The sequence below is a fragment of the Streptomyces sp. BK208 genome (assembly GCF_004364245.1).
In the GTDB taxonomy this organism is placed as follows: domain Bacteria; phylum Actinomycetota; class Actinomycetes; order Streptomycetales; family Streptomycetaceae; genus Streptomyces.
This window is the reverse complement of the sequence record NZ_SOAV01000004.1, coordinates 451352-546010: the sequence shown is the minus strand read 5'-3', so window position 1 is coordinate 546010 and position 94659 is coordinate 451352. Positions and strand designations below refer to the sequence as shown.

Below are 94659 nucleotides of genomic sequence, written 5' to 3'. Positions count from 1 at the left end.
AAACGCCCGGTTACATTTCGAACCCGGAAGCTAAGCCTTACAGCGCCGATGGTACTGCAGGGGGGACCCTGTGGGAGAGTAGGACGCCGCCGAACTCCTTTTAGAGCTCTGGCTCTTGGGCACGCAGCCCGAGAGCCAGAGCTTTTTTGCGTTGAGGTAAGGTCAGTGGGCATCATCGGCTCGTTCACCCCAGGAGGCCCCCGCGTGGAGGTCCAGGAGACCCGCGTGCAGACCGACCGGGTCTTCACCATCCCGAACATCCTCAGCATGGCGCGTCTGGTCGGCGTACCCGTCTTCCTGTGGCTCATCCTGCGGCCCGAGTTCGGTGGCCCGCAGAGCGACGGCTGGGCGCTGTTGGTGCTCGCCCTCAGCGGGGTCAGCGACTACCTGGACGGAAAGCTCGCGCGGCGCTGGAATCAGATCAGCAGCCTCGGCCGGCTCCTGGACCCTGCCGCCGACCGCCTCTACATCCTGTCGACGCTCGTCGGACTCACCTGGCGCGAGATTCTCCCGCTCTGGTTGACCCTTGTACTGCTCGCCCGGGAAGCGGTGCTGCTGGTGATGGTGGGCGTTCTCCGGCGGCACGGCTATCCGCCGCCGCAGGTGAACTTCCTGGGCAAGGCCGCCACCTTCAACCTCATGTACGCCTTCCCCCTGCTTCTGCTCAGTGACGGAAGCGGATGGATCGCGTCACTCGCCGCAGTTTTCGGATGGGCGTTCGCTGGGTGGGGTACAACCCTGTACTGGTGGGCAGGTGTTCTCTACGTGGTGCAGGTCCGCCGCTTGGTACGTGCGGACTCCGCAGCCGATTGAACTCACAGATCTTGCGGCCTCGGTGGCCGGATGGCCCGCGCTGCAAAAGTGCGGGACCCTGGACGGGTGAAGTCGGCTGAACCGTCATCTCTCAGAGGAGGACGCTTCCGACATGAAGGCCGTCGTGATGGCTGGAGGCGAAGGTACACGCCTTCGTCCCATGACCTCGAGCATGCCCAAGCCGCTCCTGCCGGTGGCCAACCGGCCGATCATGGAGCATGTGCTTCGGTTGCTCAAAAGGCATGGGCTCAACGAGACCGTCGTCACCGTGCAGTTCCTGGCCTCACTGGTCAAGAACTACTTCGGTGACGGCGAAGAGCTCGGCATGGAGCTCACCTATGCCAACGAGGAGAAGCCACTCGGTACCGCCGGAAGCGTCAAGAACGCCGAGGAAGCGCTGAAGGACGACGCCTTCCTCGTTATCTCCGGTGATGCCCTGACCGACTTCGACCTCACCGACCTGATCAATTTCCACAAGGAAAAGGGCTCGCTCGTCACGGTGTGTCTGACGCGGGTGCCCAACCCCCTCGAATTCGGCATCACCATCGTCGACGAAGAGGGCAAGGTCGAACGCTTCCTGGAGAAGCCGACCTGGGGCCAGGTCTTCTCGGACACCGTGAACACCGGCATCTACGTCATGGAGCCCGAGGTCTTCGACTACGTCGACCCCGATGTGCCCGTGGACTGGTCCGGTGACGTCTTCCCGCAGCTGATGAAGGAAGGCAAGCCCATCTACGGCTACGTCGCCGAGGGCTACTGGGAGGACGTCGGCACCCACGAGAGCTACGTGAAGGCCCAGGCCGACGTTCTGGAGCGCAAGGTCGACGTCGACATCGACGGTTTCGAGATCTCGCCCGGCGTCTGGGTGGCCGAGGGCGCCGAGGTGCATCCGGACGCCGTGCTGCGCGGCCCCCTGTACATCGGCGACTACGCCAAGGTCGAGGCCGGCGCAGAGATCCGGGAACACACCGTGATCGGGTCCAACGTCGTCGTCAAGAGCGGCGCCTTCCTGCACAAGGCCGTGGTGGCCGACAACGTCTACGTCGGGCCGCACAGCAATCTGCGGGGCTGCGTGGTCGGCAAGAACACCGACATCATGCGTGCCGCGCGGATCGAGGACGGCGCGGTCATCGGTGACGAATGCCTGGTCGGTGAGGAATCGATCATCCAGGGCAATGTGCGGGTCTACCCGTTCAAGACCATCGAGGCCGGTGCCTTCGTCAACACCTCGGTGATCTGGGAGTCCCGCGGGCAGGCGCACCTGTTCGGTGCCCGCGGAGTCTCCGGCATCCTGAACGTGGAGATCACCCCGGAGCTCGCGGTGCGACTGGCCGGCGCGTACGCGACGACCCTGAAGAAGGGGTCCACCGTCACCACGGCCCGCGACCACTCCCGTGGTGCCCGCGCGCTGAAGCGGGCGGTGATCTCCGCTCTGCAGGCCAGCGCCATGGACGTACGCGACCTGGAGAACGTACCGCTGCCCGTGGCGCGGCAGCAGACCGCGCGGGGCAGTGCCGGCGGCATCATGATCCGGACCACCCCGGGTGTGCCGGACTCCGTCGACATCATGTTCTTCGACGGCCAGGGCGCCGACCTGTCGCAGGGAAGCCAGCGGAAGCTGGACCGGGTGTTCGCGCGACAGGAGTACCGGCGGGCGTTCCCCGGAGAGATCGGCGACCTGCACTTCCCGTCGAGTGTCTTCGACTCCTACACCGGGTCGCTGCTGCGGAACATCGACATCACCGGTATCGCGGAGTCCGGGCTCAAGGTGGTCGTCGACGCGTCCAACGGCAGCGCCGGGCTGGTACTGCCCAGCCTGCTCGGGAAGCTCGGCGTCGACTCGCTGACCATCAACCCCGGTCTCGACGAGGCCAGGCCCACGGAGTCGGCCGAGATGCGCCGGTCCGGCCTGGTGCGCCTCGGTGAGATCGTCGCGTCCTCGCGGGCCGCGTTCGGCGTGCGGTTCGACCCGGTCGGTGAGCGGCTGTCGCTCGTCGACGAGAAGGGGCGCATCATCGAGGACGACCGTGCGCTGCTGGTGATGCTGGACCTGATCGCGGCCGAGCGGCGCAGTGGACGGGTCGCGCTGCCGGTGACGACCACCAGGATCGCCGAGCAGGTCGCCGCGTACCACGGCACGCAGGTCGAGTGGACGACCACCTCTCCCGACGACCTGACCCGGGTCGGCGGCGAGGAAGGGGCGATCTTCGGCGGAGACGGCAAGGGCGGGTTCATCGTCCCCGAGTTCAGCAGCGTGTACGACGGCACCGCGGCCTTCGTGCGGCTGATCGGACTGGTCGCGCGCACCCAGCTCACCCTGAGCCAGATCGACGCGCGGATCCCGCGGGCCCACGTGCTCAAGCGGGACCTGGCCACTCCCTGGGCGGTCAAGGGCCTGGTCATGCGGCGAGTCGTCGAGGCGGCCGGGGACCGGTCCGTGGACACCACGGACGGAGTCCGGGTCGTCGAGACCGACGGACGCTGGGTGATGGTGCTGCCCGACCCGGCGGAGGCGGTCACGCACCTGTGGGCCGAGGGCCCCGACGACGCCTCGGCGCAGGCGCTGCTGGACGAGTGGGCCGCGGTGGTGGACAGCGCGGGCCGGTAGGACGGGCCGCACGCGTACGTGCCGGACAAGTGTCCCCAAGGGGGCCTGTCCGGCACGCCGGTGGGGCCGTTCGGAGGTAGTGGCGGCGGCGTGCGACGATGTGCGGCATGCCGCAGCCACCCCCCGTTCGGAGCACAGCCACGCGGCCCGCGCGCCCGGACGCGTCCATGTCGTTGCTGACGAACGTCATGGACCACAGTCTCGACGACGGATACGCCGAGGCCGCCGCGCGCAAGAAGGCCGACGGCGGCGGCGGGATGCCCAGGACGCTCCGTGCCAAGCTGGGCCTGGCGGCCGGGCTCGTGCTCGCGGCCCTGGTCGTGACCGTCGGCGCCGCCCAGGCACGCGTGGCCGCCCCCGTGGTCGCCAAGGAACGTGAAGAGCTGGTCGACCGCATAGAGGGGGAGACCTCGGCCGCCGACAAGCTGGAGAAGAGCGTCGACGCGCTGCGCGACGACGTGAACACGCGTCGGCGCGAGGCGCTGGAGAAGAGCGGCGAGGGCGACCGGTCCGACCTGGTGGGCATGCTGTCGGGCGCGGTCGAGGTGCACGGCCCGGGGGTGAAGCTCGTGGTCGACGACGCCAAGGACGTGAGCTCGGGCGCGGACGGGCAGCCGCGCGGCACCTCGGGCTTCTCCGACACGGGCCGGGTGCGGGACCGCGACATGCAGCGCGTGGTCAACGGGTTGTGGGAGTCAGGCGCCGAGGCGATCTCCATCAACGGACAGCGTCTGACGGCACTGTCGGCGATCCGGGCCGCCGGTGACGCGATACTGGTCGACAACAGGCCGCTGGTGCCGCCGTACTCGGTGCTCGCGGTGGGGGACGGCCAGGGGCTGAGCAGGGCCTTCCAGGACAGTGCCGACGGCTTGTACCTGAACGCCCTGCAGGAGAGCTACGGCATCCGCACCGCCATCTCCGTCGCGGACGACCTCACGCTGCCGGCCGCACCGAGTCTGATCGTACGTACAGCACAGCCGATATCCGAGAAGGGCACATCGTGATCGCCGTACTGGGCCTCGTCGTGGGAGTCGTGGCCGGATTGCTGGTCCGGCCCGAGGTGCCGGCAGCCGTGGAGCCGTATCTGCCGATCGCCGTCGTGGCGGCGCTGGACGCCGTCTTCGGTGGTCTGCGGGCCATGCTCGACGGCATCTTCGACGACAAGGTCTTCGTGGTGTCGTTCCTGTCGAACGTGGTCGTGGCCGCCCTGATCGTGTTCCTCGGCGACAAGCTGGGCGTCGGCGCGCAGCTGTCCACCGGTGTCGTGGTGGTCCTCGGCATCCGTATCTTCTCCAACGCCGCGGCGATCCGACGCCACGTCTTCCGGGCGTGAGGCGGATGAGCGATCACGACGAGCAGAGCGCGAACCGGCTGCGCAAGGAGCTGCCCGACGAAGTGGCGTCCTCGGCGGGCCCGGACCCGGACCCGGACGCGGAACCGCCGGCGGCCGGCGCACCGCAGGACACCCGGCCGGAGCGGAACGGACTGACCGGCAGGCAGCGGCTCCTGAAGGGGCTGTGGCCGCCGCGCCTCACGCGGGCCCAACTCATCGTGGCCCTGCTGCTGTTCGGGCTCGGCTTCGGCCTCGCCGTCCAGGTGGCGTCCAACAGCGACAACGACAGCGCGCTGCGCGGCGCCCGCCAGGAAGATCTGGTCCGCATCCTCGATGAACTGGACGACCGTACTCAGCGTCTAGAAGACGAGAAGCAGGGTCTCGAGAGTCAGCGCGACGAGCTCGAGAACAGCTCCGACCAGGCGGAGGAGGCCCGCAAGCAGACGCTCGAGAAGGAGCGGCAACTGGGCGTTCTCGCGGGCACCGTGGCCGCGCAGGGGCCCGGCATCACGGTGACCATCGAGGACACGAAGGGAACGGTCGAGGCGGACATGCTGCTCGACGCGATCCAGGAGCTGCGTGCGGCGGGTGCGGAGGCGATCCAGGTGAACGGTGTCCGGGTCGTCGCCGGCACGTACCTCGCGGACTCCGGCAACTCCGTCGGCGTCGACGGGAACAAGATCAACGCGCCCTATCGTTTCCAGGTCATCGGCAAGCCGCAGGACCTCGAGCCGGCTCTCAACATTCCTGGAGGAGTGGTGCAGACTCTGGAGAAGGAACAGGCCACCGTTACTGTCGAGAGGTCGAGCAAGATCGTCGTGGACGCCTTGCGAGCGGCGGAGCGGCCTGACTACGCTCGGTCGTCCTCCCAGTGAACCGGCGGTGCATGGGGGGCGTCCGGCGAGGGCATGAGGTTGCGGGGGGTCGGCGCACCGATTGGGTGGTGCGTGGTGGAAACTGTCCGGTGGAGACGGACGTTGTGAAGGTGTCCGGGTCGGTCAGTGCGTTCAGTAAGGGTTCGTCCTGCCCCACGGGCGGGTCTGTTTCGGTCAAGGGGAATCGCCCGTGAAGTTGTTTGCGAAGTTGTTCGGCAAGAGCGCGCGAGAGGGCAGCGGCGACAACGCGACCGCCCGTCATCGCGCACAGCCCGATGCGGAGGGCCGGCGCCCGATGTACCGGGACCAGGTGGGTGGTCCGGGCGCGCCGTCTGTTGACCCTTCTCAGTCCGGCGGCATAGGTTTCGGCCAGCCCTCCGCCGCAGGTACGGGTGGTGGGTACACCCCCGACCCGTACGCGTCGAGCGCCCCGGTGGGGCAGCCGCGGCAGGAGGATCCGTCCATGTCGGCCCTGGTGTGTACGAGGTGCGGCAACCGCAACGCGGAGAACAGCCGCTTCTGCTCCAACTGCGGCGCTCCGCTGCGGGCCGGCGCGGTCCCGGAGCGTGCGTCGGAGACGACCTCCACGATCTCCATCTCCGGCCTGGAGGCCTACGACTCCGAGGTCACCGGCCAGACCGCGATGCCGGCGCTCTCTCCCGAGGCGCAGGCGGCCGTCGACGCGCTGCCGCTGGGCTCCGCGCTCCTGGTCGTGCGGCGTGGCCCGAACTCGGGCAGCCGCTTCCTGCTGGACGGCGAGCTGACCACCGCCGGACGTCATCCGCAGAGCGACATCTTCCTGGACGACGTGACGGTCTCGCGCCGGCACGTGGAGTTCCGCCGCAGCCCGGACGGTTCGTTCACGGTCGCCGACGTCGGCAGCCTGAACGGCACGTACGTCAACCGGGAGCGCATCGACCAGGTCGCCCTGTCGAACGGTGACGAGGTGCAGATCGGCAAGTACCGGCTGGTGTTCTACGCGAGCCAGCGGGGTTACTGACCCGCCCCCGGGCCGCCCGCCCGGGGAACCCCCAGGGAAGGTCCATGTTTCAAACACCGAGCGGCGGCGCCGGTCACGGCGTCGCCGCCACGGACAGTGGGCTGATGAGCATCGGCGCAGTGCTGAACGCGCTGCGTGACGAGTTCCCCGACATCACCGTCTCCAAGATCCGTTTCCTCGAGTCGGAGGGTCTCGTCGAGCCGCGGCGGACCCCGGCCGGGTATCGCAAGTTCAGCGCGCACGACGTGGAACGCCTCGGTGAGGTTCTGCGCATGCAGCGCGACCACTACCTGCCGCTCAAGGTGATCCGCGAGCACCTGGACGCCGTGGAGCGCGGCGAGGCCGTCGCCCTGCCGAGAGTCGGCCGTCAGCGGGACGGGGAAGCCGTACCGGAACCGGTCGAAGGGGCGACGGTGGCCCGGATCGGGCGGGACGAGCTGCTCGCCACGGCCGGGGTCGACGACCGGGACCTGAAGGAGTGGGAGTCGTACGGGCTCCTCGCTCCGCTGCCCGACGGGGCGTACGACGCCGAGGCGGTCACCGTGGCATCGCTGGTGGTGCAGCTGGGCCGGTTCGGGATCGAACCGCGGCACCTGCGGGCGATGAAGGCCGCGGCCGACCGGGAGGCCGGGCTCGTGGACCAGGTGGTGGCCCCGCTGAAGCGGCACCGCAACCCTCAGACCAGGGCCCACGCGGAGGCCCGCACCAAGGAGCTGGCCGGTCTGGCGGTGAAGCTGCACGCGGCGCTGGTGCAGACCGCCCTGGGCGTGCGGCTGCCCTGAAGAGGGCGGGACGGAGAATCCGGGTCGCGCAGCCGATACAGACCCGGATCGCCCACCCGATCCCGGCCCGACTACCCAAACGTCCCGGGCACGGCCTAGGGTTGCTGTGTGAACGAGCTCGATGTCGTAGGTGTCCGGGTCGAGATGCCCTCCAACCAGCCGATCGTGCTGCTGCGCGAGGTGGGCGGCGACCGCTACCTTCCCATCTGGATCGGACCGGGGGAGGCGACGGCGATCGCCTTCGCCCAGCAGGGCATGGCCCCGGCGCGGCCGCTGACGCACGACCTGTTCAAGGACGTGCTGGAGGCCGTCGGCCAGGAGCTCACGGAAGTGCGTATCACCGACCTGCGTGACGGGGTCTTCTACGCGGAGCTGGTCTTCGCGAGCGGCGTCGAGGTCAGTGCGAGGCCGTCCGACGCCATAGCGCTGGCCCTGCGCACCGGTACGCCGATCTACGGCAGCGACACGGTCCTCGACGACGCCGGCATCGCGATCCCGGACGAGCAGGAGGACGAGGTGGAGAAGTTCCGCGAGTTCCTCGACCAGATCTCGCCCGAGGACTTCGGGACCAGCAACCAGTGAGACGCGGCCCGTTTCGCGCACATCCGACCAGCCTTTCCCGGGATCGGGCACGGGAAACCACTCTTAGGGTGATTATCACTCGGCGTGCCGAGTGTGGCGATCGTTGACGCACCCTTGGTGACTGCCTACCTTCGAGGAGGCAGGTCAAGGACGGAGGTCGGCGTGAGAATCAGCGGCGACGGTACGGTTGGGGGTGGCCCCGGGCCCAGCCTCGGGGCAGGCGGTCCGTACCCGCCCCCGGGCACCCGGCTCCGCGCAGGCGCGGGCCACGCCCAGCAGGGTGTTGCGGCCGATCCCGGTCCACAGCGACGGGCAGCCGTGCCGACCAGCGGAGGGGCGACGTCGATGGCGTCCGAGCAGATCGGCTACCGCGGGCCGACGGCCTGCGCGGCCGCCGGCATCACCTACCGGCAGCTCGACTACTGGGCCCGCACGGGTCTCGTCGAGCCCAGCGTGCGGCCCGCGCACGGATCCGGGACGCAGCGGCTCTACAGCTTCCGGGACGTGGTCGTGCTGAAGATCGTCAAGCGCTTCCTCGACACCGGGGTGTCCCTGCAGAACATCCGGACCGCCGTCCAGCACCTGCGGGAGCGCGGCTTTCGCGATCTGGAGCGGATGACGCTGATGAGCGACGGCGCCACCGTCTACGAGTGCACCTCGCCCGACGAGGTGCACGCCCTGCTCCAGGGCGGCCAGGGCGTCTTCGGAATCGCCGTCGGGGTGGTCTGGCGGGACGTGGAGAGCGCGCTGTCCCAGCTGCACGGGGAGCGGATCGACACGGGCGAGACCCTGGTCGGGCACAATCCGGCGGACGAGCTGGCCCGGCGGAGGAACAACCGGGCGGTCTGACCGCGCCGCGCCCCGGTTCCGTCCGGCGGTGAGGACGGCATTGTCAGTGGCGTAGGGCAGCATCGGAGATGTGAGAACCGCGCCCACGATCCTGCATCTCGACATGGATGCCTTCTTCGCCTCGGTGGAGCAGGCGTCCAAGCCGAGCCTGCGCGGAAAGGCCGTGGTGGTGGGCGGCCTCGGGCCGCGCGGCGTGGTCGCCACCTGCTCGTACGAGGCGCGGGTGTTCGGCGTGCACTCCGCGATGCCCATGGGCCAGGCCCGTCGGCTCGCCCCGCACGCCGCCTACCTCGTCCCCCGCTTCGAGCTCTACCGGTCGATCAGCGAGCAGGTGATGCGGCTGCTGCGCGAGCTGTCGCCCCTGGTGGAGCCCCTAAGCCTGGACGAGGCCTTCGTGGACCTGGAGGCCGGCGGGACGGCCTGGGACGCGGAGTCGGCGCGCCTGGCCGGGGTGAAGCTGCGGACGGACATCCGCGCCGTCACCGGGCTCACCGGCTCCGTGGGGCTCGCCGCCTCCAAGATGCTCGCCAAGATCGCCTCGGAGGAGGCCAAGCCCGACGGACTGGTGCTCATCCCGCCGGGGACGGAGCGGGCCATGCTGGAGCCGATGACCGTGCGGACGCTGCCCGGAGTCGGGCCGGCCACGGGGGACCACCTGCGCCGGGCGGGGATCACCACGGTCGGCGAGATCGCCGAGGCCGGCGAGGACGAGCTGGTGCGGCTGCTGGGCAACGCGCACGGCCACGCGCTGTACGCCATGGCGCTGGCCCGCGACGAGCGGCCGGTGGTGGCCGAGCGGGAGACCAAGTCGGTGTCCGTCGAGGACACCTACGACGTGGACATCCACGACCGGGTGCGGGTCGGCGTCGAGGTGGGGCGGCTCGCGGACCGCTGTGTGCGGCGGCTGCGCCGCTCCGGCCTGTCCGGGCGGACCATCGTGCTCAAGGTCCGCAGGTACGACTTCTCCACGCTCACCCGCTCCGAGACGCTGCGCGGGCCCACCGACGACCCCTCGGTGGTGCGGGAAGCCGCCGCCAGGCTGCTGGACTCGGTCGACACGACCGGTGGCGTGCGGCTGCTCGGGGTGGGGGTCACCGGGCTCGCCGACTTCACACAGGAGGACCTGTTCGCCCAGGCCGCCGGGGGCCGGGCCGAGGATCTCGCCGAGGAGCCCGAGGCCGAGCCCGTGGAGGAGCACAGCGCCTCACCCGCCGAGCGGCGGTGGCCGGCGGGACACGACGTGCGGCACGCGGAGCTGGGGCACGGGTGGGTGCAGGGCAGCGGGCTGGGCCGGGTCACCGTGCGGTTCGAGACGCCCTACTCGGAGGTCGGCAGGGTGCGGACCTTCCCGGTCGGCGACCCGGACCTGATCCCGGCGGACCCCCTGCCGCTGGTCGCCGGCGCGGAGGGCGGGGAGGGTCAGCCGTCGTCGTTGCCCTTGCCGGCCAGCTTGCCGAAGTCGTGGTCGGAGGGCGGGGGCGAGGGCGAGGGCGCGACGTCCAGGCCGTAGTGGTGGTAGAGCTGGAGTTCCTGTTCCGGCGAGAGATGGCGGCCGACGCCGAAGTCGGGCGCCTCCTTGATCAGGGACCGGTCGAAGGGCACGCGCAGGGCGCCGTCGACCAGCTCGCTCGGCTCCAGGGGGACGAAGGCGTCCCTGCTGAAGAGGCCCGTCCGTATCGCCGCCCACTCGGGGACGCCGGTGGCATCGTCGAGGTACACCTCGTCCACGGTGCCGATCCTGGTGCCGTCGCGGTCGAACGCCTTGCGGCCGATCAGGTTCCGCGGATCGATGTCAGTACGCACGGGGCCCTCCACTTGATCGCACCTGGGCCGCACTGGGTCGCACACCAGCCGCCTAATCATCCGTAAGTACTACAAAAGAACACATGGCGTCGGTCGGCCACTCGAAGCCCGGGGCACGGCGGCCACGCCGAGTCCGCGCCTCGGCCTCGCTGGTACGCTGGCAAACGGCTGCTGACCCCGCGCGGGAGAGTCCTCCGGGCATCACCGGAGGCGCCGAAGGAGCAAATCCTCCCCGGAATCTCTCAGGCTCACGTACCGCACGGACGAGGTCACTCTGGAAAGCAGAGCGGGTGTCACGGCTTCCGCTCTCACCGACGGTGAAAGCCGGGAGAGCCCCAGGGCTCGTCCGGTGAAGCTCTCAGGTTGAGATGACAGAGGGGGAGGCCGTCCGGGTACCCGCGCCTTGGTGCCCCTCGAAGGTCGTCAGACCAGGAGGCCTCCGCAATGACCGCCCATCGCACTCCGCTCTCCGAACTCGAACAGGCCATGCCCTTCGAGCAGCGCCACATCGGCCCCGACCACGAGGCCCGGGCCAAGATGCTCGCGCAGGTCGGCTACGGCTCGCTCGACGAGCTGACGGCCGCCGCCGTGCCGGAAGTGATCAAGAACGCCGACGCGCTGGACCTGCCGGGTGCGCGCTCCGAGGCGGAGGTGCTGGCCGAGCTGTGCTCCCTGGCCGACCGCAACCAGGTCCTCGACTCCATGATCGGCCTCGGCTACTACGGCACCTTCACCCCGCCGGTCATCCTGCGCAACGTCATGGAGAACCCGTCCTGGTACACGGCGTACACGCCGTACCAGCCGGAGATCTCCCAGGGCCGGCTCGAGGCCCTGCTGAACTTCCAGACCATGGTCGCCGAGCTGACCGGCCTGCCCACCTCGGGTGCCTCGCTGCTCGACGAGGGCACCGCCGCCGCCGAGGCGATGGCCCTGTCCCGGCGCATGGGCAAGAACAAGAAGGGCCTGTTCCTGGTCGACGCGGACGCCCTGCCGCAGACGGTCGCCGTGATACAGACCCGTGCCGAGCCGACCGGTGTCGAGGTGGTCGTCGCCGACCTGAGCGACGGCATCCCGGCCGAGGTCGCCGAGCGGGAGATCAACGGTGTCCTGATCCAGTACCCGGGCGCCTCCGGCGCCGTGCGCGACATCAAGCCGGTGATCGACCGGGCGCACGAACTCGGCGCGCTGGTCACCGTCGCCGCCGACCTCCTCGCCCTCACGCTGCTCACCTCGCCGGGCGAGCTGGGCGCGGACATCGCCGTCGGCACTACGCAGCGCTTCGGTGTGCCGATGGGCTTCGGCGGACCGCACGCCGGCTACATGGCCGTGCACGAGAAGTTCGCCCGCAGCCTGCCCGGCCGTCTGGTCGGCGTCTCCGTGGACGCGGACGGCAACAAGGCCTACCGCCTGGCCCTGCAGACCCGCGAGCAGCACATCCGCCGTGAGAAGGCCACCAGCAACATCTGCACCGCGCAGGTGCTGCTCGCCGTCATGGCCGGCATGTACGCCGTCTACCACGGCCCCGAGGGACTGCGGGCCATCGCCCGGCGCACGCACCGGTACGCCACGATCACCGCCGCCGGTCTCGCCGCGGGCGGCGTCGAGATCGTGCACGGCGCCTACTTCGACACCGTCACCGCCCGGGTGCCCGGCCGGGCCGACGCGATCGTCCACGCCGCCCGCGAGAACGGCATCAACCTGCGTCTCGTCGACACCGACCACGTGTCCTTCGCCTGCGACGAGACCACCACGCGTGCCCAGGTCGGCGGCGTGTGGAACGCGTTCGGCATCGAGGGCGACATCGAGGCGCTGGACGCCGACACCGAGGAGACGCTGCCCGAGGCGCTGCTGCGCACCGACGACTTCCTGACCCACCCCGTCTTCCACCAGCACCGTTCCGAGACCGCGATGCTGCGCTACCTGCGCCGCCTGGCCGACCGGGACTACGCGCTCGACCGCGGCATGATCCCGCTGGGCTCCTGCACCATGAAGCTCAACGCGACCACCGAGATGGAGCCGGTCACCTGGTCCGAGTTCGGCGCGCTGCACCCCTTCGCGCCCGCCGAGCAGGCGCAGGGCTACCTGACCCTCATCCGTGAGCTGGAGGAGCGGCTCGCCGAGGTCACCGGGTACGACAAGGTCTCCCTGCAGCCCAACGCCGGGTCCCAGGGCGAGTTCGCCGGCCTGCTCGCCGTCCGCGGCTACCACCGGGCCAACGGCGACGAGCAGCGCACCGTCTGCCTCATCCCGTCCTCCGCGCACGGCACGAACGCCGCGAGCGCCGTGATGGCCGGCATGAAGGTCGTCGTCGTCAAGACCGCCGGGGACGGCGAGATCGACGTCGAGGACCTGCGCGCCAAGATCGAGAAGCACCGCGACGAGCTGGCCGTGCTGATGATCACGTACCCCTCCACGCACGGCGTGTTCGAGGAGCACGTCGCCGACATCTGCGCGCAGGTGCACGAGGCGGGCGGCCAGGTCTACGTGGACGGCGCCAACCTGAACGCCCTGGTCGGCCTCGCCAAGCCCGGCCACTTCGGCGGCGACGTCTCCCACCTGAACCTGCACAAGACCTTCTGCATCCCGCACGGCGGCGGCGGTCCCGGCGTCGGCCCCGTGGCCGTACGGTCGCACCTGGCGCCGTACCTGCCCAACCACCCGCTGCAGCCCGCGGCGGGCCCGCAGACGGGCGTCGGACCGATCTCGGCGGCGCCGTGGGGCTCGGCCGGCATCCTGCCGATCTCGTGGTCGTACGTGCGGCTGATGGGCGGCGAGGGGCTCAAGCGCGCCACGCAGGTGGCCGTGCTGTCCGCCAACTACATCGCCAAGCGCCTGGAGCCGCACTTCCCGGTGCTGTACACGGGGCCGGGCGGGCTGGTCGCGCACGAGTGCATCATCGACCTGCGCCCGCTGACGAAGTCCACCGGCGTCAGCGTCGACGACGTCGCCAAGCGCCTGATCGACTACGGTTTCCACGCGCCGACGATGTCCTTCCCGGTGGCCGGCACGCTGATGATCGAGCCGACCGAGTCCGAGGACCTGGCCGAGCTGGACCGGTTCTGCGAGGCGATGATCGCCATCCGGGCGGAGATCGAGAAGGTCGGATCCGGTACCTGGTCCGCCGACGACAACCCGTTGCGCGGCGCCCCGCACACCGCGGGCGCGCTGGGCGGCGAATGGGACCACGCGTACACCCGCGAGGAGGCCGTCTTCCCGGCCGGCGTGTCCGCCGCCGACAAGTACTGGCCGCCGGTGCGCCGTATCGACCAGGCCTACGGCGACCGCAACCTCGTCTGCTCCTGCCCGCCGCTGGACGCGTACGAGGACTGAGTCCCGCACCGAGCGAGCCAGGCCCCGTCCGGGCCCCAGGGGACCGGACGGGGCCTCTCGGCGTCTCAGGCCGTGGCGAGCGACACCTCCGTCGACTTGATCAGCGCGACGACGGCAGCGCCGACGGCCAGGTCCAGGTCGTCCGCGGCCTTCCGGGTGATGGCCGCGGTCAGCTCGGCGCCCTCGACGGCGACCGCGACGGAGGCCATCGCGGCGCCCGTGGTGAGGGCGGTGACCGTGCCCGGCAGCCGGTTGCGGATGGACAGGCCGTCGACGCGCCCGGTGGCCAGGGCGACCTCCGTGGACTTCACCAGGGCCCGCACGGCGGTGCCGGGGGCGAGCGCGAGCTCCTCGGCGGACTCCCGGGTGATCGCCGCGGTGAGGTCCTGGCCGCCCGAGAGACGGACCGAGACCGTCGCCATGGCCTCGCCCGGGGTGACGGAGGTGACGGTGCCGGGGAGCTGGTTGCGGATGCTCAGGCTCATGGGGGCACCGTAGCCCGGGAAAGGCGTCGTCCCGGGTACGTGCGGGCCCGGGGCGGTCACGTCGCCATAGTGCGGGTGAAGTCGATGTAGATCCTTGTCGATGAATGGTCGCTGTCGAGCGGGTCGCGTGACGGAACGGGGCAAGGGCGCGGGGTGGAGGGGGTTGGCCACGGGGTGTAACGCGATATAGCGTTAGCGTGCGGGTCGGATCACAGGGACGAGGCGTTTCGCGGAACGTCCGGGGAGAACGGGGTCGAGCTATGCCGGTGCAGCCCTCGCAGGACGGTGCGATGCCCGAGCTCCGGGCCTCGGACACGGACCGGGACCGGGCGGTGGAGACGCTGAGCGCCGCCGCAGGCGACGGCAGGCTGACCGCCGAGGAGCTGGACGAGCGGGTGGGGGCGGCGCTCACCGCGCGCACCCAGGGGGAGCTGGCCGCCCTGACCGCCGACCTGCCGCTCGCGGCGGACGGTGCCGCGGCAGCGGCGGCGAGGGACGTCGTCCGCATCGAGCAGGAGGGCGCGTCCACCCGGCGGGGCGCGGGCTGGGTGGTCCCGCGACGGCTGGAGATCCGGTCGGCCTGGGGCGAGGTGACGCTCGACCTCGCCCGGGCGGTGATCACGGGCGACACCCTGCGGATCGACCTGGACATGCGGGCCGGGGCGCTGAAGATCCTGACCCGGCCCGGCATCGTGGTGGACACCGACTCCCTCGTGACGAGCTACGCCGAGGTGAAGACGCCGAGGACCCTCGACACCGGCGCTCCCGTGGTGCTGAGGGTGGAGATCGCGGGCGAGATCAGCTGGGGGCAGGTCGTGGTGCGTGCGCCGCGCCGCATACGCGCGCGGAGGGCGTGAGGGGCGGGGGCGCCGTGCTGGAGCGGAGGACCAGTTCCGTGTCCAACTCGGCACGGGGCGGGTCGGGCCGTTCGTCGCGGGCCCGGTCCAGCACCGTGCGCGCGGCCACCCTGCCCATGTCGGCGAGCGGCTGGCGCACGGTCGTCAGGGGCGGCGCCGACCAGCGGACCTCCGGAAGGTCGTCGAAGCCGACGACGCTCATGTCCCGCGGCACGGTCAGCCCGCGTCGGCGCAGCGCCTCGATCGCACCGAGCGCCATCTGGTCGCTGGTCGCGAAGATCGCCGTCGGGGGATCGGCCAGGGTCAGCAGGGCCTCGCAGGCCGCGTAACCGGACTCGTGGCGGAAGTCACCGGGGACGATCAGGGACTCGTCCACGGCGACGCCGGCGCCCTCCAGGGCGGCGCGGTAGCCGTCGTGGCGGGCCCGGGAGCACAGCAGTCGAGGCGGCCCGGCGATCAGGCCGATCCTGCGGTGTCCCAGCGACAGCAGATGCTCGGTGGCCGCCGTGCCGCCCGCCCGGTTGGCCGCGCCGACGGTGGGCACGTCCAGGGCCGGGGAGCCCGCCGGGTCGACGACGACCAGGGGCACGCCGAGGACGCGCAGCTCTTGCTGGAGCACGGGGTCCAGGGCCGAGGTGACCAGGACGACGCCGTCCGAGGCCCGGGCGCGCAGATTGCGCATCCACTGCCGGGCGTCGCCCGAGCGTCCGCGGACCGCCGAGACCACGGTGCCGACCCCGGCGGCGTGGGCCACCTCTTCGACGCCTCGGATGATCTCCACGGCCCAGGGGCTGTCCAGGTCGTTGAAGACCAGGTCGAGCAGGGCGGCCCGGCGTCCGGGCGCCGCGGCGCGCTTGCGGTACCCGTGCCGACGCAGCAGCTCCTCCACCCGTGCCCGGGTCCCGGGCGACACGTCCGACCGGCCGTTCACGACCCGGGACACGGTCGGCACCGAGACGCCCGCGCGGCGGGCGATGTCCGTGATGGTGACCCTGCCCCGCCCGCCGGAAGTCGTCCCGGCCCGGGCCTCGTCTGCTGCCACATCCCCACCTTCGCCGACACCGACCGTGAATCCTCCAGGAGTCTTCCGGAAACCGGACGCCCGGGGGAAGGGTGTACCGGCCCGGGAAACCGGGCCGTCACCGTGTCGACGCGGGCGGACTACGGGGAGTGACCGGCCCCGGACACGCGTGGGGGCCGGTGCGCAGCCGTGGCTGCGGGCCGGCCCCGTGAGGCACCGGGCGGTGCGGTGTCACCCCGCCCGGACGGTGGTCAGGCTGCGGTCGTCAGACCCGCGCCGACCGGGCGGTGCGGGGCGATGACCCGGCCGTCCGGCAGTAGCTCACCGGTGTCCTCGAAGAGGACGACACCGTTGCACAGCAGGCTCCACCCCTGCTCCGGGTGGTGCGCCACGAGACGGGCGGACTCCCGGTCGGCGGAGACGGCTGAGGGGCACGGTGGCTGGTGCTGACACATGAGTGGGGTCTCTCGGTCCGTGGTGATGGGTGCGTTCGCTGTCTTGTCTGGCCTTCGGCGTGAAGCCTCGTTCATGGCCGCCCCCCGTTGTCGAGTCGGTCCGAACCCAGTGTTGCCCCACGGGCGTCGATCCGCAGGTATTTCGCAGCACCGCTTCTCACAGGTTGATGACGCATCACCCGCGCGGACGGTTCAGCCCAACTGCACTGTCACTTCGGGTGGTTCTGCATGGCCGGATGGGGCTAGTCCGCGCGGGTGGGCGGAGGATTTGGGCGGGCACGGGCTGGGCCGATCGGGCTGTCCCGTCCCGCCCGCCCGGCCCAGCCGTCCGGCCTGGGCCCGCCCGGCCCGGGCGAACGGGACGGGCGGGCGGGACGGGCCGGCGGACCGCGTGCGACGGGCGGGTCAGGCGGGGGAGCCCAGCAGCCGCGTCGGTGTCATCCGGTGCGTGAGGACCGGGAGCAGCTCGGCGACCCGGTGCGGCCGGTGGGCCGCGATGCCGGGCGGGGCCGGTGCCAGCGGCACCAGCAGGTCGGTGGCCGCGGGGTGCCCGGCCGAGGCGTCCGCGCCACCGTCGCCGTGCAGCCACAGTGTCAGCATGTACAGCTCGGGAACCGACAGCAGACGGGGCTGGTACGGCTGCGCCATCGACTCGGCCTGGCGCAGGGCGTGCTCGGTCGAGGCGACGTAGGGACCCTCGAAGAAGTGCGAGAAGGCCCAGCCGTCGGGGGTCAGCATCGTCTCCGCCGCGGCCACCGCCCGGTCGCCGCACCGGATGTGGAAGCGCCACCCGGTCAGCCGTGTCGCCGTCACGCCCTCCGCCGTGACCCGGTCGAGGACGTGCACGGGCAGCGGCAGTTCGGGTGTGGCGGGGCCCCGGGCGCCGAGCAGGGCGGGGGTGCGGGCCTCACGGACCGCGGTGGGAGAGGAGAGGGCCGTGAGGACGGAACGCAGGGCGGCCGCGGGGGCCTCGGGGACACGCAGGGGCATGATGGGTCGCCTCTCATTCGAAGGCACGGTGGCGCGAGGGCGGAGCGGGGCGGACGACGCTGTCGGCCACAGGGCTGGGAGAGGCAGGGACCGGTTCCGGAGAACGAGAAGTGGGAGAGGCCTGCCGCGCGTCAGCTCGACGGCAGGACCCGGCGACCGTGGGCGCCGGTCCACTGCCTGTCCGCGGAGTTTATACGACACGTGTTCAGACTGTGTTTCGACTAGCCGATTGCGGTAACCAGTACAAGGTTGCATTCGGCCGTCGTTCTGCGGGAATCCTCCGCATTTCGTACCGGGTGTACGACGGTGACCTCGGGGAATGTTCACCGAGCGGTCGGCCAATTGTCGTCGGCGTTTTTCACGAGGTGCCGGTCCGGGAAACTGCTCGACGTGCCATGCCTGGTGAATGTGCCACCGGACAACACCGGCACAGCGTAGCGGCTGCCGGACCGGCGCGGGGACGTTATCGATCGCTTCGGCTGGGCATCATCCCACCTGACCGGCCACCTGCCAGCGGCGGCCGGATCTTCCATACATCGCTCCGAGAAGGGACTCTTCCATGGGGGAGAAGGTCGTGGCAGGTCAGTTCGACCTGTCCGATCGCCAGCGCTACCGCGAGAAGCTCCAGCGGTGCCTGACGGGCCTGGAGCGACTTCTGGCGGAGAAGCGGTTCGACCGTCCGAAGAACCTGATGGGGCTGGAGATCGAATTGAATCTCGTCGGTGCCGACGGGATGCCGAAAATGTTGAATGCGCAAGTCCTCGAGCGCATCGCGAGCCGTGACTTCCAAACCGAGCTCGCCATGTTCAACCTGGAAGTGAACATCGCTCCGCACCGCCTGGGCGGCCGGGTATTCGACCGGCTCGCCGAGGAGATCCGCACGTCCCTGGCGTATGCGGACCGCAAGGCCGGCGAGGTCGACGCGGGAATCGCGATGATCGGCATTCTGCCGACCCTGGACCGGGACGACCTGGTCTCGTCCAATCTCTCCGCCGTCGACCGCTACGCACTGCTCAACGAGCAGATCGTGGCCGCCCGCGGCGAGGACTTCACCCTCGACATCGAGGGTGTCGAGCGGTTGAGCTGCACGTCCAAGTCCATCGCCCCGGAGGCCGCCTGCACCTCGGTGCAGCTCCACCTCCAGGTCACCCCGGACCGCTTCGCCGACGTGTGGAACGCGGCCCAGGCCGTCACCGCCGCCCAGATCGCCCTGGGCGCCAACGCGCCCTTCCTCTTCGGCCGCGAGCTGTGGCGCGAGTCGCGGCCCCCGCTGTTCCAGCAGTCCACCGACACCCGCCCGCCCGAACTGCAGGCCCAGGGCGTACGGCCGCGCACCTGGTTCGGGGAGCGGTGGGTCACCTCGGCCTACGACCTGTTCGAGGAGAACCGGCGCTACTTCCCGGCACTGCTGCCGATCTGCGACGACGAGGACCCGCTGGACGTCCTCGACGCCGGAGGCGTGCCCTCGCTGTCCGAGCTCGTCCTGCACAACGGCACCGTCTACCGCTGGAACCGCCCCGTCTACGACATCGCCGACGGCGTCCCGCACCTGCGGGTGGAGAACCGGGTCCTGCCCGCGGGCCCCACCGTCACCGACGTCATCGCCAACGCGGCCTTCTACTACGGGGTCGTGCGCGCTCTCGCCGACGAACCCCGGCCGGTGTGGACCCGGATGCCGTTCGAGGCCGCGGCCGCCAACTTCGAGGCGGCGTGCCGCCACGGCATCGACGCCCGTTTCGAGTGGCCCCGGCGGGGGCGCCTCGGTGGCACCGCCGAGATCGACGCCGCCGTCCTGGTCCGCGACGAGCTGCTGCCGCTCGCCGAGGCGGGCCTGGACGCGTGGGGCGTGGAGCCCGCCGACCGGGACTTCTACCTCGGCGTCATCGACGAGCGGTGCCGACGCCGGGTCAACGGCGCGTCCTGGCAGGCGGCCACGTTCCACCGGGCACTGGAGGCCGGCCTGTCCCGGGAGGCCGCGCTGGCCGCCACGACCCGACGCTACGTCCAGCTCATGCGGGAAGGGGACCCCGTGCACCTGTGGCCGGTGGGTCTGCCGGAGACCGAGCCGGAAGCGGAGTCGGTGTCGCTGAGCTGACCGCCACCGGGCCCGCCCCCGCCGCGCGCCGCCCCATACTGATCGGGCAAGCTGTGACGTTCCAGCTGGAGGCAGGTGTGCATGGCGGAGGCGGGCCCGGTGGACGATGCGTTCCCTCAGAAGCGACTCGGCGAGCAGCTCTTGACCGAGGAGCGGCTCTCGCGGCGGATCCTGCGGGACGAGACGCTGCTCGTCCTCGCGCTCTCGCTCGGCGCGAGCGGGGTCTCCGCCCTCATCAGCTTCGTCGGCTCGGTCACCCGGCCGGGCGGGCTCAAGGACCAGGCCGCCACCCTCAACGCCTCGGCGGCGCCCGGCCGCCCCTGGCTCGACCTGGCCTGGCAGCTCTTCGGGATCACCACGGCACTCGTCCCGGTCGCCCTCGTCGCGCACTTCCTGCTGCGTGAGGGGCGGAGCCTGCGCACCCTCGGCTTCGACCGCACCCGTCCGTGGCCGGACCTGGGCCGGGGGGCCGCCGTGGCCGCCGTCATCGGCAGCACCGGCATCGCCTTCTACCTGGCCGCGCGCGGCCTCGGCTTCAACCTCACCGTGGTGCCCGAGGCCCTGCCCGACGTGTGGTGGAAGTACCCCGTCCTCATCCTCTCGGCGGTGCAGAACTCCGTCCTGGAGGAGGTCATCGTCGTCGGCTACCTGCTGCGCCGGCTCGACCAGCTCGGCTGGGGGACGGGCGCGTCCCTGGCGGCCAGTTCGGTACTGCGCGGGTCGTACCACCTCTACCAGGGGATCGGCGGGTTCGTCGGCAACATGGTGATGGGCGTGGTGTTCGTCCACCTGTACCGCCGCTGGGGGCGCGTGGGGCCGCTGGTGGTGGCCCATTCGCTGCTCGACATCGGGGCCTTCGTCGGCTACGGGCTGCTCGCCGGGAAGGTGGACTGGCTGCCGACGGCGTGAGCGTGCGGGCCCTGCGGCCCTCGCGGACCAGGGTCTCCGCGAGGACCGGGCCCTCGGCGTGACTCAGACCAGCAGCTCGCCCTCGATCACCGTCACGGCGTGTCCGGTCAGCAGCGTGCGCCCGCCGCGCAGGTGCGTGCGCACCCGCCCGGAGCGGGGTGACGCCTGGAGGCCGGTGAGTGCGGGGCGGCCGAGGCGCGCGGACCAGAAGGGCGCGAGTGCCGTGTGCGCGCTGCCGGTGACCGGGTCCTCGTCGATGCCGACGTTGGGGAAGAAGCACCGGGAGACGTAGTCGTAGCCCCGGGCCGGGTCCTCGGCCCGGGCGGTGGCGATGACGCCGCGCTCCGAGTGGGCGGCCAGCGCCTTGAGGTCCGGCGCCAGTGCGCGGACGGTCTTCTCGTCGGCGACCTCGACCAGCAGGTCCCGGATGTGCGGGCCGGTGTCCAGAACGGTCAGGGGCTCGGCGCCCAGGGCCGCCGCGACGCCCGCCGGCGCCTCGACCGGGGTGAGCGGCGCGGTCGGGAAGTCCAGGGTGATCGAGCCGTCCTCCCCGGGCGTCGCCACCAGGACGCCGCTGAGGGTGGCGAACCGCACCGGCCCCTCGTGTACGCCGGTGGTGTGCAGGACGTGGGCCGTGGCGAGCGTGGCGTGGCCGCACATCGCGACCTCGGTGGCCGGGGTGAACCAGCGCAGCGCCCAGTCGGCATCGCCGTCCGCGGGCAGGCGGTGGGCGAACGCGGTCTCTGCGTGGTTCACCTCCAGGGCGACCTGCTGGAGCCGCCCGTCGTCCGGGAAGGTGTCGAGGAGGAGGACCCCCGCGGGGTTGCCGGCGAAGGGCCGGTCGGTGAAGGCGTCGACGATTCGGATGCGCATGACCCGACGCTAGGACCCGCCCGAGCCCGCGGGCCAAGGCCAATTCCGTGATGGCGGCCCGTTTTCCGCGCGTTCGGCCGGCGGAACCCGGAACCGGCGGGTCCTCGGGGCCCGGTGGTGCTCGGGTCCGGCGCGCCGGGCTCGTCACGGTGCGCGAGGCGCCCGCTTCCAGATCGATCGGACCTACGATGCTTGCTCTCCGATAGTTTCCGATATATCGTCGAGACATCGCGACAGATCAACGACTGAGTGGAGTGATGGCGATGCGCAACCACGGATACGAGCGCGGGCACGGTGGGCACGGTCCCGGTCACGGAGAAGCCGGCCCGTTCGGGCCCTTCGGCCGAGGCGGCTTCGACGGCCGGCGTGCGGCCTTCGGCCCCTTCGGGCCGGGTGGGCCCGGCGGCGGTCCCGGCGGCCCCTTCGGACCGGGCTTCGGCCACGGGGGTCCCTGGGGAGGCCGAGGACGCGGCGGACCCAGGGGAAGGGCCCGGCGGGGAGACGTACGAGCGTCGATCCTGGCCCTCCTGAAGGACCGGCCCATGCACGGCTACGAGATGATCCAGGAGATCGCCGAGCGCAGCGGCGGGGCGTGGAAGCCCAGCCCCGGCTCGGTGTACCCCACCCTCCAGCTGCTGGAGGACGAGGGGCTGATCGCCAGTGAGAGCGAGGGCGGCAAGAAGCTCTTCGCGCTCACCGAGGCGGGCCGCACCGCGGCCGAGGAAGGCCCGGAAGCACCCTGGGAGGAGGCCTCGCGGGGCGTCGACTGGGAGGCTCTCAACGACATCCGGCAGGCCGGTTTCGGCCTCATGGAGGCCTTCGGCCAGGTCTGGAAGACCGGCAGCAAGGAGCAGCGCGAGAAGGCGCTCGCCGTCATCGGCGACGCCCGCAAGAAGCTGTACCTGATCCTCGCCGACGAGGACTGACGCCGACCGGACCGGCGCCGACCAGGAAGTGCCCCGCGGAGCGGATCCGCGGGGCACTTCCGTGTGCGAGGGGCGAGGCGGGGGCTCGGGCGGTGCGCTTCGGAGCGGGCGGGGCGGCACGCGCCCGGCGGGAACGGTCGGCGGAAACGGCCTGATCTCATCCGCAAGGAGGAGATTCCGTCCGTGCGGGTCCACTCTGCGTGGGACGGCGAAATGCTTCCCCCCGGGGATGACCGGGCCGCCCGGGACTGGTGAGCTGGGTGACGTGCAACCCCGTATCCCCCGGCAGTCGGCCGGCGAGCAAGGCGGCCGGTGGCCGGACGGCACCGACCTCGACGACCGGTTCAGCGCGGAACTGGCCTCCGCGGTCTCCGGTGCCCGCCGCCGGGCGGTGCGGGACGGGGACCGGCAGATCGACACGGCCCACCTGCTGCACTCGTTGCTGGAGTGCGACGCCCAGGCCCGCGGGCTCCTCGGGGACGCGGCGAGGATCGCCCGGGTCCTCGGCTACCTCGTGCAGCGCAGCATCGGCTACGGACTGCGCTGGCAGAGCTCCGTGGAGGACTCGGGCGCCGTACCCGCCGTGCCCGGTGCCGCCGGCTTCTCCCCTCCCGCGGCGGCCGCCATGGAGGACGCCTGTGCCCGCGCCGCCCGGCGCGGGTCGGCCCGGGCCGGTGGAGTGGACCTGCTCGCCGCGCTGGTCGCCGACCCGCGGACGCGGGCCGGAGAGGTGCTGGCCCGCGCCGCCGTCGAGCCGCACGCCGTCCTGGCCCGCGTGGAGAGCCACGTCGAGCCGACTGCCTGAGGCCGCCCCGCCCGCCGCCTCGCTCACGGGGTTCCCGCCACGCACGCGTGCTCCCCCTCTCACGGGCATTCGGGCCACGCGCGCGTGCTCCCCTCCCACGGGCCCCACGGGCCCCACGGGCCCCACGGGCCCCACGGGCGTCCACGCCCGTCACGAGGCTCCCGCCCCTCACGGGGCATGCCGTCCCCGTCCGGCGGCCCCCGGCCGTCCAGTCGGTGAGACAGGTGTCAACGAGGGTGACGGTCATGTCGACCCCTGTCATCATGTGCCGGTGCATACGTCTGACAGCGCTCGCGGCACTCGCGGCAGAGGCGCCGGGCTCGGCCTGGCGCTCGCCTCCGCCCTCGCCTTCGGAGGCTCGGGAGTCGCGGCGAAACCACTGATCGAGGCCGGACTCGACCCGCTGCACGTGGTCTGGCTGCGCGTGGCCGGAGCGGCCCTGGTGATGCTGCCGCTCGCCGTGCGCCACCGCGCGCTGCCGCGCCGCCGCCCCGCGCTGGTCGCCGGATACGGCCTGCTCGCCGTGGCCGGCGTGCAGGCCTGCTACTTCGCCGCCCTCTCCCGCATCCCCGTGGGCGTCGCACTCCTCGTCGAGTACCTGGCGCCCGCCCTGGTCCTCGGCTGGGTCCGGTTCGTGCAGCGGCGTCCGGTGACGCGGGCCGCCGCGCTCGGCGTGGTCCTGGCGGTCGGCGGACTCGCCTGCGTGGTCGAGGTCTGGTCCGGACTCGGCTTCGACGCCCTCGGGCTGCTGCTCGCGCTCGGCGCCGCCTGCTGCCAGGTCGGTTACTTCGTCCTGTCCGACCAGGGCAGCGAAGCCGGCGAGGCGGCACCCGACCCGCTCGGCGTGATCGCCTACGGTCTGCTCGTCGGCGCCGCCGTGCTCACCGTCGTCGCCCGCCCCTGGTCGATGGAGTGGTCCGTCCTCGCCCACGACGCCCCCATGGACGGCACGCCCGTGCCCGCCGCCCTGCTGCTGGCCTGGATCGTGCTCGTCGCCACGGTGCTCGCCTACGTCACCGGCATCGTCGCGGTGCGCCGTCTTTCGCCCCAGGTCGCCGGCGTCGTGGCGTGCCTCGAAGCCGTCATCGCGACCGTCGCGGCCTGGGTGCTGCTCGGCGAGCACCTCTCCGCGCCGCAGATCGCCGGCGGCTTCGTGGTGCTGGCCGGCGCCTTCATCGCCCAGACCTCCACTCCGGCGAAGGGCGCCGCGGAACCGGTGGCCGGCGGGGGACCCGAAAGGGATTTGTCGAGCCGGGGGACCGCGGCCTAAGGTGCCGATCATGCACTTCGACGCACTCGTCCTCCCGCCTCCGGCCGCCTGAGGCGGGCCCTGTGACCAGCCCGGCGCGCTGTCGCCGGGCCGGACGGTGCTGCCCGCAGACGAAAGTCCCCGCGCCCCGGCCGTTCGTTCCGGGACGCCTCGAACTTCCGCGCCTCGTGCGCGTCTGCGGAGAGAACTCGTGTCGAATGCCGTCTCCGGCCTGCCCGTAGGGCGTGGCCTCCTCTATCTGATCGTCGCCGGTGTCGCCTGGGGCACCGCCGGTGCCGCCGCCTCGCTGGCCTACCGCGTCAGCGACATGGGCCCCGTCGCCCTGTCGTTCTGGCGCTGTGCGGCGGGACTCGTCCTCCTGCTCGCCGCCCGCCCGCTGCGCCCGCGGGTCCGCCCGGCCGTCCGGGGACCGTTCAGGCGCAGGGCGCCGCGGGCCGTCGTCACCGGGCTTGGGCTCGCGGTGTTCCAGACCGCCTACTTCGCCGCCGTACAGTCCACCGGTCTCGCCGTCGCCACCGTCGTCACCCTCGGCGCGGGACCCGTACTGATCGCCCTCGGCGCCCGCCTCGGTCTCGGCGAACACCTCGGACGTGGCGGCTTCGCGTCCGTCGTGGGCGCGCTCGCCGGGCTCGCGGTGCTCGTCCTCGGCGGCGGGGGGACGACCGTCCGCCTGCCGGGCGTGCTCCTCGCGCTGCTGTCCGCCGCCGGGTACTCGGTGATGACGCTGCTCACCCGCTGGTGGGGGCGGGACGGCGGGGCGGACGCCGCGAGTACGTCCGTCGGGGCGTTCGCCGTCACGAGCCTGTGCCTGCTGCCGCTCGCCCTCGCCGAGGGCCTGGTGCCGCACACCGCCGAACCGGTGCGGCTGCTGTGGCTCCTCGCCTACGTCGCGGCCGTCCCGACCGCCCTCGCCTACGGGCTCTACTTCGCCGGCGCGGCCGTCGTCCGGTCCGCGACCGTCTCCGTGATCATGCTCCTGGAGCCGGTCAGCGCGGCGGCGCTCGCCGTCCTGCTGCTCGGTGAGCACCTCACGGCGGCGACCCTCGCCGGCACCCTGCTGATGCTCGGCTCGGTCGGGGGGCTAGCGGTGGCGGAGACGCGAGCGGCACGGGAGGCCAGGGAGGCACGGCCCCGACCGACGCCGGCCTGACGGCGGGGCCGGCCTGCCGGGGGCCCGCCCCTCCCGTGCGGGCCGGTGTCACCGGGCCGACAGGTAGTCCGGCAGCGCGGTGGCGGGGTCCAGGGCCGGGTCGGGGACCGGGGCCTCGTATCCCTTGCGCAACGGGACGAGGCCGGCCCAGTGGGGGAGGGCGAGGTCCTCCGGCTCGTCGTTCACCCCGCCGGTGCGGAGCTTGGCGGAGACCTCGTCGAGGTCGAGGCGGATCACGGCCGTGGCCGCCAGCTCCTTCCTGCTGGCCGGCCGGGCGTCGCGGGAGCGGCCCGGGACGACATGGTCGACCAGGGCGTCCAGGGCCGTGCGCCGCTCCTCGGGGTCCGTCACCTCGTACGCCGTGCCGTGCACCACCACCGACCGGTAGTTCATCGAGTGGTGGAAGGCCGAACGGGCCAGGACCAGCGCGTCCACGTGCGTCACGGTCAGGCATACCTGCAACCCCGGGTCAGCCGCGCCGGCCATCCGCAGCGGGCGCGAGCCCGTCGAACCGTGCACGTAGAGCCGCTCGCCCACCCGGCCGTACAACGTCGGCAGGACCACCGGGGCGCCGTCGCGGACGAAGCCGAGATGGCAGACGTAGCCCTCGTCGAGTATCGCGTGCACCAGTTCCTTGTCGTACGCGGCACGGTCGGCGGAGCGGGTGGGGACGGTGCGGTCGGTGGGCGGGTAGGTGGCGGTCGGCTGCGACGGCGTCCCCGTGGTCCCCTGCATGGCGTTCTCCATTGCACTAGTGCATAATCTACTTTGTGCTAGGAGAGTATCGGATCACAGGGCGGGGCGCAGCGGAGATCTCCGCGAGCGTCGAGCGTGCGGTGGGTGCCGGAGAGCTGCAGCCGGGGCAGCCCCTGCCGCCGATGCGGGAGTTGGCGCGGAGCCTGGGGGTGAACCCGAACACCGTCGCCGCGGCGTACCGCACCCTGCGCGAGCGCGGGGTCATCGAGACGGCCGGGCGGCGGGGGAGCCGGGTGCGCGCGAAGCCGGCCACCACCGGGCGGGAGTTCATCCGCGTCGACGTGCCCGAGGGCGTGCGCGACGTGTCCGACGGCAATCCGGATCCGGCGCTGCTGCCCGCGCTGGGCCCGGTGTTCGCAGCGGCGGCGGAAGCGGGCGACCGTGAACCGGTGCTGTACGGGCACGCGTCCCTGGACCCGGAGCTGGCCCGGGTCGCCCGGGCCGAACTGGACGCCGACGGGGTGCCCGAGGGTCCGGTCGCGGTGACGTCCGGCTCGCTGGACGCGATGGAGCGGGTGCTGGCCGCTCATCTCAAGCCCGGGGACGCCGTCGCCGTCGAGGATCCGGGCTGGGGCAGCCTGCTCGACCTGGTGCCCGCGCTCGGCCTGCGCACGGTCGCCGTCGGAGTGGACGACCAGGGGCCACGGCCCGAGGACGTACGCCGGGTCCTCGAGGCCGGTGCCCGCGCCCTGGTGGTCACGGACCGCGCGCAGAACCCGACGGGTGCGGCGGTGGGCGCCACCCGCGCGCGTGCCCTGCGGTCCGTCCTGCGCGACCACCCCGGCACGCTGCTCATCGAGGACGACCACGGCCACGGCATCGTCGACCTCCCCCTGCACCCCCTGGCCGGCACGACCGGCAACTGGGCCCTGGTCCGTTCCGCCGCCAAGGCCTGCGGTCCCGACCTCAGGCTCGCCGTGCTCACCGGGGACCCCGTCACGCTCGACCGGGTGCGCGGACGGCAGCGGCTGGGCCCCGGCTGGGTGAGCCGCATCAGCCAGCGGGCCGTGGCCCGGCTCTGGTCGGGCGGCGCGGTGGACACCCGCGCGGTGGCGGAGGTGTACCGGCGACGACGGGAGGCGCTCCTCGGTGCCCTCGCGGAACACGGGGTCACGGGGTTCGGGCGCAGCGGCATGAACGTGTGGATCCCGGTGCCGGACGAGACCGGCGCCGTCGCCCGGCTCCTGCACGCCGGCTGGGCGGTGGCCCCCGGCGCCCGCTTCCGGCTGAGCGCTCCGCCCGGCATCCGGATCACCGTGTCGACGCTCGGGGAGGACGACGTCGGGCCGTTGGCGGCGGCTGTCGCCGCGGCCGTGGGGCCGGGGGCCGGGCCGCTGCGGAGCTACGTCTGAGGAAGGGCTCCGTGCGCGGTTCTCAGACCCGCGACTCCTGCCGTACCCCCGTCGGCGCCCCGGCCGCCGGTGCAGGCGTGGTCCCGCCCCGGGCGGACCTCGGGCGGGCCTGCGTCAGTGCCGCGCCGGCGAGGACGACCGCCGCTCCGACCGGTGTCGACCAGGACAGCGACTCGCCGAGGAGCGCGACGCCCGCGGCCGTGGCGATGACCGGGGTGAAGTAGGTGACCATCTGGGCCGTGGTCGGGCCCACCTCGGCGACCAGGTCGTACTGGATCAGGAAGGCGAGCCCGGTGCCCAGCGCCCCGAGGGCCGCGACCGCCAGCAGGGGGAGCACCGGGAAGCTGGTCGGCACCGAGGTGAACAGCGGGGTCACGACCGCCAGTTGCACCGTGGCCAGGCCCAGCTGGGCGCCGGTCAGCGAGAGGTGGGAGTGGCGGGAGCCGGCCAGGGTGCGGCGGACGTAGATCCAGCCGACCGGGTAGCTGAGCGAGGCCAGCAGGGCCAGCGCCGTGCCCGTGACGTCGAGGCCGTGGAAGCCCTGCCAGACGCCCAGCACCGTCAGGACGCCGAGGAAGCCGATGCCGAGGCCGGCCACCCGGCGCCGCGTCGGCCGGTCCTCGGAGAGGGCGACCAGCGACAGGGCCATGCCCCACAGCGGCGAGGTCGCGTTGCAGATGCCCGCGAGGGACGACGGGATCGTCAGCTCCGAGAAGGCGAACAGGGAGAACGGCAGCGCGTTGAGGAGGAGCCCGGCCACCGCCAGGTGCACCCACGTCCACGTCCCTCGCGGGAGACGCTCCCGCTTCACCGCCATCGCGACGGCGACCACGGCCGTACCGAAGACCAGTCGTCCGAGCGTGACCTGGAAGGGGGCGAAACTCTCCGTGCCCACCTTCATGAAGAGGAAGCTGAAACCCCACACGAGGGAGAGGAGGCCGAAGCGCAGCCGCCAGTCGAGGACGCGGCGGGGCACAGAGGACGCGGTGGGCGCGGTGGACGAAGAGGAGGGGGCGCTGCTGCTCATACGGACAACGATGAATCAGTCGTCCTCGTAGCACAATCGAGATTTCGCACGGAGTACCTCGTAGTATCGCTTACATGTTGAACCTGGAGCGCCTGCGTACCCTCGACGCCCTCGCCCGGCACGGATCGGTCAGCGGGGCCGCCGCCGGCCTGCACATCACCACCTCGGCCGTCTCCCAGCAGATGGCCAAGCTGGAGCGCGAGGCCGGTCAGCAGCTCCTCGCCAGGAACGGCCGGGGCGTGCGGCTCACGGACGCCGGCCGGCTGCTCGCCGAGCACGCGGCCCGCATCCTCTCCCAGGTCGAGCTGGCCCAGGCCGACCTGGAGGCGCAGCGCGGACAGGTGGCGGGCGAGCTGAGGCTGTCGGCGTTCCCCACGGCCGCCCGCGGACTCTTCCCGGCCACGCTGGCGGCGCTGCGGGCCGAGCACCCCGCGCTGCGCATCCGCTCGGCGGAGCTGGAGCCGGAGCGCGGCATCAACGGCGTGGTGCGCGGCGACCTGGACCTGGCCGTCGTGCTCGACTGGTACAACAAGCCGATGCCGCTGCCCGACGGTCTGGTCAAGGCACCGCTCCTCGACGACCCCGCCGACGTCGCCATGCCCGTCGGCCACCGGCTCGCGAGCCGGGACGAGGTGGACCTGGCCGAGTTCGCCGAGGACGAGTGGATCACGTGGGGGGAGGGCGAGTTCTGTCACGAGTGGCTGATGTTCACGCTGCGTTCGAAGGGCGTCGAGCCGATCGTCGGCCACCGTGCCGCCGAGACCCACACCCAGCTCGGGCTGGTCGCCGCGGGGCTCGGCGTGTGCATCGCCCCGCTGCTCGGCCGTCACCCGATGCCCGCGGAGGTCGTCACCGTGCCGCTGAAGCAGCGGGTGCGGCGGCACGTGTACGTCGTGTGGCGGGCGGACGCCGACCGCCGCCCGTCGATCCGGGCGGCGGTGGACGCGCTGCGGGCGGCCGCGCGGACCGTGGCACAGGCGGGATGAGCCGTGGCCGGGGGGCGCCCGCCTAACCGGACGGCAGCTTGCGGAAGTCCCAGGAGACGACCTTCTGGGGCGTCAGACGCAGCCAGGCGTGCCGGCCGTCGTGCGGCATCTCCCGGAGACCGAAGTTCTTGCGGGCGAACAGCGTCTCCGGGAAGTCGAGTTCGGCGCACAGCTCACCGGTGCGCGGTGCCTCGCCCACGAACTCCACCCGGCCGGACAGCTCCGCGCCCCGCAACTGGTCGTAGTCCTCGCCGGTGTCGACGACGACCGCCACCCGCGGGTCGCGCCGCAGGTCCGTCCAGCGCCGGCTGCGCACGACCGAGTACAGCCACATCGACGCGCCGTCCCAGGCGAACCACAGCGTGCTGACGTGCGGGGTTCCGTCGGCGGATACGGTGGCCACGCGGCAGGTGCGCTGGGTGGTGAGGAACGCCTCCAGCTCGCCGGGGGTCATCATGATCCTGCGCCCCCGGCGCTGCGCCACGGTCACCCGGCCAGCCGGATCGAGTCCCCGCTGACCGTGATCTGCACGGCGGGCAGCGGCTTGGGAGCGGGTCCGCCCTGCACACTGCCGTCCGTGATCGAGAAGCTGCTGTTGTGACACGGGCAGTTGATGACACCGTCGGACACGCTCTTCACGGCGCAGCCCTGGTGGGTGCAGGTGGCGGAGAACGCCTTGAACTCGCCCGCGGCCGGCTGGGTGACGACCACCTTCCGGTCGGGGAAGACCTTCCCGCCGCCCTCGGGTATGTCGGCGGTCGTCGCGAGCGCCGCCCCGGCGCCGGCGCCCTCGCCGCCGCTGCCCGCGTCCCGCGAGGCGGAGTCGGGGGCGGCGCCGGTGTCGCTCGACGCGTCGTCGTCCGAGCCCGAGCACGCGGCCAGCACGGCGGTGAGGCCCGCCGCTGAGGCCGCCGCCACGACGGTACGACGGGCCGGTCCCGTCGCGGGGTGAAACGAAGCGCTGGTCATGCTGGGGTTCCCTTCCCGGGTGGACGTGGTGGTCTGCCGACAGGTACGGCCCGGAGGCACGTGTTGTTCAGCGACCGTCCGCCCCGGGCGCCGCGCAACGACCGGGTGGTCCGGTCCGGTACGGCGACCGCACGCCACGGATCAGCGCGAGGACCCCGCCTCCCGCTGCCCGGTGCTGCCGTCCGGGACGGCCCAGATGCCGCGGACGTGCCCCAGGTGGCGGGTCATGACCTCCTCGGCCCGCTCGCGGTCACGGGCCAGCAGGGCCTCCAGGATCTCCAGGTGCTCGTCCGCCGACGCCTTGAGGCGCCCCTCGGCGACCAGTGAGGTGAGGCCGTACAGCCGGGAGCGGGTGCGCAGCTCGCGCACCACCTCCACCAGGTGCCGGTTGCCCGAGAGGGCGAGCAGTCCCAGATGGAAGCGCAGGTCCGCCGACACGTAGGCGACCAGGTCCCCGGACGTGGCGGCCGTGACGATCTCCCGGGCCACCGGGCGGAGTGCCTCCAGCGCCGCCGGATCGGCCGTCGTCGCCAGGTCCGCGGTGGTGGGGATCTCGATCAGCGCCCGGATGTGGGTGTACTCGTCCAACTGCCGGTCGGACACCTCGGTGACCCGGAACCCCTTGTTCGGCACCGCGGTGACCAGGCCCTCCTTGGCCAGGTCCAGCATCGCCTCGCGCACCGGCGTGGCCGACACCCCGAACCGTGCGGCCAGGGCGGGCGCCGAGTGGACCTCGCCCGCACGCAGTTCGCCGGCGATCATCGCGGCGCGCAGCGCGTCGGTCACCCGCTCACGGAAACTGCGGCGCGTGCCCCCGAGAACGGGCAGATCGGGGTCGGTCGGCGAGGCGGCCACGGGATTCCTCTCGGTGCAATGTTACGTAGCACCAGGGTATCCGCGGCCGCTCCGCCCGTTCCCGGGCGGCGGGCACCGCCTTCGGTCCCGCGCCGCGGCGAGCGACGGGCACGCGCGCCGCGTCCGTGCCCGCCTCGCCGAAGGTCACCCGCGGTCACTATGCTCACCGCATGCCCGGGGGAGCCTCCCCGCGGTGAGGAGGCACGGCCGAAGAGACGGGTGACCCGCACAAGTGCTGAGCAAGGTCCTGGCGACCCGTTACATCACGCCCCTGCGCGAGGGCGGCTCGCTCCCGGGTCTCGTCGAGGCGGACGACCTCGGCACCTACGTCCTGAAGTTCACCGGCGCGGGACAGGGCCGCAAGACCCTCGTCGCCGAGGTGGTGTGCGGCGAACTCGCCCGCAGGCTGGGCTTCCGGGTGCCGCGGCTGGTGACGGTCGACCTCGATCCGGTGCTCGGGCTCGGTGAACCCGACCCGCAGGTGCAGGAGCTGCTCAAGTCCAGCGCCGGCACCAACCTCGGCATGGGCTTCCTCTCCGGAGCGCTCGGGTTCGACCCGCTCGCCTTCGAGGTGAGCGCCGAGGAGGCCGGACGCATCGTCTGGTTCGACGCGCTGGTCAACAACGTCGACCGCTCGTGGCGCAATCCCAACCTGCTGCGGCTGCACGGCGAGACGTGGCTCATCGACCACGGCGCCACCATGATCTGGCACCACAACTGGCCCGGTGCCGAGGCCTCAGCCGCCCGCCCCTACGACGCCGCCGACCACGCCCTGGCCCGGTTCGCGCCGGACGTCCGGTCGGCCGCCGCCGCGCTCGCGCCGCTGGTCACCGAGGAACTCCTCACCGAGGTCACCGCCGAGATCCCCGACGTCTGGCTGCGCGACGAACCCGGCTTCGCCACCCCCGACGACCTCCGCCGGGCCTACGCGCGGCCCCTGCTCGCGCGGGCCGCCACGATCCACGAACGCGTCAAGTGAGCCAAGGGGGAGCGGTGAGCGACCGCCACGTCTTCGAGTACGCGCTGCTGCGCGTCGTGCCGCGCGTCGAACGCGGGGAGTGCGTCAACGCCGGCGTACTCGTCTACTGCCGTGCCAAGTCCTACGTCGGGGCCCGCACCCACCTCGACGAGAACAGGCTGCTGGCCCTGGACCCGCGCGCCGACCTGCCCGGGGTGCGGGCGGCGCTGCGTGCCGTGGAGGGCGTCTGCGCCGGAGGGGACGCGGCGGGCCAGGCGGCCGGGGACGACCCAGGCCGCCGGTTCCGCTGGCTGATCGCGCCCCGCTCGACCGTCGTCCAGCCCGGCCCCGTCCACACCGGCCTCACGGCCGACCCGGCCGCCGAGACGGAGCGGCTGCTCGACCTGCTGGTGCGGTGAGGACGCGGCGGCCGGACCGGGCGGCCGGGGGGTGCCGTTTGGGTCAGGCCGGCTCCGGGTGAGAGTTCCTCGTTGCCGGACGACCCCGCGACCGCGGCTGGATCCGAACGACATCTCCTGGCCCGCGCGCCGGCTCACGCGCGTCGGCGGCGCCTGATCACCCAGCCCGCCGTGAGCGCGGCGCCGGTCACGAAGCTCAGGCCGATGCCGATGTCCCAGTCGCTGGGCCCGGTGCCCGAGGCGCCGCCCAGGCCGCCCCGAGTGCCGAGCGTCGGCGCGACGGAGGGAGAGGTCACGGGTGCCGGCGCGGTGGTGGCCGGAGCGGGGGTGGTGACCGGGGCCGGCCTGGTGGTGGCGGAGATCGTCGGGAGCTGGTCCCCGCGCGGATGCGCCACACCTCCGCCCACGCCGCCGTCTCCCTCCCGGATCTCCCGGATGCCGCCCTGGTCGAAAGGTCCCTGGTCGAAGGGTCCCTGGCCGGTGGAGTGCGACGTCCCGGGCCGGTTCTGATCGGGCCGGCCGTCCCCGGGACGGCCCGGGTCGAGTCCGCCTCCGTCGGGCAGGCCCTCGTCCGGCCGCCCGTCGCCGAGGCCGCTCCCGTCGAGCCGGTCGTCGCCGAGACCGCCCTCGTCCAGCGGAGCGTCGTCGGGCGGGGCGTCGAACAGCGCGTCCGGGCACAGCGGGTCCGGAACGCCCGGATCCGCCTCCAGCCCGATCGGAACCGCTTCCTGGTAGGTGGAGCTCAGGCAGTCCGACTCCAGGTTCGAGTCGAGGGTCTGAGCGGGTGCGGGGTCGGCCAGCGGCACGATCGCGGCGATCGCGACGGCTATGCCTGCTGCACCGGTACGACGGCGCATGGACGCCTCCTTTCCGGCCACGAGTGGCTCGCGCTTCGACGCTAGGGGCCCGGCGGCCCGGCGGCCCGCAGCGCTGGGCCGATCGGGCGACCGGTGCGGGGCGGCGCGCCGGGACGGCCAGGTAATGGATCACACCGGCCCGGTGTCCCGTTGACACCGCGTGCCAGGGCTTCTAGCGTCACGTCTGCGGAAGGTACTAAGCGGTCGCTCACCCCAGGGCGCACGCTCCGCACGGGCCGCATCCCCAGGACGAGGAGAAGCAGCGAATGTCCACCACTGAGCAGCGGGTCGCCGTAGTCACCGGAGCCGCGCGCGGCATCGGCGCCGCCACCGCCGTACGACTGGCCGCCGAGGGCCGTGCCGTCGCCGTCATCGACCTCGACGAGGCCGCCTGCAAGGACACCGTGGAGAAGATCACCGCGGCCGGCGGCACGGCGCTCGCGGTCGGCTGCGACGTCTCCGACGAGGCCCAGGTCGAGGCGGCCGTCGCGCGGATCGCCGAGGAGCTGGGCGCGCCGACGATCCTCGTCAACAACGCGGGCGTGCTCCGCGACAACCTGCTGTTCAAGATGAGCGTCTCCGACTGGGACACCGTCATGAACGTGCACCTGCGCGGTGCCTTCCTGATGTCGAAGGCCTGCCAGAAGCACATGGTCGACGCCAAGTTCGGGCGCATCGTCAACCTGTCCTCCTCCTCCGCCCTCGGCAACCGCGGCCAGGTCAACTACTCGGCCGCCAAGGCCGGTCTCCAGGGCTTCACGAAGACCCTCGCCAAGGAACTGGGCAAGTTCGGCGTCACCGCGAACGCCGTGGCCCCCGGCTTCATCGCCACCGAGATGACCAAGGCCACCGCCGACCGCGTCGGCATGGGCTTCGACGACTTCAAGGCCGCCGCCGCCACCCAGATCCCGGTCGCCCGCGTCGGCGAGCCCGAGGACATCGCCAACGCCATCGCCTTCTTCACCGGCGAGGCCGCCGGCTTCGTCTCCGGCCAGGTGCTGTACGTGGCCGGCGGGCCGCTCGACTAGTGAAAACGGAGACCAGGAACGGTGGGGAACACTGACATGACTGAACTGCCCGCACTCTCCGGCAAGGTCGCGCTCGTCACGGGCGCCAGCCGCGGCATCGGCTACGGCGTCGCCGAGGCCCTGGTCGCCCGCGGCGACCGGGTCTGCATCACCGGCCGCAACGAGGACGCCCTGAAGGAAGCCGTCGAGAAGCTCGGCTCCGACCGGGTCATCGGCGTCGCCGGCAAGGCGCACGACGAGGCCCACCAGGCCGTCGCCGTCGAGCGGGTGATGGAGGCCTTCGGGCGCGTCGACTTCCTGGTCAACAACGCCGGCACCAACCCGGTGTTCGGGCCGATCGCCGACCTCGACCTGAACGTCGCGCGCAAGGTCTTCGAGACCAACGTGATCTCGGCGCTCGGCTTCGCCCAGCGCACCTGGCACGCCTGGCAGAAGGACAACGGCGGCGCGATCGTCAACATCGCCTCCGTCGCGGGCCTCTCGCCCTCGCCCTTCATCGCCGCGTACGGCGTCAGCAAGGCCGCGCTGATCAACCTCACCGCTCAGCTGGCGCACGAGTTCGCGCCGAAGGTGCGGGTCAACGCGATCGCCCCGGCGGTCGTGAAGACCAAGTTCGCCGCAGCCCTGTACGAGGGACGCGAGGAGGAGGCCGCCTCGGGCTACCCGCTGGGCCGGCTCGGCGTGCCCTCCGACATCGGCGGCGCCACGGCCTTCCTCACCTCGGAGCAGTCCGCCTGGGTGACGGGCCAGACGCTCGTCGTGGACGGCGGCATCTTCCTCAACGCCGGCGTGGCCTGATCTCGCCCACGGGGAACCCCTCGGATCGATCCCGGACACGGGCGCCGTCCACACGGACGGCGCCCGTGTCCGCGTATCGGAGCACCGCGCACGATGACAACGTAGTCATCGCCAAATGATCAAAACCCCTGTTCAGAAGGGGGGTTCAGGGGGCGTGGCGCTGCGGTATGGTCTGCCGACCCTTGGTACGGCGGATCGAGGAGCGTGCGCGTGTTCAACCGGAAGCGGGGCCTGCGGCGGGTCGCGGCCATCGTGTCCATATCGTCGTTGGTCACCGGATGCGGCATCCTGTCGTCCGACAGTCCGGAGGACGAGGGGCCGATCGTCGTCGGGACGACCAGCGCCCCCAGCACCCTGGACCCGGCCGCTTCGTGGGACGGCTCCTGGGAGCTGTTCCGGAACATCTACCAGACGCTGCTCAGCTACCCCAGCGGTGCCACCGCGCCCCAGCCCGACGCCGCCGAGCAGTGCGCGTTCACCGACACGGCGAGCCAGGTGTACCGCTGCGAGCTGCGCGAGGGCCTGACCTTCTCCAACGGCGACCCCCTCGACGCCCAGGCCGTCAAGTTCTCGATCGACCGGATCAAGGACATCAACGTCAACGGTGGTCCGGCCGGCCTGCTCGGCAGCCTGGAGCGGGTCCAGGCGCCGAGCGAGCGCGAGGTGGTCTTCCACCTCAACAAGCCGGACGCCACCTTCCCGTTCGTGCTCGCCACGCCCGCCATGTCGATCGTCGACCCCGGCGCCTACCCCGCCGACGCCCTGCGCGAGGGCGGCGGCGTCGTGGGCTCCGGCCCGTACACCCTCGAGTCGTACGAGGACGGCGAGCGGGCCGAACTGCTGCGCAACGACCGCTACGAGGGCTTCGCCGAACGGCACAACAAGGCGGTGACGATCCGCTACTTCAAGGACTCCGCCGGCATGGTGAAGGCGCTGCGCGACGGCGACATCCAGGTCACCTACCGCGGTCTCGCCGCCGACGACGTCATCACCCTCCAGGGCAAGGAGGGCAAGGAGAAGAACCTCCAGCTGGTCGAGGGCAGCGGTACGGAGATCAGCTACCTGGTCTTCAACCCCGAGGACCCGTGGGCGGGGCGCAAGGAGGTGCGCCAGGCCGTCGCCCAGACGGTCGACCGGGCGGTGATCGCGCACAAGGTCTACCAGGACACCGTCGATCCGCTGTACTCGATGGTCCCCAAGGGCCTCACCGGCCACACCACCGGCTTCTTCGACGACTACGGCGACCCCAGCGTCCCCAAGGCCCGCGAGATGCTCAAGGACGCCGGCATCACCGAGCCGGTCCCGCTCACCCTCTGGTACACCACCGACCGCTACGGCTCCGAGACGGCGTCGGAGTTCAAGGAGATCAAGCGGCAGCTCGAAGCCTCCGGCCTGTTCGAGGTCACCCTCGAGAGCCGCCCGTGGAAGACCTACGTCGCCGGGTACCAGAAGGGCGAGTACCCGGTGTTCGGGCGCGGCTGGTCCCCGGACTTCCCGGACGGGGAGAACTTCATCGCCCCCTTCGTCGGCGAGCAGAACGCGCTCGGGACGCCCTACCTCACACCGGAGATCACCGGCGAGCTGCTGCCGCGCTCACGCCGGGAGAGCGACCGCGCCAACGTGGAGAAGGAGTTCGAGCGGGCCCAGCAGATCATGGTGGACGACGCGCGGCTGCTGCCGCTGTGGCAGGGCAAGCAGTACCTCGCCGCCAGCACGGACATCTCCGGCGCCGAGCAGGCCCTGGACCCGTCCACGATCATGATGATGTGGCAGCTCCACCGGAAGACGAGCTGGTAGACGATCCGGCGGAGGGATCGGCAGGCGGGCCGGCGGACGCGTCGGCGATCGCGTGGCGGCCCTCGACGGGCACCGGCCGGCGTCACCGTTGTCAGTGGTCGGCGGTAGGTTTCTGGGCACCGGAAGCGACCGCACAGCGTAAGGAAGTTGACGTGACCGACATCGCCATCCTGCCCGAGTCCTGGCGCGAGGTACTGGGCGGCGAGCTGCAGCAGCCCTACTTCAAGGAGCTGATGGAGTTCGTCGAGGAGGAGCGGGCGAGCGGCCCCGTCTACCCGCCGCGCGAAGAGGTCTTCGCCGCGCTGGACGCCACGCCCTTCGACCAGGTGAAGGTGCTGGTCCTCGGCCAGGACCCGTACCACGGCGAGGGCCAGGGGCACGGGCTGTGCTTCTCCGTCCGGCCCGGCGTGAAGGTCCCGCCGTCCCTGCGGAACATCTACAAGGAGATGCACGCGGAGCTGGGCACCCCGGTCCCGGACAACGGCTATCTGATGCCGTGGGCGAAGCAGGGCGTCCTGCTGCTGAACGCGGTGCTCACGGTCCGGGCCGGCGAGGCGAACTCGCACAAGTCCCGCGGCTGGGAGCTGTTCACCGACGCGGTGATCCGCGCGGTCGCCGAGCGGACCGACCCGGCGGTGTTCGTGCTCTGGGGGAACTACGCGCAGAAGAAGCTGCCGCTGATCGACGAGACGCGGCACGTCGTGGTCAAGGGTGCCCATCCCTCACCGCTGTCGGCGAAGAAGTTCTTCGGGTCCCGCCCCTTCACGCAGATCAACGAGGCGGTCGCGGCGCAGGGCCACGAGCCGATCGACTGGACCGTCCCGAACCTGGGCTGACCGGGTCCTCCGGGCCGGTCAGCCGGCGTCCGGCCCCGCGCTCCCCGGTGCCGCCTGACCGGGAACGCGGGTGCGTGCGGTTAGCGTCGTCGGGACAGCCGACGAGGGCACGGAGGATGCGGTGGCGAAGGGACAGGAGCAGGCGGCGCCGGACGCCGTGCTGACGCGGATCGGTCAGGTCGCCATGCTGCACCACGCGGGTGACCGCGAGGAGGCCCGGCACCGCTTCCTCGGGCTCTGGGCGGAGATCGGCGAGGGCGGCGACCCACTGCACCGCTGCACGCTGGCCCACTACCTCGCCGCCGCCCAGGACGACCCGCAGGAGCAACTGGCCTGGGACCTGCGGGCGTTGTCGTCCGCCGAGGAGCTGACCGAGGACCGCCTGGCCGACCGGCACGAGAACACGCCCGCCGCCCGCGCCCTCTCCCCGTCGCTCCACCTGCACGTGGCCGCCGACTACGACCGGCTCGGTCACCGCGAGGCGGCCCGTCTGCACCTGCGGCGCGCCCGCGCGGCGGCCGAGTCCCTCGCTCCCGGCCGCTACAGAGAGGGTGTGCGGGCCTCGATCGACCGGCTGGAGCTGCGCCTGGCAGGCCCCGGTCGGCCCGACGGCTCCGAGGGGCGGGGCCGACCGCCGCGGCAGCGGCCGTGACGCCGGGCGGCCCCCGGCGGGCGCCGCCCGGCCTCAGTGCCCGTACGTCTGCTCGCAGATGCGGGACTCGGGGCTGTCCGGGTGCCAACCGCCGTACTGCTTGCCGAGGGAGCACACGTCGGCCTTCCCGCCGCCGGCGCCGGAGGTGCCGGGCAGGTCGGGCACCCGGGGCCGGGGCCGGTTCGTGCCGGGGGCGCGGGTGTGCTCGGGCGGCGCCGGGCGGACGGGCCGCCGGCCGGGAGCACGGGCCGCGGGCGGGTCGTGCGGCCCGGTCGAGGCGGCCGGCGGCTTCGAGCGGCGGGGTGCGCCGGCGGCCCGCTCCGCGCTGGGGGACGGGCCGATCATCTCCAGCGCCTCCCGGGCCGGGGCCTGGACGACCCGGGGCACGGCCGGGCCGTCCGGGCGCGGCGCGGACGAGCGGGCGCCGGTCCCGGAGGGGGCGTCCACGGCCGGGCCGCCGACCGTCGTACAGCCGGTCAGGGCCGAGACGGTCACGGTCAGCAGGAGCGTTGCGGTGGTCGTCGTTCGATGCACCCGCGCCACTCTGCTGCCTCCGGCACCGCAACCGGAGCCGGACAAGCGGAGGTTGCCCCGCACGGGTGATCTCCGGCCCCGTACGGAGGCCCGGCGCCGACGGGAGGTGACGTCAGTCGCCCGTGGCTCCGTCCAGACGCTCGCGGATCAGGTCCGCGTGCCCGTTGTGACGCGCGTACTCCTCGATCATGTGGGTGTGGATCCAGCGCAGGGTCGAGCGCTTGCCGGTACGCAGGTGCCTGCCCTGGGACGTCTCGCCCAGCGGGACGCCGGCCGCGTTGCGGCGGGCCGCCTCGATCTCGGCCTGCCAGGTGGCGTGGGCCTCGGCGAAGGTGTCCGCCTCGGTGAACCGGAACTCGCCCTCCGTTTCCTCGCCGGAGGAGTAGATCGGGCCCGCGTCCTCGGCCGCCAGCACCCTGCGGTACCAGCTGCGCTCCACCTCCGCCATGTGCCGGACGAGTCCCATCAGGGTCAACGCCGAGGGCGCCACGGCCGCCGTCCTCAACTGTTCGTCGGTCAGTCCCTCGCACTTCCAGGCGAGGGTCTGCCGGTGGTACTCGAGCCAGCCCTCCAGCATGGCGCGTTCGCCGGCGTCGACGGGGGGTTCGCTGCGTTCGGTCGTCATGGCGGCATCCTCGCCCGGACCGGCCGTTGCCACCAGGGGATTTCAGCCCGCCGGCAGGTCGCGCCGCGGGCCGCCCAGCATGCCGTCGAGAAGTTCCCGCAGCCCCGACCGCACGTCCTTGAGGCTCGGCACCTCGGCGTGGAAGGTCCCGGCCACGCAGCTGAACATCAACCCGTCCGCCCAGGCGACCAGCGAGAGCACGTGCCGGGCCGGGTCGGTCGAGCCCATCGCCGTGACGAGGGCGCCCAGTTGCTCCCGGAAGCGGGCACCCGCCGCGTCGAAGTGCGCCCGCAGCTCCGGGCGGCGGGTGGCCTCCAGGGCCAGTTCGTACCGGGCCCGTGTCAGCGCGCGGTTGCGGGTCAGCGCCCGGTGGGTCGCCAGTGCCAGCGCGTCGGCCAGCGCGTCGAGACCGGCCCGCGGGTCCGGCATCTCGTGCAGCGCGAGCACCCTCGCCTCCCGGTCGGCCAGCCGCCGCACCGCCCGCTCCAGCAGCGCCTGCCGGGTCCGGGCGACATTGGACGTGGAGCCCTGGGGGAGTCCGGCCGTCTCGTCGACCGCCCGGTGGGTGAGCCCGCGCATCCCGCGCTCGGCCAGCAGCGTCAGCGCGGCGTCGGCGACCCGGTCGGCGCGGGAGGCGCCGGACGATGATCCGGAGGGTGCGGCAGGAGAGGACATGGAGCTCAATCTACCCGGCTCACTACGGCTGTAGTACAGTCGGCGGTGAGCCCTACTACAGCTGTAGTGAGCCGAGCGTGGAGGAGAGTCATGACACGGACGAGGACGGCCGTCGTGATAGGCGGCGGCATCGGCGGACTCACCGCGGCGGCCGCCCTGCACCTGAGCGGCCTGCGGGTCACCGTCCTGGAGCGCGCCCCCTCGCTCCGGCCGGTCGGTGCGGCCATCTCGCTGTCGCCCAACGCCCTGCGCGCCCTGGACGTGATCGGACTCGGCGACGAGATCCGCGCCCTCGCCGCCTGGCAGGGCGACGGGGGACTGCGCACCCCCGGCGGGCGGTGGCTCTCCCGGTCCAGTGCCGAAGCCGCCGAAGCACGCTTCGGCGGCCCGCTGGTACTGCTCCACCGGTCCACCCTCGTCGAGCGCCTCGCCGCGCTGCTGCCGCCGGAGGCGGTCCGCACGGCCGCCGACGCCGTGCTCACCGACCCCGGCGACCGCGACCGGCCGGCCAGGGTCCGCCTCCCGGACGGCGAACTGGAGGCCGACCTGGTCGTCGGGGCCGACGGCATCCACTCCGCCGTACGCCGCACGCTGTTCCCGCGGCACCCCGGCACCGTCTACTCCGGCTTCACCACCTGGCGGGTCGTGATCCCCGTCCCGGGCGTCGAGTTCGCCTCCCACGAGACCTGGGGCCCGGGCCGCCTCTGGGGCACGCATCCGCTCAAGGACGGCCGGGTCTACGCCTACGCCGCCGCCGTCACCCCGGCCGGCGGACACGCGGCCGACGAGAGGGCCGAACTGCTGCACCGCTACGGCGACTGGCACGATCCGATCCCCGCTGTCCTCGCCGCCGCCCGCCCCGAGGACGTCCTGCGCCACGACGTGCACCACATCGCCGAGCCGCTGCCCTCCTACCACCTGGGCAGGGCCGTCCTGCTCGGAGACGCCGCGCACGCCATGCCGCCGACCCTCGGCCAGGGCGGCAACCAGGCCATCGAGGACGCGGTGGTGCTGGCCCACCACAGCCAGGACCTCGCCGCCTACACGGCCGCCCGGCTGCCCCGCACCACCGCCGTCGCCCGCCAGGCCGTCAGGGTGGCCCGCCTCAACATGATGGGCAGCCGCACCGGCATCGCGGTCCGCGACGCCGCCCTCCTCGCCCTCTCCAAGGCCGGACCTGCACTGTTCCTGCGCGGCTTCGACGGCATCGCCGACTGGCGGCCCCCGCAGCCCCCGTATGCTTCCCGGCGGACCCAGGTCGGCGAGCGTTAGAGGAGCACATCCCGTGAAGGTCGGCTGCATCGGACTCGGCGACATCGCGCAGAAGGCCTACCTGCCGGTGCTCGCCGCCCTCCCCGGGATCGAACTGCACCTGCAGACCCGCACCCCCGCCACCCTCACCCGGGTCGCGGACAAGCTGCGCGTCCCGTCGCGGCAGCGCCACGCCGACCTCGACGCGCTCCTCGCCCAGGGCCTCGACGCCGCCTTCGTGCACGCGCCGACGTCCGTCCACCCCGAGATCGTGACCCGGCTGCTAAAAGCCGGCGTGCCCACCTACGTCGACAAGCCCCTCGCCTACGAACTCGCCGACTCCGAGCGCCTGGTCGTCCTCGCCGAGGAGCGGCGCACCAGCCTCGCCGTCGGCTTCAACCGGCGCCACGCCCCGGGGTACGCGCAGTGCGCCGAGCACCCGCGCGAGCTGATCCTCATGCAGAAGAACCGCACCGGCCTGCCCGAGGACCCGCGCACGATGATCCTCGACGACTTCATCCACGTCGTCGACACCCTGAGGTTCCTGGTGCCCGGACCGGTCGACGACGTGACGGTGCGCGCCCGCGCGGAGGGCGGCCTGCTCCACCACGTCGTGCTGCAGCTCGCCGGGGACGGCTTCACCGCGCTCGGCGTGATGAACCGGCTCAGCGGCTCGACGGAGGAGATCCTGGAGGTCTCCGGCCAGGACACCAAGCGCCAGGTGGTCAACCTCGCCGAGGTGATCGACCACAAGGGCCAGCCGACCGTGCGGCGGCGGGGCGACTGGGTGCCCGTGGCCCGCCAGCGCGGCATCGAGCAGGCGGTGCTCGCCTTCCTCGACGCGGTGCGCTCGGGCGAGGTGCTCAGCGCCCGGGACGCGCTGGAGACCCATGAGCTGTGCGAGCGGGTGGTCCGGGCCGTCGTGCCGCCCCGCTCCGCCTGAGCCGCACCGTCCGCACGCCCTCCGCGGCGCCCCAGACCCCCAGGGTCAGCAGCGCCGCGTACACCGTCCAGTCGCCGTAGCGGACGTACGGCGTGGTGCCCCGGGCCAGCGGGATCTCGTAGACCCGGGAGGCGCTCGCGCCGGTGCCGAGCCAGGAGCCGATCCGCTCACCGTCCGCGCCGTAGACGGCGGAGACACCGGTCAGTGTCGCGTGCACCATGGGACGGCCGGTCTCGGCGGCGCGCAGCGCGGCGAGCGAGGCGTGCTGCTCGGGCGCCCAGGTGTGCTGGAAGGTCGAGGTCGAGGACTGGGCGACCAGCACCTGGGCACCGTCGGCGACCAGACTGCGGCTCATGTCGGGGAACGCGCTCTCGAAGCAGACCATCGGCCCGATCCGCAGGCGGTCGCCGACGTCCATCACCACCTGCTCGGTGCCCCGCCTGCGGTCCTCGCCGGCCGCCTTGCCGACCGAGGTGGCCCAGCCGAGCATCGAGCGGAACGGCACGTACTCGCCGAAGGGGACGAGCCGCATCTTGTCGTACCGATCGCCGGTCGGTCCCGCCGCCCCGACGAGCACCGAACTCTTGTAGATGCCGGGTCTGTCGGAGCGCCGGGCGTCCACGTTGACCAGGATGTCCGCGCCCGTCTCCCGGGACAGGGCCGCGAGCCGCCGGGCGAAGTCCGGCCGGTCGTCGAGGTCGTAGCCGACACTGCTCTCGCCCCAGACGATCAGGTCGAGGTCCCGGCCCGCCAGCCGCCGGGTCAGCTGCTCCTCGCGGTCGAACCGCCGGTCCGCACTGTCCGCCCCGGCGACGATGCCCGGCTGCACCGCGGCGATCGCGACCCGCTCGCCGGTGTCGGGGCGCGGCGACCAGACCCAGGCCGCCGAGGCGGCCGCGGCGGTGGCGACCAGCCCGGCCAGGGCCGGCACCCTCGCCCGCCGCACGGCCACGAGGACCGTGACGGCGACGTTGACGGCCACCACCAGGAAGCTGAGCAGCCACACCCCGCCCACCGAGGCGAGCCGCAGCGCCGGAGCCACCTGCCACTGGGAGGCGCCGAGCATGCCCCAGGGGCCGCCGAGTCCCTGCCAGGAACGGACCAGCTCGGCCAGCAGCCAGCCCGAGGGCAGTACCACCAGGGCCGCCGCGACCCGGCCGGCGGACGGCGCCCCGCCCAGCATCCGGCGCACCAGCCAGCCCCACGGGACCCACAGGGCGCCGAGCAGCGCGGCGATGACGAAGGTGAACACGTGCAGGTTCGGCAGCAGCCAGTGGTGCATGGCCAGCACGAACCCGAACCCGCCGCACCACCCGTCGTACGCCGCCCGCTTCCCGCGCCGGGCGGTGCGGGCCAGCAGGATCCAGGGCACCAGTGCGAACCAGGCCCACCACCACAGGGCCGGGCCCGGGAAGGCGAGCACGGGCAGGGCCCCGGCGAGCACGGCGAGGACCGAGCGCCGCCACGAGGAGGCGAGCCAATGGTCGAGCGTCTTCATGGGCGCCTCCCTACCCGGTGATCTGTCCAGTGTGCGTCCGTGACGACGGCGAATTCAGTTGATCACACCGCGGCCTGGGCAGCGCGCGGCACTCCTCCTAAGATGATCGATGATCGATCAAAATGGAGGTGCTCATGAACCGACCCATCACGGTGGTCACCGGCGGCAGCCGGGGCATCGGCGCGGCGACCTGCCTGCGGCTCGCGACGGAGGGGCACGACGTCGCCGTGGGCTACGCGGCGGACGCCGCCGCCGCCGAGACGGTCGTCGCGGCGGTGCGCGAGGCGGGCGGGCGCGGCGTCGCCGTGCGGGCGGACACGTCCGTCGAGGCCGACGTCGAGCGGCTCTTCGACACGGTGGAGGAGCGGCTCGGTCCCGTGACGGGCCTGGTGAACAACGCGGCCGTGACCGGCCCGCTGGGCCGGCTCGCCGACAGCGACACCGCGGACCTGCGCCGGGTCCTCGACGTCAACCTCCTGGGCGTGCTGCTGTGCTCCCGGCGGGCGGCACGACTGATGACGCCGCGGCGGAGCGGCGTGATCGTGAACGTGTCGTCGGGCGCCGCGACGCTGGGCAGCCCGGGGGAGTACGTGCACTACGCGGCGAGCAAGGCGGGCGTCGACGCGCTGACCCTGGGCCTGGCCAAGGAACTCGGTCCGGACGGCATCCGGGTCAACGCCGTGGCCCCCGGCGTGATCGACACCGAGATGCACGCGGCGGCGGGCGACGCGGGCCGGGCGGCGCGGATGGGGGCTTCGGTGCCGATGGGACGTGCGGGCCGCGCGGAGGAGATCGCCGCGGCGATCGCCTGGCTGATGTCGTCCGACGCGTCGTACACGACGGGGACGGTGCTCCGGGTCGCCGGCGGGCGCTGACCCCTCTCGGGGTGATCCCCCGGAAGGCGGGGCGGCTGCGGGCCCCGGCCGGGGCCGGGGGCGTCATCCGCGCCGACCGGGCCGCCCTGTGACGGCGGGCCCCGCGCCGGGCCGGGCCGCCTCCGTGTCGAGTGGAGCCCCGGGCCGGGCCGCCCTCGGGCGGGCCCGGGCTCGGGTCCGGACCGCCCCCGTCGTTCAGGCCGCCTCGACGACCTCGCCGCGGATCGCCGTCGCCCACTCGACCACCAGCAGCTCGTACTCCACGCGCTCCTGCGCGGACAGGGAACCGCCCGCGCGCCGCCACAGCGCGCGGATCCGGTCGTTCAGCTCCGCGGCGGACCGCACGGAACCAGGGGTCGTGTAATCGGGGGACATGCGGACAAGCCTAGGGGCAAGCACTGACACTGCGCTACCGGACCGCTACACAAACGTGCGGTCAGCCGGCGGACTCCGCGGCGTGCGGGCTGAGGACACCCGCCGCGACCAGGGCGATGATGGCGATCCCGAGCGCGATGCGGTACCAGACGAACGGCATGAAGCTCTTGGTGGAGATCCACTTCATGAACCAGGCGATGACCACGTACCCGGTGGCGAAGGCGATGACCGTCGCGAAGAGCGTCGGCCCCCAGGAGACGTGGTCGCTCTCCATGGCGTCCTTAAGCTCGAAGACGCCGGACGCCAGCACCGCCGGGACCGCCAGCAGGAACGAGTACCGGGCGGCGGCCTCACGCCGGTAGCCCATGAAGAGGCCACCGCTGATGGTCGCGCCGGAGCGGGAGACGCCGGGGATGAGGGCCGCCGCCTGGCACAGACCGTAGATCAGGCCGTCCCGCACACCCAGGTCCTTCAGCTCCTTGCGCTGCTGAGGGGCGCGGTGCCGGCCGCCCCGCTCGTCGCGGGCGGCCATCCGGTCGGCGACGCCGATGACGACGCCGACGACGATCAGCATCGTGGCGGTGATCCGCAGGTCGCGGAAGGGGCCCTCGATCTGGTCCTTCAGCGTCAGGCCGAGCACGCCGATCGGGATGGAGCCGACGATCACCAGCCAGCCCATGCGCGCGTCGGGGTCGTGCCGCATCGCCTTGTCGGTGAGCGAGCGGGTCCACGCCGAGATGATCCGACCGATGTCCTTGCGGAAGTAGATGAGCACCGCGGCCTCGGTGCCGATCTGCGTGATCGCCGTGAAGGCCGCCCCCGGGTCGTGCCAGCCGGCGAACGCAGCGGTCAGCCGCAGGTGCGCGCTGGACGACACGGGGAGGAACTCGGTCAGCCCCTGGACGAGTCCAAGGACGAGGGATTCAAACCAAGACATGGAGTTACGTCAGTCCAAGGGGCGATCGAGAAACGGTCGGCGGACACGCCGAACCGTCGTGTGCGTGATCGGGACCTGGCGTGCCGAGGGGCAGCGTAGCGCCCCCGGATGAACCCCGGGTGACGGGGGGAGCGGCCCCCGGGGGGACCGCGGCCGTGGCAGCGGGACGACGCCGTCAGTGTCCGCGCATCCGGTGGCGCTTGCGCCAGGCGACGACCGCCCCCGCGAGCCCGGGCAGGGCGATGCAGGCCAGCGCGATCAGGAAGGCGGGAGAGGTCGGCGTCGAGGCGCGGGCGCCCGCGACGACGTAGGCGGCGGTGTTGGGGATCGAACCGAGCGCCGTCGCCAGCAGGAAGGGCAGCAGACCCATGCGGGAGACGGCGGCGCAGTAGTTGGCGGCGGCGAACGGCACCCCGGGGAACAGCCGCGCCGCCAGCATCGAGCGGAAACCGTGCCGGCTCAGCTGCCCGTCCGCGGCCTTCAGCCACTTGCCGCGCAGCAGCGGACGCAGCGCCTCCTGGCCGAGGACCCGGCCGAGACAGAAGGCGATCCCGGCGCCGAGCACCGTCCCGGCCAGCGCGGAGGCCAGCCCCAACTGAGAGCCGAACAGGGCACCGGCCGCCAGGTTGAGCAGCGGACGCGGCACGAAGGCGACCGTGCACAACCCGTACGCCACCGCGTACGCGACGGCCGCGGCGGCTCCCCCCAGCTGGGGCGGCCAGCCGTTGGTCAGCAACTGCTGCGGCTGGAACAGCACCACCGTCGTCGCGGCCGAGGCCAGCAGGGCGACGAGCAGGGAGAGCCGCGACCACGGGGACAGCAGCACTCTCGTCACACGGGTGGTGAGGCCCGTCGGTGAGGCCGGTCCGGCGGTGGCGACGGCGAGTTCGGCGGCGGCGGTCCGGGGACTGACCGTGGCGGTGCCCCCAGAGCGGGTGGTGGCATCGAGCATCCGGCGACACTAACCGACACATGTGTGTGATCGCCGTATGCTGCGTCTCATGAGCGTCACAACCCGGCCGGTTCCGGACCCGCCGCACAGCGCTCTCGCCGACACCGTACTGCGGCGGCTCACCGCCGAGTACCCCGCCGCGGCCGATCCCGAGCGGGCCGTCGGGCAGCGGGCGTACATGCGGGACGTGGCTCCCTTCCTGGGCCTGACCTCCTCTGTTCGCCGCTCCCTGTCCCGTGCCGTCCTGTCCGGCGTGCCCCGCCCCGGCGAGGCGGACTGCGCCGCGGTCGCGCTGCGCTGCTGGCAGTTGCCCGAGCGCGAGTACCACTACTTCGCCGTCGACTACCTGCGCCGGTATGTGACGTACTGCTCGTCCGATTTCCTGCCGGTGGTGCGGTACCTGCTCACCACGGTGCCCTGGTGGGACACCGTCGACCTGCTCGCCGCGCACGTCGTCGGGGGCCTGGTCGCCGCCGACCGGGACCTCACGGCCGACATGGACGCCTGGATCGAGGACGCGGACCGCTGGCTGGTCCGCGCGGCGCTCCTGCACCAGCTGCGCTACAAGCAACGTACCGACACCGACCGCCTCTTCGGCTACTGTGCCCGTCAGTCGGAGCACGGCGACTTCTTCGTCCGCAAGGCCATCGGCTGGAGCCTGCGCGAGTACGCCAAGACCGACCCGGACGCCGTGCGCGCCTTCGTGGCCGGGCACCGGGACCGCCTCGCGCCGCTGTCGGTGCGGGAGGCGCTGCGGACCGTCGGCCCGTAGCGGGAGCGGCCCGGTCCTCGGACTCCCGGCCCCCGAAAACCATTCGACGTGCGGCGAGGCGTCGGCGATGATCGGCGTCATGTTCCGGTACGCCTTCCACCTCGCAGCATCCGCGGTCGCGGATGCCCCGAAGGCTGCCGTCGCCCACTTCACCGCCGCAGTCGACGGCGCCCGAAGCTGACCCTCCCCGGATCGTCCGGCGGACCCCGCAGGGGGAGGGTCGGCCGGCCCCAGGGGTCCCCGCCACACCGCCACGAGGCTTCGAGGTACCGCCATGTCCAAGACGGCGTACGTCCGCACCAAACCGCATCTGAACATCGGCACGATGGGCCATGTCGACCACGGCAAGACCACCCTGACCGCCGCCATCACCAAGGTCCTCGCCGAGCGCGGGACCGGCACGTTCGTGCCGTTCGACCGCATCGACCGCGCCCCGGAGGAGGCGGCGCGCGGCATCACCATCAACATCGCGCACGTCGAGTACGAGACCGACACCCGGCACTACGCGCACGTCGACATGCCCGGGCACGCCGACTACGTCAAGAACATGGTCACCGGCGCCGCCCAGCTGGACGGGGCGATCCTCGTCGTCTCGGCGCTGGACGGGATCATGCCGCAGACCGCCGAACACGTGCTGCTCGCCCGGCAGGTGGGCGTCGACCACATCGTGGTCGCGCTCAACAAGGCCGACGCGGGCGACGAGGAACTGACCGACCTGGTCGAGCTGGAGGTCCGGGAACTGCTCACCGCGCACGGCTACGGCGGCGACGCCGTGCCCGTCGTACGGGTCTCCGGGCTGAAGGCCCTGGCGGGCGACCCGAGGTGGACGGCGTCCGTCGATGCGCTGCTCGACGCCGTGGACACGTACGTGCCCATGCCCGAGCGGTACCTGGACGCGCCGTTCCTGCTGCCGGTGGAGAACGTGCTCACCATCACCGGCCGCGGCACCGTCGTCACCGGCGCCGTCGAGCGCGGCACCGTGCGCGTCGGCGACCGGGTCGAGGTGCTCGGGGCGTCCGTCGAGACGGTCGTCACCGGCCTGGAGACCTTCGGCAAGCCGATGCAGGAGGCGCAGGCCGGGGACAACGTGGCGCTGCTGCTGCGCGGAGTCGCCCGCGACACCGTGCGCAGGGGACACGTGGTCGCCGTGCCCGGCAGCGTCGTGCCCGCCCGCCGCTTCACCGCGCGGGTGTACGTGCTGCCGACGCGCGAGGGTGGCCGGTCGACGCCGCTCACCACCGGGTACCGGCCGCAGTTCTACCTGCGGACCGCGGACGTCGTCGGTGACGTCGACCTCGGCGAGCCGGCCGTGGCGCGGCCCGGGGACACCGTCACCATGACGGTCGAGCTGGGGCGGGACGTGCCGCTGGAGACGGGACTCGGCTTCGCGATCCGCGAGGGCGGCCGTACCGTGGGGGCGGGGACCGTGACCGCGGTGGGGTGAACGCCCTGCCCGGCACCGGCACAATGGGCAGGTGAACGAAGCCATACCCGTCAGCCGCGTCACCGACCACGGCACGGCCAAGCTCATGCCCGACGTCGACCGGGAACGGGCCTGGCTGCTCACCGTGGACGGGGCGCCGCAGTCCTACGTCGACCTGGACGAGCCGGCGCACCTGGAGTTCGAGTACACGCGCCGGCTCGGCCACGTCCTGGACACGGTGGCCGAGCCGGGCCGCGCGCTGGACGTCCTGCACCTGGGCGGCGGCGCGCTGACCCTGCCCCGGTACGTGGCCGCGACCCGGCCCGGCTCGCGCCAGGACGTGGTGGAGGCGGACCGCGGGCTGCTCGGCCTGGTCGCCGAGCACCTGCCGCTGCCGCCGGGCGCGGGCGTCACCGCCCACGGCGACGACGCCCGCGCCTGGCTGGAACGCGCCCCCGCGGACTCGGCCGACGTACTGGTCGCCGACGTCTTCGGGGGCTCGCGGGTGCCCGCGCACCTGACCTCCACGGGCTACGTGCGCGAGGCCGCCCGGGTGCTGCGCCCCGACGGTGTCTACGTGGCGAACCTGGCCGACGGGGCGCCGTTCGCCTTCCTGCGCGGCCAACTGGCCGGATTCGCCCTGTTCTTCGAGGAGCTGGCGCTGATCGCCGAACCGGGGGTGCTGCGCGGGCGCCGCTTCGGCAACGCCGTGCTCGTCGCCGCGCACCGGCCGCTGGACATCGCGGTCCTGGCCCGGCGCACCGCCGCCGACGCCTTCCCGGCCAGGGTCGAGCACGGGCCCGCGCTGCGGGACTTCACCGGCGACGCCCGGCCGGTGCGCGACGAGGACGCCGTGCCGTCGCCGGAGCCGCCCGCAGGGGCGTTCGGCATCGGCTGAGCGGCGCGCGAGCCCCGCGGCGCGCGAGCCCCGCGGCGCGCGAGGCCCGCGGCGCGCGAGCCCCGCGGTGCGGGTGCGCTAGGACTCGGTCGGCGGTTCCTCGGTGAGGCGCACGGTGCTGAGGATCTTCTGGATCGTCGCCTCCGGGATCTCCTCGTCGACGCCCTTGGCGCCGTACAGGTTCCAGGTGACGAAATCGTCGGCACCGTTCTTGAACGCGAAGGTGATCGCCTTGCCCTCGGTGTCGCACTTGCCCTTCTGGGGCGTGCCCTCCGAGTGGGCGGTGATGACGCTGCCCTTGACGCCGGAGGCGGTCGTGTACGCCTTCGGCTTGCCGTACTTGACGCTCTTCTTGTCGGGCTCCGTGTAACCGCCGTAGATCCACCACGGCACCCGCGTCTCGGCCGCCATGTCGGTGTCCTTGGCGCCGCTCTCGCCGCGGGTGCCGGCGGTGGCGAGGGCGGTGCTCTCCTTGCGGCCGTCCTTGTTCTCGTCGGTCGTGCACCACTCGGACTTGAGGTACGCCGGGGCGGTGACGGTGGTGCGGTCGGTCTTGCCGTCCTCTTCCCACTCGAAGCCGACGCTGGTGTCGGTGCTGTCGATCTCCCAGTCCGCGGGCACGTCGAACATGGTGCCGAAGCGCGGGTTGGCGACGACCTTCCAGCCGTCGATGGTGGCCTTCGCGCCCTCACCGCCGCGCGGGTTGTCGTCGGAACCCGTAGCGGTCGGGTCGGCGGTGGGGGACTCGGACTTGCCCGTGGTCGGGCTCGCGGACGTCTTCTTGTCCTTGCCGTCGTCCGCCTGGTCGTCCTTGTCACCGCCGAGCACCAGGAACCCGGTGACACCGGCGGCCACCACGACGGCGAGGGACGCGACGATCGCGACCAGCTTCGTCCGGTTGCCGCCACCGCCACCGCCACCGCCCGGCGCCGGCTGCGGCGCGGTGGGAGGCTGCGGCGTACTCCACTGCTGCTGCCCGTATGCGCCGGGCTGCTGCTGGTAGCCGGGCTGCTGGTAGGGATTCGGCTGCTGGTACCCCGGCTGCTGGTAGGGGTTGTTCTGGTTCTGCGGGTTCTGCTCGCCCCCGGGCGGCTGCTGTCCTGGCCACATGAGCAGTCACCCTAATGCCGCCCAGGACACGATTCGGTCACCGGCCCTTGTCAGGGACGTACCGAAACGAGGCGGGCTAGGAGTCCGACGGGGTGTACTCCCTGACGGTGGCCAGGATCTTGCGGACGGTGGCGTCGGGCACCTCGTCGGCGACGCCCGCGGCGCCGAAGAACGACCACGAGACCAGGTCGCCGTCGGCCGACGTGAAGGCGAAGGTGGTCGCCTTGCCGTTCACGTCGCACTTGTCCTGCTTCGCCACCCCCGAGGACCGTGAGGTGGCGAGGCTGCCCCGGATGCCCGAGGCGGTCGTGAAGGACGTCACCGGGCCGGTCGCGACCTTGTCCCGGTCCGGCTGGGTGTAACCGCCGTAGACCCAGGCCGCCGAGTCGGTGCGGGCTATCTCCTCGGTGCTGCGCGCACCGTTGTTGCCGCGGGTGCCCGCACTGGCCAGGGGCGTGTAGTCCACCGAGCCGTCCCGGTCGTCGTCCGACCCGCACCACTCCTCCTCCAGGACGGCGGGTGCCTTCATGCCGACCAGCGGCTTCTCCTGGGGGTCGTCGTCCTCCGACACGTAGGTGACCCAGTCGCGCGCCTGCGGCACCCAGGTGGCCGGTACGTCGAAGGCGAGGCCGCGCTCGGGGTTGGCCACGACGGTCCAGCCCTCGACGGTGGCCTTCGGCGAGCCGTCCCCACCGCGCGGGTTGTCCGCGGGGGACGCGGCCGGGGAGGTCGCGGTGGGGCCGGGCCCGGCCTCGGCGTCCTCGTCGCCGCCCCACAGGACGACCCCGGTCACGGCGGCGGCGACCGCCACGACCGCGGCGGCGACGATCGCCACCACCTTGGTACGGCCGCTGCCGGGTCCCGGTCCGGCCGGCCCGCCGGAGGCGACCGTCGGTGTGTTCCAGGGGGCGGGCTGCTGCTGCCCGCCGTACGGCGACGGCTGACGGTAGCCGGGCCGCTGGTACGGGTTCGGCTGCCGGGGGTCGGGTCCGCCGGCGGATGACTGCTCTCCTGGCCACATGGGCGCTCAGCATACGGCGATCTTCACAGATGCCTGGTCCTGGAAGCTACTCACGGGTAACCTGCCTCCATGAGCGCAGACCAGATGTCGATCGGCGAGTTGCTCGCCGCCACGGTGCCGATGGTCAGGACCCTGAACCTCGAGTACCTGGAGACCACCCCGGAGAAGGCCGTCCTGGCCCTCCCGGACCAGAGCGAGTACCGCAACCACGTCGGCGGACCGCACGCCGGAGCCATGTTCACGCTGGGCGAGTCGGCCAGCGGCGCGATCGTGCTGGCCGCCTTCGGCGACCAGCTCAGCCGCGCGGTGCCGCTGCCGGTCACCGCGGAGATCGCCTTCAAGAAGATCGCCCTCGGCCCGGTGACCGCCACCGCCACGCTCGGCCGCCCCGCCGCCGACGTCGTCGCCGAACTGGACGCCGGCAGCCGCCCGGAGTTCCCGGTGAGCGTCGCCATCCAGCGCGAGGACGGTGCCGTGACGGGTGAGATGACCGTCATATGGACGCTGCGACCCAACAGCTGAGCCGCGTCGACCCGGTACGCTTCCCGGTGCGCCTCGACCGAGGCGCACCGGGAACAGGTATCCGAAGCGGAGGGTGGGGCGTTGCACGTCCAGGAATGGCTCGACACGGTGCCCGCGGTGGCCGTCTACGCAGCCGTCGCGCTGGTCATCGGTCTGGAGAGCCTGGGCATCCCGTTGCCCGGCGAGATCATCCTGGTGTCGGCGGCCCTGCTGTCGTCGCAGCACGGCGGGATCGACCCGCTGGTCCTCGGCATCTGCGCCAGCGCGGGCGCGGTGATCGGCGACTCCATCGGATACGCCATCGGCCGCAAGGGCGGCCGGCCCCTGCTGGCCTGGCTGGGCGGGAAGTTCCCCAAGCACTTCAGCGAGGGGCACGTGGCCACCGCCGAGCGGTCCTTCCAGAAGTGGGGCATGTGGGCCGTGTTCTTCGGCCGCTTCGTCGCCCTGCTGCGCATCTTCGCGGGCCCGCTGGCCGGTGTGCTGCGGATGCCGTACTGGAAGTTCCTGATCGCCAACGTCCTCGGCGGCATCGTCTGGGCCGGCGGCACCACCGCCGTCATCTACTACGTCGGCGTGGTCGCGGAGGACTGGCTCAAGCGCTTCTCCTGGCTGGGCCTGGTGGTGGCGGTCCTGATCGGCGTCGCCTCGATGCTGGTCGTCAAGCGCAGGGCGGGCAGGGCCCAGGCGGAGCCCGAGCCCGCGACCGCCGGGGACTGAAGCGCCCCGCGGAGGCGGGGGACCGCGCGAGCCACCGCGGCCACCCCGCGCGCACGGCGTGCTACAGAACCTCCCCCAGCGCATCCCGGTGCTGCCCGGCCAGCGCCGCGTACATCGTGCCGTTCAGCGTGACGCCCTGACGCTCCTCCTCCGTCAGCTCCCGCCTCACCTTCGCCGGCACCCCCGCCACCAGCGACCCCGGCGGCACGCGCATCCCCTGCGGCACGAGTGCCTGGGCGGCGACCAGTGAACCGGCGCCGATCACCGCGCCGTTGAGGACCGTGGCGCCCATGCCGATCAGGCAGTCGTCCTCGACGGTGGCGCCGTGCACCACGGCGTTGTGCCCGATGGAGACGCGCTCGCCGACGGTGACGGGGAAGCCGGGGTCGGCATGGAGCGTGCAGTTGTCCTGGACGTTGCTGCTCGCGCCGACCGAGATCCGCTCGACGTCGCCGCGCAGCACCGCGCCGTACCAGACGCTCGCTCCCGCGTGCAGCGTCACGTCCCCGACGACGGAGGACGTCGGTGCCACGAAGGCCTCGGGGTCCACCTTCGGGTCCTTGCCGCCGATGCCCGTGATCAGCGCCTTCTGCGTCATTTCGCCTCCTGCTCGGGTGTTGTACGGCACCGTACGCCACCCGGTGGGGTGAAGATCACAGCACGGTGCCGTCCTGGCCGCGGTGCGCGCGGACTACCGTGAGCGGGTGCCCCACCGCAAGAACACGTTCTCGTCCTGGCGGAGCCGCCTCGCCCAGCGGGCCGTCCACGCGGGCTGGGCCTGGGTGCAGCGCACCGGCTCCGTCACCGCCGCGCACCCCGGGCGCTTCCGCTTCGGCGCGCTGGGCACGGGCACCCGGCTCGCCTTCCCGCTCGGCACGGTCTTCGGCGAGCCCTGGATCCACGTCGGCGCCCACTGCATCATCGGCGAGCAGGTCACGCTGACCGCCGGCCTCATGCCCGACCTCGACCTCGGCCCCGAGCCGATCCTGCGCATCGGCGACGGGGTCGTCCTCGGCCGCGGCAGCCATGTCATCGCCGACACCACCGTCACCATCGGCAGCGACTGCTACTTCGGCCCGTACGTCTACGTCACCTCCACCAACCACTCCTACGACGACCCGCACCAGCCCATCGGGAAGCAGTGGCCGCGGATGGACCCGGTGGAGATCGGCACCGGCTGCTGGATCGGCACCGGCGCGGTGATCCTGCCCGGCGCGCGGATCGGGCGGAACGTGGTCGTGGCCGCCGGTGCCGTGGTCCGGGGCACAGTCCCCGACCACGCCGTGGTGGCGGGCGCCCCCGCCCGCGTCGTACGGCGCTGGACACCCGCCGAGGGCTGGCAGCCGCCGCTGCGGACCCCGGCCCCGGTGCCGATCCCCGACGGGATCACGCCGGGACAGCTGCGGGAGCTGTCCAAGCTGGACGACGAGGCGGTGGCCAGGCTCGCCGCGCTGGACGAGACCCCGGAACGGGCGCCGGGCAGACTCGCGGAACCGGCCGCCGAGGGCTGACGGGCCGGGGGCCGAGGCGCCCCCGGCGCGCGGTTCGCAGCGTTCACCGTCGGGTCCGCGGTACGGCCGCGACCGTGACGGGGCGTGCTCAGGTGTCCGGGCGGTCGGCCGTCGGCGGACAGCGGCCGGGTGGCCGGGGCCGCCGGCGCTGTCATGAGCCGGTCGCGTCGCAGTACAGTTCGGTGGACCTTCCGGTGCAGTCGACCGTGGTTCACCGCGCTGCACCCTCTCATCCACCCTCATGCACGCACCTGTACGAGTCCCTGGACGGAACGTGGCGGACCTCGACCTGCTGACCCATTCCCTGGCGCGCAACGTCAAGCGCTGGCGCGCCGAGCGCGGCTTCACGCTGGAGGCGCTGGCCGCGCGCGCCGGTGTCAGCCGGGGCATGCTCATCCAGATCGAACAGGCGCGCACCAACCCCAGTCTCGGCACCGTCGTCAAGATCGGCGACGCGCTCGGCGTCAGCATCACCACGCTGCTCGACTGGGAGCAGGGCCCCACGGTCCGCGTCGTCCCGGCCGAACAGGCCGTGCGCCTCTGGCACACGGACGCCGGGAGCTTCAGCCGCCTCCTCGCCGGGGTGGAGGCGCCCGGCCCGCTGGAGATGTGGGAGTGGCGGCTGATGCCGGGCGACAACAGCCCCTCCGACCCGCACCCCACCGGCACGGTCGAGCTGGTGCACGTCACCGCCGGGGAACTCACCCTCACCGTGGACGGGACCGCTCACCGCGTGCCGACGGGTGCGAGTGCCTCCTTCCCGTCCGACACCCCGCACACGTACGGCAACGAGGGCGACGGACCGATGGACATGATCATGGCGGTCTCGGTGCCGCCCGTCCGCTGAGACGGCCGATCGCCGCACCGCGCGCCGTTGCTAGCGTGCCGCCATGCACGCACCCATCGGGAACTTCGACAGCGCCACGCCCGCCCCGGACCGCCTCGACGACCTGACCCGCCCGGTCGCCGACGCCGTACGGCGCTGGAGCGGAACCGTCCCGGCCGACCAGATCCTCTACGTCGACACCGAACCGGAATGGGCCGACACCGCGACCTTCGTCGAGCACTACGGCCGTGAGCTGCTCGAACAGTCCGCCAACTGCGTGGTCGTCAACGGCAAGCGGGGCGCCGGCACGACGCTCGCCGCCTGCGTGGTGCTCTCCACCACCCGGGTCGACGTCAACGGCGTCGTGCGCCGTCACCTCGGTGCGCGCAAGGCCTCCTTCGCCCCGATGGACACGGCCACCGGCGAGACCGGCATGGAGTACGGCGGCATCACGCCGATCGGCCTGCCCGGCGACTGGCCCGTGCTCGTCGACTCGGCCGTCGTCGACCTGCCGTACGTGCTCGTCGGCAGCGGACGCCGGCGCGGCAAGCTGCTCGTGCCCGGCAAGGCCTTCGCGGAGCTGCCCGGCGCCGAGGTCCTGGACGGTCTTGGCACCGCCTGACCGTCCCGCGGGCGCGTGGTGGACGAACGCCAGGAAAAAGGGCACCAGGCCGTGTACTCCCTGCCCGACGGGAAGCCACGCCGTCCGGCAGGCGTCGCGCTGAACGCGGCCGGCCACCGGCTCGGCGACCGGCCGCCGTACGGCTGAACGGCCTGGTCTGGCGTGACGCTGAACGGCCCGGCCACCGCCGTGCCGTACGGCGGCCTGGCCCGGCGTGCCCGTCCGGCCGGGCGCTCAGCCGGTCGTCCGCACGCCGAGGTACCGCTCGGCGAACTCCGCCGCCGCGACCGGCGAGGAGAACAGGCGGTGCAGCCGTGCCCGGGCGGCACCCGCGCGGAAGGCGTCCCCCGACGCCGTGCCGTGGTACATCTCCGCGAGCCACCGGGAGAACTCCTGGTAGTCCCACACCCGGGCCAGGCACGCTGCCGAGTAGCCGGACAGCGCCGAGTCGTCGCCCTTCGTCAGGGAGGCGACCAGCCCGTCGCCGAGCAGGAAGGCGTCGTGCAGAGCGAGGTTCAGGCCCTTGGCCGCGACGGGCGCGGTCAGGTGGGCCGCGTCCCCGGCCAGGAAGAGCCGCCCGAACGCCATCGGCTCCACCACATAGCCGTGCATGTCCAGCACGCGCTTCTCGATCAGCCGCCCCTCGCGGAGCGGCGGTGCGTCCTTCGCGTCGAGCCGTGCCCGCAGCTCGGCCCAGACCCGTTCGTGCGGCCAGTTCTCCGGGTCGTCGCCCGGCGGACACTGGAGGTAGTAGCGGGTCACCTCGGGGCCGCGCGCCATGTGCCCGGCGAAACCCCGTGGATGCATGCCGAACACCACGCACTCCGAGGACGGCGGCGCCTCGGCCAGCAGCGCCAGCCAGCCGACGCCGTAGTCGTGGCGGGCGATGCGGGCCCGCCCGGCAGGCAGCGACGCCCGCGTCACACCGCGCGCACCGTCGCAGCCCGCGACGAAGTCCGCCTCCACGACCTGGCGTTCACCCGAGTGCGGGCACACGTACGACACCGACGGCCGCCCGGACCCGGTCCCGTGCAGGCGCACCTCCCGCACACCGAACCGGATCTCCCCGCCCCGCACGTCCGCGTACTCCCTGACCAGGTCCGTCACCAGGAACTGCTGCGGGTAGAAGTAGTGATGACGTCCCGTCAGCTCCGTGTAGGCGAAGCGGTACCGCTCACCGGCGAAGCGGAACTCGCACTCGGTGTGCGTCTGTGTCTGCCGCAGCAGGGTTTGGGCCAGCCCGCGCCGCTCCAGACCGCGTACGGCCCACTCCTCGATGACCCCGGCCCGCGGTCGGCGCTCGACGAACTCGCGGGTCTCGGTCTCCAGCACCAGGCAGTCGACGCCCGCGGCGCGCAGGATGTTGCCGACGGTCAGTCCGGCGGGACCGGCACCCACCACGACGACGGGAAAGCGCCGTGGCGCGGCGGAGCCGGCGTGGGGGGAAGGCGTGGGCACGCGCACATTATGACGGCGGGGCGACTCCACGGGAACGGCGGGGACGCCCTCGTGCGGGAGAGGACGGGGCGGCCCCGCCCCGCGGCCACCGGCGCCCGCGGTGAGCGGGGCGACAAGGCCGAAGAGCGGTCGGACCACCGAGGGGGCCCGGCCGCACTCCACCGGCGTGCGCGGTACACGGACCGGGAAGCCGCCCGGCTGATCAGCCCAGTTGATCAGCCCAGTCGCGGGATCTCGATGGCCGGGCAGCGGTCCATCACCATGTCGAGACCCGCGGCCCGGGTCCGGTCGTACGCCGCCTCGTCGACCACGCCGAGCTGGAACCAGACGGCCCTCGCGCCCTTGGCGACCGCGTCGTCGGCGACCGCTCCGGCCAGCTCGCTGTTGACGAAGACGTCCACGACGTCCACGTCGAACGGGACGTCCGCGAGCGAGGCGTACCCCTGCTCGCCGTGCACCGTCTCCGCCTTGGGATGCACGGGCACGACGCGCTTGCCGAAGCGCTGCAGCACCTCGGCGACGCCGTACGCCGCGCGCTGCCGGTTGTTCGACAGGCCCACCACGGCCCAGGTGTCGCCCAGCTCGGTGAGGATCTTGCGGACGGTAGCCTCGTCGCCGTACACCGGTGGCCTCCTCGCACTCCGGGCGGCCCGCGGATCGGGCCACCCGGTCGGGACAACGGACGGCGACGTGCCGGGATTCCCGCCCTCCGGAAGTGCGGCCGGCGAGCGCGCCCCGGTGCGCCGCCGCCCCGCCCCGCCTACGCTCGCCTCGTGCTGCGCATCATCGACGCCCGTACCGGAGAGACCGTCCCCGCCGCGCCCGCCCGGCGCGCGCCGACCCGTGTCGAGGCGCACGTGCCGGGGCGTGACGGCACCGCCCTGCGCGTCCTGCTGGTCGCGGACCTGCTGGTGCGCGCCCTGGAACTCGACGGCACGCCCGTGTGGGCGGTGCTGACCGGCGCCGCCGGCGGGGACCGGCTGCGTGAGGACGCCGCCGCCCTCGGCGTCCGGCCCTTCGAGGACGCCGCAGCGGGCCACGGCCCCGGCGCCGGGCAGGGCGTCCGCGTGCGGGGCGACGGCGGGGACGCCCCGGACGCGGCCACGGTCGCCGTCGGCCCCGTGCACCCCGCCGCCCTCGATCTCGCGGACCCCGACGCCGTGCGCCTTGCCCTGCTGGAACGGCACCACCACGCGCGCGTGGAGCTGGACGCGACCGCGCTGGACGCGTCCCGGGCCACCCTCGCCCGCCTGCGCCGCGCGGTCGCCGACTGGGCCCGGCAGCCCTCGCGACCGGTACCGGCCGAGGTGCGCGACCGGCTGCGGGCCGCCTGGGAGGAGGACCTGGACGCGCCCGCGGTGCTGAGCGTCCTGCACCGGGTGGAGACCGACCCGGACCTGCCGGACGGAGCCCGGTTCGAGATCTTCGCGTACGCCGACCGCTTCCTCGGCCTCCACCTCACCCGGGACGTCGGGACCGCACCGTGACGCCGGACGTCACCGCGGGCCGCGGCGGCGCCCCCGGCAGGTGCGCCGCGACGAGCGCATAGGCTGGCCGGATGCAGGACGAGTACCGCACCGTCGCCCGCGCGGGTGTGCACGAGACCGAGATCAACCGCTCGCGCTTCCTGTGCTCCCTCGCCCCGGCCGCCACCGAGCAGGACGCCCAGGCGTTCATCGCGGGCGTCCGCAAGGAGCACGCGGACGCCACGCACAACTGCTGGGCGTACGTCGTGGGGGCCGACGCCGCCGTCCAGAAGGCGAGTGACGACGGAGAGCCGGGCGGCACCGCGGGCGTCCCGATGCTCCAGATGCTGCTGCGCCGCGACATGCGGTACGTCGTCGCCGTCGTCACCCGCTACTACGGCGGCGTCAAGCTCGGCGCGGGCGGGCTGATCCGCGCCTACGGCGGCGCGGTCGGCGAGGCCCTGGACGACCTCGGGACGCTCACCCGGCGCCGGTTCCGCCTCGCCACGGTGACCGTCGACCACCAGCGGGCCGGCAAGCTCCAGAACGACCTGCGCACCGCGGGCCGCGCGGTGCGCGACGTGCGCTACGCCGAGGCCGTCACGATCGAGGTCGGCCTGCCGGAGGCCGACGTGGGCGCCTTCCGCTCCTGGCTCGCGGACGCCACCGCCGGATCCGCCGGGTTCGAGCTGGGCGGAGAGGCCTACGGGGACGCGTGACAAGTCGGACAACCAGGTCGTAACGGGGCGTGGTGCGGTCGGTGCGAGGGGCGAAACGGGAGTTACCGCCCGGGCTGTCGGACCCTCCCGTTAGTCTCGGGGGTCATGCGACTCCTGCACACCTCCGACTGGCACCTCGGCCGGGCGTTCCACCGGGTGAACATGCTCGGCGCCCAGGCCGGGTTCATCGGCCACCTCGTCGAGACCGTGCGCGAGCACGCCGTCGACGCCGTGGTCGTGTCGGGAGACGTGTACGACCGGGCGGTGCCGCCGCTCGCCGCCGTCGAGCTGTTCGACGACGCCCTGCACCGCCTCGCCGACCTCGGCGTACCGACGGTGATGATCTCCGGCAACCACGACTCGGCCCGCCGCCTCGGTGTCGGCGCCGGGCTCATCGACCGGGCCGGCATCCACCTGCGCACCGACCCGGCGGGCTGCGGCACCCCCGTGCTGCTGTCCGACGCCCACGGGGACGTGGCCTTCTACGGGCTGCCGTACCTCGAACCCGCGCTGGTGAAGACCGAGTTCGGCGTCGAGAAGGCGGGGCACGAGCCGGTGCTCGCCGCCGCCATGGACCGGGTGCGCGCCGACCTCGCCACGCGTGCGCCGGGCACCCGTTCCGTCGTCCTCGCGCACGCCTTCGTCACCGGCGGCGAGCAGAGCGACAGCGAGCGGGACATCACCGTCGGCGGCGTCGCCGCCGTGCCCTGTGGCGTCTTCGACGGCGTCGACTACGTCGCGCTCGGGCACCTGCACGGCTGCCAGACCCTCACCGGCCGCGTCCGCTACTCCGGCTCCCCGCTGCCCTACTCCTTCTCGGAGCACATGCACCGCAAAAGCATGTGGCTCGTCGACCTGGACGCCGAGGGGTCGGTCACCGCCGAGCGCGTCGACTGCCCGGTCCCGCGGGCGCTGGCCCGGCTGCGCGGCACGCTGGCGGACCTGCTCGCCGACCCGGAGCTGGCCGCGCACGAGGACGCGTGGATCGAGGCGACCCTCACCGACCCGGTCCGCCCGGACGAGCCCATGGCCCGGCTCACGGAGCGGTTCCCGCACACGCTCAGCCTCCTCTTCGACCCCGAGCGCGCCCCCGACGAGCCCGGCGTGTCCTACGCCCGGCGCCTCGCCGACCGCACCGACCAGCAGATCGCCGAGGACTTCGTGACCCACGTGCGCGGCGCCGGGCCCGACGGCCGCGAACAGGGCGTGCTGCGGGACGCCTTCGACGCGGTGCGCGCGGACGACACCGTGCGGGAGGTGGCCCGGTGAGGCTGCACCGGCTGGACATCACCGCCTTCGGACCCTTCGGCGCCTCGCAGAGCGTCGACTTCGACGACCTCTCGGCCGCCGGACTGTTCCTGCTGCACGGCCCCACCGGCGCCGGCAAGACCTCCGTGCTCGACGCCGTCTGCTACGCGCTGTACGGCTCGGTGCCGGGCGCCCGGCAGGGCGGCGGCCAGGGCATGACGCTGCGCAGCGACCACGCGGCCGTCGGCACCCGCACCGAGGTGCGCCTCGAGCTGACCGTCGCGGAGCGCCGGCTGGAGATCACCCGGCAGCCGCCCTGGGAGCGGCCGAAGCTCCGCGGCAAGGGCACGACCGTCGACAAGGCCCAGACCTGGCTGCGCGAGTACGACGCGACGAGCCGTGCCTGGAAGGACCTCAGCCGCTCCCACCAGGAGATCGGCGAGGAGATCACGCAACTGCTCGGGATGAGCCGCGAGCAGTTCTGCCAGGTGGTGCTGTTGCCCCAGGGCGACTTCGCGCGCTTCCTGCGCGCCGACGCGGAGGCGCGCGGCAAGCTCCTCGGCCGGCTCTTCGACACCCGGCGGTTCGCCGAGGTCGAGAAGCACCTCGCCGAGCGGCGCCGTACGACCGAGGCCCGGGTGCGCGAAGGGGACGCCGCGCTGCTGGCCGACGCGCACCGGATGCAGCAGGCCGCGGGCAGCGCCATGGAGCTGCCCGAGCTGGCGCCGGGCGACGCGGGCCTGGCGGAAGCCGTCCTCGAAGCCGCCGCCGTCGCCCGTTGCACCGCGCGGGAGCTGCTTGCGGTCGCCGACTGCCGGCTCACGGCCGCCGAGTCCGCCCAGGCCGCCGCCGAGCGCGACCTGGCCGACGCCCGCGAACTCGACCGGCTGCAACGCCGGTTCGCCGAGGCACGGGAGCGGGCCGCACGGCTGGCGGAGCGCGCCGACGAGCACCGCGGTGCGCAGCGGCGCATGGAGCGGGGCCGCAAGGCCGAGGCGGTGGCACCCGCGCTGGAGCTGCGGGAGACCGCCGACGCCGAACACCGGGCGGCGGCGGCAGCGGAAGAGGCCGCGCGCCTCCCGCTGCCGCCGGCCCTCGCCGAGGCGGGCGCCGCGGGACTCGCCGCCGCCGCACGCCGGGCCGCCGAGGAGCTGGGCGGCCTCGAAGCCGCCCGACGCGCCGAACACCGCCTCACCGCACTGGTCGAGGAGCGGGCCGGCCTCGACCGCCAGGAACGCGCCGACGACGACGTCCGCCAGGAAGCACGGGCCTGGCTCGCCGACTGGGAAACCGTTCGCGGCACGATCCAGGGCCGCGTCGACGCCGCTCAGCAGGCCGCGACCCGGGCCGAGCAACTCGCCCTGCAACGGGAGCCGGTCCGGCGGCGGCTCGACGCCGCACGGCAACGGGACCGGCTCGCCGACGAGACCGAAGAGGCGCGGCGGCAGGCGCTCGCCTCGGCCGAGGACGCCGTCGCAGCCCGCGCCCACTGGCTCGACCTCAAGGAACAGCGGTTGCACGGCATCGCCGCCGAACTCGCCGCGAACCTCACCGACGGCGTCCCGTGCACGGTGTGCGGTGCCACGGAACACCCCGCGCCCGCCCGCAAGGCCGCGGGCCACGTCGACCGCGAGGCGGAGGAGCGCGCCCTCGCCGCCTACCAGGCCGCCGACGAGCGCCGCGCGGACGCCGAACGGCACCTGGGCGCCGTACGCGAGGCACTCGCCGCGGCCACGGCGGAAGCCGGTGACGCACCCACCGCACGGCTGGCCGAAGAGGCCGAGGACCTGGAGCGGGAGTACACCCGGACCCGGGCGACCGCCTCCGGGCTGCACGCGGCGCAGGAGGAGCTCCGGAGGGCCGAGCGCGAGCGCGAGCAGCGCGCCGCCGCCCAGCAGCAGGCCGCCGTGCGGTCCGCCTCCCGGATCGCGGCACGGGAGCGACTGGAGGGCGAACAGGCCACTCTGGAAGAGGAGTTGACGCGGGTACGGGGTGACGCCGAGAGCGTGGCGGCGCGTGCCGCGCAGGTGGAGCGGCAGGCCGCGCTGCTGACCCGGGCCGCCGAGACCGCCCGTGCCGCCGCCGACACCGCGCAGCGGCTCAAGGACGCCGACGCCCGGCTCGCCGACGCCGCCTTCCGGGCCGGCTTCGACACCCCGGCGCAGGCGGCCGACGCGCTGCTCGACGACACGGCCCACCGCGAGCTGCAACGACGGCTCGACGCCTGGCAGGCCGAGGACGCTGCCGTGCGCGCGGTCCTCGCCGAGGCGGACACCGCTGACGCGGCCCGGCGGGCACCCGCCGACCCCGACGCGGCGCAGCGGGCGGCAGCCGACGCGGCCCGGCGCCTGCGCGAGGCGGCCTCGGCGCGCGACGCGGCCGCCCGGTGCTGCGCCGAGCTGGACCGGCTGTCCGCCCACGCCACCACCTCCGTACGCGGGCTGGCCCCGCTGCGCGAGGAGCACACCCGGGTCGCCCGCCTCGCCTCCCTCGCCGCGGGCACCTCGGCGGACAACGAGCGCCGGATGCGCCTGGAGTCCTACGTGCTCGCCGCCCGCCTCGAACAGGTCGCCGCCGCGGCCACCGCCCGGTTGCTGCGCATGTCCTCGGGCCGCTACACCCTCGTGCACTCCGACGACCGCACCGGACGCGGCCGCAGCGGCCTCGGCCTGCACGTCGTCGACGCCTGGACCGGCCGCGAGCGCGACACGGCCACCCTGTCGGGCGGCGAGACCTTCTTCGCGTCCCTCGCCCTCGCGCTCGGCCTTGCCGACGTGGTCACCGACGAGGCGGGCGGCGTCCGCCTGGACACCCTCTTCATCGACGAGGGGTTCGGCAGCCTCGACGACCAGACCCTCGACGAGGTCCTGGACGTCCTCGACGCGCTGCGCGAGCGGGACCGCAGTGTCGGCATCGTCAGCCACGTCGCCGACCTGAGGCGCCGCGTCCACGCCCAACTGGAGGTCGTGAAGGGGCGGTCGGGATCGGTACTGCGGCAGCGGGGAGCCGGCTGAGCGCCCCGGCGGCTCCCGCGCCGGTCTCAGCGGCCCAGGGGGCGGCGGGGCAGCGGTGAGGAGTAGACGACACTCGTGGTGACCGAGCCGAGGGCGCTGATCCGGCCGGACACCTCCTCCAGGTGCCGCATCGAACGCGCCGCGACCTTGATGACGAAGCAGTCGTCGCCCGTGACGTGGTGCGCCTCCAGGATCTCCGGCGTGACGGCGACCAGGTCGTGGAACGGCTTGTAGTTGGCGACCGGGTAGCGCAGCCGCACGAACGCCAGGATCGGCAGCCCGAGCCGCTCGGGGTCGACGACCGCCGTGTACCCCCGGACGATCCCGGCCTCCTCCAGTCGCCGCACCCGTTCGGTCACCGCGCTCGCGGACATCGAGACGGCACGGGCCAGCTCGGCGAAGCTGGCCCGACCGTCCCGCTGAAGGGCGTCGAGGAGAAGCCAGTCGGTGGCGTCCGGGGAATACTCGGTCATCAGGGATGGATAGCAGGCAATCCCCGGCAGAACAAGCGGCAGGCCGGGGAAGGCGCCTTCAGCCACCGTCGCGCGAACCGTAGATTCATGACCGGAAGATCCTTCGAGGAGAGGCCGGAGCGCCATGACCGTCACCACCCCCGCCACCCGACAGGTCAACCCCGTCCTGCGCGTGGCCCCCGCACCGCCCGCCGAGAGCGCCGCCCACTTCCGGGCGAGCCTCGCCTTCCACACCGACGTCTCCGACGTCGCCGCCGCACTCGCGGCCGGCGGCGACCCGGGGTTCGTGCTCGTGGACTGCCGGTCGACCGAGTCCTGGGACCAGGGACACGTCCCGGGCGCCGTCCACCTGCCCACCGCACTCGTCGCCGAGCGGGCCGGAGAACTCCTCGATCCCTCCGTACCGGTGGTGACGTACTGCTGGGGCCCGGCCTGCAACGGCGCGACGCGCGCCGCCCTAGCCCTCGCCGAACTCGGCTACCCGGTCAAGGAGATGCTGGGCGGCTTCGAGTACTGGGTGCGCGAGGGCTTCGAGTTCGGTACGTGGCAGGGTACCGGGCGCCGCGCCGCCGACCCGCTGACCGTCCCGGTGGACGCGGCCGACTGCGGCTGCTGAGCTGCGTGTAGGTTCTGCCGCATGGTGCGATACGCGGAGCCGGGCGCGGTGGAGTGGGTCGAGTCGGGCGGGGGGCCGCTGATCGCGGTCCCGGAGACCGTCCTGCCGTTCTGGACCGGCGCCGACGGCGAGGAGACGGACTCCGACTACGACCGGGCCTGCGAGGTCGACGGCTTCGTCGGGCTCCTCCCGGTCGGCGACTGCACCGCCCTGGTGCTCGGCGACGAACCCGCCGCCACCGCCTACCTCCCCGACCACGGAGCCTTCGTCCGCTGGTGTGCGGCGGACTCCGAGGCCGAGGTGCTGGCCGGTGTCCCCGCCGCCCTCGACGCGGCCGAGTGGGAGCCCGAGGTGGCCTGGCGCGTGCCCGGACCCGTGCTCCTGTTCGACGCCGCCTGGCCCGGCACCGCCTCGGACCGCGCCGGCCGGGCGCGGGTCGCCCTTGCTCCCGGCCGGTACGCGGTACGCGCGGCGGAGGTGCGCCCCGGGCCCGAGACCTGGCTGAGCCTCGTACAGCTGCGGCGGCTCGCCGACCGGTAGCCGGCCCGGGGGCACCGGTGCCTGACGGGACACGACGACGAGGCCGTCGCCGCGCCCTTCCCGCCGGGCGGCGGGACCGCCGACGCCGCCCCACGCCCCCGGCGGCTTCCGGCTGCTTGCGGCGCCGAGCGCCGTGCCGAACGCGCCCTACAGGCGCGCCAGTTCGTCGACCAGGTCGTCCAGGCCCAGCGAACCCTGGGAGAGGGCCGCCATGTGCCACGCCTTCGGGTCGAACGCGTCACCGTGCCGCTCGCGGGCCTTCTCCCGGCCCAGCAGCCAGGCCCGCTCACCGAGCTTGTAGCCGATCGCCTGACCCGGGATCGTCAGATACCGGGTCAGCTCGCTCTCCACGAAGTCCGCAGGGCGGCTGCTGTGCGCGCCGAAGAACTCCTGCGCCAGCTTCGGCGTCCAGCGCTCACCCGGGTGGAACGGCGAGTCCGCCGGGATCTCCAGCTCCAGGTGCATGCCGATGTCCACGATGACCCGGGCGGCACGCATCATCTGCGCGTCCAGGTAGCCGAGGCGCTGCTCCGCGTCGGTGAGGTAGCCCAGCTCGTCCATCAGCCGCTCCGCGTACAGCGCCCAGCCCTCGGCGTTGGCGCTGACCATGCCCACGGACGCCTGGTAGCGCGAGAGGTTCTCCGCCACGTGCGTCCACTGGGCGAGCTGGAGGTGGTGGCCCGGGACGCCCTCGTGGTACCAGGTCGACACCAGGTCGTACACCGGGAACCGGGTCTGGCCCATCGTCGGCAGCCAGGTGCGGCCGGGTCGCGAGAAGTCCTCCGAAGGCGACGTGTAGTACGGCGCCGCCGCACTGCCGGGCGGGGCGATGCGCGACTCCACCCTCCGCACCCGCTCGGCGAGTTCGAAGTGCGTGCCGTCCAACTGCTCGATCGCCTGGTCCATCAGGCCCTGCAACCAGTCGCGGACCTCGTCCACGCCCTCGATGTGCTTGCCGTGCTCGTCCAGGTGCGCCAGCGCCACCCACGGCGTCTCGGCGCCCGGCAGGATCTTCTCCGCCTCGGCCTTCATCTCGGCCAGCAGACGGTGGTACTCGGCCCAGCCGTACGCGTACGCCTCGTCCAGGTCCAGATCCGTGCCGTTGTAGTAGCGCGACCAGCGGGCGTAGCGCTCGCGGCCCACCGTGTCCGGGGCGCCCTCGATCGCCGGGGCGTACACGTCGCGCATCCAGTCCCGCAGCTCCACCACGGCGGCGGTCGCACCCCGGGCGGCCTCGTCCAGCTCCGCGCGCAGCGCCTCGGGACCGTCGGCGGCGAAGTCCTCGAACCAGCCGCGCCCTTCGCCCGTGTCCGCCCACTCGCCGAGCTGCTCGACGAAGGTGGCGGTCGGCCGCGGCGCCGCGTACAGCCCGCGCTCCAGGCCCAGCGACAGGGACTCCCGGTAGCCGGCGAACGCCGCCGGCACCGCGCGCAGCCGCTCGGCGACCCGGGCCCAGTCCTCCTCGGTCTGGGTCGGGGTGAGGGTGAACACCTCGCGCACCGAATGGGCGGCGGTGCCCATGTTGCCGACCGAGCGCAGGCCCTCGTCGGCCTCGTGCACCGCGAGTTCGGCCGTGAGGCGCTCGCGCAGCAGCCGCGCGCAGCGCCGCTCCACGTCGCTGTCCCCGCCGGGCCGGCGCTCGGCCTCGTCCAGCCGGGCGAGGGTGGTGCGGGCCAGCTCGGCGAGGGCCTCCTGCCCGGCGGGCGAGAAGTCGGGGAGACGGCTGGAACTCTCCGCGACACCGAGATAGGTACCGGTGACCGGGTCGAGGGCGATGAGCTCGTCGACGTACGCGTCGGCGACCTCGCGGGGCAGCGGGCTGTTCGTCTCTGACATGCGGACATCCTCATACGGATACCGGTGCCGCGTCAGCCCGGTGGGCCGGGCCCGGTCGCGAGGACGGCCGGATTTCGCTCAGGGCGTGGCCGCGGACGTGGCCGCCGACGGCGCCGCGGGGCCTGCGGGCGGCAGCAGGGGGCCGCACTCCCACTGCTGGAAGATCAGCCGGGTCTCTACCCGGGCCACCTCCCGCCGGGACGTGAACTCGTCCAGGACCAGCCGCTGCAGGTCCGTCATGTCCGCGACCGCGACATGCACCAGGTAGTCGTCGGGGCCGGTGAGGTGGAAGACGGTGCGGGACTCGGGCAGCGCCCTGATCCGCTCCACGAAAGGACCGACCAGCTCCCGCCGGTGCGGGCGCACCTGCACGAGCAGCAGCGCCTGGAGACCGCGCCCCAGCTTCGCCGGGTCCAGCTCGAGCCGGTGGCCGAGGATCACCCCGGCCCGACGCAGTCGCGCCACCCGGTCCAGGCAGGTCGACGGGGCCACACCGACCTGGGCGGCGAGATCGCGGTAGGTGGTCCGGGCGTCGTTCTGCAGCAACCGCAGCAGATGAAGATCCACCGGATCCAGTACGACGGAATCGGCCATGATCCGAACGTAGCACGGACCACGCACCCGCTGACCCGGTCACTGTTCACTCTTCCGCCATGGACTCAGCGCGCAGGCACACGTCAGCACCCGACGACGTACGCACCACCGCCCCCGCGGGCAGGGCACTGGCCACCGAAGCCGTGCACGCCGGCCGCGACGACCTCGCCGGCCGGGGACTGCACGCCCCGCCCATCGACCTGTCCACGACCTACCCGTCGTACGACAGCCGCGGCGAGGCCGCTCGCATCGACGCGTTCGCCGCCACCGGCGCCGAACCGGACGGACCGCCGGTCTACGGCCGCCTGGGCAACCCGACCGTCGCCCGCTTCGAGGCGGCGCTGGCCCGGCTGGAGGGGACCGAGGCCGCCGTCGCCTTCGCCAGCGGCATGGCGGCACTGACCGCGGTCCTGCTGGTGCGCGGCTCGATGGGACTGCGGCACGTGGTCGCCGTCCGGCCCCTGTACGGGTGCAGCGACCACCTGCTGACCGCCGGGCTGCTCGGGTCCGAGGTCACCTGGACCGATCCGGCGGGCGTCGCGGACGCGCTGCGCCCGGACACCGGCCTGGTGCTCGTGGAGTCGCCGGCCAATCCGACGCTGGCCGAGGTCGACCTGCGGGCCGTCGCCCATGCCTGCGGTTCGGTCCCGCTGCTGGTGGACAACACCTTCGCCACGCCCGTGCTCCAGCGCCCCGCCGAACACGGCGCCCGTCTGGTGCTGCACAGTGCCACCAAGTACCTGGGCGGACACGGGGACGTGCTCGCCGGGGTGGTCGCCTGCGACGAGGAGTTCGCGGGGCGGCTGCGGCAGGTGCGCTTCGCCACCGGCGGAGTGCTCCACCCACTGGCCGGCTACCTGCTCCTGCGGGGACTGTCCACCCTGCCCGTGCGGGTCAGGGCCGCCTCCGCCAACGCCGCCGACCTGGCCGGACGGCTCGCCGCCGACCCGCGGGTGTCCCGCGTCCACTATCCGCGGATCGGCGGCGCGATGGTCTCCTTCGAGGTGTACGGCGACCCGCACGAGGTCGTCGGCGGCGTCCGGCTGATCACCCCGGCGGTGAGCCTCGGCAGCGTCGACACGCTCATCCAGCACCCGGCGTCCATCAGCCACCGCATCGTCGACGCGGACGACCGGCGGAGCGCCGGAGTGTCCGACCGGCTGCTGCGGCTGTCGGTCGGCCTGGAGGACGTCGACGACCTGTGGGCCGACCTGGACCGGGCGCTGGGGGAGCGTGCCGCCGGGGCGATACCGCTGCGGGAGGCGCTGGCGCGGACCGAGTGACCGCGCCGGCGCCGCCGGTCAGTCCCGGCCGATCCGCTCCTCGTGGGGCACGCCCGCTCCGGGACGGGCGGACGGGGCCAGGCGGGCCGTGACGACCAGGGTCCCCTCCTCGATCTGGTAGTCGAGGGGGAGGCCCAGGCCGCGCATCGCGGCGACCATGCCGGTGTTGGACGCCTGCGTGACCGCGTAGACGCTCTCGCAGCCCGTCTCCGCCGCCATCGCCACGAGACGGCCGAGGAGTTCACCGCCGATGCCGCGGCGCTGCCACGCGTCCTCGACGAGCAGTGCGACCTCCGTCTCGTCCCCGTCCCACAACAGGTGGCCGAGCCCCACGATCCGTCCCGACGCGGTCTGCACGGCGAGGGTACGGCCGAATCGGGGGCTGAGCAGGTGGTTGAGGTAGCGGTCGGCGTCCCGCACCGGGCCGTGGTAGCGCAGCCCGAGGGTCTGCGCCGAGCACCGCTCGTGCATCGCCCTGGCGGCCGGAACGTCCCGCGTGTCGGCGCGGCGCACCGTGATGTCGCTCCCCTCGGGAAGCGTCAGGACGTCCCGGGCACGCGGGATGCGCGGACCGAGCCGGGCGTCCAGCTCGACCAGGGCCCGGGCCCGTGCGAACTCGGCCGGGGTGAACGGCAGGTGGGGGCGCTCCACGCTGATCACCCCGCCCTCCGGGGCCCGCAGCCGCAGCACGGTGTCCTCCAGCGTGCCCTCCGGCGGCACGGCGTCGCCGGCACCCGCACCGGCGCCCGCCGCCGGGGGGAGGGACCGGATCGTGCACCGGCCCAGCAACTGACGCAGGGCCAGCGGGAGTTCCGCCGTGTCCAGGGCCGTGCGGGCGGCCAGGCCCAGGACCCGGGTGGGCGCGTCCACCAGGTCGTGGGCATCGGCCCGCTCGGTCCAGGTCCGGGCACCGCCCGCCGCCGTCACCACCTCGGCCAGCTCCGTCCCGCTCAGCTCGCCCGGGGCACGGAGCAGGAACTCGTCCACCGTGCCCTCGGCCAGCGGATGCGTCTGCAGGCTCAGGATGTCGATCCGCCGGCCGGCCAGGGCGGCGCACAGCACGGCGAGTGATCCCGGCGCGTCCCGCACCGTCGTCCGCATCCGCCACAGTGCGCTCCCGGCGCCCTCGTGCCCGGTCGGCGCGGGCCCGGCCGCCCGCTCCGCACTCGGTGGCCGGGCGCCGGTATCGTCCGCCGGTGGCGCCTGCCCGTGGCGTCGTGACCAGCGGGTGCGGAAGCCCGCCGTGGCGATCAGGGCGGCCACCGAGGCCAGCAGCATGGCGGGCACCGCGGTGCCCTGCTGGAAGAGGTGGGCCACGGCGTCCGTCACATCGGACATGTCTCGACTCATGCACCCACTGTGACGGAGGGGTGTTGCGTGGTCGCGAACGCTCTGTGACCGACGGGTAAAGAGGGGTCCGGCACCCCGGGCCGGGCTCCCGTTCCGGCCGCGCACCGGGGGATGACGCCGATGCGCGGCACACCCGACAGGCTACGGGACTACTGGCCGACGCGGCCCGGTCGCAGCACCTTCGTGAACAGCACCGTGCCGTCCTGCTCGCGCAGGCGCACCGTCATGTCGGCGCTGTCGCCGTCGATGTGGACCTCGCCGAAGAACTGGTAACCACCCGCGGGCGAGACGTTCGAGGCGGTCGGCGCCTTCACGAAGACCCGTTCGGGACCGAAGGTGCCGTCCAGCCCGCTCGCCGGGAACGCGCCCGCGTTGAGCGGCCCCGACACGAACTCCCAGAACGGCTCGAAGTCGTCGAACGCGGCCCGCGACGGCTGGTAGTGCTGGGCCGAGGTGTGGTGCACGTCGGCCGTCAGCCACACCGTGCCGGTGATCCGCCGGTGCTTGACGAAACGCAGCAGCTCCGCGATCTGCAGCTCGCGGCCCAGCGGAGCGCCGGGATCGCCCTGCGCGATCGCCTCGATGTTGGGCGCGCCCTCGGTGGCGTCCGGCACGACGAGTCCGATCGGCATGTCCGCCGCGATCACCTTCCACACGGCGCGCGACCGGGCCAGCTCCCGCTTCAGCCACTCCAACTGCTCCCGGCCCAGGATGCCCTGCGGGTCCACGGTCTGCTCGCCGGGGGAGTTGGCGTTGCGGTAGGTCCGCATGTCCAGCACGAACACGTCGAGCAGCGGGCCCTGGCGCAGCACCCGGTGCACACGCCCCTCGCGCGCGCCGGGGAGCAGGGTGGAGACCGGGAAGTACTCGCTGAACGCGCGCCGGGCGCGGGCGGCCAGGACGTCGACGCTCTTCTCCGTGTACCGGTCGTCCGTGTCCGCGATCACCTGGCCCGGGTACCAGTTGTTGCGGACCTCGTGGTCGTCCCACTGGACGATCGACGGAACCCGCGCGTTGAAGCGCCGCAGGTTCTCGTCGAGCAGGTTGTAGCGGAAGTTGCCGCGGAACTCGGCGAGGGTCTCGGCGACCTTGGACTTCTCCTCGGTCGTGATGTTCCGCCAGGTGCCGCCGTCCGGCAGGGGGGCCGTTGCGGCGATGGGGCCGTCGGCGTAGATGTTGTCGCCGCTGCACAGGAAGAAGTCCGGGTCCAGGGCGCCCATGGCCTCGTAGATGCGGTAGCCGCCGAGGTCCGGGTTGATGCCCCAGCCCTGCCCCGCGAGGTCGCCGGACCACACGAAACGCACGCCCTCGCGGCGTCGGACCGGCACGGTGCGGAAGGTGCCCGTGACCGGCTCGCCCGTGCGGCGCGGGTCGTCCGGGTCGGCGAGCAGCACGCGGTAGTGGATCTGCTCGCCCGGCGGCAGGCCGCGCAGCCGGGTGGTGCCGGTGAAGTCGGTGCCGCGCCCGAGCAGCGGACCGTGCCACCGGTGCGGGTGGCGGAACGACTCGGTGGCCGACGTCTCGACGATCATCCGGGCCGGCCGGTCGGACCGCACCCAGACCAGACCGGAGTGGGAGGTCACGTCTCCCGTCTGCACGCCCCAGCCCGCCCCCGGCCGCCCGGAACGGGCGAACGCCGGAGCCGCCCCGAGGGTGGTGGGCAGGGTCAGGGCCGCCGACGTGGCGAGCGACGCGCGCAGCACGCTGCGGCGGGCGGGCAACGGACGTGGTGACATGGATGCGCCTCCAGGGACGGGATCCGGCCGGTGTACGGGCCCGGGTTCGAGCCAGTGTGCAGAGCCAGACCTACTGGCACCGCGCGGCGCCCACGGAAATTGCGGGTGAACAACCCGGACGCCCCGGACGCCCCGGACGCCCCGGACGCCCCGGACGCCCCGGACGCCCGGGACACCCGGACGCACCTGGGGTCCTGGGAGCCCCAGGGTCCTGGGGGTCCCGAGCAATCCGTGGCGCACCCGCGGCGGGTGCCGCGTCACACGGCCCGTGCCATCCTCGCCACCCCTTCCCGGATCCGTCCCGGCGTCAGATGCGCGTACCCCAGCACCAGCCGCACCTCCCTCGCCGTCACCGGACCCTCGCCCGCCGGTCCGCCGGCCGCACCGCCGTGCGCGTACGCCGTCAGCGGGCGCACCGCGACGTCCGCCTCCGTCACGCGCGCGAGGAACCCCTCCTCGGGCCCGAACCGCTCCGGAAGCGTGGCGATGGCGTGCAGGCCGGCGGCGACGCCGGTGACCCGTGAGCCGGGGAAGTGCTCGGCCAGCGCGGCCACCAGGGCGTCCCGGCGCTCCCGGTAGGCGCGCTGGCAGACACGGAGCCGGCGGTCGTAGTCGCCACGCTCGACGAAGCGGGCGAAGACCGCCTGGTCGAGGGTCGGGTGGCCGAGGTCGGTGGTGCGCTTGCGCTCGACCACGGCGTCCGCCAGCCAGTCGGGCACCAGCAGCCAGCCCAGCCGCAGCCCCGGGGCGAGGGACTTGCTGACCGAGCCCGTATAGGCGACGCGTTCCGGATCGAGCCCCTGGAGCGCGCCCACCGGCGCACGGTCGTAGCGGAAGTCGCCGTCGTAGTCGTCCTCCAGGACGAGGCCGTCCACGGACCGTGCCCAGTCGAGCAGTTCGGCGCGCCGCCGCGCCGAGTAGGCGATCCCGGTGGGGAACTGGTGGGCCGGTGTCGTCACCACGAGCCGGACGTCCGACGCGTACAGCGGGCCCGTGGCGAGGCCCTCGTCGTCCAGGGGGAGGGGCACGGCGTCGAGGCCGGCCGCGGCGTACAGGGCGTGGTGCTGAGGGCTGCCGGGGTCCTCGACACCGGCGGTGCGCGTCCCGCGCGCGTGGAGCACGCTCGCCAGCAGCGAGGTGGCCTGTGCCACGCCGGAGACCACCATGATCCGTTCCGGGTCCGCCACCACACCCCGGCGCCGCGCGAGCAGCTCGGCCAGGGCGGTCCGCAGCCCGGGCAGCCCGCGCGGGTCGGGATAGCCGAGGCTCTCGTGCGGCAGGTCCGCCAGTACGCCCCGCTGCGCGGCGGCCCAGGCCGAGCGCGGGAAGAGCGACAGATCCGGTGTCCCCGGCACGAAGTCGACGCGATCGGCGGGGGAGCGCGGGGCGAGATCACGCGGGCGTGGACGGGCGGCCCGTACGGCGTCCCCCACCCACGTCCCCGCGCCCTGCCCGCTGCGCAGATAGCCCTCGGCCGTCAGCTGCTCGTATGCCTCCGTCACCAGCCCCCGTGACACCTTGAGGTCGGCCGCCAGGTCCCGGCTGGACGGGAGGCGGGTGCCCGGTGTGAGCCGGCCCGAGCGGACCGCGTCGCGCAGGGACTCCTGCAAGGCGCGGCCACGCGCGCGTGCCGGTGCCGAGGCGGCGGGCAGCAGCAACTCCCAGGCCGCGCTGCCGGCGGCGGAGCCCGGAGGACCGTCCGGACCGGTCGACGGCGTCATGAAAGAAGTCCCCCCGGACATCACGTCTGCACCACGTCTTCTCAATCGGCTCCACTTTACGAGGGGTTGGACCCGCTGGTGCGTAAACCGGAGTGACAGACCACAGCGAGGGGGCGGGCCGAGGCCGCGCCCCGGAATCGTAAGCGCAATCCAGGAGCGCCCGTGGACGCCAAGAACCGTTTCGAGACGAAGACCACCTTCGCTCTCTCCCGACTCGAATGGCTGGGCTTTCTCACCGTATCGCTCGTGCTCGCATTCCAGCACCTCGCGGAAATCCGCTGGGCCGTCTTCGTGCTGCTGTTCGCGGTGATCGACGTCGTCGGATACCTGCCCGGCGCGATCGCCTTCCGGCGCAGCCCGGAAGGACACGTTCCGCGCGCCTGCTACGTGGCCTACAACACGATGCACAGCCTGGTCACGGCGGGCGCCCTGGCCGGGGCGTGGGCGCTGTTGGTCCGGCCGGAGTGGGCGCTGCTGGCCCTCCCGATCCACCTCATGGGCGACCGGGCCCTCTTCGGGAACTCCCTCAAACCCTTCGGGGTCGCCTTCGAGCCGGAAACCACGCCGGAGTTCCGCAGGTTCGAGCTGCGGTACCACTCGGCGGCGGTCTCCGGCGAAAACGGCGCCGCGCGGACTTCCGTGGAGGACGCCGATGCCGTCCGTGCTTGACACACTCGCCGCACACAGCGACAACCCCAGTTCCTTTCTCGCCCTCAACAGCGGGAACGCGTACTTCCACGACGCCGGGTTCGACGGCGCCTGTGCCTATCGCACCTCGGGCCGCTACGTACTGCAGTTCGGCGGTCCGTTCACCGCGCCGGAACACCGGGCACGTCTGCTGGACGCGTTCGCCGCCCACGCCGGCCGCCGGCTGGTCGCCGTGCAACTGCAGCGGGCGGACGCCGAGCTGTACGCGGCGAGCGGCTTCACGGTCAACCAGCTGGGGGCGTCGTACGCGGTCGACCTGAGCCGTTTCACGCTGCGCGGTTCACGGTTCGTCCGGCTGCGGAACAAGATCTCGCGCGCCCGGCGGGCGGGCCTGGAGGTCGCCGAGGTCATGGCCGGCGACGACTGCGCCGAACTGGACCGGATCGACCGGTGCTGGCTGCGGGAGAAGGGCCGGCACGTCAAGGAGCTGCGCTTCCTCGTCGGCCAGCGCGACGGGAGCCTGCAGAGCCACCGCCGCCTGTTCGTCGGCCGGATCGACGGCGAGACGGCCGGCTACATCAACTACTCGCCGGTCTACGGCAGCCGCCCCGGCTGGCTGCACGACCTCAGCCGGCGCCGCCCCGACGCTCCGCCCGGCGTGATGGAGGCGCTCAACGCCACCGTCATGGAACGGCTCACCGCCGACGGAGCGGGCTGGCTGCACTTCGGCTTCACCCCGTTCACCGGGCTGGATCCGGAGCTCGAACTGCCCGGGGCCAGCCCCCTGTTCGCCCGGCTCGCCCGTTTCCTGGCCGAGCACGGCGACGTGATCTACCCGGCCGCCTCCCAGCTCGAGTACAAGCAGAAGTGGGCCCCGCACGTGGTCCTGCCGGAGTACATCGCCTTCCGCGGCAAGCCCCGCCCCGGCGCGGTCTGGCAGTTGCTGCGCGCCACCAACGCCCTCTGAGTCACCGCGTCCACGGCCGCGCGAGTGCCGCGCCGATTCCGTATGCATCCCCTTCTGGAGGACCGCACGCCCATGAGATTCCTCGAGCGTGAACGCGCCACCCTTGCGAAGCTGCTGCCCGAACTGGACCCCGCCCTGCGCGAGGCCCCGCTGATGGAACTGGAGCGGCCGGGCAGCCCGGGCATCCGGCACTTCCGGGACAGCGGCGGTCCAGGACTGCTCGTCCCCGAGTCCCACCAGGGCCGGGGCGCCACCGCGCTCGACGCCCTGCGCGTGCAGCGGGCCATCGGCAGCCGCTCGCCGTCCCTGGCCGTGGCCACCACCATGCACCACTTCTCCATGGCCACCCTGGTCGGGCTCGGCGGCCTCGGCGACGGCCTGGAGTGGATGCTGATCGAGGGCGTGGCCTCGTCCAACCGCGTGATCGCCTCCGGCTTCGCCGAGGGCCGCAGCGGCGCCGGCGTTCTCGACCCGTCGATGACCGCCACGGTGACCGCGGACGGCGTCCGGATCAACGGCGTCAAACGGCCGTGCAGTCTGGCCCGCTCCATGGACCTGCTCACCGCCAGCGTGATGATCCCGCGCGAGGACGGGCAGGGCGACGAACTCGCCGTTGCCATCGTGCCCGCGGAGAGTGAGGGCTTGAGCGTCAGCGGCTTCTGGTCCAGCGCCTTCCTGGCCGGGGCCGAGAGCGAACAGGTCACGCTCACCGACGTCCTCGTACCGCCGGAACTCCTGCTGCGCACCTCGACGACCTCCGGTGAACAGCTCGACGAACTCCAGACGACCGGTCTGATCTGGTTCCAGACGCTGATGACGGGCAGCTACCTCGGTGCCGCGAGCGCGCTGGTGGAGCGGGTGTTGCTGAACGACCGCATCCCCGAGCACGAGCGCGTACGCCTGTTCGTCGAGACCGAGGCCGCCGCGGCCACCGCCGAGGGCGTCGCCCGGCGTATCGACGCCGGTGACCTCGACGAGTCGGCGCTCGCACAGGCGTTGTCCGTGCGCTACGGCGTCCAGGACGCCATCGTCCGGATCGTCCCGCGCGCGGTCGAACTGCTCGGCGGGCTCAACTTCATGACGTCCGACGAGGTGGGCCACCTGGCCGCCTGCGCCAACGGCCTCTCGCTGCATCCGCCGTCGCGCTCCCGGATGACCGGCCCGTTCTCCGCGTACCTGGCCGACCGGCCGCTCACCATCGCCTGACCCCCGCCCCACCGACCATCGGTGGGCCGAGACCCGTTGGGAGAACACACCCCCCATGCCGTCAGACAACCAGCGTCCCGCCCTCCTGCCCGTCGGCCGTACGGGACGGCGCGACCGCCCCTCCCTGCTGCTCACCGGCGGTTCCGGAGTACTCGGACGTGCCCTGATCGACGAGCTGTCACCCGACTTCGACCTGCTGTGCCTGCGCCGCGACACACCGTTGCGCGATCCACGGGTGCGCGAACTCCAGGGCGACCTGGTCGCTCCCCGGCTCGGCCTGACCCCCCGGGCCTGGCACGAACTGGCCCTGGAGGTGGACGTGGTGCTGCACTCCGCCGCCGAGACCAACTGGCGTACTCCGCCGGGGGACATCACGCGCACCAACCTGCGCGGTGCCGACAACATGCTCGACCTGGCGGCCCGGGCCGACGCCCCGCTGTACCTGGTGAGTACCGCGTTCGTGGCCAACACCCCCACCGAGGAGGACCGCCGGCGATTCCCGGGTGCCGCCGCCTACCTCGACTCCAAGGCCACGGCGGAACAGATGACCCGCGAGGCGGGCGTGCCCGGCGCCGTCGTCCGGCCCTCGGTCGTCATGGGTGACTCCGTCAGCGGGCGGATCGCCCGTCAGCAGGGGCTGACCAGGACGATCGGCTCGATGGTCCTGGGGCAGGTCCCGGTGCTGCCCGGAGCCCCGGACTCCCGGATCGACATGGTGCCCCAGGACTACGTCTCGCGGGCCATCGGCGACCTGGTCCGGGGCGGTGTGGCCGACGGCGAGTACTGGCTGACGGCCGGCAAGGAGGCCATCGGCCTGCGGGAGTTCGCCGACGTCTGCGCGGACGTCGCCGTACGCCACGGCCTGCCCCGACCCCAGCGGCCGCGGTTCGTCCCCGTCGACGCCGTGCACCGGCTGCTGCTGCCCATGCTGGAGGGCACCTCGCTGCCCGCGTCCCTCCGGCGGCGGCTGGAGCACCACGCGGAACTGCTGCTGGTGTTCCAGCGGGACCTGCCGTTCGACACCTCCCTCGGCGAACCCGACTGCGGCACCCGCCCGACCCGGACCGACATCAGGGCCGCGCTCGTACGCAACGCGGAGAGCTGGGCGGGGGACAGGGCCGGCCCGCTCACCCCGAACCGGGCCGCCGCGGCCGATCCGATCGGGGTGGCGTCATGACCGTGTCGCCCCCGTCCACCGGGGCTGCCGGACCGCTCTCCGGTCCTTGTGCCCCGTCCGCCGGGACCGCCGGGCCGCGCCCCGAGACCGCCACGCCCTCCGCCGGGTCCTCCGCCCCGTCCTCCGCCTCGTCCTCAGGGTCCTCCGCCCCGCGCTCCGGGACGGCCGCCCCGACCGACCGGCCCGACGTCGTGGACCTCTACCTCAAGCACATCGGCTCCGGCCGCGCCGTGATGGGCCGTGTCATGGGCGGCATGGCCGAGATCCGCTCCGAGGGCCCCTGGATCCACGCCGACGACGGCCGCCGCTTCCTGGACTTCGGCGGCTACGGCGTCTTCCTCATGGGCCACCGCCACCCGGCCGTCGTCGAAGCGGTGCACCGGCAGATCGACACCCACCCGCTGGCCAGCCGCGTCTTCCTCGAACCCGTCGCCGCCCTGGCCGCCCAGGCCCTGGCCGCCCACACCCCGCCCGGCCTCGACTACGTCCACTTCGTGAACTCCGGCGCCGAGGCCACCGAGGCGGCCCTGAAACTGGCCCGCGCCCACGGACTCTCCTCGGTGATCACCACCCGCAGCGGCTTCCACGGAAAGACCCTCGGCGCGCTCAGCGTCACCGCCAACGCCACGTACCAGACGCCCTTCCAGCCCCTGCTCCCGGACGTCACTCAGGTGGCCTACGACGACCCGGCCGACCTCGAACAGGCGCTGGCCGCCCGCCGCGACCGGGCCTGCGTCATCGTCGAGCCCGTCCAGGGGGAGGGCGGCGTACGCATCCCGCGCCACGGCTACCTCAGTCAGGTGCAGGCGCTGTGCCGGGAGTACGGCGCCCTGCTGGTCGTCGACGAGATCCAGACCGGCATGGGACGACTGGGCACCTGGTGGGGCGTCGACGCCGAGGGCGTGCGTCCGGACGTGCTGCTCGTCGGCAAGGGACTCAGCGGCGGTGTCGTACCGGTCGCCGCGATGGTCGCCACCGCCGAGGCCTACGCCCCGTTCAGCCGCGACCCCTACCTGCACACCTCCACCTTCGGCGCCTCGCCGATCGCCTGCGCCGCCGCCCTCGCCACCCTGCGGGCGATGGACGAGGAGGACACCGTGGCCCGGGCCGCCGCGCTCGGCCTGCGCATCCTCACCGCCGTACGGGAGGTGTGCGCGCCGTACGAGGGCGGACTGGTGCGCGAAGTGCGCGGCCGGGGGCTGATGATCGGCATCGAGTTCGCCGAAGAACAGGCGGTCGGCGAACTCCTGCTGGAACTGATCTCCCGCGGTGTGCTCGTCAACAACTCCCTCAACTCCACCCGGGTGCTGCGGCTGACCCCGCCGGCCGTGGTCGAGGACTCTGCGCTCGACCTGTTCCTCACCACCCTCGGCGCGGCCCTGCGCAGCACGGCCGACCGCATGACCGGATGACACCGGCTCCCGGCGCCCGCTCCTGACGCCGGCGCCTGCCACCAGCTCCGGACACCGGCGTCCGGAAACCCTCCGGGAAGGAACCGAACGACCCATGCGCCACGTGGTACTGCACGCCCTCGCCGACGGACTGGCACCCGCCGACGTCTACGGCCGCATCAGCGACTTCCGCCGCTTTCCCGACTACAGCGACACCTTCCGCGAGGTGCACGTCGAGCCTCCGCTGCCCGACGGCTCCACGGTCTCCAACTGGACCGTCGAGTTCCGGGGCGGCCTGATGCGGTGGCGGGAACGCGACACCTACTCGCCCGAGACGTACTCCATCGCCTTCGAACAGCTCAGCGGCGACTTCCATGCCTTCGAGGGGAGCTGGCGCTGCGAGGCGAGGGACGGCGGCACGCTCGTCGTCTTCACCGCGGCCTTCGACCTCGGCATCCCCTCCATGGCCGAGGTGCTCGACCCGGTGGCCGAGTCGACCCTGCGTACCAACATCGCCCGCGTGCTGCGGGGCCTGGCGGACGCGGAGGTGATCGATGAGCGCGCGGCTGCGGATCGTGACTGACCGGGCGGCCGTCGCGGGCGTCCCGTCTCCGGCCGCCGAGCCGCCGCACGTGGAACCGCTGCACGAGGAACCGGGGCCGGGCGCCGCGCGCTGCCTCGGCCTCTACGCCAAGCTGGCCGCCGGGGTGGCCGTCGTGACCGCCCGCGGCGCGGACGGCCCGCTCGGTATGACGGTGTCCGCCGTCACCTCGCTCTCCGCCCGCCCCCCGCTGCTGCTGGCCTGTCTGCGCGACGGCTCCCGCACCCTCGCCGCCGTCCGCGGCCGGCGGGCCTTCGCCGTGCACCTGCTGCGCGAGGAACAGCAGGACCTCGCGGGCCGGTTCGCGTCCCCCGCCACGACCGCGGCGGAGCGGTTCGCCGGCACCGAGACCCGGCAGGTGCTGGGCGTCCCCGTGCTGGCCGGCGCGCTCGCCTGGTCGGTGTGCCTGACCGAGGACGTACGCCGCTACGGCGACCACCACCTCGTCGTCGGCCGGGTCGCCGCCGTGCACGTGGGCGGCGGACGCCCGCTGCTGTGGCACGACCGCCGGTTCGGCGTGCTGACCGAGCCGGTGCCGGACGCGCCGGGATGACCGGGCCGCCGGCCGGAACGCCTTACTGGGACCCCGCGGAACTGCCGACGCAGCCCCAGTTGCACGGCGTGGTCACCGCGGACGTGGCCGTCGTCGGGGCCGGGCTGGCCGGGCTGTCCTGCGCCTACCACCTGGCGGAGCGCGCCCCGGGGCTCGACATCGCGGTGGTGGACGCCGAGTACCCGGCCGCCGGCGCCAGCGGCCGGGGCACCGGTCTGCTGGGCCCCCGGGCTGGCCCCGCGGTCGACCGCGCGGTGCGCCGCTTCGGCCCGCAGACGGCGCGCAGGATGCACCGGGCCAGTGAACGGGCGGTGCGGGACGTCCTCGCCCTGTGCGCCCGGCTCGACGTGCCCTGCGGGCTGCGGCCCGGCGAGCAGCTGGTGGCCACGCGGTCGTCCGCGGGCCTGGTGGCACTGGCCCGCCAGGCCCGCGCCTGCCGCGAACTCGGTCTGGACGTCCCCGTCCTCACTCCGGCCGACATTCGCGACCGGGTCGGCGTGCCCTACCGGGCGGCACTCCTGCACCGCCCCGCCGCGACCCTCGACCCGGCCGCCCTGACCTGCGCCCTCGCCCGTGCCTGCGCCGACAAAGGCGTGCGGTTCTACGGCCGCAGCCCGCTGCTGGCCCTCCGCCCGGGCGATCTGGTCGGCCCCGAGCTGGTCCTCCCGCACGGCAGGCTCTACGCCGGTCAGGCGGTGCTGGCCGTCAACTCGGCCGCGCAGGCACTGGACCTGCCGGTCGGCACCGTCCTGCCGCTCGAGGTGTACGCCGTCGCCACCGAACCGCTGAGCACCCCGGCCTACGAGGCACTGGGCGGGCGCGCCGGACACTCCGTCGTCGACGCCGTCCCGATGGCGCCGTACTTCCGGCTGCTCCCGGACCAGGGCCTGGTGGCGGGCGGCGGTACCGCCACGGTCCCGGCGGGCATCGGCGCTCCACGTCTCCAGGCCGTCAGGGAGCGGGCCTGGGCCCGGCTGGAGAGGTGGCTGCGGTCCCTGCACCCGGACCTCGCCCGGGTGCGGGTCACCCACCGCTGGTCCGGCCGCGTCGGTATGACGGGCGACGGCCTGCCGGTGGTGGGGCCGGTGCCGGGCTTCGACGGCGTCTGGTACATCGGCGGCTGCTGCGGGCACGGACTCGCCCTGTCCGTGGCGCACGGCGCGCACGTGGCCGCGGCCCTGCTGGGCGAGCCGGAACCCGGCGAATCGCTCCCGTGGCACCGCTCCCGGGCCCCGCGCCTGCCCGCACGCGGACCCGCTCGGCCCCTGCTGCGGGCGTACGTGGACGCGATGGGGCGGATCGCGCGGCACACGTGCTGACGGCGGGCGCGGCCCGCATCCGTACGCCGGCTCCGCAGACCGCGGCCCCCGGCCCCCGGCCCCGCAGACCTTCAGCCCTTCAGACCTTCAGACCTTCAGAACCCGACCAGGAGGTTCCACCATGCGACCCGCCTTCGGTACGGACGGCCGCCTGCCGTCGTCCCTGTCCATGGGAACCGCAGATGTCGCCTTCCACCTGGCGACGGGCGGCAGCCCCGTTCCCCTCGCGCTCACGTTCGGGTTCGAAGGCCGTGCCCCCACCCTGGACTCCGTACGCGCGCGGGTCGCCGAACGCGTCCACCGCGTCCCGGCGTCGCGCTACCGCATCGCACGGGACCGCAGGAAATTCCGGCGAGTGGACCGGATCGCGGTGGACCGGCACGTGCACGAGGCGTGGCTGCCCGAGGACACCGACGGGTCGGCGACCAGCCGCCTGATGCTGTCCCGGCCGATGAGCTCGGACGACCGGCCGCCCTGGGACGTGTGGCTGGTCCACGGCCCGGCGGACCGCCACACCCTGGTCTACCGAACCGACCACACCTTCCAGGACGGCATGGGCGCCGCCCACACCGCCCGCGCTCTCCTCGGAGACCACCCCGAGGGCGGACCGGCTCCACAGCGTTCCGCGCGGCCCACCGCACACGGCCTCGCGGACGCACTGGGCGAGGTGGTGGCCGCCTTCCGCGCGCCCACCCCGAAACCCGCGTTCGACGGAGAATCCACGGGCCGCGTCGACGTCTGCCACGCCGACACCCCGCTGGCCCGGCTGCGCGCCGTCGCCCGCGCCCACGGCGGCACGGTCACGGACGTCTACCTCGCGGCTCTGTCCCACGCCGTCCGCACCTGGCACCTGAAGGACACCGGCTCGGCCCACCCGCCGCTGCCCGTGTCGATCCCGATGTCGGTCCGGGGCCCCGGAGAGGAGTACGCCCCGGGCAACCGCATGGTCACCGCCCGGCTCCTGCTGCCCTGCGACGAGGAGTCACCCCAGCGGGCGCTGGCCCGGGTCGTCGCCCGTACGGGCCGGCTGCGGGCGAGCCGGCGGCGCGACGCCATGCGCCTGCTGCTGGCCGCGTCCCCGCGGACGCTCGGTGCCACCGTCGGCACCCGCCTGGTCCACGGGGCGTTCGTGGCCGGCCCGGTGAGCAGCGTGAACTTCGGTACGGCCCTGGTCCATCAGGGGGCCACGGCCCGTCGCGTGGCCGCCTTCGCCGGCGTCGCGTCAGGCATCCGGTGTGTGACGACGCTGACGAGCCAGCACGACACCGCGTGCCTGACCGTCGTTCACGACGAGGCTCTGACGACCGCGGACGAACTCCCCGACCTGTGGCTCGCGGCGCTGCTGGAGCTGGAACGGCCGTAGCCACGGCAGCCCGCGGTAGCCACGGCAGCACACGACGGCCCCGGACGCGTCGTCCGGGGCCGGCGCATCGTGCCGCGTCAGGCAGTGCCGCGCAGCGTTCCGGTGGTGAGGAAGACGCTCTCCGCCGCGGCCGTGCCGATCAGCGGCAGGTACGGGGAGAGGCGCTCGACCACGTACGGCAGCGTGAACAGGTCGGCGACCTCCGCGTCCCAGCCGTGCTCCGCCCACCAGCGCTCCGGCTCGGCGAGCCGCCAGTTCCAGGCCAGTCCGATCGTCGACAGGGCGTCCATGAAGGGCGCGACGAGCGGGGAGGACATGGTCGCGGAGTTCACGCACTCGGCGCCGAACATGCTGCCGGGCGCGGAGAGTTCGGTCATCGCGGCGACGACGGCCTCGACCTCCGGGGGCCGGAGGAAGTACAACGGTGCCTCGCAGTGCCACGCGGTGGGCCTGCCGGAATCGAATCCCGCCGCCCCGAGTTCCTCCCTCCAGGACGCCGTGCCGTCGGCTCCGACGGCGGAACGGCGCCCGCAGGAGAGCCGGCTGCCGTCCAGTACGCGTTCCTTGAAGGCCAGCACGGCCGGGTCCTCCACCTCGAAGAGGTGCACCCCGGTCGGCCACTCGAGCCGGAAGGCACGGGTGTCCAGGCCGGCGCCGAGCAGCACCACCTGACGGCAGCCCGAACGGGCCGCGGTGAGGAGGTAGTCGTCGAAGAAGCGGGTGCGCACCACCTGCCAGTCGGGCAGCAGACGCTGCATCGGTCCGTCGCCGGGCGGGCCGCCGTCGAATCCGGCCGCGTGGAGGAGGTCGGCGGCCCACGGGTCCCGGACGTGGGGCGCGGGCCGGAGGCACTCCGCCGCGTGCGCGGCGGCCGTCCAGAGCGCCGCCCGGGGAATACCGCCCGGGGCTGCGGCGGCCGGTGCGAACGGTGACTGCGAACGTGCGGATTGCGGCATGGGATCTCCTTGAGGTGGGTCGGGGTGGCTGTGCGGGCGCGGATCATCCGGAGCGGCGACGGCCCAGCAGGAAGGCCGCGGCACCCAGCGCGAGCAGGCTCGCGGAGGGGCGGTCGGGCCGCTGGCCGCCCATCGCGGCGGGGGTGCGCGGCTCGTGGACGTTCAGTGCGAACTGACGGTTGGCCACGTCGGAGAGGACACCCCGGACCTGTTCGGGACTGGTGACGGCGGCCAGCAGCAGCTCCATGGAGTTCCGGGCGAACTGGTTGCGGCCGAGGAACTCGCGGCCCAGTGCGAAAAGGATCTTCGGCACCTCCCCCTGGAACACCTCGGGCAGGGTGATCTCGGGAGCCAGGCACCGCACCGAACCGTCCAGGTTCGCGAAGGACTTTCCCAGCAGTGAGACGGCCGGCGGCGAACCGATCCCGCGCTTGGTCGCCTTGGCCAGCACGGTGGTGAGCGCCACGCCGAAGTTCATGTCCTCCAGCGAGAGATGGGAGACCTTGGGCACGAACGCGGCCATGTCGGCGGCGAACGCGGGCATGTTGGCCCAGGGCGTCATCCGGCCCATCTCCGCCCAGTGCTGCGCCAGCCCGGCCCCGTCGTTCTGCGCCAAGGCCATGAACAGCGGCAGAAGTTGAAGACTGGTCCGGCGGTCCAGGCGGCCGACCATGCCCCAGTCGATCAGCGTCGCGGGTCCGCCGGGAGCGGCGAAGACGTTGCCGGCGTGCGGGTCGGCGTGGAAGAAGCGATGGACGAAGTACCCGTGGTACATGAACCGCAGCAGGTCCTTGCCGATCTCCACGCGCTCGTCGTCCGTGAAGTGGGCGCGGTCGACGTGCCGCACCGACTTCCCGTCGGCCAGCGACTGGACGAGGACCCGGGGGCTGGCGTGCAGTACCCGGGGCACCTCCAGCGAACGGAACGACCGGACCTGCCCGCGGGCCTCGTCCATGTTGCGGGCCTCGCCGGTGAAGTCCAGCTCGGGCTCCATGGCGTCGAAGACCGAGCCGAGCATCGCCTCGATGTCGATGACCTCGTTGAACCGGGGAGCGACGCGGGCCACGATCTTCGACGCCCGGCGCATCAGGGCCATGTCCGCGAGTACGCCCTCGCGGATGCCGGGTCGCTGGATCTTCACCACGGCCGCGCGCCCGCCGGGCAGCGTCACGCGGTAGACCTGTGCGAGGGACGCCGCCCCGAGCGGGGCGACGGTCTCGACGTCGTCGAAGCGCAGCTTCCAGTCCGCCCCGAGATCCCGGGCCAGTACCGGCTCGAACTCCGAGAACGGCTGGACGTCGACCTGGTCGTGCAGGTTCTGCAGCTCGTCCCGGAGGGACTGGGGGACCATGTCGGGTCGGGTGGACAGGATCTGGCCGAGCTTCACATAGAAGGGCCCGAGGCTCTCCAGGGCATGCCGCACCGCCTTGGCGCGGCGCTGCTCCGCCCCGGCGTGAACGCCGGCGGCGGACCCGGCGGAGGCGTTGCCGTCCTCCGCCGGGAACCGCGTGTCCCGCCTCGTACGCCTCCGCAGCCGGGTCGCCTGTCCCACCTCGTCGGCCACGAGGCTGCCCAGGACCCTGACCACGAGACGCAGCCGATCGCCGACGACAGACGTCATCGTGTGTGATCCTCCTCAGATCGGGACCGGGATACGGAACGGCGGTCGGCGTGCACCACGGAGACGGCCGGACGGGACGGTGGCACGGCCGGTCAGCCGGAGGTCGGGGACTGTCCGCCCTGGGGCGGCTTTCCGCTCTGCCCCTGCTGACCGGTCAGGCCCTGCAGGGCCGCCAGCCCCTGCTGCCCGGCCTGGGCCGGCAGGTTGGTCAGGTTCTGCAGCCCTTGGACCGCTTCGAGGAGCTTGGGCAGCACCTGGAGCAGCTGGGTGAGCTGGGCCGGGAGCGCCATCAGGTCGCCCGCCCCGCTCGCCGCATGTCCGAGGCCCCCGGCGAGCTGACCGAGCCCGCCGAGCGCACCGGCCGCGCCGCCGACCGCGGCGAGCGGGTTGGCCGCCCCGCCCAGCGCGGCCAGGGGGTTGCCCGCCCCGCCCAGCGCGGCCGCGAGCGGATTGCCGCCGCCCGCGGCACCGGTGAGCGCGGCCAGGGGGTTCTGCGCCGCGCCCGCGAGGTTCCCCAGCGGGCCCGCGGCCCCCGAGGCGAGGCCGGCGAGCGGGTTGCCGGCCGCGCCGAACCCGCCGAGAGCGGCCAGCGGATTGGCGACACCCGCGAGCGCGGTCGCCGGGTTGAGGGCCCCGGCCAGTGCGGCCAGTGCGGTCGGGGGCAGACCGGCCAGCGTGTCGACGGCGTTGCCGGAGCCGCGCGACGATCCTGAGTCGTCGTCCCGGTTCAGGAGGTCGTCGAAAGCCTCCTTCCAGCTGTCGGTCACATCACCGACCAAATCCTTGGCGATGTCCTGGATGTTCTTGCTTTTGCCCATGAGTGTGGTCCCTTTCCGTTTCTCTGCGAGGGGGGAGGCGTGGTTTCCGGGTGTTATCGGGCGCAGCCCTCCAAGGCTTTCGCGCAGACGTTCTTCAAGCGTGCGCGGCCCCTGGTGAAGGCGGCTTCGGCCGCCTTGACGGAGATGTTGTGTATGCGGGCGAATTCCGCCGTGGAAATACCCTGCGCACGGGCGAGTATGACCTCTTGCTCCCGCCCCCGCAGGTTCTGTACCTGGCCGAGCAGCCATCTGCCGAAGTCTTCGTCGCAGACGTCCTCCTCGGTCGTACCTGGGGTGTCCGCGAGTGCCCCCCTTTGGAGGAGTCTGCTGCGACGGTCCATGTCACGGTAGAAGTCGATGCAGAGGCGAAGCGCCACGGACGTCAGAAAGGCACCGAGTCGATTCCTGTCCAACGTGGCGTGGGCGGCTGCCCGGGCCATGGTTTCCTGAACGCAGTCCTCGGCGTCCTGAAAACTCGGTAGTCTTCGTCGAACCAGCCGCATGAGGCGGTCCTGATGCTGGAAGATTTCTTCCCAGGAGCATTCAGCGGGCGATTGGCAGGTGGAATGTCGCACCATCGTGGATTGCAGCCCGTTGTCTCTCGGATCGAGCAGGGGGAACCGCGGCCGATTTTCCATTTGTTCGGCCATGTGGATTTCCTACCCGAGGCCCTGGAGCGGCAAACCGGAATATGTGCTTCCGGCAGTCGGCAGGAATGTTTCTCCGCGCTCATTTCCGAGGAGCGGGCCGCCGCGCCCAGTCGCGGTTCCAGTTGAGCCACATGTCCCGTACGGTCTGGTGCACTTGGGAGCTGCCGGCGCGCAGCTCGGTGGTGTACGCCTGGACCGCTTCCCTGCCCACCAGCCGCGCTCCGCCGGTGAAGTAGGAGCCCCGGACGTGCTGCGGCGAGCGGTACTTGCCCCACAGCAGGATCTTCATCAGCGGCCAGAGGGTGAACACCCCGGACGGGCACCGGTCGTCGGGGTCCAGGGTGCCCCACACGGCCGGCACCAGTCCGCTCTCGCCCAGCAGCTCGTAGATCCGTGCGATGGCCTGTTCCTTCGTCAACTCGCCTGTCCGATAGGCGAGTACGGCATCCCGCGACTGGTCGAACATCCGCTCCACCCAGGGGTTGTCCATACCCTGGAGACCTCGGTACGGCGGCAGCTCCAGCTTGTCGAAACAGGCCGGGTCGTGCGTCTTCTCGAACGTCACGGCGACCTGGTTCTGGGCGTTGGTGCCGTACAGCGTGGTGATGGTCCACACGCGGTTCCAGGCGTTCCACAGGTCGAAGTCGTCGAACGCGATGTAGCTGCACGACACCAGGTCGTCGTAGAACCGGAACATGCGCTTGGTCCAGTGGTCCAGGTACGCGAACCGGGATGTGTCGAAGTCGTTCTGGCGCACCGCGTCGATCAGCCGGTGGCCCAGCGCGTTCAGTGCCATCACGGTGACGGCGAGACCGCTGGAGAAGAGCGGGTCGATGAAGTCACTGGCGTGCGGCAGCAGGCACCACCGGTCGCCGACCACCTTCTGCGAGGCGAACTGGGTGCGGTCGGTGGAGACGTACGGCCGGACCGCCCGCGCCCGCTCGAACTGCCGCGCCACACTGGGGAATTTGCGCACGTACTGCCAGAACTCCTCCTCCGCCGAGATGTCCTCCGGCCGGGGGTGCTGGTCGAGATCGAGGTTGAGGCCGACACTGCACAACTGGTTCGTGCTGGTCGACTGGTTGTCGAACGGGATGACCCAGAACCATCCGCCCGGGAACATGTGGTGGAGCGTTCCCTGGCTGAACGGGCTGGGCATGCCGTGCTGCGCACGCGAAGGCGCCACGGCGTCGAAGGGGCGCACGTCCACCATGTGCGTGAAGATCGTGCGCGACCTCGTACGGTAGGGCGGTTCCTGCCGCAGTCCGAGGCGCTCGGGCAGGACCGCCCGCATGCCGCCGGCGTCGACCACGTACGAAGCCCGGAAGGTGCCCCGGTCGCGGGTGACGAGAGTCGCGCCGTCCTCCTCGAACTTCACGTCGTCGACCATGGTGTGGGTGTACGCGGTCACGCCGTAGGACACCGCGACGTGGAACATGTACGCGTCCACGTCCTGCCGGAAGTAGTGCGAGTCGGGACCGAGCGGAGGTCCCCAGGTGGGGTACTGGGTGCACTCGTCGGGCCGGGTGGGCTCACCTTCCCGGTGGTAGACGAAGCTGAAGTTGCGCTTGACCCCGCTGTTCGACGACACGTGGCGGCGCAGTGCCGCGTTGGTCGCCAGGTGCTCGAGCTCAGGGACGTCGTAGCGGCGGGCCAGGACCCGGAGCCCGAACGTGGTCTCGGGGACGGTGGACTCTCCGATGGCGAACCGGGGGTGGCCGCTGCCTTCGAGCAGCAGCACGCGCACGCCGTGATGTGCGAGTACGGTCCCCAGCATCGTCCCGCCGATGCCGCCTCCGACGATGGCGACATCGAAAACACGCTGGTCTTCTTGCATGTCTGCGGTTCCTTTCGCTACGGGAAGGGCGAGTCGCCGGGCTCCCCGGTCACCGGTGGGTGACCGGGGAGCCCGGCAGCACCCGGCGCAGCCCGCAGGCCATCACCCGGGCGGAGAAGGACACGGCGAACCAAGGGGTGGGTGCCAGCCGGGACAACCGACGGCGTTCGCACGGCACTTGTCGCTCGCCGCGCCCCGTGACGTCCAGCCACACGCCGAAGTGCAGCAGTCGCGCCTCGGGCCCGGCATCACGCGCGGGGAACGGCCGCATGTGCTCGCGCACCGCACGGGTGAGGGCCGTGCGCCGCACCGTGCCCACCTGGTGCCGTGCGAGGAAGTGGTCGAGCAACTGAGCCGAGCGGAACGGGAATCCACCGCGGCCGAGCGGTGTGCGCCCTACCAGCCCGGCGTCGTGGAACGCAGCGGCGACCAGCAGGCCGACCCGGTCGTACCCGGTCCCATGGGACCGCGCACAGGCGTCGGCCAGCAGGAACGCCCGCAGAGAGTGCACGGCGACCCGGGGTGGCAGGAGCCGGCACATCTCCTTCAGCGCGGCGCCCACGAGGGGGTGCCCGCGCAACTCCGCGAGGGCGGGGCGGTCGAGCAGGGGCTGCCATGCCTCCGGCAACACCGCCGGTGGGTCGAAGTGTGAACTCGGCCCGTTCCCACCGGAGAACGGGCCCCTCGGCATCTCTGGCCGTGCCGCCATGGTTCAACCCCCCTTGCGTCGCCACCCATTGGCTGTGTCTTTCTCATCTGTCTTTACGCTCGGGCCGCCCCCGCCCCCCGGCCTCCGTCTGGCAACGCTCCGTTCGCGTAAGCGCGTTGGGGTGTTTCCGACGGCGCGCGATACCGGTAACGAGCTCCGGGCGTACGTCCCGGCCGTCCATTCGGAGGCGTGGCCTCTTCGAATGAATGAGCCCTAGTCACCCGTGGTGGTGGCGCGGGTGCGGGTGACGGTCAGGAGGATGCGCCCTGTGCTCCCACTGGTGGAAGATTTCTGTAGTAGACCTCGTGAGGTGCGGGGAGTGTTCAGAGCAGGACCGAATCTCGCCTGTGCTGAAATGCGGTGGTGGTATGGCCGGTTTCCCGATCACCGACGATTTGCGACTTCCGGAGGAAATCGATGCGTCGTCTCTGGCGGATGTTCCCGAAGGGCCGCCCGAGAGAATTCTGCTGACGGGAGCCACCGGATTCCTCGGCGGTTTCCTCCTCGTCGACCTGCTGGATGCCACCGACGCTCGGATCCATTGCCTGGTGAGAGCGGATTCGGCCGCTCAGGCCCGGGAGCGGCTCGCGGCTCAGTTACGCGCCCGGGATGTACCGGAGCACCACATGTCCCGGATCGAGGTCGTGCCCGGCAGCCTGGCGAAGCCGCGGTTCGGCCTGACCGACGAGGATTTCTCGGGGCTCTCGCGCGGCATCGACGTCATTTACCACTGCGGTGCCTGGGTCAATCTTCTGGCGAGCTACCCGATCCTGCGCGGCTGCAATGTGTCGGGGACCCTGGAAATCCTGAGACTGGCGACCCGGACCCGCCGGATTCCCGTACATCACGTCTCGACGATGGGGGTCGTCCCGGCGGCCCGGACGGCCGGGACCGGTGTCTCCGGTTACTGCGCCACCAAATGGGTCGCCGAGCAGCTGGTCGCACAGGCCGCGGACCGCGGATCGCCCACGACGGTGCACCGGCCCGGTGTGATCCTGGCGGACTCGCGCACCGGCCTGGTGGGGAAGTCGGACTGGTTCGTCCACCTGACGACGGCGAGCATCCGCGCCGGCTGCGCCCCCGACCACCCCGGTCTCCTGCCGGTGGGCACGGTCGACTTCACCAGCCGTGCCATCGTCGACCTGTCCCTGAGCCGGCGCCCCCGAGGACAGGTGTTCCACGTGATCGATCCCGAGCCGCTGCCCTTCAGGTCGTACTTCCAGGGCTTCGCGGACGCGGGTGTCGACCTTCCGCTCGTTCCGTTCGACACCTGGCTGGAGCGGCTCCGCGACCTGGGCGACGAGGTCCCGCGCAGCACCCTGCGGCTGGCCGGCGAGACCCTCCGGCAGATGATCCCGGCCCCGGGGCAGGACACCGCCGGCCCCACCGCGGCGTCCGCGCACCGCGCCCCGCCCGTGCTCGACTCCGACTACTTCCGCAGGATGCTCGCCTTCCTGAGCCGCGACGCCGTGCTGTCCTCCCGGTGACCCACGCGCGGTCCTCTCCTCCCGTCCCTCCCGTCACCCCTCCCCGCACCTCATCAGCTGGAGTGTCCGCATGTCCCCTTTCACCCTGGAAGACCTGGTGGCGATGGTGGCCGAGATCGCCGGCGCCGAAGCGGCCCGGGCGATCTCGGAGCAGCCGGCCGACGCACCCTTCACCTCGTTGGGGTTCGACTCGATGGCCGTCGTCGAACTGGCCGAGCGCATCCAGGAGCGCTACGGCGTTCCGATCCCGGACGAGGCGGTGCACGACCTGCGCACCGTCCGGCGGACCCTCGACTACGTGAACGGCCGGGCGGCCGTCGCCGCGGCCGACGGAGCCCACTGATGGCCCGGGGTGCGGGGCGGCTGACCGGCATCGGCGCCTACCGCCCCGGTGGCCTGCTCACCAGTGCCGAACTCGACACCAGGTTCGGCCACGAGGAAGGCTGGATCGAGCAGATCACCGGAATCCGGTCCAGGCTGAAGGCCGACCCCGACGAGACCTTCGTCGAGATGGCCGCGCAGGCGGCGGACAAGGCCCTGGCCCAGGCGGGCCTGCTCGCCGCGGACCTGGACTGCGTCCTGTTCTCCTCCGCCAGCAGCGTCGGCCAGGCATCGTGCCGGGCCGCCAGTCTCGCCCACCGCATCGGAGCGGGCCGGGCCGGCGGGTTCGACGTCAACGGCGGGTGCGCCGGGTTCGGTTACGGGCTGACCCTGGCCTCCGGACTCATCGCCGCACAGCAGGCGCGTCAGATCCTGGTCGTCGCCGCCGAGCGGCTGAGCGACATCACCGACCCCGACGACTGCGCGACCGTCATGGTCTTCGGCGACGCCGCCGGGGCCGCGGTGGTCAGCGCCGCCGGGCACGCCGGGATCGGACCGGCGGTGTGGGGGACCCACGGCCCCGGCGAGCCCTGGATGACCAGCGCCCCGCCCAAACCCGGTGCCGACCGCCCGTACATGCACATGGACGGCACCCGGGTGGTCCGCTGGTTCGGTTCGCACATGCCGCAAGTGGCCCAGGACGCACTCGACGCGGCCGGGCTCACCTGGGACGACATCGGCGCCTTCGTGCCGCACCAGTGCAACGGTCGGCTGATCGACGCGATGGTGCGCCGACTGCGCCCGCCCGCGCACGTGGCGATCGCCCGCAGCATCGTCACCGACGGCAACACCAGTTCGGCGTCCATCCCACTGGCTCTGGAGTCGCTGCTCGCCTCGGCCACCGTACGGCCCCGCGACAAGGCGCTGCTCCTGGGCTTCGGGGCCGGGCTGACCTGGTGCGCCCAGGTGGTCGAACTTCCGTAAGGAGCACCTCATGAACGTCACGTCCGCGTCCCCCGCGGTCGACCTCAGGCCCGTCGGCGAACCCGAAGCCGGTGTGACGGCCCGTCCCCTGTCCCGTCTGTCCGACGCCGACCTCGGCACCCTGCTGATGATCCGCCACTTCGAACTGGCCGTGCTGGAGCTGTTCTCCCAAGGCCGGCTGCACGGCACCACGCACACCTGCCTCGGCCAGGAGTACATCCCCGTCGCGCTCTACCCGCTGCTGGACGAGGGCGACTACGTCTTCAGCAACCACCGCGGGCACGGCCACTACCTGGCCCGCTTCCACGACCCGCACGGTCTGCTCGCGGAGATCATGGGGCGGACCGGTGCCGTCTGCCACGGCGTGGGCGGCAGCCAGCACATCTACCGCGACCGCTACCTGTCGACCGGCGTACAGGGCCAGAGTCTGCCGGTCGCCGTGGGAGTCGGCCTGCACCTGAAGCGGGCCGAGCCGGGCCGGATCGCGGTGGTCCACATCGGCGACGGCACCTGGGGCGAGGGCGCCGTGTACGAGGCGCTCAACATGGCGCAGCTGTGGCAGGTCCCGGTGCTCGTCGTGGTGGAGCACAACGGGATCGCCCAGTCGACGCCGACCGAGCGGCAGATGTCCGGCACCGTCGCGGCCCGGGCGGCGGCCTTCGGCGTCGGCCACCTGCGGATCGACTCCGTGGACGTCACCGACGTACGGGCCGCCCTCACCCCCGTGGTCGAGCAGGTCCGCGACCGGCACCGCCCCTACGTGGTCGAGTGCGTCACCCACCGCGTGGGCCCGCACAGCAAGGGCGACG

95 protein-coding genes, 1 rRNA gene and 1 riboswitch (1 of these 97 running past the window's edge) are annotated in these 94659 nt (G+C 73.0%); of the genes, 59 read left to right on the top strand and 37 right to left on the bottom strand.

The features are described 5' to 3' along the window. From rrf to EV562_RS13505, 11 genes are all read left to right on the top strand, one after another. Positions 1-95: ribosomal RNA gene (gene rrf, locus EV562_RS13560) — 5S ribosomal RNA — on the top strand; the annotation flags it as partial. Positions 96-204: 109 nt separating this feature from the next. Then, complete coding sequence (locus EV562_RS13555) at positions 205-813, top strand: CDP-alcohol phosphatidyltransferase family protein (protein ID WP_133887063.1); 609 nt, start codon at positions 205-207, stop codon at positions 811-813. Positions 814-925: 112 nt separating this feature from the next. Continuing rightward, the gene (locus EV562_RS35885; RefSeq protein WP_133887034.1) at positions 926-3421 is read left to right on the top strand and encodes a mannose-1-phosphate guanyltransferase; all 2496 of its coding nucleotides are present in this window, start codon (positions 926-928) and stop codon (positions 3419-3421) included. 167 nt (positions 3422-3588) lie between these two features. Further along, on the top strand, positions 3589-4425 hold the full coding sequence (locus EV562_RS13545; protein WP_166661750.1) for a DUF881 domain-containing protein: 837 nt from the start codon (positions 3589-3591) through the stop codon (positions 4423-4425). Next, positions 4422-4754: a small basic family protein gene (locus tag EV562_RS13540; RefSeq protein ID WP_003977440.1), complete on the top strand. Its 333-nt coding sequence runs from the start codon at positions 4422-4424 to the stop codon at positions 4752-4754. The genes EV562_RS13545 and EV562_RS13540 overlap by 4 nt, the downstream gene beginning before the upstream one ends. 5 nt (positions 4755-4759) lie before the next feature. Next, the gene (locus tag EV562_RS13535) at positions 4760-5629 is read left to right on the top strand and encodes a DUF881 domain-containing protein (RefSeq protein ID WP_133887032.1); all 870 of its coding nucleotides are present in this window, start codon (positions 4760-4762) and stop codon (positions 5627-5629) included. Positions 5630-5777: 148 nt separating this feature from the next. After that, positions 5778-6629, top strand: a complete 852-nt coding sequence (locus EV562_RS13525; RefSeq protein WP_243860054.1) for an FHA domain-containing protein — start codon at positions 5778-5780, stop codon at positions 6627-6629. Positions 6630-6673: 44 nt separating this feature from the next. Beyond that, a complete protein-coding gene (locus tag EV562_RS13520; RefSeq protein WP_133887029.1) occupies positions 6674-7411 on the top strand; it encodes a MerR family transcriptional regulator in 738 nt (245 codons plus the stop codon). Positions 7412-7519: 108 nt separating this feature from the next. Continuing rightward, positions 7520-7993 carry a bifunctional nuclease family protein gene (locus tag EV562_RS13515; RefSeq protein WP_030189411.1) on the top strand — a complete coding sequence of 158 codons (474 nt, stop codon included), beginning with the start codon at positions 7520-7522 and terminating at the stop codon, positions 7991-7993. A 162-nt stretch (positions 7994-8155) separates the two neighbouring features. Next, positions 8156-8842 carry a MerR family transcriptional regulator gene (locus EV562_RS13510; RefSeq protein ID WP_208298343.1) on the top strand — a complete coding sequence of 229 codons (687 nt, stop codon included), beginning with the start codon at positions 8156-8158 and terminating at the stop codon, positions 8840-8842. A gap of 70 nt (positions 8843-8912) precedes the next feature. Then, complete coding sequence (locus tag EV562_RS13505; RefSeq protein WP_133887027.1) at positions 8913-10352, top strand: DNA polymerase IV; 1440 nt, start codon at positions 8913-8915, stop codon at positions 10350-10352. On the opposite strand, the gene EV562_RS13500 is transcribed toward EV562_RS13505, so the two are convergent. Beyond that, positions 10262-10645: a PRC-barrel domain-containing protein gene (locus EV562_RS13500; protein ID WP_208298342.1), complete on the bottom strand. Its 384-nt coding sequence runs from the start codon at positions 10643-10645 to the stop codon at positions 10262-10264. The two genes, EV562_RS13505 and EV562_RS13500, sit on opposite strands and share 91 nt — an antisense overlap. Before the next feature lie 172 nt (positions 10646-10817). Continuing rightward, positions 10818-10913, top strand: a riboswitch (glycine riboswitch). A 176-nt stretch (positions 10914-11089) separates the two neighbouring features. Here EV562_RS13500 and gcvP point away from each other — a divergent pair. Continuing rightward, a complete protein-coding gene (gcvP, locus tag EV562_RS13495; protein ID WP_133887025.1) occupies positions 11090-13975 on the top strand; it encodes an aminomethyl-transferring glycine dehydrogenase in 2886 nt (961 codons plus the stop codon). A gap of 65 nt (positions 13976-14040) precedes the next feature. Here the strand turns inward: gcvP and EV562_RS13490 are convergent, their stop codons facing one another. Then, positions 14041-14460, bottom strand: a complete 420-nt coding sequence (locus EV562_RS13490) for a TOBE domain-containing protein (protein WP_133887024.1) — start codon at positions 14458-14460, stop codon at positions 14041-14043. 290 nt (positions 14461-14750) lie between these two features. Between EV562_RS13490 and EV562_RS13485 the strand changes: the two genes are divergently transcribed. Continuing rightward, positions 14751-15317, top strand: coding sequence for a DUF1707 domain-containing protein (locus tag EV562_RS13485; RefSeq protein ID WP_243860045.1), 567 nt, complete (start codon positions 14751-14753; stop codon positions 15315-15317). Here EV562_RS13485 and EV562_RS13480 read toward each other — a convergent pair. The 3 genes from EV562_RS13480 to EV562_RS13470 form a co-directional block, all read right to left on the bottom strand. Next, positions 15259-16359 (bottom strand): LacI family DNA-binding transcriptional regulator, encoded by a 1101-nt coding sequence (locus tag EV562_RS13480; RefSeq protein WP_133887022.1) that lies wholly within the window; start codon positions 16357-16359, stop codon positions 15259-15261. The genes EV562_RS13485 and EV562_RS13480 overlap by 59 nt on opposite strands. Positions 16360-16589: 230 nt before the next feature. After that, positions 16590-16793: a DUF5999 family protein gene (locus tag EV562_RS13475; RefSeq protein WP_003977451.1), complete on the bottom strand. Its 204-nt coding sequence runs from the start codon at positions 16791-16793 to the stop codon at positions 16590-16592. 405 nt (positions 16794-17198) lie between these two features. Continuing rightward, positions 17199-17783: a hypothetical protein gene (locus tag EV562_RS13470; protein WP_166661749.1), complete on the bottom strand. Its 585-nt coding sequence runs from the start codon at positions 17781-17783 to the stop codon at positions 17199-17201. A gap of 559 nt (positions 17784-18342) precedes the next feature. Between EV562_RS13470 and EV562_RS13465 the strand changes: the two genes are divergently transcribed. Both EV562_RS13465 and EV562_RS13460 read left to right on the top strand, forming a co-directional pair. Next, positions 18343-19878, top strand: coding sequence for a glutamate-cysteine ligase family protein (locus EV562_RS13465; RefSeq protein WP_133887020.1), 1536 nt, complete (start codon positions 18343-18345; stop codon positions 19876-19878). Between the two features lie 81 nt (positions 19879-19959). Next, positions 19960-20787, top strand: a complete 828-nt coding sequence (locus EV562_RS13460) for a type II CAAX endopeptidase family protein (protein ID WP_133887019.1) — start codon at positions 19960-19962, stop codon at positions 20785-20787. Between the two features lie 63 nt (positions 20788-20850). Here EV562_RS13460 and EV562_RS13455 read toward each other — a convergent pair whose 3' ends face one another. Further along, on the bottom strand, positions 20851-21660 hold the full coding sequence (locus EV562_RS13455) for a PhzF family phenazine biosynthesis protein (protein ID WP_133887018.1): 810 nt from the start codon (positions 21658-21660) through the stop codon (positions 20851-20853). Between the two features lie 263 nt (positions 21661-21923). On the opposite strand from EV562_RS13455, the gene EV562_RS13445 reads away from it, so the two are divergent. The 4 genes from EV562_RS13445 (at position 21924) to EV562_RS13430 (ending at position 25811) form a co-directional block, all read left to right on the top strand. After that, positions 21924-22586 carry a PadR family transcriptional regulator gene (locus EV562_RS13445; RefSeq protein ID WP_133887017.1) on the top strand — a complete coding sequence of 221 codons (663 nt, stop codon included), beginning with the start codon at positions 21924-21926 and terminating at the stop codon, positions 22584-22586. A gap of 265 nt (positions 22587-22851) precedes the next feature. Next, positions 22852-23391 (top strand): Clp protease N-terminal domain-containing protein, encoded by a 540-nt coding sequence (locus EV562_RS13440; RefSeq protein ID WP_133887016.1) that lies wholly within the window; start codon positions 22852-22854, stop codon positions 23389-23391. Between the two features lie 265 nt (positions 23392-23656). Continuing rightward, the gene (locus tag EV562_RS13435) at positions 23657-24661 is read left to right on the top strand and encodes an EamA family transporter (protein ID WP_133887015.1); all 1005 of its coding nucleotides are present in this window, start codon (positions 23657-23659) and stop codon (positions 24659-24661) included. A 190-nt stretch (positions 24662-24851) separates the two neighbouring features. Continuing rightward, a complete protein-coding gene (locus EV562_RS13430) occupies positions 24852-25811 on the top strand; it encodes an EamA family transporter (protein ID WP_133887014.1) in 960 nt (319 codons plus the stop codon). 48 nt (positions 25812-25859) lie between these two features. Here EV562_RS13430 and EV562_RS13425 read toward each other — a convergent pair whose 3' ends face one another. Further along, positions 25860-26546, bottom strand: coding sequence for a pyridoxamine 5'-phosphate oxidase family protein (locus EV562_RS13425; RefSeq protein WP_133887013.1), 687 nt, complete (start codon positions 26544-26546; stop codon positions 25860-25862). Positions 26547-26581: 35 nt separating this feature from the next. Between EV562_RS13425 and EV562_RS13420 the strand changes: the two genes are divergently transcribed. Further along, positions 26582-27919 (top strand): aminotransferase class I/II-fold pyridoxal phosphate-dependent enzyme, encoded by a 1338-nt coding sequence (locus EV562_RS13420; protein WP_133887012.1) that lies wholly within the window; start codon positions 26582-26584, stop codon positions 27917-27919. 22 nt (positions 27920-27941) lie between these two features. Here the strand turns inward: EV562_RS13420 and EV562_RS13415 are convergent, their stop codons facing one another. Then, positions 27942-28946 carry a DMT family transporter gene (locus tag EV562_RS13415; RefSeq protein WP_133887011.1) on the bottom strand — a complete coding sequence of 335 codons (1005 nt, stop codon included), beginning with the start codon at positions 28944-28946 and terminating at the stop codon, positions 27942-27944. 74 nt (positions 28947-29020) lie between these two features. Between EV562_RS13415 and EV562_RS13410 the strand changes: the two genes are divergently transcribed. Then, positions 29021-29932, top strand: a complete 912-nt coding sequence (locus EV562_RS13410; protein ID WP_133887010.1) for a LysR family transcriptional regulator — start codon at positions 29021-29023, stop codon at positions 29930-29932. Between the two features lie 22 nt (positions 29933-29954). Here the strand turns inward: EV562_RS13410 and EV562_RS13405 are convergent, their stop codons facing one another. From EV562_RS13405 to EV562_RS13395, 3 genes are all read right to left on the bottom strand, one after another. Further along, a complete protein-coding gene (locus EV562_RS13405; RefSeq protein WP_166661748.1) occupies positions 29955-30422 on the bottom strand; it encodes a pyridoxamine 5'-phosphate oxidase family protein in 468 nt (155 codons plus the stop codon). Next, on the bottom strand, positions 30419-30901 hold the full coding sequence (locus tag EV562_RS13400) for a Rieske (2Fe-2S) protein (protein WP_133887009.1): 483 nt from the start codon (positions 30899-30901) through the stop codon (positions 30419-30421). The genes EV562_RS13405 and EV562_RS13400 overlap by 4 nt, the downstream gene beginning before the upstream one ends. 141 nt (positions 30902-31042) lie before the next feature. Next, positions 31043-31756 (bottom strand): GntR family transcriptional regulator, encoded by a 714-nt coding sequence (locus tag EV562_RS13395; protein WP_133887008.1) that lies wholly within the window; start codon positions 31754-31756, stop codon positions 31043-31045. Positions 31757-31988: 232 nt separating this feature from the next. Between EV562_RS13395 and EV562_RS13390 the strand changes: the two genes are divergently transcribed. Both EV562_RS13390 and EV562_RS13385 read left to right on the top strand, forming a co-directional pair. Beyond that, the gene (locus tag EV562_RS13390) at positions 31989-32735 is read left to right on the top strand and encodes a HipA family kinase (RefSeq protein ID WP_133887007.1); all 747 of its coding nucleotides are present in this window, start codon (positions 31989-31991) and stop codon (positions 32733-32735) included. A 14-nt stretch (positions 32736-32749) separates the two neighbouring features. After that, complete coding sequence (locus EV562_RS13385) at positions 32750-33133, top strand: DUF3037 domain-containing protein (protein ID WP_133887006.1); 384 nt, start codon at positions 32750-32752, stop codon at positions 33131-33133. Positions 33134-33267: 134 nt separating this feature from the next. Here EV562_RS13385 and EV562_RS13380 read toward each other — a convergent pair whose 3' ends face one another. Beyond that, entirely contained in the window at positions 33268-33990 is a 723-nt protein-coding gene (locus EV562_RS13380) for a hypothetical protein (RefSeq protein ID WP_133887005.1), read from the bottom strand. Positions 33991-34256: 266 nt separating this feature from the next. On the opposite strand from EV562_RS13380, the gene fabG reads away from it, so the two are divergent. The 5 genes from fabG to EV562_RS13355 all read left to right on the top strand — a co-directional run bounded on the left by fabG (position 34257) and on the right by EV562_RS13355 (position 39101). Further along, the gene (gene fabG / locus EV562_RS13375) at positions 34257-35018 is read left to right on the top strand and encodes a 3-oxoacyl-ACP reductase FabG (RefSeq protein ID WP_133887004.1); all 762 of its coding nucleotides are present in this window, start codon (positions 34257-34259) and stop codon (positions 35016-35018) included. A 36-nt stretch (positions 35019-35054) separates the two neighbouring features. Continuing rightward, a complete protein-coding gene (locus EV562_RS13370; RefSeq protein ID WP_133887003.1) occupies positions 35055-35816 on the top strand; it encodes an SDR family oxidoreductase in 762 nt (253 codons plus the stop codon). Positions 35817-36026: 210 nt separating this feature from the next. Beyond that, the gene (locus EV562_RS13365; RefSeq protein WP_166661747.1) at positions 36027-37613 is read left to right on the top strand and encodes an ABC transporter substrate-binding protein; all 1587 of its coding nucleotides are present in this window, start codon (positions 36027-36029) and stop codon (positions 37611-37613) included. Between the two features lie 152 nt (positions 37614-37765). Beyond that, positions 37766-38449, top strand: a complete 684-nt coding sequence (ung, locus tag EV562_RS13360; protein ID WP_133887001.1) for a uracil-DNA glycosylase — start codon at positions 37766-37768, stop codon at positions 38447-38449. 121 nt (positions 38450-38570) lie between these two features. Next, the gene (locus tag EV562_RS13355) at positions 38571-39101 is read left to right on the top strand and encodes a hypothetical protein (RefSeq protein ID WP_133887000.1); all 531 of its coding nucleotides are present in this window, start codon (positions 38571-38573) and stop codon (positions 39099-39101) included. Between the two features lie 33 nt (positions 39102-39134). On the opposite strand, the gene EV562_RS13350 is transcribed toward EV562_RS13355, so the two are convergent. The 3 genes from EV562_RS13350 to EV562_RS13340 form a co-directional block, all read right to left on the bottom strand. After that, a complete protein-coding gene (locus EV562_RS13350) occupies positions 39135-39635 on the bottom strand; it encodes a hypothetical protein (protein ID WP_347877072.1) in 501 nt (166 codons plus the stop codon). 112 nt (positions 39636-39747) lie between these two features. Next, on the bottom strand, positions 39748-40260 hold the full coding sequence (locus EV562_RS13345; RefSeq protein ID WP_133886998.1) for a DinB family protein: 513 nt from the start codon (positions 40258-40260) through the stop codon (positions 39748-39750). A 42-nt stretch (positions 40261-40302) separates the two neighbouring features. Further along, positions 40303-40935: a TetR/AcrR family transcriptional regulator gene (locus EV562_RS13340; RefSeq protein ID WP_133886997.1), complete on the bottom strand. Its 633-nt coding sequence runs from the start codon at positions 40933-40935 to the stop codon at positions 40303-40305. Positions 40936-41025: 90 nt separating this feature from the next. Between EV562_RS13340 and EV562_RS13335 the strand changes: the two genes are divergently transcribed. Both EV562_RS13335 and EV562_RS13330 read left to right on the top strand, forming a co-directional pair. Further along, positions 41026-42207 (top strand): FAD-dependent monooxygenase, encoded by a 1182-nt coding sequence (locus tag EV562_RS13335; RefSeq protein ID WP_133886996.1) that lies wholly within the window; start codon positions 41026-41028, stop codon positions 42205-42207. A 13-nt stretch (positions 42208-42220) separates the two neighbouring features. Next, complete coding sequence (locus EV562_RS13330; protein ID WP_133886995.1) at positions 42221-43129, top strand: Gfo/Idh/MocA family oxidoreductase; 909 nt, start codon at positions 42221-42223, stop codon at positions 43127-43129. Here the strand turns inward: EV562_RS13330 and lnt are convergent. Continuing rightward, positions 43050-44627, bottom strand: coding sequence for an apolipoprotein N-acyltransferase (gene lnt / locus EV562_RS13325; RefSeq protein WP_133886994.1), 1578 nt, complete (start codon positions 44625-44627; stop codon positions 43050-43052). The genes EV562_RS13330 and lnt overlap by 80 nt on opposite strands. A 134-nt stretch (positions 44628-44761) precedes the next feature. On the opposite strand from lnt, the gene EV562_RS13320 reads away from it, so the two are divergent. Next, a complete protein-coding gene (locus EV562_RS13320; protein WP_133886993.1) occupies positions 44762-45502 on the top strand; it encodes an SDR family oxidoreductase in 741 nt (246 codons plus the stop codon). 195 nt (positions 45503-45697) lie between these two features. Here the strand turns inward: EV562_RS13320 and EV562_RS13315 are convergent, their stop codons facing one another. The 3 genes from EV562_RS13315 to EV562_RS13305 all read right to left on the bottom strand — a co-directional run bounded on the left by EV562_RS13315 (position 45698) and on the right by EV562_RS13305 (position 47766). Next, positions 45698-45877: a hypothetical protein gene (locus tag EV562_RS13315; RefSeq protein WP_133886992.1), complete on the bottom strand. Its 180-nt coding sequence runs from the start codon at positions 45875-45877 to the stop codon at positions 45698-45700. Positions 45878-45938: 61 nt separating this feature from the next. Then, on the bottom strand, positions 45939-46814 hold the full coding sequence (locus EV562_RS13310) for an undecaprenyl-diphosphate phosphatase (RefSeq protein ID WP_133886991.1): 876 nt from the start codon (positions 46812-46814) through the stop codon (positions 45939-45941). Positions 46815-46989: 175 nt separating this feature from the next. Next, entirely contained in the window at positions 46990-47766 is a 777-nt protein-coding gene (locus tag EV562_RS13305) for a TVP38/TMEM64 family protein (RefSeq protein ID WP_133886990.1), read from the bottom strand. Between the two features lie 49 nt (positions 47767-47815). Between EV562_RS13305 and EV562_RS13300 the strand changes: the two genes are divergently transcribed. From EV562_RS13300 to EV562_RS13290, 3 genes are all read left to right on the top strand, one after another. Continuing rightward, positions 47816-48538, top strand: coding sequence for a DNA alkylation repair protein (locus EV562_RS13300; RefSeq protein ID WP_133886989.1), 723 nt, complete (start codon positions 47816-47818; stop codon positions 48536-48538). Between the two features lie 274 nt (positions 48539-48812). Continuing rightward, complete coding sequence (tuf, locus tag EV562_RS13295; protein WP_133886988.1) at positions 48813-49982, top strand: elongation factor Tu; 1170 nt, start codon at positions 48813-48815, stop codon at positions 49980-49982. A 31-nt stretch (positions 49983-50013) separates the two neighbouring features. Then, entirely contained in the window at positions 50014-50859 is an 846-nt protein-coding gene (locus tag EV562_RS13290) for a fused MFS/spermidine synthase (RefSeq protein WP_133886987.1), read from the top strand. Between the two features lie 78 nt (positions 50860-50937). On the opposite strand, the gene EV562_RS13285 is transcribed toward EV562_RS13290, so the two are convergent. Continuing rightward, positions 50938-51969: a hypothetical protein gene (locus EV562_RS13285; RefSeq protein ID WP_133886986.1), complete on the bottom strand. Its 1032-nt coding sequence runs from the start codon at positions 51967-51969 to the stop codon at positions 50938-50940. A gap of 76 nt (positions 51970-52045) precedes the next feature. Next, on the bottom strand, positions 52046-52990 hold the full coding sequence (locus EV562_RS13280; protein WP_133886985.1) for a hypothetical protein: 945 nt from the start codon (positions 52988-52990) through the stop codon (positions 52046-52048). Between the two features lie 84 nt (positions 52991-53074). On the opposite strand from EV562_RS13280, the gene EV562_RS13275 reads away from it, so the two are divergent. Together EV562_RS13275 and EV562_RS13270 are read left to right on the top strand one after the other, a co-directional pair. Continuing rightward, entirely contained in the window at positions 53075-53512 is a 438-nt protein-coding gene (locus EV562_RS13275) for a DUF4442 domain-containing protein (RefSeq protein WP_115741022.1), read from the top strand. 81 nt (positions 53513-53593) lie between these two features. After that, the gene (locus tag EV562_RS13270; RefSeq protein ID WP_133886984.1) at positions 53594-54229 is read left to right on the top strand and encodes a DedA family protein; all 636 of its coding nucleotides are present in this window, start codon (positions 53594-53596) and stop codon (positions 54227-54229) included. 61 nt (positions 54230-54290) lie between these two features. Here EV562_RS13270 and EV562_RS13265 read toward each other — a convergent pair whose 3' ends face one another. Further along, on the bottom strand, positions 54291-54827 hold the full coding sequence (locus EV562_RS13265; protein ID WP_133886983.1) for a gamma carbonic anhydrase family protein: 537 nt from the start codon (positions 54825-54827) through the stop codon (positions 54291-54293). Positions 54828-54933: 106 nt separating this feature from the next. On the opposite strand from EV562_RS13265, the gene EV562_RS13260 reads away from it, so the two are divergent. From EV562_RS13260 to EV562_RS13250, 3 genes are all read left to right on the top strand, one after another. Next, positions 54934-55740: an acyltransferase gene (locus EV562_RS13260; RefSeq protein WP_133886982.1), complete on the top strand. Its 807-nt coding sequence runs from the start codon at positions 54934-54936 to the stop codon at positions 55738-55740. A gap of 274 nt (positions 55741-56014) precedes the next feature. Further along, the gene (locus EV562_RS13255) at positions 56015-56587 is read left to right on the top strand and encodes an XRE family transcriptional regulator (RefSeq protein ID WP_166661746.1); all 573 of its coding nucleotides are present in this window, start codon (positions 56015-56017) and stop codon (positions 56585-56587) included. A gap of 43 nt (positions 56588-56630) precedes the next feature. Then, on the top strand, positions 56631-57188 hold the full coding sequence (locus EV562_RS13250; RefSeq protein ID WP_133886980.1) for a YbaK/EbsC family protein: 558 nt from the start codon (positions 56631-56633) through the stop codon (positions 57186-57188). Between the two features lie 234 nt (positions 57189-57422). On the opposite strand, the gene EV562_RS13245 is transcribed toward EV562_RS13250, so the two are convergent. Further along, entirely contained in the window at positions 57423-58646 is a 1224-nt protein-coding gene (locus EV562_RS13245) for a 4-hydroxybenzoate 3-monooxygenase (RefSeq protein ID WP_133886979.1), read from the bottom strand. 215 nt (positions 58647-58861) lie between these two features. After that, entirely contained in the window at positions 58862-59269 is a 408-nt protein-coding gene (locus EV562_RS13240; RefSeq protein WP_133886978.1) for a CoA-binding protein, read from the bottom strand. A 150-nt stretch (positions 59270-59419) separates the two neighbouring features. On the opposite strand from EV562_RS13240, the gene EV562_RS13235 reads away from it, so the two are divergent. The 4 genes from EV562_RS13235 (at position 59420) to EV562_RS13220 (ending at position 65093) form a co-directional block, all read left to right on the top strand. After that, a complete protein-coding gene (locus EV562_RS13235) occupies positions 59420-60133 on the top strand; it encodes a hypothetical protein (protein WP_166661745.1) in 714 nt (237 codons plus the stop codon). A 71-nt stretch (positions 60134-60204) separates the two neighbouring features. Continuing rightward, entirely contained in the window at positions 60205-60831 is a 627-nt protein-coding gene (locus EV562_RS13230) for a YigZ family protein (protein WP_133886977.1), read from the top strand. Positions 60832-60936: 105 nt separating this feature from the next. After that, positions 60937-62100: an exonuclease SbcCD subunit D gene (locus tag EV562_RS13225; RefSeq protein WP_133886976.1), complete on the top strand. Its 1164-nt coding sequence runs from the start codon at positions 60937-60939 to the stop codon at positions 62098-62100. Next, entirely contained in the window at positions 62097-65093 is a 2997-nt protein-coding gene (locus EV562_RS13220; RefSeq protein ID WP_133886975.1) for an SMC family ATPase, read from the top strand. The genes EV562_RS13225 and EV562_RS13220 overlap by 4 nt, the downstream gene beginning before the upstream one ends. A gap of 26 nt (positions 65094-65119) precedes the next feature. On the opposite strand, the gene EV562_RS13215 is transcribed toward EV562_RS13220, so the two are convergent. After that, positions 65120-65566 (bottom strand): Lrp/AsnC family transcriptional regulator, encoded by a 447-nt coding sequence (locus EV562_RS13215; RefSeq protein WP_133886974.1) that lies wholly within the window; start codon positions 65564-65566, stop codon positions 65120-65122. Positions 65567-65690: 124 nt separating this feature from the next. On the opposite strand from EV562_RS13215, the gene EV562_RS13210 reads away from it, so the two are divergent. Continuing rightward, complete coding sequence (locus EV562_RS13210) at positions 65691-66182, top strand: rhodanese-like domain-containing protein (protein ID WP_133886973.1); 492 nt, start codon at positions 65691-65693, stop codon at positions 66180-66182. A gap of 21 nt (positions 66183-66203) precedes the next feature. Next, positions 66204-66722, top strand: coding sequence for an immunity 21 family protein (locus tag EV562_RS13205; protein ID WP_133886972.1), 519 nt, complete (start codon positions 66204-66206; stop codon positions 66720-66722). A gap of 147 nt (positions 66723-66869) precedes the next feature. On the opposite strand, the gene EV562_RS13200 is transcribed toward EV562_RS13205, so the two are convergent. Together EV562_RS13200 and EV562_RS13195 are read right to left on the bottom strand one after the other, a co-directional pair. After that, positions 66870-68558: a DUF885 domain-containing protein gene (locus EV562_RS13200; protein WP_133886971.1), complete on the bottom strand. Its 1689-nt coding sequence runs from the start codon at positions 68556-68558 to the stop codon at positions 66870-66872. A 78-nt stretch (positions 68559-68636) separates the two neighbouring features. After that, positions 68637-69152: an Lrp/AsnC family transcriptional regulator gene (locus tag EV562_RS13195; protein WP_133886970.1), complete on the bottom strand. Its 516-nt coding sequence runs from the start codon at positions 69150-69152 to the stop codon at positions 68637-68639. Positions 69153-69211: 59 nt separating this feature from the next. Here EV562_RS13195 and EV562_RS13190 point away from each other — a divergent pair, with 59 nt between their 5' ends. Beyond that, complete coding sequence (locus tag EV562_RS13190; RefSeq protein ID WP_133886969.1) at positions 69212-70435, top strand: PLP-dependent transferase; 1224 nt, start codon at positions 69212-69214, stop codon at positions 70433-70435. A gap of 18 nt (positions 70436-70453) precedes the next feature. On the opposite strand, the gene EV562_RS13185 is transcribed toward EV562_RS13190, so the two are convergent. The 3 genes from EV562_RS13185 to EV562_RS13175 all read right to left on the bottom strand — a co-directional run bounded on the left by EV562_RS13185 (position 70454) and on the right by EV562_RS13175 (position 75242). Further along, positions 70454-71773, bottom strand: a complete 1320-nt coding sequence (locus EV562_RS13185) for a GNAT family N-acetyltransferase (RefSeq protein WP_133886968.1) — start codon at positions 71771-71773, stop codon at positions 70454-70456. Positions 71774-71934: 161 nt separating this feature from the next. Next, positions 71935-73521: an alkaline phosphatase D family protein gene (locus EV562_RS13180; protein WP_133886967.1), complete on the bottom strand. Its 1587-nt coding sequence runs from the start codon at positions 73519-73521 to the stop codon at positions 71935-71937. A 257-nt stretch (positions 73522-73778) separates the two neighbouring features. After that, complete coding sequence (locus EV562_RS13175) at positions 73779-75242, bottom strand: PLP-dependent aminotransferase family protein (RefSeq protein ID WP_133886966.1); 1464 nt, start codon at positions 75240-75242, stop codon at positions 73779-73781. Positions 75243-75404: 162 nt separating this feature from the next. Here EV562_RS13175 and EV562_RS13170 point away from each other — a divergent pair, with 162 nt between their 5' ends. From EV562_RS13170 to EV562_RS13125, 9 genes are all read left to right on the top strand, one after another. Then, the gene (locus EV562_RS13170; RefSeq protein WP_133886965.1) at positions 75405-75911 is read left to right on the top strand and encodes a hypothetical protein; all 507 of its coding nucleotides are present in this window, start codon (positions 75405-75407) and stop codon (positions 75909-75911) included. Further along, positions 75895-76857, top strand: coding sequence for a DUF2156 domain-containing protein (locus EV562_RS13165; RefSeq protein ID WP_133886964.1), 963 nt, complete (start codon positions 75895-75897; stop codon positions 76855-76857). Before EV562_RS13170 ends, EV562_RS13165 begins: the two co-directional genes overlap by 17 nt. 72 nt (positions 76858-76929) lie before the next feature. Beyond that, positions 76930-78063 carry an acyl-CoA dehydrogenase family protein gene (locus tag EV562_RS13160; protein ID WP_133886963.1) on the top strand — a complete coding sequence of 378 codons (1134 nt, stop codon included), beginning with the start codon at positions 76930-76932 and terminating at the stop codon, positions 78061-78063. Positions 78064-78118: 55 nt separating this feature from the next. Continuing rightward, the gene (locus tag EV562_RS13155; RefSeq protein ID WP_133886962.1) at positions 78119-79240 is read left to right on the top strand and encodes an SDR family oxidoreductase; all 1122 of its coding nucleotides are present in this window, start codon (positions 78119-78121) and stop codon (positions 79238-79240) included. After that, positions 79237-80652, top strand: a complete 1416-nt coding sequence (locus EV562_RS13145; RefSeq protein ID WP_243860044.1) for an aminotransferase class III-fold pyridoxal phosphate-dependent enzyme — start codon at positions 79237-79239, stop codon at positions 80650-80652. The genes EV562_RS13155 and EV562_RS13145 overlap by 4 nt, the downstream gene beginning before the upstream one ends. A gap of 94 nt (positions 80653-80746) precedes the next feature. Further along, the gene (locus EV562_RS13140) at positions 80747-81214 is read left to right on the top strand and encodes an aromatase/cyclase (protein ID WP_133886961.1); all 468 of its coding nucleotides are present in this window, start codon (positions 80747-80749) and stop codon (positions 81212-81214) included. After that, the gene (locus EV562_RS13135; RefSeq protein WP_208298341.1) at positions 81186-81785 is read left to right on the top strand and encodes a flavin reductase family protein; all 600 of its coding nucleotides are present in this window, start codon (positions 81186-81188) and stop codon (positions 81783-81785) included. The genes EV562_RS13140 and EV562_RS13135 overlap by 29 nt, the downstream gene beginning before the upstream one ends. After that, on the top strand, positions 81782-83104 hold the full coding sequence (locus tag EV562_RS13130; protein ID WP_133886960.1) for an FAD-binding oxidoreductase: 1323 nt from the start codon (positions 81782-81784) through the stop codon (positions 83102-83104). Before EV562_RS13135 ends, EV562_RS13130 begins: the two co-directional genes overlap by 4 nt. A gap of 121 nt (positions 83105-83225) precedes the next feature. Continuing rightward, positions 83226-84467, top strand: a complete 1242-nt coding sequence (locus EV562_RS13125; protein ID WP_133886959.1) for a wax ester/triacylglycerol synthase domain-containing protein — start codon at positions 83226-83228, stop codon at positions 84465-84467. Between the two features lie 77 nt (positions 84468-84544). Here the strand turns inward: EV562_RS13125 and EV562_RS13120 are convergent, their stop codons facing one another. The 7 genes from EV562_RS13120 to EV562_RS35550 form a co-directional block, all read right to left on the bottom strand. Further along, positions 84545-85423, bottom strand: coding sequence for an SAM-dependent methyltransferase (locus EV562_RS13120; protein ID WP_133886958.1), 879 nt, complete (start codon positions 85421-85423; stop codon positions 84545-84547). A 43-nt stretch (positions 85424-85466) separates the two neighbouring features. Then, positions 85467-87044: an AarF/UbiB family protein gene (locus EV562_RS13115; protein ID WP_133886957.1), complete on the bottom strand. Its 1578-nt coding sequence runs from the start codon at positions 87042-87044 to the stop codon at positions 85467-85469. Positions 87045-87136: 92 nt separating this feature from the next. Beyond that, positions 87137-87862, bottom strand: a complete 726-nt coding sequence (locus tag EV562_RS13110) for a hypothetical protein (protein WP_133886956.1) — start codon at positions 87860-87862, stop codon at positions 87137-87139. A gap of 53 nt (positions 87863-87915) precedes the next feature. Beyond that, a complete protein-coding gene (locus EV562_RS13105) occupies positions 87916-88512 on the bottom strand; it encodes a sigma-70 family RNA polymerase sigma factor (RefSeq protein ID WP_133886955.1) in 597 nt (198 codons plus the stop codon). Positions 88513-88591: 79 nt separating this feature from the next. Next, positions 88592-90349: a tryptophan 7-halogenase gene (locus tag EV562_RS13100; RefSeq protein ID WP_133886954.1), complete on the bottom strand. Its 1758-nt coding sequence runs from the start codon at positions 90347-90349 to the stop codon at positions 88592-88594. A 49-nt stretch (positions 90350-90398) separates the two neighbouring features. Beyond that, positions 90399-90980, bottom strand: coding sequence for an HD domain-containing protein (locus tag EV562_RS13095; RefSeq protein WP_243860043.1), 582 nt, complete (start codon positions 90978-90980; stop codon positions 90399-90401). 401 nt (positions 90981-91381) lie between these two features. After that, positions 91382-91600 (bottom strand): hypothetical protein, encoded by a 219-nt coding sequence (locus EV562_RS35550; RefSeq protein WP_243860056.1) that lies wholly within the window; start codon positions 91598-91600, stop codon positions 91382-91384. Between EV562_RS35550 and EV562_RS13090 the strand changes: the two genes are divergently transcribed. The 4 genes from EV562_RS13090 to EV562_RS13075 all read left to right on the top strand — a co-directional run. Beyond that, positions 91520-92545 carry a thioester reductase domain-containing protein gene (locus EV562_RS13090; protein ID WP_243860053.1) on the top strand — a complete coding sequence of 342 codons (1026 nt, stop codon included), beginning with the start codon at positions 91520-91522 and terminating at the stop codon, positions 92543-92545. The genes EV562_RS35550 and EV562_RS13090 overlap by 81 nt on opposite strands. Positions 92546-92615: 70 nt before the next feature. Next, entirely contained in the window at positions 92616-92888 is a 273-nt protein-coding gene (locus tag EV562_RS13085; RefSeq protein ID WP_133886951.1) for an acyl carrier protein, read from the top strand. Beyond that, a complete protein-coding gene (locus EV562_RS13080) occupies positions 92888-93850 on the top strand; it encodes a ketoacyl-ACP synthase III (RefSeq protein WP_133886950.1) in 963 nt (320 codons plus the stop codon). The genes EV562_RS13085 and EV562_RS13080 overlap by 1 nt, the downstream gene beginning before the upstream one ends. 10 nt (positions 93851-93860) lie before the next feature. Beyond that, positions 93861-94659 carry the 5' portion of a thiamine pyrophosphate-dependent dehydrogenase E1 component subunit alpha gene (locus EV562_RS13075; RefSeq protein WP_133886949.1) on the top strand. It continues 173 nt past the right edge of the window, so 799 of the gene's 972 nt are visible here — the first part of the coding sequence; the start codon lies at positions 93861-93863; its stop codon lies off the right edge, out of view.

What these genes read in the sequence shown, in the direction of transcription:
- EV562_RS13305 (WP_133886990.1), bottom strand. Translation starts at nt 47,766, where the DNA reads ATGCTCGATGCCACCACCCGCTCTGGGGGCACCGCCACGGTCAGTCCC.
- EV562_RS13205 (WP_133886972.1), top strand. Translation starts at nt 66,204, where the DNA reads ATGGTGCGATACGCGGAGCCGGGCGCGGTGGAGTGGGTCGAGTCGGGC.
- EV562_RS13300 (WP_133886989.1), top strand. Translation starts at nt 47,816, where the DNA reads ATGAGCGTCACAACCCGGCCGGTTCCGGACCCGCCGCACAGCGCTCTC.
- EV562_RS13110 (WP_133886956.1), bottom strand. Translation starts at nt 87,862, where the DNA reads ATGGGCAAAAGCAAGAACATCCAGGACATCGCCAAGGATTTGGTCGGT.
- EV562_RS13410 (WP_133887010.1), top strand. Translation starts at nt 29,021, where the DNA reads ATGTTGAACCTGGAGCGCCTGCGTACCCTCGACGCCCTCGCCCGGCAC.
- EV562_RS35550 (WP_243860056.1), bottom strand. Translation starts at nt 91,600, where the DNA reads ATGGATCCGAGCGTCGGTGGCATCCAGCAGGTCGACGAGGAGGAAACC.
- EV562_RS13080 (WP_133886950.1), top strand. Translation starts at nt 92,888, where the DNA reads ATGGCCCGGGGTGCGGGGCGGCTGACCGGCATCGGCGCCTACCGCCCC.
- EV562_RS13470 (WP_166661749.1), bottom strand. Translation starts at nt 17,783, where the DNA reads ATGCCCCTGCGTGTCCCCGAGGCCCCCGCGGCCGCCCTGCGTTCCGTC.
- EV562_RS13155 (WP_133886962.1), top strand. Translation starts at nt 78,119, where the DNA reads ATGCCGTCAGACAACCAGCGTCCCGCCCTCCTGCCCGTCGGCCGTACG.
- EV562_RS13320 (WP_133886993.1), top strand. Translation starts at nt 44,762, where the DNA reads ATGAACCGACCCATCACGGTGGTCACCGGCGGCAGCCGGGGCATCGGC.
- EV562_RS13475 (WP_003977451.1), bottom strand. Translation starts at nt 16,793, where the DNA reads ATGTGTCAGCACCAGCCACCGTGCCCCTCAGCCGTCTCCGCCGACCGG.
- EV562_RS13200 (WP_133886971.1), bottom strand. Translation starts at nt 68,558, where the DNA reads ATGTCAGAGACGAACAGCCCGCTGCCCCGCGAGGTCGCCGACGCGTAC.
- EV562_RS13445 (WP_133887017.1), top strand. Translation starts at nt 21,924, where the DNA reads ATGCGCAACCACGGATACGAGCGCGGGCACGGTGGGCACGGTCCCGGT.
- EV562_RS13115 (WP_133886957.1), bottom strand. Translation starts at nt 87,044, where the DNA reads ATGACGTCTGTCGTCGGCGATCGGCTGCGTCTCGTGGTCAGGGTCCTG.
- EV562_RS13340 (WP_133886997.1), bottom strand. Translation starts at nt 40,935, where the DNA reads ATGTCCTCTCCTGCCGCACCCTCCGGATCATCGTCCGGCGCCTCCCGC.
- EV562_RS13230 (WP_133886977.1), top strand. Translation starts at nt 60,205, where the DNA reads ATGCAGGACGAGTACCGCACCGTCGCCCGCGCGGGTGTGCACGAGACC.
- EV562_RS13225 (WP_133886976.1), top strand. Translation starts at nt 60,937, where the DNA reads ATGCGACTCCTGCACACCTCCGACTGGCACCTCGGCCGGGCGTTCCAC.
- EV562_RS13130 (WP_133886960.1), top strand. Translation starts at nt 81,782, where the DNA reads ATGACCGGGCCGCCGGCCGGAACGCCTTACTGGGACCCCGCGGAACTG.
- EV562_RS13380 (WP_133887005.1), bottom strand. Translation starts at nt 33,990, where the DNA reads ATGCGCCGTCGTACCGGTGCAGCAGGCATAGCCGTCGCGATCGCCGCG.
- EV562_RS13335 (WP_133886996.1), top strand. Translation starts at nt 41,026, where the DNA reads ATGACACGGACGAGGACGGCCGTCGTGATAGGCGGCGGCATCGGCGGA.
- EV562_RS13425 (WP_133887013.1), bottom strand. Translation starts at nt 26,546, where the DNA reads ATGCAGGGGACCACGGGGACGCCGTCGCAGCCGACCGCCACCTACCCG.
- EV562_RS13215 (WP_133886974.1), bottom strand. Translation starts at nt 65,566, where the DNA reads ATGACCGAGTATTCCCCGGACGCCACCGACTGGCTTCTCCTCGACGCC.
- lnt (WP_133886994.1), bottom strand. Translation starts at nt 44,627, where the DNA reads ATGAAGACGCTCGACCATTGGCTCGCCTCCTCGTGGCGGCGCTCGGTC.
- tuf (WP_133886988.1), top strand. Translation starts at nt 48,813, where the DNA reads ATGTCCAAGACGGCGTACGTCCGCACCAAACCGCATCTGAACATCGGC.
- EV562_RS13545 (WP_166661750.1), top strand. Translation starts at nt 3,589, where the DNA reads ATGTCGTTGCTGACGAACGTCATGGACCACAGTCTCGACGACGGATAC.
- EV562_RS13100 (WP_133886954.1), bottom strand. Translation starts at nt 90,349, where the DNA reads ATGCAAGAAGACCAGCGTGTTTTCGATGTCGCCATCGTCGGAGGCGGC.
- EV562_RS13455 (WP_133887018.1), bottom strand. Translation starts at nt 21,660, where the DNA reads ATGCGCATCCGAATCGTCGACGCCTTCACCGACCGGCCCTTCGCCGGC.
- EV562_RS13180 (WP_133886967.1), bottom strand. Translation starts at nt 73,521, where the DNA reads ATGTCACCACGTCCGTTGCCCGCCCGCCGCAGCGTGCTGCGCGCGTCG.
- EV562_RS13275 (WP_115741022.1), top strand. Translation starts at nt 53,075, where the DNA reads ATGTCGATCGGCGAGTTGCTCGCCGCCACGGTGCCGATGGTCAGGACC.
- EV562_RS13460 (WP_133887019.1), top strand. Translation starts at nt 19,960, where the DNA reads ATGGCGGAGGCGGGCCCGGTGGACGATGCGTTCCCTCAGAAGCGACTC.
- EV562_RS13265 (WP_133886983.1), bottom strand. Translation starts at nt 54,827, where the DNA reads ATGACGCAGAAGGCGCTGATCACGGGCATCGGCGGCAAGGACCCGAAG.
- EV562_RS13195 (WP_133886970.1), bottom strand. Translation starts at nt 69,152, where the DNA reads ATGGCCGATTCCGTCGTACTGGATCCGGTGGATCTTCATCTGCTGCGG.
- EV562_RS13520 (WP_133887029.1), top strand. Translation starts at nt 6,674, where the DNA reads ATGTTTCAAACACCGAGCGGCGGCGCCGGTCACGGCGTCGCCGCCACG.
- EV562_RS13210 (WP_133886973.1), top strand. Translation starts at nt 65,691, where the DNA reads ATGACCGTCACCACCCCCGCCACCCGACAGGTCAACCCCGTCCTGCGC.
- EV562_RS13105 (WP_133886955.1), bottom strand. Translation starts at nt 88,512, where the DNA reads ATGGCCGAACAAATGGAAAATCGGCCGCGGTTCCCCCTGCTCGATCCG.
- EV562_RS13415 (WP_133887011.1), bottom strand. Translation starts at nt 28,946, where the DNA reads ATGAGCAGCAGCGCCCCCTCCTCTTCGTCCACCGCGCCCACCGCGTCC.
- EV562_RS13535 (WP_133887032.1), top strand. Translation starts at nt 4,760, where the DNA reads ATGAGCGATCACGACGAGCAGAGCGCGAACCGGCTGCGCAAGGAGCTG.
- EV562_RS13490 (WP_133887024.1), bottom strand. Translation starts at nt 14,460, where the DNA reads ATGAGCCTGAGCATCCGCAACCAGCTCCCCGGCACCGTCACCTCCGTC.
- EV562_RS13125 (WP_133886959.1), top strand. Translation starts at nt 83,226, where the DNA reads ATGCGACCCGCCTTCGGTACGGACGGCCGCCTGCCGTCGTCCCTGTCC.
- EV562_RS13485 (WP_243860045.1), top strand. Translation starts at nt 14,751, where the DNA reads ATGCCCGAGCTCCGGGCCTCGGACACGGACCGGGACCGGGCGGTGGAG.
- EV562_RS13175 (WP_133886966.1), bottom strand. Translation starts at nt 75,242, where the DNA reads ATGACGCCGTCGACCGGTCCGGACGGTCCTCCGGGCTCCGCCGCCGGC.
- EV562_RS13165 (WP_133886964.1), top strand. Translation starts at nt 75,895, where the DNA reads ATGCCGTCCGTGCTTGACACACTCGCCGCACACAGCGACAACCCCAGT.
- EV562_RS13310 (WP_133886991.1), bottom strand. Translation starts at nt 46,814, where the DNA reads ATGTCTTGGTTTGAATCCCTCGTCCTTGGACTCGTCCAGGGGCTGACC.
- EV562_RS13465 (WP_133887020.1), top strand. Translation starts at nt 18,343, where the DNA reads ATGGGGGAGAAGGTCGTGGCAGGTCAGTTCGACCTGTCCGATCGCCAG.
- EV562_RS13250 (WP_133886980.1), top strand. Translation starts at nt 56,631, where the DNA reads ATGCACGCACCCATCGGGAACTTCGACAGCGCCACGCCCGCCCCGGAC.
- EV562_RS13085 (WP_133886951.1), top strand. Translation starts at nt 92,616, where the DNA reads ATGTCCCCTTTCACCCTGGAAGACCTGGTGGCGATGGTGGCCGAGATC.
- EV562_RS13190 (WP_133886969.1), top strand. Translation starts at nt 69,212, where the DNA reads ATGGACTCAGCGCGCAGGCACACGTCAGCACCCGACGACGTACGCACC.
- EV562_RS13145 (WP_243860044.1), top strand. Translation starts at nt 79,237, where the DNA reads ATGACCGTGTCGCCCCCGTCCACCGGGGCTGCCGGACCGCTCTCCGGT.
- EV562_RS13185 (WP_133886968.1), bottom strand. Translation starts at nt 71,773, where the DNA reads ATGTCCGATGTGACGGACGCCGTGGCCCACCTCTTCCAGCAGGGCACC.
- EV562_RS13345 (WP_133886998.1), bottom strand. Translation starts at nt 40,260, where the DNA reads ATGACGACCGAACGCAGCGAACCCCCCGTCGACGCCGGCGAACGCGCC.
- EV562_RS35885 (WP_133887034.1), top strand. Translation starts at nt 926, where the DNA reads ATGAAGGCCGTCGTGATGGCTGGAGGCGAAGGTACACGCCTTCGTCCC.
- EV562_RS13315 (WP_133886992.1), bottom strand. Translation starts at nt 45,877, where the DNA reads ATGTCCCCCGATTACACGACCCCTGGTTCCGTGCGGTCCGCCGCGGAG.
- EV562_RS13120 (WP_133886958.1), bottom strand. Translation starts at nt 85,423, where the DNA reads ATGCCGCAATCCGCACGTTCGCAGTCACCGTTCGCACCGGCCGCCGCA.
- gcvP (WP_133887025.1), top strand. Translation starts at nt 11,090, where the DNA reads ATGACCGCCCATCGCACTCCGCTCTCCGAACTCGAACAGGCCATGCCC.
- EV562_RS13370 (WP_133887003.1), top strand. Translation starts at nt 35,055, where the DNA reads ATGACTGAACTGCCCGCACTCTCCGGCAAGGTCGCGCTCGTCACGGGC.
- EV562_RS13140 (WP_133886961.1), top strand. Translation starts at nt 80,747, where the DNA reads ATGCGCCACGTGGTACTGCACGCCCTCGCCGACGGACTGGCACCCGCC.
- EV562_RS13135 (WP_208298341.1), top strand. Translation starts at nt 81,186, where the DNA reads ATGAGCGCGCGGCTGCGGATCGTGACTGACCGGGCGGCCGTCGCGGGC.
- EV562_RS13400 (WP_133887009.1), bottom strand. Translation starts at nt 30,901, where the DNA reads ATGACCAGCGCTTCGTTTCACCCCGCGACGGGACCGGCCCGTCGTACC.
- EV562_RS13285 (WP_133886986.1), bottom strand. Translation starts at nt 51,969, where the DNA reads ATGTGGCCAGGACAGCAGCCGCCCGGGGGCGAGCAGAACCCGCAGAAC.
- fabG (WP_133887004.1), top strand. Translation starts at nt 34,257, where the DNA reads ATGTCCACCACTGAGCAGCGGGTCGCCGTAGTCACCGGAGCCGCGCGC.
- EV562_RS13160 (WP_133886963.1), top strand. Translation starts at nt 76,930, where the DNA reads ATGAGATTCCTCGAGCGTGAACGCGCCACCCTTGCGAAGCTGCTGCCC.
- EV562_RS13280 (WP_133886985.1), bottom strand. Translation starts at nt 52,990, where the DNA reads ATGTGGCCAGGAGAGCAGTCATCCGCCGGCGGACCCGACCCCCGGCAG.